Source organism: Enterobacter soli (assembly GCF_964208575.1).
Lineage (GTDB): Bacteria > Pseudomonadota > Gammaproteobacteria > Enterobacterales > Enterobacteriaceae > Enterobacter > Enterobacter soli_A.
Window position 1 is genome coordinate 1 of record NZ_CAXOFU010000001.1, and the last position, 115,343, is coordinate 115,343.

107 protein-coding genes and 2 tRNA genes (1 of these 109 running past the window's edge) are annotated in these 115,343 nt (G+C 55.9%); 55 read left to right on the top strand and 54 right to left on the bottom strand.

Annotated elements, in window-relative coordinates:
* Positions 1-122 precede the first annotated feature (122 nt).
* The 7 genes from AB6V08_RS00005 to AB6V08_RS00035 form a co-directional block, all read right to left on the bottom strand.
* Positions 123-881, bottom strand: a complete 759-nt coding sequence (locus tag AB6V08_RS00005; RefSeq protein ID WP_368540613.1) for an amino acid ABC transporter ATP-binding protein — start codon at positions 879-881, stop codon at positions 123-125.
* A 7-nt stretch (positions 882-888) separates the two neighbouring features.
* Complete coding sequence (locus tag AB6V08_RS00010; RefSeq protein WP_368540614.1) at positions 889-1,992, bottom strand: amino acid ABC transporter permease; 1,104 nt, start codon at positions 1,990-1,992, stop codon at positions 889-891.
* Between the two features lie 9 nt (positions 1,993-2,001).
* On the bottom strand, positions 2,002-3,183 hold the full coding sequence (locus AB6V08_RS00015; RefSeq protein ID WP_368540615.1) for an amino acid ABC transporter permease: 1,182 nt from the start codon (positions 3,181-3,183) through the stop codon (positions 2,002-2,004).
* Between the two features lie 67 nt (positions 3,184-3,250).
* Positions 3,251-4,276, bottom strand: coding sequence for an amino acid ABC transporter substrate-binding protein (locus AB6V08_RS00020; RefSeq protein WP_368540616.1), 1,026 nt, complete (start codon positions 4,274-4,276; stop codon positions 3,251-3,253).
* Between the two features lie 447 nt (positions 4,277-4,723).
* Entirely contained in the window at positions 4,724-4,945 is a 222-nt protein-coding gene (locus tag AB6V08_RS00025) for a lipoprotein (protein ID WP_181621040.1), read from the bottom strand.
* Between the two features lie 256 nt (positions 4,946-5,201).
* Positions 5,202-8,312, bottom strand: coding sequence for an efflux RND transporter permease subunit (locus AB6V08_RS00030; protein WP_368540617.1), 3,111 nt, complete (start codon positions 8,310-8,312; stop codon positions 5,202-5,204).
* 11 nt (positions 8,313-8,323) lie between these two features.
* Positions 8,324-9,463 carry an efflux RND transporter periplasmic adaptor subunit gene (locus AB6V08_RS00035; RefSeq protein WP_368540618.1) on the bottom strand — a complete coding sequence of 380 codons (1,140 nt, stop codon included), beginning with the start codon at positions 9,461-9,463 and terminating at the stop codon, positions 8,324-8,326.
* 401 nt (positions 9,464-9,864) lie between these two features.
* Here AB6V08_RS00035 and envR point away from each other — a divergent pair, with 401 nt between their 5' ends.
* A complete protein-coding gene (gene envR / locus AB6V08_RS00040) occupies positions 9,865-10,512 on the top strand; it encodes an acrEF/envCD operon transcriptional regulator (RefSeq protein WP_368540619.1) in 648 nt (215 codons plus the stop codon).
* Here envR and AB6V08_RS00045 read toward each other — a convergent pair.
* The 14 genes from AB6V08_RS00045 to acuI all read right to left on the bottom strand — a co-directional run bounded on the left by AB6V08_RS00045 (position 10,507) and on the right by acuI (position 23,451).
* Complete coding sequence (locus tag AB6V08_RS00045; RefSeq protein WP_368540620.1) at positions 10,507-12,600, bottom strand: putative bifunctional diguanylate cyclase/phosphodiesterase; 2,094 nt, start codon at positions 12,598-12,600, stop codon at positions 10,507-10,509. The genes envR and AB6V08_RS00045 overlap by 6 nt on opposite strands.
* Positions 12,601-12,741: 141 nt before the next feature.
* On the bottom strand, positions 12,742-12,906 hold the full coding sequence (locus AB6V08_RS00050; RefSeq protein WP_368540621.1) for a DUF2556 family protein: 165 nt from the start codon (positions 12,904-12,906) through the stop codon (positions 12,742-12,744).
* Positions 12,907-13,087: 181 nt separating this feature from the next.
* A complete protein-coding gene (gene fis / locus AB6V08_RS00055; protein ID WP_000462905.1) occupies positions 13,088-13,384 on the bottom strand; it encodes a DNA-binding transcriptional regulator Fis in 297 nt (98 codons plus the stop codon).
* Positions 13,385-13,407: 23 nt separating this feature from the next.
* Complete coding sequence (gene dusB, locus AB6V08_RS00060) at positions 13,408-14,373, bottom strand: tRNA dihydrouridine synthase DusB (protein WP_368540622.1); 966 nt, start codon at positions 14,371-14,373, stop codon at positions 13,408-13,410.
* Between the two features lie 331 nt (positions 14,374-14,704).
* Positions 14,705-15,445, bottom strand: a complete 741-nt coding sequence (locus AB6V08_RS00065; RefSeq protein WP_368540623.1) for a carbonic anhydrase — start codon at positions 15,443-15,445, stop codon at positions 14,705-14,707.
* A 139-nt stretch (positions 15,446-15,584) separates the two neighbouring features.
* A complete protein-coding gene (gene prmA, locus AB6V08_RS00070; protein WP_368540625.1) occupies positions 15,585-16,466 on the bottom strand; it encodes a 50S ribosomal protein L11 methyltransferase in 882 nt (293 codons plus the stop codon).
* Positions 16,467-16,476: 10 nt separating this feature from the next.
* On the bottom strand, positions 16,477-17,928 hold the full coding sequence (gene panF / locus AB6V08_RS00075) for a sodium/pantothenate symporter (RefSeq protein WP_368540963.1): 1,452 nt from the start codon (positions 17,926-17,928) through the stop codon (positions 16,477-16,479).
* Positions 17,918-18,160, bottom strand: a complete 243-nt coding sequence (locus tag AB6V08_RS00080) for a YhdT family protein (RefSeq protein ID WP_119936766.1) — start codon at positions 18,158-18,160, stop codon at positions 17,918-17,920. The genes panF and AB6V08_RS00080 overlap by 11 nt, the downstream gene beginning before the upstream one ends.
* A gap of 108 nt (positions 18,161-18,268) precedes the next feature.
* Positions 18,269-19,618 carry an acetyl-CoA carboxylase biotin carboxylase subunit gene (accC, locus tag AB6V08_RS00085; protein WP_334405006.1) on the bottom strand — a complete coding sequence of 450 codons (1,350 nt, stop codon included), beginning with the start codon at positions 19,616-19,618 and terminating at the stop codon, positions 18,269-18,271.
* 10 nt (positions 19,619-19,628) lie between these two features.
* Positions 19,629-20,090: an acetyl-CoA carboxylase biotin carboxyl carrier protein gene (accB, locus tag AB6V08_RS00090; protein WP_368540626.1), complete on the bottom strand. Its 462-nt coding sequence runs from the start codon at positions 20,088-20,090 to the stop codon at positions 19,629-19,631.
* 21 nt (positions 20,091-20,111) lie between these two features.
* On the bottom strand, positions 20,112-20,564 hold the full coding sequence (gene aroQ / locus AB6V08_RS00095) for a type II 3-dehydroquinate dehydratase (RefSeq protein ID WP_014072003.1): 453 nt from the start codon (positions 20,562-20,564) through the stop codon (positions 20,112-20,114).
* Positions 20,565-20,798: 234 nt separating this feature from the next.
* On the bottom strand, positions 20,799-21,398 hold the full coding sequence (gene msrQ, locus AB6V08_RS00100; protein ID WP_368540627.1) for a protein-methionine-sulfoxide reductase heme-binding subunit MsrQ: 600 nt from the start codon (positions 21,396-21,398) through the stop codon (positions 20,799-20,801).
* Positions 21,398-22,399 carry a protein-methionine-sulfoxide reductase catalytic subunit MsrP gene (gene msrP / locus AB6V08_RS00105; protein ID WP_368540628.1) on the bottom strand — a complete coding sequence of 334 codons (1,002 nt, stop codon included), beginning with the start codon at positions 22,397-22,399 and terminating at the stop codon, positions 21,398-21,400. Before msrP ends, msrQ begins: the two co-directional genes overlap by 1 nt.
* A 77-nt stretch (positions 22,400-22,476) precedes the next feature.
* Positions 22,477-23,451, bottom strand: a complete 975-nt coding sequence (gene acuI / locus AB6V08_RS00110) for an acrylyl-CoA reductase (NADPH) (RefSeq protein WP_368540630.1) — start codon at positions 23,449-23,451, stop codon at positions 22,477-22,479.
* A gap of 183 nt (positions 23,452-23,634) precedes the next feature.
* On the opposite strand from acuI, the gene csrD reads away from it, so the two are divergent.
* The 8 genes from csrD (at position 23,635) to tldD (ending at position 35,903) form a co-directional block, all read left to right on the top strand.
* Complete coding sequence (gene csrD / locus AB6V08_RS00115; protein WP_368540631.1) at positions 23,635-25,575, top strand: RNase E specificity factor CsrD; 1,941 nt, start codon at positions 23,635-23,637, stop codon at positions 25,573-25,575.
* A 281-nt stretch (positions 25,576-25,856) separates the two neighbouring features.
* Positions 25,857-26,900: a rod shape-determining protein MreB gene (gene mreB / locus AB6V08_RS00120; RefSeq protein WP_000913396.1), complete on the top strand. Its 1,044-nt coding sequence runs from the start codon at positions 25,857-25,859 to the stop codon at positions 26,898-26,900.
* A gap of 62 nt (positions 26,901-26,962) precedes the next feature.
* Complete coding sequence (gene mreC, locus AB6V08_RS00125; RefSeq protein WP_033146767.1) at positions 26,963-27,979, top strand: rod shape-determining protein MreC; 1,017 nt, start codon at positions 26,963-26,965, stop codon at positions 27,977-27,979.
* Positions 27,979-28,467, top strand: a complete 489-nt coding sequence (gene mreD, locus AB6V08_RS00130) for a rod shape-determining protein MreD (protein ID WP_003860402.1) — start codon at positions 27,979-27,981, stop codon at positions 28,465-28,467. The genes mreC and mreD overlap by 1 nt, the downstream gene beginning before the upstream one ends.
* Before the next feature lie 9 nt (positions 28,468-28,476).
* The gene (locus AB6V08_RS00135) at positions 28,477-29,070 is read left to right on the top strand and encodes a nucleoside triphosphate pyrophosphatase (RefSeq protein WP_368540632.1); all 594 of its coding nucleotides are present in this window, start codon (positions 28,477-28,479) and stop codon (positions 29,068-29,070) included.
* On the top strand, positions 29,060-30,529 hold the full coding sequence (rng, locus tag AB6V08_RS00140) for a ribonuclease G (RefSeq protein WP_368540634.1): 1,470 nt from the start codon (positions 29,060-29,062) through the stop codon (positions 30,527-30,529). The genes AB6V08_RS00135 and rng overlap by 11 nt, the downstream gene beginning before the upstream one ends.
* 42 nt (positions 30,530-30,571) lie before the next feature.
* Positions 30,572-34,372 (top strand): AsmA2 domain-containing protein YhdP, encoded by a 3,801-nt coding sequence (gene yhdP, locus AB6V08_RS00145; RefSeq protein WP_368540636.1) that lies wholly within the window; start codon positions 30,572-30,574, stop codon positions 34,370-34,372.
* A gap of 85 nt (positions 34,373-34,457) precedes the next feature.
* The gene (gene tldD / locus AB6V08_RS00150; RefSeq protein ID WP_368540637.1) at positions 34,458-35,903 is read left to right on the top strand and encodes a metalloprotease TldD; all 1,446 of its coding nucleotides are present in this window, start codon (positions 34,458-34,460) and stop codon (positions 35,901-35,903) included.
* A 44-nt stretch (positions 35,904-35,947) separates the two neighbouring features.
* Here the strand turns inward: tldD and aaeR are convergent, their stop codons facing one another.
* Positions 35,948-36,874: an HTH-type transcriptional activator AaeR gene (gene aaeR, locus AB6V08_RS00155; RefSeq protein ID WP_368540638.1), complete on the bottom strand. Its 927-nt coding sequence runs from the start codon at positions 36,872-36,874 to the stop codon at positions 35,948-35,950.
* Between the two features lie 179 nt (positions 36,875-37,053).
* On the opposite strand from aaeR, the gene aaeX reads away from it, so the two are divergent.
* From aaeX to AB6V08_RS00180, 5 genes are all read left to right on the top strand, one after another.
* Positions 37,054-37,257: a p-hydroxybenzoic acid efflux pump operon protein AaeX gene (gene aaeX / locus AB6V08_RS00160; RefSeq protein WP_033487763.1), complete on the top strand. Its 204-nt coding sequence runs from the start codon at positions 37,054-37,056 to the stop codon at positions 37,255-37,257.
* Positions 37,258-37,264: 7 nt separating this feature from the next.
* Positions 37,265-38,197 carry a p-hydroxybenzoic acid efflux pump subunit AaeA gene (aaeA, locus tag AB6V08_RS00165; protein WP_368540639.1) on the top strand — a complete coding sequence of 311 codons (933 nt, stop codon included), beginning with the start codon at positions 37,265-37,267 and terminating at the stop codon, positions 38,195-38,197.
* 5 nt (positions 38,198-38,202) lie between these two features.
* Positions 38,203-40,170 (top strand): p-hydroxybenzoic acid efflux pump subunit AaeB, encoded by a 1,968-nt coding sequence (gene aaeB, locus AB6V08_RS00170; RefSeq protein WP_368540640.1) that lies wholly within the window; start codon positions 38,203-38,205, stop codon positions 40,168-40,170.
* A gap of 88 nt (positions 40,171-40,258) precedes the next feature.
* Entirely contained in the window at positions 40,259-41,713 is a 1,455-nt protein-coding gene (locus tag AB6V08_RS00175) for an NAD-dependent succinate-semialdehyde dehydrogenase (protein WP_368540641.1), read from the top strand.
* Positions 41,714-41,731: 18 nt separating this feature from the next.
* Positions 41,732-42,004 carry a barstar family protein gene (locus tag AB6V08_RS00180; RefSeq protein WP_368540642.1) on the top strand — a complete coding sequence of 91 codons (273 nt, stop codon included), beginning with the start codon at positions 41,732-41,734 and terminating at the stop codon, positions 42,002-42,004.
* A gap of 67 nt (positions 42,005-42,071) precedes the next feature.
* Here the strand turns inward: AB6V08_RS00180 and yhcN (AB6V08_RS00185) are convergent, their stop codons facing one another.
* The 3 genes from yhcN (AB6V08_RS00185) to argR all read right to left on the bottom strand — a co-directional run bounded on the left by yhcN (AB6V08_RS00185) (position 42,072) and on the right by argR (position 43,556).
* On the bottom strand, positions 42,072-42,338 hold the full coding sequence (gene yhcN, locus AB6V08_RS00185) for a peroxide/acid stress response protein YhcN (RefSeq protein ID WP_368540643.1): 267 nt from the start codon (positions 42,336-42,338) through the stop codon (positions 42,072-42,074).
* Between the two features lie 106 nt (positions 42,339-42,444).
* Complete coding sequence (gene yhcN / locus AB6V08_RS00190) at positions 42,445-42,708, bottom strand: peroxide/acid stress response protein YhcN (protein WP_368540644.1); 264 nt, start codon at positions 42,706-42,708, stop codon at positions 42,445-42,447.
* 377 nt (positions 42,709-43,085) lie between these two features.
* Positions 43,086-43,556, bottom strand: a complete 471-nt coding sequence (gene argR / locus AB6V08_RS00195; RefSeq protein ID WP_003860428.1) for a transcriptional regulator ArgR — start codon at positions 43,554-43,556, stop codon at positions 43,086-43,088.
* Between the two features lie 399 nt (positions 43,557-43,955).
* Here argR and mdh point away from each other — a divergent pair, with 399 nt between their 5' ends.
* Positions 43,956-44,894, top strand: a complete 939-nt coding sequence (gene mdh, locus AB6V08_RS00200; RefSeq protein ID WP_368540645.1) for a malate dehydrogenase — start codon at positions 43,956-43,958, stop codon at positions 44,892-44,894.
* Positions 44,895-44,950: 56 nt separating this feature from the next.
* Here mdh and degS read toward each other — a convergent pair whose 3' ends face one another.
* The 3 genes from degS to zapG form a co-directional block, all read right to left on the bottom strand.
* Positions 44,951-46,018, bottom strand: coding sequence for an outer membrane-stress sensor serine endopeptidase DegS (gene degS / locus AB6V08_RS00205; protein ID WP_368540646.1), 1,068 nt, complete (start codon positions 46,016-46,018; stop codon positions 44,951-44,953).
* A gap of 92 nt (positions 46,019-46,110) precedes the next feature.
* Positions 46,111-47,478, bottom strand: a complete 1,368-nt coding sequence (gene degQ, locus AB6V08_RS00210; RefSeq protein ID WP_368540648.1) for a serine endoprotease DegQ — start codon at positions 47,476-47,478, stop codon at positions 46,111-46,113.
* A gap of 171 nt (positions 47,479-47,649) precedes the next feature.
* Positions 47,650-48,048 (bottom strand): Z-ring associated protein ZapG, encoded by a 399-nt coding sequence (gene zapG / locus AB6V08_RS00215; protein ID WP_234673356.1) that lies wholly within the window; start codon positions 48,046-48,048, stop codon positions 47,650-47,652.
* A 189-nt stretch (positions 48,049-48,237) separates the two neighbouring features.
* On the opposite strand from zapG, the gene zapE reads away from it, so the two are divergent.
* The 10 genes from zapE to AB6V08_RS00265 all read left to right on the top strand — a co-directional run bounded on the left by zapE (position 48,238) and on the right by AB6V08_RS00265 (position 57,587).
* A complete protein-coding gene (gene zapE / locus AB6V08_RS00220) occupies positions 48,238-49,362 on the top strand; it encodes a cell division protein ZapE (RefSeq protein WP_368540649.1) in 1,125 nt (374 codons plus the stop codon).
* A gap of 291 nt (positions 49,363-49,653) precedes the next feature.
* Positions 49,654-50,082 (top strand): 50S ribosomal protein L13, encoded by a 429-nt coding sequence (gene rplM / locus AB6V08_RS00225; RefSeq protein ID WP_131635278.1) that lies wholly within the window; start codon positions 49,654-49,656, stop codon positions 50,080-50,082.
* A 15-nt stretch (positions 50,083-50,097) separates the two neighbouring features.
* A complete protein-coding gene (gene rpsI, locus AB6V08_RS00230; protein WP_003860436.1) occupies positions 50,098-50,490 on the top strand; it encodes a 30S ribosomal protein S9 in 393 nt (130 codons plus the stop codon).
* A 309-nt stretch (positions 50,491-50,799) separates the two neighbouring features.
* A complete protein-coding gene (gene sspA, locus AB6V08_RS00235) occupies positions 50,800-51,438 on the top strand; it encodes a stringent starvation protein SspA (protein WP_368540651.1) in 639 nt (212 codons plus the stop codon).
* 5 nt (positions 51,439-51,443) lie between these two features.
* Positions 51,444-51,935, top strand: a complete 492-nt coding sequence (gene sspB / locus AB6V08_RS00240; RefSeq protein WP_368540653.1) for a ClpXP protease specificity-enhancing factor — start codon at positions 51,444-51,446, stop codon at positions 51,933-51,935.
* A gap of 493 nt (positions 51,936-52,428) precedes the next feature.
* Positions 52,429-53,154, top strand: coding sequence for a DUF1120 domain-containing protein (locus AB6V08_RS00245; protein WP_368540654.1), 726 nt, complete (start codon positions 52,429-52,431; stop codon positions 53,152-53,154).
* 133 nt (positions 53,155-53,287) lie between these two features.
* A complete protein-coding gene (locus AB6V08_RS00250) occupies positions 53,288-53,959 on the top strand; it encodes a fimbria/pilus chaperone family protein (protein WP_368540655.1) in 672 nt (223 codons plus the stop codon).
* A 21-nt stretch (positions 53,960-53,980) separates the two neighbouring features.
* Positions 53,981-56,359 carry a fimbrial biogenesis usher protein gene (locus AB6V08_RS00255; RefSeq protein WP_368540656.1) on the top strand — a complete coding sequence of 793 codons (2,379 nt, stop codon included), beginning with the start codon at positions 53,981-53,983 and terminating at the stop codon, positions 56,357-56,359.
* A complete protein-coding gene (locus AB6V08_RS00260) occupies positions 56,356-56,889 on the top strand; it encodes a hypothetical protein (protein ID WP_368540657.1) in 534 nt (177 codons plus the stop codon). Before AB6V08_RS00255 ends, AB6V08_RS00260 begins: the two co-directional genes overlap by 4 nt.
* A complete protein-coding gene (locus AB6V08_RS00265; protein WP_368540659.1) occupies positions 56,886-57,587 on the top strand; it encodes a DUF1120 domain-containing protein in 702 nt (233 codons plus the stop codon). The genes AB6V08_RS00260 and AB6V08_RS00265 overlap by 4 nt, the downstream gene beginning before the upstream one ends.
* Before the next feature lie 41 nt (positions 57,588-57,628).
* Here AB6V08_RS00265 and gltD read toward each other — a convergent pair whose 3' ends face one another.
* Complete coding sequence (gene gltD, locus AB6V08_RS00270; protein WP_368540660.1) at positions 57,629-59,047, bottom strand: glutamate synthase subunit GltD; 1,419 nt, start codon at positions 59,045-59,047, stop codon at positions 57,629-57,631.
* 9 nt (positions 59,048-59,056) lie between these two features.
* The gene (gene gltB / locus AB6V08_RS00275; RefSeq protein ID WP_368540661.1) at positions 59,057-63,517 is read right to left on the bottom strand and encodes a glutamate synthase large subunit; all 4,461 of its coding nucleotides are present in this window, start codon (positions 63,515-63,517) and stop codon (positions 59,057-59,059) included.
* Between the two features lie 682 nt (positions 63,518-64,199).
* Between gltB and AB6V08_RS00280 the strand changes: the two genes are divergently transcribed.
* Positions 64,200-65,141 carry a TIGR01212 family radical SAM protein gene (locus AB6V08_RS00280; RefSeq protein ID WP_368540965.1) on the top strand — a complete coding sequence of 314 codons (942 nt, stop codon included), beginning with the start codon at positions 64,200-64,202 and terminating at the stop codon, positions 65,139-65,141.
* Here AB6V08_RS00280 and AB6V08_RS00285 read toward each other — a convergent pair.
* Positions 65,121-66,623, bottom strand: coding sequence for a helicase HerA-like C-terminal domain-containing protein (locus AB6V08_RS00285; protein WP_368540662.1), 1,503 nt, complete (start codon positions 66,621-66,623; stop codon positions 65,121-65,123). The genes AB6V08_RS00280 and AB6V08_RS00285 overlap by 21 nt on opposite strands.
* 137 nt (positions 66,624-66,760) lie before the next feature.
* On the opposite strand from AB6V08_RS00285, the gene AB6V08_RS00290 reads away from it, so the two are divergent.
* Positions 66,761-68,407, top strand: a complete 1,647-nt coding sequence (locus AB6V08_RS00290) for a dihydroxyacetone kinase subunit DhaK (protein ID WP_368540664.1) — start codon at positions 66,761-66,763, stop codon at positions 68,405-68,407.
* 92 nt (positions 68,408-68,499) lie between these two features.
* On the opposite strand, the gene ahr is transcribed toward AB6V08_RS00290, so the two are convergent.
* The 5 genes from ahr to pepA all read right to left on the bottom strand — a co-directional run bounded on the left by ahr (position 68,500) and on the right by pepA (position 75,157).
* The gene (gene ahr, locus AB6V08_RS00295) at positions 68,500-69,519 is read right to left on the bottom strand and encodes an NADPH-dependent aldehyde reductase Ahr (protein ID WP_368540665.1); all 1,020 of its coding nucleotides are present in this window, start codon (positions 69,517-69,519) and stop codon (positions 68,500-68,502) included.
* Between the two features lie 83 nt (positions 69,520-69,602).
* Positions 69,603-70,106 carry a GNAT family N-acetyltransferase gene (locus AB6V08_RS00300; RefSeq protein WP_368540667.1) on the bottom strand — a complete coding sequence of 168 codons (504 nt, stop codon included), beginning with the start codon at positions 70,104-70,106 and terminating at the stop codon, positions 69,603-69,605.
* A gap of 123 nt (positions 70,107-70,229) precedes the next feature.
* Positions 70,230-73,085, bottom strand: coding sequence for a valine--tRNA ligase (locus AB6V08_RS00305; protein ID WP_368540668.1), 2,856 nt, complete (start codon positions 73,083-73,085; stop codon positions 70,230-70,232).
* Positions 73,085-73,528, bottom strand: coding sequence for a DNA polymerase III subunit chi (gene holC, locus AB6V08_RS00310; RefSeq protein ID WP_368540669.1), 444 nt, complete (start codon positions 73,526-73,528; stop codon positions 73,085-73,087). Before holC ends, AB6V08_RS00305 begins: the two co-directional genes overlap by 1 nt.
* A 117-nt stretch (positions 73,529-73,645) precedes the next feature.
* Entirely contained in the window at positions 73,646-75,157 is a 1,512-nt protein-coding gene (gene pepA / locus AB6V08_RS00315; RefSeq protein ID WP_368540670.1) for a leucyl aminopeptidase, read from the bottom strand.
* A 143-nt stretch (positions 75,158-75,300) separates the two neighbouring features.
* Here pepA and AB6V08_RS00320 point away from each other — a divergent pair, with 143 nt between their 5' ends.
* The 6 genes from AB6V08_RS00320 to mtgA all read left to right on the top strand — a co-directional run bounded on the left by AB6V08_RS00320 (position 75,301) and on the right by mtgA (position 81,681).
* Positions 75,301-75,360 carry a hypothetical protein gene (locus AB6V08_RS00320; RefSeq protein ID WP_368540966.1) on the top strand — a complete coding sequence of 20 codons (60 nt, stop codon included), beginning with the start codon at positions 75,301-75,303 and terminating at the stop codon, positions 75,358-75,360.
* 63 nt (positions 75,361-75,423) lie between these two features.
* The gene (lptF, locus tag AB6V08_RS00325; protein WP_368540671.1) at positions 75,424-76,524 is read left to right on the top strand and encodes an LPS export ABC transporter permease LptF; all 1,101 of its coding nucleotides are present in this window, start codon (positions 75,424-75,426) and stop codon (positions 76,522-76,524) included.
* Entirely contained in the window at positions 76,524-77,606 is a 1,083-nt protein-coding gene (gene lptG / locus AB6V08_RS00330; RefSeq protein ID WP_368540672.1) for an LPS export ABC transporter permease LptG, read from the top strand. Before lptF ends, lptG begins: the two co-directional genes overlap by 1 nt.
* Before the next feature lie 135 nt (positions 77,607-77,741).
* Positions 77,742-80,075: an aerobic respiration two-component sensor histidine kinase ArcB gene (arcB, locus tag AB6V08_RS00335; protein WP_368540673.1), complete on the top strand. Its 2,334-nt coding sequence runs from the start codon at positions 77,742-77,744 to the stop codon at positions 80,073-80,075.
* A 230-nt stretch (positions 80,076-80,305) separates the two neighbouring features.
* Entirely contained in the window at positions 80,306-80,959 is a 654-nt protein-coding gene (elbB, locus tag AB6V08_RS00340) for an isoprenoid biosynthesis glyoxalase ElbB (protein WP_368540674.1), read from the top strand.
* Positions 80,956-81,681, top strand: a complete 726-nt coding sequence (gene mtgA, locus AB6V08_RS00345) for a monofunctional biosynthetic peptidoglycan transglycosylase (protein ID WP_368540676.1) — start codon at positions 80,956-80,958, stop codon at positions 81,679-81,681. Before elbB ends, mtgA begins: the two co-directional genes overlap by 4 nt.
* A gap of 40 nt (positions 81,682-81,721) precedes the next feature.
* Here mtgA and npr read toward each other — a convergent pair whose 3' ends face one another.
* The 11 genes from npr to AB6V08_RS00400 form a co-directional block, all read right to left on the bottom strand.
* Complete coding sequence (npr, locus tag AB6V08_RS00350; protein ID WP_025756690.1) at positions 81,722-81,994, bottom strand: PTS phosphocarrier protein NPr; 273 nt, start codon at positions 81,992-81,994, stop codon at positions 81,722-81,724.
* Entirely contained in the window at positions 81,991-82,845 is an 855-nt protein-coding gene (rapZ, locus tag AB6V08_RS00355) for an RNase adapter RapZ (protein WP_368540678.1), read from the bottom strand. Before rapZ ends, npr begins: the two co-directional genes overlap by 4 nt.
* 45 nt (positions 82,846-82,890) lie before the next feature.
* A complete protein-coding gene (gene ptsN / locus AB6V08_RS00360; RefSeq protein ID WP_368540679.1) occupies positions 82,891-83,382 on the bottom strand; it encodes a PTS IIA-like nitrogen regulatory protein PtsN in 492 nt (163 codons plus the stop codon).
* A gap of 82 nt (positions 83,383-83,464) precedes the next feature.
* Positions 83,465-83,752 (bottom strand): ribosome hibernation promoting factor, encoded by a 288-nt coding sequence (hpf, locus tag AB6V08_RS00365; RefSeq protein WP_368540680.1) that lies wholly within the window; start codon positions 83,750-83,752, stop codon positions 83,465-83,467.
* Positions 83,753-83,774: 22 nt separating this feature from the next.
* Positions 83,775-85,208, bottom strand: a complete 1,434-nt coding sequence (rpoN, locus tag AB6V08_RS00370; protein ID WP_368540681.1) for an RNA polymerase factor sigma-54 — start codon at positions 85,206-85,208, stop codon at positions 83,775-83,777.
* 47 nt (positions 85,209-85,255) lie between these two features.
* Positions 85,256-85,981 carry an LPS export ABC transporter ATP-binding protein gene (gene lptB, locus AB6V08_RS00375; protein WP_250586265.1) on the bottom strand — a complete coding sequence of 242 codons (726 nt, stop codon included), beginning with the start codon at positions 85,979-85,981 and terminating at the stop codon, positions 85,256-85,258.
* A gap of 6 nt (positions 85,982-85,987) precedes the next feature.
* Positions 85,988-86,542 (bottom strand): lipopolysaccharide ABC transporter substrate-binding protein LptA, encoded by a 555-nt coding sequence (gene lptA, locus AB6V08_RS00380; RefSeq protein WP_368540683.1) that lies wholly within the window; start codon positions 86,540-86,542, stop codon positions 85,988-85,990.
* Positions 86,511-87,086, bottom strand: a complete 576-nt coding sequence (gene lptC, locus AB6V08_RS00385) for an LPS export ABC transporter periplasmic protein LptC (protein WP_368540684.1) — start codon at positions 87,084-87,086, stop codon at positions 86,511-86,513. Before lptC ends, lptA begins: the two co-directional genes overlap by 32 nt.
* Positions 87,083-87,649, bottom strand: a complete 567-nt coding sequence (gene kdsC / locus AB6V08_RS00390) for a 3-deoxy-manno-octulosonate-8-phosphatase KdsC (protein ID WP_368540686.1) — start codon at positions 87,647-87,649, stop codon at positions 87,083-87,085. The genes lptC and kdsC overlap by 4 nt, the downstream gene beginning before the upstream one ends.
* 14 nt (positions 87,650-87,663) lie before the next feature.
* Positions 87,664-88,650 carry an arabinose-5-phosphate isomerase KdsD gene (kdsD, locus tag AB6V08_RS00395; RefSeq protein WP_368540687.1) on the bottom strand — a complete coding sequence of 329 codons (987 nt, stop codon included), beginning with the start codon at positions 88,648-88,650 and terminating at the stop codon, positions 87,664-87,666.
* Positions 88,651-88,663: 13 nt separating this feature from the next.
* Positions 88,664-89,641, bottom strand: a complete 978-nt coding sequence (locus tag AB6V08_RS00400; protein ID WP_368540688.1) for a calcium/sodium antiporter — start codon at positions 89,639-89,641, stop codon at positions 88,664-88,666.
* A gap of 229 nt (positions 89,642-89,870) precedes the next feature.
* On the opposite strand from AB6V08_RS00400, the gene mlaF reads away from it, so the two are divergent.
* The 7 genes from mlaF (at position 89,871) to murA (ending at position 94,634) form a co-directional block, all read left to right on the top strand.
* Positions 89,871-90,683 carry a phospholipid ABC transporter ATP-binding protein MlaF gene (gene mlaF / locus AB6V08_RS00405; RefSeq protein WP_368540689.1) on the top strand — a complete coding sequence of 271 codons (813 nt, stop codon included), beginning with the start codon at positions 89,871-89,873 and terminating at the stop codon, positions 90,681-90,683.
* A gap of 7 nt (positions 90,684-90,690) precedes the next feature.
* Positions 90,691-91,473 (top strand): lipid asymmetry maintenance ABC transporter permease subunit MlaE, encoded by a 783-nt coding sequence (mlaE, locus tag AB6V08_RS00410; protein WP_368540690.1) that lies wholly within the window; start codon positions 90,691-90,693, stop codon positions 91,471-91,473.
* A gap of 4 nt (positions 91,474-91,477) precedes the next feature.
* Entirely contained in the window at positions 91,478-92,011 is a 534-nt protein-coding gene (gene mlaD, locus AB6V08_RS00415; protein WP_368540691.1) for an outer membrane lipid asymmetry maintenance protein MlaD, read from the top strand.
* Positions 92,012-92,014: 3 nt separating this feature from the next.
* Complete coding sequence (mlaC, locus tag AB6V08_RS00420) at positions 92,015-92,650, top strand: phospholipid-binding protein MlaC (RefSeq protein ID WP_368540692.1); 636 nt, start codon at positions 92,015-92,017, stop codon at positions 92,648-92,650.
* Positions 92,650-92,943 (top strand): lipid asymmetry maintenance protein MlaB, encoded by a 294-nt coding sequence (mlaB, locus tag AB6V08_RS00425; RefSeq protein WP_368540693.1) that lies wholly within the window; start codon positions 92,650-92,652, stop codon positions 92,941-92,943. Before mlaC ends, mlaB begins: the two co-directional genes overlap by 1 nt.
* Before the next feature lie 126 nt (positions 92,944-93,069).
* Positions 93,070-93,324: a BolA family iron metabolism protein IbaG gene (gene ibaG / locus AB6V08_RS00430; RefSeq protein ID WP_368540694.1), complete on the top strand. Its 255-nt coding sequence runs from the start codon at positions 93,070-93,072 to the stop codon at positions 93,322-93,324.
* A 50-nt stretch (positions 93,325-93,374) separates the two neighbouring features.
* A complete protein-coding gene (murA, locus tag AB6V08_RS00435; RefSeq protein WP_368540695.1) occupies positions 93,375-94,634 on the top strand; it encodes a UDP-N-acetylglucosamine 1-carboxyvinyltransferase in 1,260 nt (419 codons plus the stop codon).
* Positions 94,635-94,697: 63 nt separating this feature from the next.
* Here the strand turns inward: murA and sfsB are convergent, their stop codons facing one another.
* Together sfsB and ispB are read right to left on the bottom strand one after the other, a co-directional pair.
* Positions 94,698-94,985, bottom strand: a complete 288-nt coding sequence (gene sfsB, locus AB6V08_RS00440) for a DNA-binding transcriptional regulator SfsB (RefSeq protein WP_368540696.1) — start codon at positions 94,983-94,985, stop codon at positions 94,698-94,700.
* Positions 94,986-95,214: 229 nt separating this feature from the next.
* A complete protein-coding gene (gene ispB / locus AB6V08_RS00445) occupies positions 95,215-96,186 on the bottom strand; it encodes an octaprenyl diphosphate synthase (RefSeq protein ID WP_368540697.1) in 972 nt (323 codons plus the stop codon).
* Positions 96,187-96,443: 257 nt separating this feature from the next.
* Between ispB and rplU the strand changes: the two genes are divergently transcribed.
* The 4 genes from rplU (at position 96,444) to cgtA (ending at position 99,284) form a co-directional block, all read left to right on the top strand.
* Positions 96,444-96,755 (top strand): 50S ribosomal protein L21, encoded by a 312-nt coding sequence (gene rplU / locus AB6V08_RS00450; protein WP_003025032.1) that lies wholly within the window; start codon positions 96,444-96,446, stop codon positions 96,753-96,755.
* 19 nt (positions 96,756-96,774) lie between these two features.
* Entirely contained in the window at positions 96,775-97,032 is a 258-nt protein-coding gene (rpmA, locus tag AB6V08_RS00455; protein ID WP_004385076.1) for a 50S ribosomal protein L27, read from the top strand.
* A 95-nt stretch (positions 97,033-97,127) separates the two neighbouring features.
* Positions 97,128-98,093, top strand: coding sequence for a DMT family transporter (locus AB6V08_RS00460; protein WP_368540699.1), 966 nt, complete (start codon positions 97,128-97,130; stop codon positions 98,091-98,093).
* Between the two features lie 15 nt (positions 98,094-98,108).
* Positions 98,109-99,284 carry an Obg family GTPase CgtA gene (cgtA, locus tag AB6V08_RS00465; protein WP_368540701.1) on the top strand — a complete coding sequence of 392 codons (1,176 nt, stop codon included), beginning with the start codon at positions 98,109-98,111 and terminating at the stop codon, positions 99,282-99,284.
* Between the two features lie 34 nt (positions 99,285-99,318).
* Here cgtA and pmrB read toward each other — a convergent pair whose 3' ends face one another.
* Genes pmrB through dacB form a run of 3 tightly spaced genes read right to left on the bottom strand, consistent with a single transcriptional unit; the run spans position 99,319 to position 102,457 of the window.
* Positions 99,319-100,362, bottom strand: coding sequence for a two-component system sensor histidine kinase PmrB (gene pmrB, locus AB6V08_RS00470; protein ID WP_368540702.1), 1,044 nt, complete (start codon positions 100,360-100,362; stop codon positions 99,319-99,321).
* Positions 100,359-101,021: a two-component system response regulator PmrA gene (gene pmrA / locus AB6V08_RS00475; protein WP_368540703.1), complete on the bottom strand. Its 663-nt coding sequence runs from the start codon at positions 101,019-101,021 to the stop codon at positions 100,359-100,361. Before pmrA ends, pmrB begins: the two co-directional genes overlap by 4 nt.
* A gap of 2 nt (positions 101,022-101,023) precedes the next feature.
* Positions 101,024-102,457: a serine-type D-Ala-D-Ala carboxypeptidase gene (gene dacB, locus AB6V08_RS00480; protein WP_368540704.1), complete on the bottom strand. Its 1,434-nt coding sequence runs from the start codon at positions 102,455-102,457 to the stop codon at positions 101,024-101,026.
* Between the two features lie 248 nt (positions 102,458-102,705).
* Between dacB and greA the strand changes: the two genes are divergently transcribed.
* The gene (gene greA / locus AB6V08_RS00485) at positions 102,706-103,182 is read left to right on the top strand and encodes a transcription elongation factor GreA (RefSeq protein ID WP_368540706.1); all 477 of its coding nucleotides are present in this window, start codon (positions 102,706-102,708) and stop codon (positions 103,180-103,182) included.
* A gap of 151 nt (positions 103,183-103,333) precedes the next feature.
* Here greA and yhbY read toward each other — a convergent pair whose 3' ends face one another.
* Positions 103,334-103,627 carry a ribosome assembly RNA-binding protein YhbY gene (yhbY, locus tag AB6V08_RS00490; RefSeq protein WP_368540968.1) on the bottom strand — a complete coding sequence of 98 codons (294 nt, stop codon included), beginning with the start codon at positions 103,625-103,627 and terminating at the stop codon, positions 103,334-103,336.
* Between the two features lie 127 nt (positions 103,628-103,754).
* Between yhbY and rlmE the strand changes: the two genes are divergently transcribed.
* The 6 genes from rlmE to AB6V08_RS00520 all read left to right on the top strand — a co-directional run bounded on the left by rlmE (position 103,755) and on the right by AB6V08_RS00520 (position 109,351).
* A complete protein-coding gene (rlmE, locus tag AB6V08_RS00495) occupies positions 103,755-104,381 on the top strand; it encodes a 23S rRNA (uridine(2552)-2'-O)-methyltransferase RlmE (RefSeq protein ID WP_003861812.1) in 627 nt (208 codons plus the stop codon).
* Between the two features lie 102 nt (positions 104,382-104,483).
* Complete coding sequence (gene ftsH, locus AB6V08_RS00500) at positions 104,484-106,418, top strand: ATP-dependent zinc metalloprotease FtsH (protein ID WP_014833437.1); 1,935 nt, start codon at positions 104,484-104,486, stop codon at positions 106,416-106,418.
* A 98-nt stretch (positions 106,419-106,516) separates the two neighbouring features.
* The gene (folP, locus tag AB6V08_RS00505) at positions 106,517-107,365 is read left to right on the top strand and encodes a dihydropteroate synthase (protein ID WP_368540707.1); all 849 of its coding nucleotides are present in this window, start codon (positions 106,517-106,519) and stop codon (positions 107,363-107,365) included.
* Positions 107,358-108,695, top strand: a complete 1,338-nt coding sequence (gene glmM / locus AB6V08_RS00510) for a phosphoglucosamine mutase (protein ID WP_368540708.1) — start codon at positions 107,358-107,360, stop codon at positions 108,693-108,695. The genes folP and glmM overlap by 8 nt, the downstream gene beginning before the upstream one ends.
* 224 nt (positions 108,696-108,919) lie before the next feature.
* On the top strand, positions 108,920-109,255 hold the full coding sequence (secG, locus tag AB6V08_RS00515) for a preprotein translocase subunit SecG (protein ID WP_368540709.1): 336 nt from the start codon (positions 108,920-108,922) through the stop codon (positions 109,253-109,255).
* A 9-nt stretch (positions 109,256-109,264) separates the two neighbouring features.
* Positions 109,265-109,351, top strand: a tRNA-Leu gene (locus AB6V08_RS00520).
* A gap of 165 nt (positions 109,352-109,516) precedes the next feature.
* Here the strand turns inward: AB6V08_RS00520 and argG are convergent.
* Positions 109,517-110,863, bottom strand: a complete 1,347-nt coding sequence (gene argG, locus AB6V08_RS00525) for an argininosuccinate synthase (RefSeq protein ID WP_368540710.1) — start codon at positions 110,861-110,863, stop codon at positions 109,517-109,519.
* Positions 110,864-111,149: 286 nt separating this feature from the next.
* On the opposite strand from argG, the gene AB6V08_RS00530 reads away from it, so the two are divergent.
* The 4 genes from AB6V08_RS00530 to infB form a co-directional block, all read left to right on the top strand.
* Positions 111,150-111,226 (top strand) — tRNA-Met (locus AB6V08_RS00530).
* 207 nt (positions 111,227-111,433) lie between these two features.
* The gene (gene rimP, locus AB6V08_RS00535) at positions 111,434-111,886 is read left to right on the top strand and encodes a ribosome maturation factor RimP (RefSeq protein ID WP_014071903.1); all 453 of its coding nucleotides are present in this window, start codon (positions 111,434-111,436) and stop codon (positions 111,884-111,886) included.
* Positions 111,887-111,914: 28 nt separating this feature from the next.
* Positions 111,915-113,417 (top strand): transcription termination factor NusA, encoded by a 1,503-nt coding sequence (gene nusA, locus AB6V08_RS00540; protein ID WP_368540711.1) that lies wholly within the window; start codon positions 111,915-111,917, stop codon positions 113,415-113,417.
* Positions 113,418-113,441: 24 nt separating this feature from the next.
* Positions 113,442-115,343, top strand: partial view of a translation initiation factor IF-2 gene (gene infB, locus AB6V08_RS00545; protein ID WP_368540712.1) — the 5' portion only. The gene runs 786 nt beyond the window's last position; 1,902 of the gene's 2,688 nt are visible here — the first part of the coding sequence; its start codon is at positions 113,442-113,444; the stop codon falls past the right edge of the window.

A 115,343-nucleotide genomic window follows, 5' to 3' on the forward strand; every position in this document is an offset into this window, starting at 1 on the left:
CATCAAACAAGAAGAACCCCGTACCGAAAGGTGCGGGGTTTTTTGCTTTGTGGTTTTGATTTGTACGCGGGGCAGGTCAAATAAAATGCCGGGTGGCGCTTCGCCTTACCCGGCATGGAAAACTAGTGGATCACCTGCGACAGGAAAGCCCGCGTGCGCTCTGATTTTGGATGGGCAAAGAACTCGTCCGGCGGAGCCTGTTCAACAATTTCTCCGCGATCCATAAAGATCACCCTATCGGCGACCGTTCGCGCAAAGCCCATCTCATGCGTCACGCACAGCATGGTCATCCCGGACTGCGCCAGACCAATCATGGTATCCAGCACCTCTTTCACCATTTCCGGATCGAGCGCTGATGTTGGCTCATCAAAGAGCATAATCTTAGGCTTCATGCACAGTGAGCGGGCAATCGCCACGCGCTGCTGCTGTCCGCCTGAGATCTGCCCCGGAAACTTATTGGCGTGTTCGGCAATACGCACGCGCTCCAGATAGTGCATTGCCAGCGCCTCGGCCTCCTTTTTAGGCATCTTTTGCACCCAAATTGGCGCTAACGTGCAGTTTTGTAATACCGTCAGATGCGGGAATAAATTGAAGTGCTGGAAGACCATCCCGACCTCCTGACGCACGCGCTCGATATTGCGCACGTCCTCATTCAGCTCTATCCCGTCGACCACGATCCGTCCCTGCTGATGCTCTTCCAGGTGGTTAATACAGCGGATCGTCGTGGATTTTCCCGAGCCGGAAGGCCCGCAGAGAACGATGCGTTCTCCCTGTTTAACCTTCAGGTTAATGTCTTTCAGAACGTGGAACTGCCCGTACCATTTATTCACGTTTTCCAGCGTAATCATCGCGTCGGCGGGGGTCATAGTAATCTGGCTCATAAATTCCTCAGTGCGGTGTACGCCCGGTGTTAAAGCGCTTCTCCAGATGCTGGCTATAGCGCGACATGCTAAAACAGAAAATCCAGTAAACCAGAGCGGCAAAGACATACCCCTCGGTGGACATACCAAGCCAGACGGGGTCGACCGTGGCCTGCTGCACGCTGCTAAAGAGATCGAACAGGCCGATGATGATCACCAGGCTGGTATCTTTAAAGAGCGCAATGATGGTGTTCACAAGCCCCGGAATAACCAGCTTGAGCGCCTGGGGCAGAATGACCAGCCCCTGGGTTTTCCAGTAGCCGAGCGCCAGCGATTCTGCGGCTTCGTACTGGCCTTTAGGCAATGCCTGGAGACCGCCACGCACTACCTCGGCAACATAGGCCGACTGGAACAGAATCACCCCGACCAGCGCGCGAATCAGCTTGTCGATCGTCGTGCCTTCCGCCATAAATAGCGGCAGCATGACCGATGACATAAACAGCACGGTAATCAGCGGCACGCCGCGCCAGAACTCGATGAAGATGACGGACAGAATACGCACGACCGGCATTTTTGAACGACGCCCTAACGCCAGCAAGATCCCCCACGGCAGCGCGCCGGCAATCCCCACGGAGGCAATAATCAGCGTCAGCGTCAGACCGCCCCACTGGCGCGTTTCGACACGCTCCAGCCCGAAGAACCCACCGTACAGCAAGATCCAGACGATAACCGGGTAGACCACCGCCCAGCAGGCAATGTAACGCTCGCGGTGGGGCAGGTTTTTCCAGAACATCGCCGCCACGGAGAGCAGGCCGATAATCAGCGCGAGGTTGATGCGCCAGCGCTGCTCGTGCGGATACAGCCCGTACATGAACTGACCGAAACGTTCATGGATAAACACCCAGCACGCGCCCGCTTTGGTACAGTCGGCGCGGGTCGAACCGACCCAGTTAGCCTGTAAAAAAGCCCAGTTCAGCAGCGGCGGGATCAGCTCCCACATGAGCCACAGGCAAACAATCGTCAGCAGGCTGTTACTCCAGCTGGAGAACAGGTTTTTGCGCGCCCAGGTAATGTAGCGCCCGCCAGGGGATCCGGCCGTGCGCGCAGGGTGAGACAATATCGCTTTTGTCATCATGGCTCCTTAGCGCTCAACCAGTGCGATGCGACGGTTATAGAGGTTCATCAACAGCGAAATCGCAAGGCTGATAATCAGATAGACAGACATTGTGATGGCAATGGTTTCAATCGCTTGCCCAGTCTGGTTAAGCACGGTTCCGGCGAACAGCGACACCATATCCGGATAGCCAATGGCAGCCGCCAGCGAGGAGTTTTTGACGATGTTGAGATACTGGCTGGTCAGCGGCGGAATAATGACGCGCAGCGCCTGCGGAATGATGACCTGACGCAGCGTTACCGTGTTTGGCAAACCCAGCGAGCGGGCCGCCTCGTGCTGACCGTAAGGAACGGCCTGAATGCCCGAGCGGATGATCTCGGCGATAAAGGCCGAGGTGTAAATGGACAGCGCCAGCGTCAACGCCGCCAGTTCGGGGATCAGCACCATCCCGCCCTGGAAGTTAAAGCCGCGCAGATGCGGAATATCCCAGTGCAGCGCCGCGCCAAAAAGCCCGTGCGCCAACAGCGGAAGGCCAACGATCAGCGCTACGCCAACAGGCCATGTCCTGCGAAGCTGGCCGGTTTTGATCTGATGCTTTTTGTTAAAACGAAACAGCCCGATCGAGATAACGATGGCGATCGCGATGGCCGCAATGAACGCGTAAATCCCTTCCGCGACCTGGGGTGAGGGGATATAAAGCCCGCGGTTGCTCAGGAATAAAAGATCGAAGGCATCCACCGCCTGGCGCGGGCCGGGGAGGTTACGCAGAACGGCGAAGTACCAGAAAAAGATCTGCAGCAGCGGCGGGATATTACGGAAAGTCTCGATATAAATGGTCGACAGCTTTCGCAGCAGCCAGTTTTCAGAAAGCCGCGCGAGGCCGATAAAGAACCCCAGAATCGACGCGAAGACTATGCAAAGCGCCGAAACCAGCAGGGTATTCAGCAGGCCGACGACGAACACCCGTCCGTAGGTATCGCCTTCCTGATAATCAATAAGATGCTGAACAATGCCAAAACCCGCGCTGCGATCGAGAAATGCAAAGCCGGAGGTGATGCCGCGATTATTCAGGTTAGTTACGGTGTTGTGGATGAGATAGGCGACGATAACCACAACCACGACGATGGCTATTATCTGGAACAGCCAGGCGCGAACCGCGGGGTGAGAAAAGGATAGCGATCCTTTTACAGCTGGGCGGCGATGGGACATAAAGAAACCTCGGTAACCATGACTCTGGAGAGGGCACCGCACGCGCAGTGCCCGTTACAGCAAATGCTTAACGTACTGGCGGAGCGTACTGAATGCCGCCGTTATTCCAGAGGTTGTTCTGGCCGCGTTTGATCTTCAGCGGGCTTTCCGATCCCACGTTGCGCTCGAAGATCTCTGCGTAGTTACCGACCTTTTTAACGATGTTATATGCCCACTTGTTATCGAGCTTCAGATCCTTACCAAAGTCGCCCTCTTTGCCCAGCAGGTGCGCCATATCCGGAGTCGTTGGGTTTGCGGCTTTCTCATCAACGTTCTTCGAGTTGATGCCCATCTCTTCGGCGTTCAGCATGGCGAACAGCGTCCAGCGAACAATGGAGAACCAGTCTTCATCGCCGCGACGCACTACCGGCCCGAGAGGCTCCTTGGAGATCACTTCCGGTAAGACGATCCATTCCGCCGGGTTGCTCAGCTTAATGCGCAGGGCATACAGCTGAGACTGGTCGGACGCCAGCGTATCGCAGCGGCCTGACTCCAGCGCTTTGGCGGATTCGTCAGAGCGGTCAAAGGTCACCGGGGTGTATTTCATGTTGTTAGCTTTGAAGTAATCCGCGACGTTCAGCTCGGTATCGGTACCGGCCTGAATACAGACGGTGGCGCCATCCAGCTCTTTGGCGCTTTTCAGCCCCGCTTTATTATGCGTCAGGAAGCCGATGCCGTCGTAATAGGTGACGCCGGTGAATGACATGCCCATGCCCGCGTCACGGGAGGAGGTCCAGGTGGTATTGCGCGAGAGCATATCCACTTCGCCGGACTGCAGCGCGGTGAAGCGCTCTTTCGCGGTTAGCGGGGTGTATTTTACCTTGCTGTCGTCGCCGAAGACGGCGGCGGCAACGCCGCGGCAGACGTCAACGTCAATACCGGTAAACTTGCCGTTGGCATCGGCATAAGAGAAGCCAGGTAATCCGTCACTGATACCGCACTGTACGAATCCTTTCTTTTTAACGGCATCAAGCGTCGTGCCCGCGTGGGCCTGATTGGCAACCGCAAACAACACGCCCGCGGCGGCCAGGCTGGCTATCATCATCTTTTTCATAGTGCATCCTGTGTGGCGAAAATTATCGTTATAGAGGCGTTTTAAACGCTTTGACCTGTCTGTGGCTGTGGCCGACGTTTATAAAGCAAACGCGATGCCAGGTTTGCGCCCGACGAAATAGAGGACGGCGGAACGCATAATGCTGAGTGTAGACAGGGTTAAATAAATCGAGCGCCCTGAAATGGTGCGAAATTACAACCTGCGCCACAAATTAGAGCAAAAGTTTGATTAACCGTTTAATAAGAAGCAGATAGTTGCCAGCGTGAATATTGGCATGGTAGGGAATAAAGCGAACGGGAGAAAATAGCGCGCTGGAATATAAAATTTAAAAAGCGAGCGCTGGTTTTAAAAATAAAATAAGTGCGGAAATTAAATGCGTTAAACAACAGAAACGCAAAAGCGCGGCCTGAGCCGCGCTTTCACTGGTGTCCGTTTACGCCTCTGGCGTTACTTGGTCAATGCAACGATACCCAGCGTCAGACCTGCTAATGCTGCCGCACCGCCAGCGATTGCCCCGGCCGTTTCCCAGTTATCCTGGGTGGTGCCTTTCATACAGGTATTGGTATGAACCAGTCGCCCCTGATCGTCGTATACCGGTACACATGGTGAGTCGTGCGCGCAACCAGCAAGTAGCGCAGCGAGTAGTGCAACGGAAATGAATCTTTTCATGATGTTACCTCAAAATTATCTCGCATTCGCTACATAACCAGGACGGTAAATAACGAATTGATGGCTATTTTACCACCGCAATAAGCCCGACAGGCACGTGGAATAATCTCAAATTATGTGATTTGTAAAAATCGTGGAGAAATGAACGTCAGCCAGATGAATAAATGGAGAAAATATGAAGCTGCGAGAAGATTATTTCTTACTTACGGCAAATAGATAAATAAAAAAGGCACCTTTCGGTGCCTTTCAGGCGCTATCACTCTTTATGTGCGGTAAACCGCCGACGGACAACCACGAAGAAGACCGGAACGAAGAAGATCGCCAGCAGCGTGGCGGACAACATCCCGCCCATCACCCCTGTCCCGACCGCATTTTGCGCACCGCTCCCGGCACCGCTGCTGATAACCAGCGGCAGCACGCCAAGAATAAAGGCCAGCGAGGTCATCAGGATCGGGCGCAGACGCATCCTTGAGGCTTCAAGCGTGGCTTCGATAATGCCCTTGCCCTCTTTCTCCATCAGATCTTTGGCAAACTCAACGATGAGAATCGCGTTCTTGGCCGACAGGCCAATGGTGGTGAGCAGGCCCACCTGGAAGTAGACGTCGTTGTTCAGTCCGCGCAGCGACGCCGCGAGCAGGGCGCCAATCACCCCCAGCGGCACGACCAGCATGACCGAGAACGGAATCGACCAGCTTTCATAGAGCGCCGCCAGGCACAGGAACACCACGATCAGCGAGATGGCGTACAGCGCAGGCGCCTGGTTACCGGAAAGGCGTTCCTGATACGACATCCCCGTCCAGTCATAGCCGATGCCGGAAGGCAGTTTCGACGCGAGGTTTTCCATCATCACCATCGCTTCACCGGTACTTTTACCCGGCGCGGCTTCACCGAGGATCTCCATTGACGGCATCCCGTTGTAGCGCTCCAGCCGCGGCGAGCCATACACCCAGCGCGAAGTGCTGAAGGCGGAGAACGGCACCATTTCGCCGTTGCTGCTGCGAACGTACAGGCTGTTGATATCGGTCGGCAGCATACGGAAACGGGCATCGGCCTGGACGTAGACCTTCTTCACGCGTCCATGATCGATAAAGTCGTTAACGTAGGTGCCGCCCAGCGCGGTCGAAATGGTCTGGTTAACGTCAGAGAGGCTTACGCCCAGCGCCTGCGCTTTTTCCTGATCCACATCGAGCTTGAACTGCGGCGTATCTTCCAGCCCGTTCGGACGCACGCGCACCAGCAGGTCCGGATGCGCTTTCACCATGCCGAGAAGCTGGTTTCGCGCCTGGGTGAGCTGCGTATGCCCCAGGTTCGCCTGGTCGATCAGCTCAAAGTCGAAGCCCGTGGCGGTGCCCAGTTCGATAATCGCGGGCAGGTTGAACGGGAAGACCAGGCCGTCTTTAATCTGGCTGAAGGCTTTGGTCGCGCGGCCCACAATCGCGGTGACGTTGTTTTCGCTGCCCGGGCGCGCCTCCCACGGCTTCAGGCTGACAAACGCAATGCCGGAGTTTTGCCCCTGTCCGCTAAAGCTGAATCCGTTAACGGTGAACACCGATTCCACATTCGCTTTTTCCTGGTTCAGGTAGTAATTCTGCACCTGATCGAGCACCTGCTGGGTGCGCGTCTGGGTGGCGCCCGCCGGGAGCTGCACCATCGTCATAAACACGCCCTGATCTTCTTCCGGCAGGAAGGAGGTGGGCAGGCGCAGGAACAGCACCGCCATGCCGCCGACGATCAGGACGTAAACCAGCAGGTAGCGCCCGGTCTTGCGCAGAATGCCGCTAACGCTGTTGCTGTAATGCTCCACGCTCTTATCGAAAAGGGCGTTGAACCAGCCGAAGAAGCCGCCTTTGACGTGATGATCGGCAGACGCCGGTTTCAGCAAGGTGGCGCACAGCGCGGGGGTCAGAATCAGCGCAACCAGCACCGAGAGCGCCATCGCCGAGACAATCGTCAGCGAGAACTGGCGGTAAATCGCCCCGGTCGAGCCGCCGAAGAAGGCCATCGGGATAAACACCGCGGAGAGCACCATCGCAATCCCCACCAGGGCGCCCTGGATCTGCTCCATCGACTTCTGGGTGGCCTCTTTGGGCGGCAGCTTGTCTTCCACCATCACGCGCTCGACGTTTTCGACTACCACGATGGCGTCATCGACGAGTAGCCCTATCGCCAGCACCATCCCGAACATCGTCAGGGTGTTGATTGAGAAGCCGAACGCCGCGAGCACCGCGAACGTGCCGAGCAGCACCACGGGCACGGCTATGGTCGGGATAAGGGTCGCGCGCAGGTTTTGCAGGAACAGGTACATCACCAGGAAGACGAGGACGATGGCCTCAAACAGCGTTTTCACCACTTCGTGAATCGAGATTTTCACAAACGGCGTGGTGTCATACGGGTACACCACCTTCAGCCCCTGCGGGAAGAAAGGCTGCAGCTGCGCCAGCTTGGTTTTGATGGCGGCGGCGGTGTCCAGGGCGTTAGCGCCGGTCGCCAGCTTGATCCCAAGCCCCGTTGCCGCCTGGCCGTTGATTTTGGTCACCATGTTGTAGTTTTCGCCGCCGAGCTCAATGCGTGCCACATCTTTGAGATGCACCATCGAGCCGTCCTGGTTGACCTTCAGGGTCACGCGGCCAAATTCTTCCGGCGTTTTCAGGCGGGTTTGCGCAATGATCGAGGCGTTAAGCTGCTGACCCGGCATGGCGGGAGTGCCGCCGAGCTGCCCGGCCGCAATCTGGTTGTTCTGCGTTTTCAGCGCGTTGATCACGTCCAGCGGCGTCAGCTGGTACTTGTTCATCGCGTTGCTGTCGAGCCAGACGCGCATCGCGTACTGCGCGCCAAACAGCTGCACATCGCCCACGCCGGAAGTCCGGCTGATAGCGTCTTTCACGTTCGACGCCACGTAGTCCGAGATGTCATCCTGGGTCAGGCTCTTATTGTCCGAGACAAAGCCGGCAACCAGCAGGAAGCTGCTGCTCGATTTCTCAACGCCGATCCCCTGCTGCTGTACCTCCTGCGGCAGCAGCGGCATCGCCAGCTGGAGCTTGTTCTGCACCTGAACCTGGGCGATATCCGGGTCAGTCCCCGATTCGAAGGTCAGGGTGATGGTCACGTTACCGGCGGAGTCGCTGGTGGAGGACATGTACATCAGGTTATCGATACCGTTCATGTTCTGTTCGATCACCTGGGTCACGGTGTCCTGCACCGTCTGGGCATCGGCGCCCGGGTAGGTTGCGGTCACGGCAACCGCCGGAGGGGCAATGGTGGGGTACTGGGCAACGGGAAGTTTTAAAATCGCCAGCCCGCCCGCAATCATCAAAATGATGGCAAGCACCCAGGCGAAAACCGGCCTCTGGATAAAGAAATTAGCCATATCGTCGTCCCTTAGCCGGCCGGCGTTGCGGTGGTATCAGGCGTTGCCACCACGGTGACGCCAGGACGAACTTTCTGTAGGCCGCTGACAATCACGCGATCGCCGTTTTTCAGCCCTTCCGTCATCAGCCAGCGATCGCCAATGGCCTGCGGCGCGACAACGGTGCGGGATTCCACCTGGTTTTTATCGTTAACCACCATCACGGTTGCATCGCCGCGCGGGGTGCGGGTAACGCCCTGCTGAGGCACCAGAATGGCGTCCGGCTGGGTGCCCTCATCGATACGGGCGCGCACGAACATGCCCGGTAAAAGCATGTGCTGCGGGTTCGGGAAGATTGCGCGCAGGGTAATGGAGCCGGTGCTTTCATCCACCGTCACGTCGGAGAACTGCAGGGTGCCTTTCAGGGGATAAGGCTGACCGTTTTCCATCAGCAGCTGAACGCTGCTGCTGCCGTCGCCTTTTTGCAGGCTCGACTGTTTAAGGTGCATAAACTCGCTGCTGGACTGGGTGACGTCGACGTAAATCGGATCCAGCTGCTGAACGGTCGCCAGCGCCGTGGCCTGCCCGCTGGTGACCAGCGCCCCCTCGGTGACGCTGGATTTACCAATGCGGCCGTCGATAGGCGAGGTGACTTTGGTGTACGCCAGGTTGATGCGGGCGCTCTCGACGCCCGCCTTCGCGGCAACCACGGAGGCGTCCGCCTGCTGCGCGGTTGCCACAGCCTGATCGTACTCCTGCTTGCTGACGTACTGCGTCCCGACCAGAGGCACATAGCGTTTCACCGTCAGGTGGGCGATATTCGCCGCGGCCTGGGCTTTCGCCAGCTCGCCTTTGGCGTTATCGTAGGCGGCCTGATAGGTGGCAGGATCGATCTGATACAGGGACTCACCGGCTTTGACGTCGCCGCCCTCGGTGAAGTTACGGCGCAGCACAATCCCGCTCACCTGCGGGCGAACCTCGGCCACGCGGAACGCGTCCGTTCTGCCCGGCAGCTCGGTCGTGACGGAGAGCGGCGCGCTCTTGACGGTATACACGCTGACGTTCGGGGCCTGCGCGTGCTGTTGCTGACCGTCTTGCCCATCACAGCCTGAGAGCAGGGCAGCACAAACAATAAAACCTGATAAAGGTAGAAGCCTGAAATGAATTGTCATTACTGTTCCTTTAATAACCCCCGTTTCACCGATATTCGCCGGGATCGGTGTAAGGGCTGGTGGGCATAAAACAAAATTTAGCTGCGTATAATAAGGAGGGTATTTATTATTTTTTGATTTATAAGTGCTGAGAAACAGCTTAATGCAACAAAATCCTATTTTAGACTCACTTTCTTCTTCTGTAATTCTGACAAGCTGATAACGTAAGTAACCATTAAATTAACGTCACATATACATAAGATGAATTAAATTCAGATGATTCATTTATCATAATTATGAATTAAGGGCTGTGACTTTTTTTGTGCAAAATGAATTCTTATTCTGTTGAATACTTCAGCATGACGTTTCATACCCTTGTTTTTGAATTTTGTTTCCACCCGGCAGGTAATGAGTGACCGTTCATGGCGCGTAAAAAGAAAGAAGAGGCTCAAAAGACACGGCAGCAGCTGATTGAGGCCGCTATCGGGCAGTTTGCCACCCGCGGCGTGGCAAACACGACGCTGACAGATATTGCAGATGCCGCCCGGGTAACGCGCGGCGCAATTTACTGGCATTTCTCCAGTAAATCAGAAATATTCAATGCTATCTGGGAGCAGCAAATACCGCTGCGTGAAATTATCCGCGATCGCCTTTCATTATCAGACGATGTTGACCCACTCTTAATGCTGCGTGAACAGTTTATTGCGTCATTACAATATATCGCGCGCGATCCTCGCCAGTGCGCGTTATTACAAATCCTGTATCACAAGTGTGAATTTAATAGCGATATGATTTCAGAGTGTGAAATTCGTAACCGGATTGGCATAAATTACGATTATCTGCGGGGAACCCTGAAGCAATGTATTTCAAGAAAAGTGATTTCCCCGAGCGTGAATATCGAACTGGCCCTGATTGTTTTTCATGGTTTTTTTAGCGGCGTGATCAAGAACTGGTTAATGAACAGCGACAGCTTTAACCTTTATCAGCAGGCGCCCGCGCTCGTGGATAATATTCTGGCGACGCTCCAGGGTTCGCGAATGCCGCCAGCGGTGTACGGCGCGGCGCTATGACGGCGCGCGCGGCGGGGTTGCCGGCGGCAGCTCGCCGTTCTGACAGAGCGCTTCTACGGCTTGCGCACTCACCGGTTTGCCGAGCAGATACCCTTGCAGCGTGTTGCAGCCGAGCTCGGTTAAAAACGCCTGCTGCGCCTGCGTTTCGACGCCTTCCGCCACCACTTTCAGGTTCAGGGTTTTCGCCAGCGCAACGATAGCGGAAACAATGGTGGCATCTTCGCTTTCCCCGCTCAGCTCCTTCACGAACGCGCGGTCGATTTTCAGCTCGCAGGCGGGCAGGCGCTTAAGATAAAGCAGACTTGAATAGCCCGTGCCGAAGTCGTCAATCGAGGCCTTCACGCCTGCGTCCGTCAGCTCGGTGAGGACGCGCACGCTCTCGTCAGGATTGCTCATCGCCGTGGTTTCCGTCACTTCGAGAATCAGCATTTCCGGCGGCACGCTGTGGCGCGCGAGGCAGTCGAGCACGGTTTTTACCAGCGAAGGTTGCTCAAACTGCAGCGTCGAGAGGTTCACCGCCATCGACCAGCTGTGATGCCCCTGCACGTGCCACTCCCGCAGCTGGCGGCAGGCTTCGTTAATGACCCAGTTGCCGATTGGGATGATAAGCCCGGTTTTCTCCGCCAGGGGCAGGAACGCGTCCGGCGTCAGCAGCCCCTGCTTCGGGTGCTGCCAGCGCAGCAGGGCTTCGAATCCGAGGATAGGCCCGGCGGGCGCGTGGAATTTTGGCTGATAGAGCAGGCGCAGCTCGTCGCGATCGATAGCCATCCACAGATCGTTCATCAGCTGCAGATGCGTTTGCGCCAGGGTGTTCATCGACGGCTGGAAGAAGTGGTAGCCGTTTCGCCCCATATGCTTGGTGTGATACATCGCGGCGTCGGCGTTAAACATCAGCTCGCGATCGTTTTTCCCGTCGTGCGGGTAGAGGGCGATGCCGATACTCAGGGTCACCATCAGGTCATAAGGGTCAATGGCGAACGGGCTGTCGATGGCGCGAACCAGGGCGCTGGCCAGCGAGGCGGCGTCGTCCGGCCCCTGAATTTCAGCCAGCAGGACAAACTCATCCCCGCCGATGCGCGCAAGGGTGTACTGGCCCTTCAGCGGCAGCAGCAAACGCTCCGTCACCGAGACCAGCAGCTTATCCCCGACGTCGTGCCCGTAGGCGTCGTTCACCGCCTTGAAGCCGTCCAGATCCATAAACATCAGCGCAAAGTGGGTGCCTTCGCGGTCGGCTTTGCTGATGGCCTGATCGAGGCGGTCTTCGAGCAAAATGCGGTTGGGCAGGCGCGTTAGCGTATCGTGCAGCGCCAGCTGTGCCAGCTCGCGGTTGGCTTCGGCCAGCGAGCTGGCAAGCAGCGAGGTGCGCGCCTGAAGGCGGGCGTCCAGCATGGACACCAGCAGGCTGATCCCCAGAATCGAGAGCGCCACAACGCTCACCAGCACCGCCAGCCAGCTACCGTTAATGCCGTGGTGATGCACCATTGTCGTCATCGGAAACTGCGCGGCCTTCATGCCCGCGTAGTGCATCCCCGCGATGGCAAACCCCATGGTGATGGCGGCACCCAGCCGCATCAGCGCCACCTGGGCGGCCTCGTGGCGTAAGCGGAAGGTCAGCCACAGCGCGGCCAGCGAGGCGGCGAGGGCGATAACCACGGAGATCGCCACCCAGGTTTTATCCCAGATGATGCCGGGTGTGACCTCCAGCGCCGCCATGCCGGTGTAGTGCATGGCGACAATCCCGCTGCCCATCACCAGCGCGCCGGGCAGCAGACGGCGCAGCCGCAGGCGCTCGCAGCTCACCAGCCACAGCGCAAACATCGATGAGCCCACGGCGATGACCATCGACAGCACCGTCAGCCCCGCGTTGTAGCTCATGCTCATGGAGAGATCCATCGCCAGCATGCCGATGAAGTGCATGGCCCACACCCCGATACCCATCGCCACGCCGCCCCCCGCGAGCCAGACGCGTGATGCCACGCCCTGGCTTCCCGCTACCCGCGCAGCCATATTCAGGGCGGTGTAGGCAGCAAGGATGGCGACAACAAAGGAGAGGACTACGAGGATATGGTTGTATTGGCTAACCAGCATGGTCTGTTCAACTCGATGAAAGGCGTTTAGCAAGAGCAGTTGAGAAGGGCTGAGACATTATCACCCAAAGGTAATGACGAAAAGTGATTTAAATCCCTGTTTTTACTGGGTGATAACAGGGAGTTCGGCGAAGTTTGCTGCTTAATCGAGATCGGAACAGTTCACCAGTTTTAGCGGGTTCACGGAATTCATATTGCGACACTTATCGGTCTCGGTGGACATCAGCTCGATCCACTGCATCAGCAAGGCGTCAAAAAGGAAGATGGAGACAGCAAACACGACCAGCCACCAGTACTTACGAATCATTGTGTCATTCCGGGAGAAAAGAGGTGCTTCGGGTGGTGGAAATATACACGAAATGGCGAGGTTGAAAAGTGGGGGAAGGGAAGGTTTACAAAGCCTTGACGCAGGCGTGTGAGCGGCAATAAAAAAGGCGCTTCCCCATGCCGAAGAGCGCCTTTTTAAACAAGCATTTCGCTAATCGAAATTAGTTCATGCCGTATTTTTTCAGTTTCTTACGCAGAGTACCACGGTTGATACCCATCATCAGCGCAGCGCGGGTTTGGTTACCGCGGGTGTATTGCATCACCATGTCCAACAGTGGCTGTTCAACTTCAGCCAGTACCAGCTCATACAGGTCATTAACATCCTGACCGTTCAGTTGAGCAAAATAGTTCTTCAGTGCCTGTTTAACCGAGTCACGCAGGGGCTTTTGAGTTACCTGGTCCTGAGAGTTAACGGTAGAAACGGTCAGTACGTCAGAATTTACGCGTTGTTCGAACATAGTTCTGTCAGCTCTTTATTTCATTACGCAAGATTTTCGAAGTATGCCTCCAACGCCTCCAGCTGTACGCTGGCATCCTCTATGGCGTTGAATGTGCGCCGAAACTGGTCATTTGGAGCGTGTTCCTGGAGATACCAGGAAACGTGTTTACGCGCAATTCGGTACCCTTTTGCCTGACCATAAAAATCATGCAATTCCCGAACGTGCGCACAAAGCAAGCGCTTAATCTCTGCCAGAGGCAGGGGAGCAAGCAGCTCTCCAGTGTCCAGATAATGCTGGATTTCCCGAAAGATCCAGGGTCTTCCCTGAGCCGCACGTCCTATCATCAGAGCATCAGCTCCCGTATAGTCGAGCACGGCTCTGGCTTTAAGCGGGTCAGTTATGTCGCCATTCGCGATAATCGGAATGGAAACTTTCTGCTTAACTGCCCGAATGCTGTCGTATTCAGCTTCGCCGTTGAACAAACAGGCGCGAGTGCGTCCATGAATGGTCAGGGCCTGAATGCCACAGTCTTCGGCCAGTTGGGCAATCTCTACACAGTTACGGTGTTCCGGCGACCAACCCGTGCGAATCTTTAACGTAACAGGAACGTCCACCGCGCTGACAACCGCTTCCAGGATTGACTTCACCTGGTCGGGGTATTGCAGAAGGGCTGAACCTGCAAGCTTGCGATTCACTTTTTTGGCCGGGCAACCCATATTGATATCGATAATCTGGGCGCCACTTTCCACGTTGATACGCGCGGCATCTGCCATCTCTTCAGGCACGCTTCCGGCGATTTGCACGGTGCGAATACCTGGCTCATCAATGTGCACCATCCGCAGGCGGGACTTGTCGCTTTCCCAAACCTGCGGGTTAGACGACATCATCTCGGAAACGGTTAATCCTGCTCCCATCTCGTAGCACAGCGTCCTGAATGGTCGGTCGGTAATACCTGCCATAGGTGCTGCGATCAGGCGATTTCTGAGCTGGTGGTGTCCGATGCGCATGAGTTAAGAAATGACCATACTGTGACTGCAAGGCGGCGTATATTACGCATTTTTTGCACGAGATGAAAGGCCAAACTTTGAACAATCCTCTGTTGTAGATCAAGGAATCGCCGCGCGGGGGGAATGGGTAAAATTATTCGCTTTTTAAATCATTAAGTTAAGTATGAATGATTATTTTATCGGCTCTTACAAATTCCCGTAACTTCTCATCATTTCTGAAAAAATGTATCACTTAACCGGGATAATCTGCTGTTTTTAGCAGCAGATTGCCCCGCTTCTCTGCGATCTGCGTCGCATTTTAGAACATCATCTTAGCGCCAAAAAACAGGCGTTATTCGACAACGACGCGGCCATGAAGTGACTGTACCGGCCGGTTATTATCGTGGTGCATGGTGTGGGTGAATTTCTCCAGCTGGGCGGTAGACAGCGTTAGCGGATGCTTCAGCACAATCCACGTCACTCCTTCGGAGCATGGCGGTGTGGTCAGCGAACCGCTGAAGCGCCAGTAAGTTTTGTCTTTAGGCAGCAGTGCGTTCAGGTTCAGGTGCGTTGTTAGCGTTGCACTCTGCTCCGTCTGTACCGGCATGGTGCTCCAGAGTGCTTCCAGCTCCGGGTTTGCCGCCCCTTTGTTAAACATCACCGCAACAACGGTTAACTCGCCCTGGGCATTTTTATGCACCAGATGCATCTCCATCGCGGCTTTTTTGCCGTGGATGGTGTTCTCGCTGGGAGCGTGGAAGTGGAACTGTTGCAGCGTCCAGGTCTGGTTATCCAGGGTAATGCTGTCCCGGGTATCTGGTTTCTCACCCGCCTGAATGGTGTGACCGTTGTTGGTGAGCGTCACCGGGCCGTCGGTATAGTGGGTTTTGAGCGGGGCGAGGTGGGCTTTGAGCGTGGCGTCGATATTGATCGGCGATTGGTTCATCCCGGTCTGACAGGTTTTGAAGGTGTCATCCAGTTTTCCCCAATTCTCCGGCGCGCCTTCGCCTTCATAACTCCAGTGAGAAGCCCATGCGGAAACAGACATCACGCTGAGCGCCAGAACGGCGACCTTGCCAAAAAGTGGTTTCATACTATTTTTCCGGTAAATGTTTTTAGGTTAAACATAATTAAAACAAAGAGTTGTTTACCATTTTACCGAAGCGCAGATTCTGGAGAGAGGCAAATCGTGGGGAAAAATTGCGTGGCCAGCGGGTGGCCACGCGGAAGAATTACTTCTTACGGCCGGTAATGCGGCACCACTCTTCTTTTTCGACCACCGGGTCGAGGGTGAAGAGATCGGCATAGGCTTCGCAAACGCTCTCGGCCTGGCTTGCCAGAATGCCGGAAAGGCCCAGCAGACCGCCCTCAACGGGCAGGACGCTGATTAACGGCGCCAGCTCGCGCAGCGGGCCCGCCAGAATGTTCGCAACCACCACGTCGGCTTTCATCACCGCGGGCTGCGCGTCCGGCAGGTAAAGCTCCAGACGATCGGACACGCCGTTGCGCTCGGCGTTATCGCGGCTGGCCTGAATCGCCTGCGGATCGATGTCGATCCCGATGGCTTTGGCAGCGCCCAGCTTTAATGCGGCGATAGCGAGGATCCCGGAGCCGCAGCCGAAGTCGATCACGGTTTTGCCTTCCAGATCCAAACCGTCCAGCCATTGCAGGCACAGGGAGGTGGTCGGGTGGGTGCCGGTGCCAAACGCCAGGCCCGGATCGAGCATTACGTTGACCGCGTTTTCATCCGGCACGTCGCGCCAGCTCGGGCAGATCCACAGACGTTTACCGAACTGCATCGGGTGGAAGTTATCCATCCACTCGCGCTCCCAGTCTTTGTCTTCCAGCTGTTCGATTTTGTGCACGAAACCTGCGCCCAGCAGCGGGTGGGTTTCCAGAATGGCGACAACCTCTTTCATGTCGGTTTCTGCGTCGAACAGGCCGATAACGTCCGTGTCGCCCCACAGGCGCGTTTCACCCGGCAGCGGTTCAAACACCGGGGTGTCATGCGTGTCCTGGAAGGTGATGGAAACCGAACCGGCTTCCATCAGCGCATCGCTTAGCTCTTCGGCGTTAGCGCCGGTTGTGTTCAGTTTTAGTTGGATCCACGGCATGGCAAACTCTTTATTTATCAGTAGAAATAACAGCGGGCTGCTGGACGGGCTGACCAAACCGGTTCCCGACCACAAATGCCAGCAAGCTTATCAGTAACGAAGGCACAATCGGATGGAAGCCCAGGTACTGTATTTTAAACGTCGCGAGAACGGCATACAGCACGCCGCCGACAATCATTGCGCTGAGCGCGCCTGCGGCATTCGCCCGCTCCCAGTACAGCCCCAGCACCAGCGGCCACAGGAAGACGGCTTCAAGACCGCCAAAGGCCAGCAGGTTGAGCCAGATGATCATCTCCGGCGGACGCCAGGCGGCCAGCAGGAGCAACGCGCCCAGCACCAGGGTAATCACCGCAGACATGCGCTTCAGGCGCCGCTCGTTTTCCACCTGCTCGGGGCGCAGGTTCAGGTACAGATCTTTAATGATCGTAGCGGAACTTTGCAGCAGCTGAGCGTTGATTGTCGACATAATTGCCGCCATTGGCGCGGCGAGGAATATCCCGGCAGCAAACGGCGGCAGCACTTTGACCATCAGGGTTGGGATCACCAGATCCGGCACCGTCAGGTCGGGGATCACCGCCCGCCCCAGCGCACCCGCCAGGTGCATACCAAACATCAGGATCGCCACCACGATAGTGCCGATAATAATGCCTCGGTGAACGGCCTTGCTGTCTTTATACGAGATGCAGCGCACCGCGGTATGCGGCAGGCCAATCACGCCAAAGCACACCAGCACCCAGAACGAGGTCATAAAGGTAGGCGACAGGATATCGTCAGCGCCCTGCGGCGAAACCAGTTTTGGGTCGATCGCTTCGAGGGTTTCCACTGCATGGCTGAGGCCGCCCGCGGCGTGAACAATGCCCACCAGCAGGACGATGGTCCCGATGAGCATCACCATGCCCTGCATCGTGTCGTTCAGCACGCTGGCGCGGAATCCACCAAAGGCCGTGTAGAGCGCAATGCTCACGCCAAAGATAAGCAGCCCCGTTTCGTAGGGAATGCCGGCCGCCGTTTCCAGCAGGCGCGCCCCGCCGATGAACTGCACCGTCATGGCGCCAATAAAGGCCACTAGCAGGCTCAGGCTTGCCAGCCACACCAGCAGGCGGCTCTGATAGCGCGCAAACAGCATGTCGTTCAGCGTCACGGCATTGTAGCGGCGGGCGAGAATGGCGAACTTTTTGCCCAGGATACCCAGCGAAAGCCAGACGGCGGGAAGCTGGATCATCGCCAGCAGCACCCATCCCAGCCCGTATTTATAGGCCGCGCCCGGCCCGCCGATAAACGAGCTGGCGCTGATGTAGGTGGCGGTCAGGGTCATCGCCAGCACAACGCCGCCCATCGAGCGGCTGCCGAGGAAATACTCGTTCAGGAAGGTGCCGGTTGTCCTTTTACGCATGGCATAAACGGAAAGGCCAAACACCACGAACAGGTAAGCGATCAGGGGCAGAATGACTTCAAGCTGCATCATCGTCCTCCAGCGGAATATCGCGATAGATAAACTTCACCATCGCCCAGCACAGCACAATAAACACCAGCGGCACCAAAAGGCAGGCCATTTCAAACCAGTGCGGCAGGCCGGTAATGCCAATCGCGGAATCAGGTAAGTAAGCAGTTACTAACCATGCAGCCAGATAGAGAAGGGTCAGCCACAGCGCCCAGCGCGCTTCTTTATGGGCCTGAACAAAACGCTTGTCCATTTTTAGTCCCTTGTGGATGAAGAAAGCGGGGATTGTACATGATGGGGCGTTGCATACCCCAGAAATAAAAAAGGCCGGATTATCCGGCCTTTTCGCGTCAACGCAACCTTACTTCTCTTGCAGGCCGAGTTTCTTCTCGAGGTAGTGGATGTTGGTTCCACCGTTCTGGAAGTGCTCGTCGCTCATGATGCGCATCTGCAGATCAACGTTGGTTTTGATACCGTCGATGATCAGCTCCTGCAGGGCGTTCTTCATGCGGGCAATCGCCACGTCGCGGTTTTCGCCGTAGCAAATCAGCTTACCGATCATTGAGTCATAGTACGGCGGTACGGTGTAACCGGCGTAGATATGAGACTCCCAGCGCACGCCAAAACCACCCGGCGCGTGGAAACGCGTGATTTTACCCGGGCTTGGCAGGAAGGTGTTCGGGTCTTCGGCGTTGATACGGCACTCGACCGCATGGCCTTTCACCACAACTTCTTCCTGTTTGATGGACAGCGGCTGGCCGGCTGCGATACGCAGCTGCTCTTTGATCAGGTCAACGCCGGTGATCATTTCGGTAACCGGGTGTTCTACCTGAATACGGGTGTTCATTTCGATGAAATAGAACTCGCCGTTTTCGAACAGGAATTCGAACGTACCCGCACCGCGATAGCCGATATCCACGCACGCTTTGGAGCAGCGCTCGCCGATGTAGCGACGCAGTTCCGGGGTAATGCCCGGTGCTGGTGCTTCTTCGACCACTTTCTGGTGACGACGCTGCATGGAGCAGTCACGTTCTGCCAGATAGATAGCGTTACCCTGACCGTCAGCCAGCACCTGAATTTCGATGTGGCGTGGGTTTTCCAGGTATTTTTCCATGTACACCATGTCATTGCTGAAAGCCGCTTTCGCTTCAGCTTTGGTCATGGAGATGGATTGAGCCAGCTCGGCGTCGCTGCGCACAACGCGCATACCGCGACCGCCGCCGCCGCCGGACGCTTTGATGATAACCGGGTAGCCAATGCGTTTAGCATGTGCGCGGTTAGCATCCATGTCGTCGGTCAGCGGGCCGTCAGAACCTGGAACGGTTGGAACACCGGCTTTTTTCATCGCAGTGATCGCAGACACTTTGTCGCCCATGAGGCGAATGGTGTCGGCTTTCGGGCCGATGAAGATGAAGCCAGAGCGCTCTACCTGCTCAGCAAAGTTGGCGTTCTCAGAGAGGAAGCCATAACCCGGGTGAATAGCCACCGCGCCAGTGATCTCAGCGGCGCTGATGATTGCCGGGATATTCAGATAGCTTTTTACGGATGGAGCCGGTCCGATACAGACAGTCTCATCCGCCAGCAATACGTGTTTTAAATCGCGATCCGCGCTTGAGTGCACCGCGACGGTCTTGATGCCCAGTTCTTTACAGGCACGAAGAATACGCAGAGCAATCTCGCCGCGGTTGGCGATAACAATTTTATCCAGCATGTTCGCCTCGTTACTCGATGACGACCAGCGGCTCGTCAAATTCAACCGGCTGACCACTTTCGACCAGAATCGCTTTCACAGTACCTGATTTGTCTGCTTCGATTTGGTTCATCATTTTCATCGCTTCAACGATGCACAGGGTATCGCCTGCGTTGACTTTCTGACCGACTTCGATGAACGCTTTCGCGTCCGGGCTCGGGGTGCGGTAGAAAGTACCAACCATTGGGGAACGTACGATGTGACCACTGATTTCTGCAGCTGCTGCAGGTGCGGCTTCTGCTGCTGGTGCAACGGCAGCGGCAAGCGCTGGCTGCTGCACTGGGGCAGCGTAAGCTTGCTGCATTACCGGGAAGCTAGCGGCTGGGGCTGCACGGCTGATGCGTACAGACTCTTCGCCTTCAGAAATTTCCAGTTCGGAGATGCCTGATTCTTCAACCAGCTCGATCAGTTTTTTAATCTTACGAATATCCATGAGTGGGTTCCGTACTCTTGTTTAGTGTGATTGTGACAGGCGTTTTACCGCTGTCTGTAAAGCGTATGAATAACCGTCTGCACCAAGCCCGCAGATAACGCCAGCGGCGATATCTGACAGGTACGAATGGTGACGGAACGGCTCCCGCGCATGTACGTTGCTCAGGTGGATCTCGATAAACGGGATGCTCACCGCGAGCAGGGCGTCACGAATAGCAACGCTGGTGTGCGTAAACGCGGCCGGATTGATCAGGATATAGTCCACGTTGTCTTTAGCCTGATGAATACGGTCGATGATTGCGTACTCCGCATTTGACTGAAAATGATCCAAATCCACATTCAGCGAGGCTGCTTCCGTACCAAGACGGTTAACAATTTCGCTCAATGTCAGCGTGCCGTACTTCTCTGGCTCACGGGTGCCGAGCATGTTTAAGTTCGGTCCGTTCAAAACTAAGATCTGGAACTTGTCAGCCATTGTGCTGCTATCTCCTGCGATTCTCCGGTAAAAAACAAAATATACCTTCGATGCGCGATTGTCACCTTTTCAGAGGCCTAAAACCCCTGTCAGGAAAACCAAAGTCGCACATTATAACGATTTCGTAGCATTTGGCAGCTAAATACTGGTCTTATCAGGGAAGATTATCAACCGCAAACCGTAAAAGAGCCGCGGTTGATAAGTAATCTGCGGGAAAACGCACAGTTTCGCGAACTATCTAAACCACTGGCGGAACTTCTTGTAACGCCACGCTAAAAGCACCGCGGCAAGCAGCGCGTAGACGACTGGCTGCGGGGATAAAATCTTCACTGACCACAGGTAATGTATCGGTGCGAGGATCGCGACAAGATAAACGAAGTTGTGCAAGAGTTGCCATCGCCTGCCCAGTTTCCGCTGCGCGTACTGCGTCGAGGTCAGGGTCAGGGCCAGTAAAATCACCCAGCTTACAATCCCGAGCGTCAGATAAGGCCGAGAAACCAGCTCGCTGCCCAGCAATGCCAGATTGTTAATACCCAGCTCAAGCAGCGCATAGCTGGTGAGATGCAGCGTTGCCCAGGCAAAACACCATAGCCCTAAAAGGCGGCGGGTACGTATCAATAATGGCTGTTTAGCGTAGCGCGCCAGGGGCGACACCAGCAAGGTTGCCAGTAAAAATTTCAGAGCCATCCTACCCGTAAAGTGCTGAATATCTTTTGCCGGATCGGCGCTGAAGTAACCCTGGCTGGCCGCCCAGAACAGCCAGATAAAAGGAAGCAGCCCGGCCAGGTGCAAAATCACCTTCAGCCAGGTTATCTGTTTTGCCGTTAAGCGCACTAGAAGTTCTCCCGCAAATTCAGGCCGCGATAGAGCGAAGCGACTTCGTCCGCGTAGCCGTTAAACAGCAGCGTTGGCTGGCGCTTCACGTCCAGCGCGCCGCCGGATCCGATAAACCGCTCCGTCGCCTGCGACCAGCGGGGATGATCCACGTGCGGGTTAACGTTGGCAAAAAAGCCGTATTCATCCGGTGCCGCCAGGTTCCAGGTTGTCGGCGGACGCTCGCGGGTGAGCTTAATGCTGACGATGGATTTAATCCCCTTAAAGCCATATTTCCACGGCACGGTTAAGCGGATCGGCGCGCCGTTCTGCGGAGGTAGCGCTTTGCCGTAAACGCCGACGGTGAGCAGGGTCAGGGGATGCATCGCTTCGTCGAGGCGCAATCCTTCGACGTAAGGATACTGCAGCCCGCCGCCGATAAACCTGTCCTTCTGTCCGGGCATCTGTTCCGGCGAATAGAGCGTCTGGAAGGAGACATATTTGGCGTTGCTGGTGGGCTCAACCAGCGCCAGCAGCTTGTGCAGCGGGAAGCCAATCCACGGAACGACCATCGACCAGGCTTCGACGCAGCGCATCCGGTAGATACGCTCTTCCAGCGGGAAGCGGGTGGTGAGGTCGTGATGATCCAGGGTCAGCGGTTTTGCCACTTCGCCGTCGATTTTCAGCGTCCAGGGATCGGTTTTCATTCCTCCCGCGTTGGCGGCCGGGTCGGCTTTATCGAGGCCAAATTCGTAGAAGTTATTGTATCCGGTAACTTTATCTTCCGGCGTCAGGGTCAGCTTGTTCTGCCATTCGGCGGGTTTAGTAAAGGTGAGCGGGGCGCCTGACGGGGCTTTCGGGCGATCGTTGCCCTTGAACCAGTCGAGCAGATCGGCATGAGCCGCCGGGGTGAGCGTCAGGGCTGTGGCGCTGATGCCAAGCATTTTCAGGATCTGGCGGCGCTGTAACATAAAGACAGATTCGGACGTTACGTCGGCTTCCGTCAGTTTTCTGGTTTTCATGGCATCCTCCGTCATGCGTTTTTCTAAGCATGACGGAGGAGAGGGTTTAGCGCGAATATGTCACGAAAATTTGAAGATTAGGCGATTTTCACCAGCGCGCGACCGTGGAACGCGTTGTCCATGATCTTGTTGGCATATTCCGGCGCCTGGCCGAGGCTGATTTCCGTGGCGCTCTGGGTATAGAACGACGCCGGCAGGTCGCGAGAAAGACGCTCCCAGGCCTGGGCGCGGCGTTCTGCCGGGGTCATCACCGAGTCAACGCCCTGCAGACGCACGTTGCGCAGGATAAACGGCATTACCGTGGTTGGCAGGGCGAAGCCACCCGCCAGGCCGCAGGCCGCCACGCAGCCGCCGTAGTTCATCTGCGCCAGCACTTTGGCGAGGACTTTGTCGCCGACGGTATCTACGGCGCCTGCCCAGACCTGTTTTTCCAGCGGGCGGGTTTCCGCGAACTCGTCGCGACCCAGAATGCGGTTGGCGCCGAGCTGGCGCAGGTAGTCATGCGTGCTTTCGCGGCCAGACACGGCGGCCACCTGATAGCCCAGCTTATGCAGCAGGGCTACCGCCGTGCTGCCCACGCCGCCGCTTGCGCCCGTCACCACGATTTCACCTGATTCAGGACGGATCCCCGCATCTTCCAGCGCCATCACGCAGAGCATGGCTGTAAAGCCCGCGGTGCCGACGATCATCGCTTTGCGACCGTCCAGACCTTTTGGCATCGGCACCAGCCAGTCGCCCTTGACGCGCGCCTGGGAGGCCAGGCCGCCCCAGTGGTTTTCACCTACGCCCCAGCCGGTGAGCAGCACCTGCTGCCCGGCGTGGAAGCGCGGATCTTCGCTGGTATGCACGCGACCCGCGAAGTCGATACCTGGCACCATCGGGAAGTTTCGGATGATTTTACCTTTGCCGGTGATCGCCAGAGCGTCTTTGTAGTTGAGGCTGGACCAGTCGATGTCTACGGTGACGTCGCCCTCCGGCAGACGGCTCTCTTCAATGGTTTGCACCGAGGCCAGCGTCTTGCCGTCCTGCTGTTCTAAGATCAAAGCCTGCATATAAGGTTCCTTAGGACTCAGATGATTGGAAAAAAATTTCTGAAGACTATACTCGCTGAATGAAACACAGTGCCGATTTAACGCAATAAATTGCCAGATACACCAGGTTTGGTAGTATGCCGCATCTGAAATGCAAGTTAGCGCTTACTCGCTACCCCATCAACCCACGGAGTAATCTCAAGGATGCGATTAACGACGAAATTCTCAGCTTTTATCACCTTGCTGACGGGGCTAACCATCTTTGTCACTCTGATTGGCTGTTCCCTGAGTTTTTATAACGCGATTCAGGACAAGCTGGTCAACCGGGTAGAGTCGGTGGCGTCGGTCATTGATACCCGCCTGGTCACGACCTCTTTCCCGACGCTCCAGAACGAGCTGGATGAACTGATGGTACCCGTCGATATCGTGCGTATCGACATTCTCCAGGGGAAAAAGACCGTTTTTAGCCACGCGCGACAGGGAAGCTATCGTCCCGCCGGCACGGTGAATCAGTACCGGGAAGTGGCGGTACACTCGCTGAAGCATCCGGGCATGACCATCCACCTGGTCTATCAGGATCCGATGGCCAGCTATTTCCATTCCCTCTTGACCACCGCGCCGCTGACCCTTTCCGTTGCCTTTATCGTGCTGCTGATTTTTCTCGCCGTGCGCTGGCAGCGCCGCCAGCTCTCCGGGCAGGAGCTGCTGGAGAACCGTTCGGTGCGCATTCTGAACGGCGAGCGCGGCCCGCAGGTGCGGGGTTCGGTCTACGAATGGCCAACGCGCACCAGCAGCGCGCTGGACGTGCTGCTCTCCGAAATCCAGTTCGCCAGCGATCAGCGCAGCCGCATGGATACGCTGATCCGCTCCTACGCCGCCCAGGACAACAAAACCGGGCTGAACAACCGCCTCTTCTTTGATAATCAGCTGGCGACCCTGCTGGACGACCCTGAAAAAGTCGGCACTCACGGGGTGGTGATGATGATCCGCCTGCCTGACTTTGACCTGCTGCGGGACACCTGGGGATTGCGCGTGGCGGAAGAGAATCTCTTCACGCTGATCAATCTGCTCTCGACCTTTATTATGCGCTACCCGGGCTCGCTGCTCGCGCGCTATCACCGCAGCGATTTTGCGGTTCTGCTGCCGCACCGCACGCTGAAAGAATCTGAAAGCATCGCCAGCCAGCTGCTGAAGGCGGTTGATGCGCTGCCGCAGAGCAAAATGCTCGACCGGGACGACATGGTTCACATTGGTATCTGCGCCTGGCGCGGCGGCCAGGCCACCGAACAGGTGATGGAGCACGCCGAGGCCGCGACCCGCAATGCGGTGTTGCAGGGGGCGAACGGCTGGGCGGTTTACGATGATTCTCTGCCGGAAAAAGGGCGCGGCAACGTGCGCTGGCGAACCCTGATTGAGCAAATGCTGAGTCGCGGCGGGCCGCGTATTTATCAAAAGCCCGCGGTATTACGCAACGGGCATGTTCACCACCGCGAGCTGATGTGCCGTATTTTCGACGGCACCGAAGAGGTGATTTCGGCGGAATATCTGCCGATGGTGCTGCAATTTGGTTTGTCAGAAGAGTATGACCGTCAGCAAATTACCCGCGTCATTCCTTTCTTATCGTTCTGGCCTGAAGAAAATCTGGCATTACAGGTCACCGTGGAGTCGTTAATTCGCCCCCGTTTCCAGCGCTGGCTGCGCGATTTATTAATGCAATGCGAAAAATCGCAACGTAAGCGCATTATTTTTGAACTTGCAGAGGCGGATGTAGGTCAACACATCAGTCGGTTACGTCCGGTGGTGCGTTTAATTAACGCCCTCGGCGCGCGCGTTGCGGTAACGCAGGCGGGCCTGACGCTGGTCAGCACCAGCTGGATCAAGGAGCTGGATGTCGAATTACTGAAGCTCCATCCAGGGCTGGTCAGAGATATTGATAAACGCACGGAAAACCAGCTGCTGGTACAGAGCCTGGTGGAAGCGTGCAAGGGAACACAAACACAGGTATTTGCCGCTGGCGTGCGTTCGCGAAGCGAATGGCAGATGTTGACGGAGCGCGGTGTTGCGGGCGGTCAGGGGGATTTCTTTGCCTCTTCACAGCCGCTTGACACCAATGTGAAAAAATATTTGCAAAGATACTCTGTTTGACCTGCCGTTTAATTTGTTTTCACGTAGAATATCGCGCCTGTAGCTTTGAGTACGTCGAGCAAAAAGCCAGTGAACGACCTTTATCGGGTTACAAATGTACGTGAGGGACACAACTGTTTACTCAGCCCTGAGGGACTCAGGGGACGAATTTGTAACAAAGGAAACGTACTGCACTAATTTTCACCGTAGCAGACGATTTTTGCGCCTTGTCGCTGCTGCGTGTGGTTGGTAAAGTAAGCGGATTTTGTTTTCCGCCCCAGCTTTCAGGATTATCCCTTAGTATGTTGAAAAAATTTCGTGGCATGTTTTCCAATGACCTGTCCATTGACCTGGGTACCGCGAATACCCTTATTTATGTAAAAGGACAAGGCATCGTATTGAATGAGCCTTCCGTTGTGGCCATTCGTCAGGATCGTGCCGGCTCGCCAAAAAGCGTGGCCGCTGTCGGTCATGATGCGAAGCAGATGCTGGGTCGTACCCCAGGCAACATCGCCGCGATCCGCCCAATGAAAGACGGTGTTATTGCTGACTTCTTCGTGACTGAAAAAATGCTTCAGCACTTCATCAAACAGGTTCACAGCAATAGCTTCATGCGCCCAAGCCCGCGCGTGCTGGTGTGTGTGCCGGTGGGTGCAACGCAGGTAGAACGTCGTGCAATCCGTGAATCCGCTCAGGGCGCCGGTGCGCGTGAAGTATTCCTGATTGAAGAGCCAATGGCGGCGGCAATCGGTGCGGGTCTGCCTGTATCAGAAGCGACCGGTTCTATGGTCGTGGATATCGGTGGTGGTACCACCGAAGTGGCCGTTATCTCCCTGAACGGTGTGGTGTACTCCTCTTCCGTGCGTATCGGTGGTGACCGCTTCGACGAAGCCATCATTAATTACGTTCGCCGTAACTACGGCTCTCTGATCGGTGAAGCTACCGCAGAGCGTATCAAGCACGAAATCGGTTCTGCATACCCGGGTGACGAAGTTCGTGAAATCGAAGTTCGTGGTCGTAACCTGGCAGAAGGCGTTCCGCGCGGCTTTACCCTGAACTCCAACGAAATCCTGGAAGCGCTGCAAGAGCCGCTGACCGGTATCGTGAGCGCGGTAATGGTTGCTCTGGAACAGTGCCCACCAGAACTGGCGTCCGATATCTCCGAGCGCGGTATGGTTCTGACCGGTGGTGGTGCGCTGCTGCGTAACCTCGACCGCCTGTTAATGGAAGAGACAGGAATTCCTGTCGTAGTTGCAGAAGATCCACTGACTTGCGTAGCCCGTGGCGGCGGCAAGGCGCTGGAAATGATCGACATGCACGGCGGCGACTTGTTCAGCGAAGAGTAGTCGGCTGTGAAAGGGTAGCAATTCGCTACCCTTTCTCTCTGACGCGAGAATACGCATAGCCTATGAAGCCAATTTTTAGCCGTGGCCCCTCGCTACAGTTTCGCCTGATCCTGGCGGTTCTGGTAGCGCTTGGTGTCATTATTGCCGATAGCCGCCTCGGTACGTTCAGCCAAATCAGAACGTACATGGATACCGCCGTCAGTCCTTTCTACTTTGTATCAAATGGTCCCCGTGAACTACTCGACTCCGTTTCTCAAACGCTGTCTTCGCGCGACCAGCTCGAACTTGAAAACCGGGCGTTACGTCAGGAACTGCTGCTGAAAAACAGCGAGCTGCTGATGCTTGGGCAATACAAGCAGGAAAACGCGCGTCTGCGTGAACTGCTTGGCTCGCCGCTGCGTCAGGATGAGCAGAAGATGGTGACTCAGGTCATCTCGACGGTGAACGATCCTTACAGCGATCAGGTGGTGATCGACAAAGGCAGCGTAAACGGTGTTTACGAAGGCCAGCCTGTGATCAGCGATAAAGGCGTTGTCGGCCAGGTTGTGGCGGTTGCCAAACTGACCAGCCGCGTGCTGCTGATCTGTGATGCGACCCATGCGCTGCCGATTCAGGTACTGCGTAACGACATCCGCGTGATTGCGGCCGGTAACGGCTGTACGGACGATCTGCAGCTGGAACATCTGCCTGCCAACACGGATATCCGCGTGGGCGACGTGCTGGTGACTTCCGGTCTTGGCGGGCGTTTCCCGGAGGGCTACCCGGTTGCGGTTGTCTCTTCCGTGAAGCTTGATACGCAGCGTGCTTACACCGTGATTCAGGCTCGTCCAACCGCGGGTTTACAGCGTCTGCGCTACCTGCTGCTGCTGTGGGGCGCCGATCGTAACGGCAGTAACCCTATGACCCCGGAAGAAGTGCATCGCGTGGCGAACGAACGTCTGATGCAGATGATGCCGCAGGTGCTGCCGCCTGCCGATTCGATGGGGCCGCCTGCGCCCGTACCTGCGCCTGCTACGGGCTTAACGCAGCCGCTCCCGGATGCGCCGCCACCGCCTAAGCTCTCGTCAGGAGGGCAGTAGTGGCAAGTTACCGTAGCCAGGGACGCTGGGTTATCTGGCTCTCGTTTCTCGTAGCGCTGTTGCTGCAAATCATGCCCTGGCCGGACGACATTCTCGTCTTCCGGCCAAACTGGGTGCTGCTCATTTTACTCTACTGGATCCTTGCCCTGCCGCACCGCGTAAATGTTGGCACAGGTTTTGTGATGGGTGCCATACTGGATCTCATTAGTGGCTCTACGCTTGGCGTTCGCGCCTTATCCATGAGCATTATCGCGTACCTCGTCGCACTTAAATTCCAGCTCTTTCGAAACCTCGCGCTCTGGCAACAGGCGCTGGTGGTGATGTTGTTGTCACTTGCTGCGGATATCGTTGTTTTCTGGGCAGAGTTTTTAGTGATCAATGTCTCTTTCCGACCGGAAGTGTTCTGGAGTAGTGTAGTGAACGGTGTGCTCTGGCCGTGGCTGTTCCTGCTGATGCGTAAAATCCGCCAGCAGTTTGCCGTGCAATAAAAGGTTCCTATGACGTCTTTGTATCTTGCTTCCGGCTCCCCGCGCCGTCAGGAACTCCTGACCCAGCTAGGGGTGTCTTTTGAACGTATCGTGACCGGTATTGAAGAAATGCGTGCTGAGGGCGAAAGCGCTCAGCAGTACGTTTCACGTCTTGCGCGCGAAAAAGCGCAGGCGGGCGTGGCGCAAACGCCGCGCGATTTACCGGTGCTGGGAGCCGATACCATCGTCATTCTCAACGGTGAAGTCCTTGAGAAACCTCACGATGCCGAACACGCGGCGCGAATGCTGCGCAAAATGTCCGGTCAAACGCATCAGGTGATGACGGCCGTTGCGCTGGCAGACAGCCAGCACGTGCTGGATTGCCTGGTGGTGACAGACGTCACGTTCAGAGTGCTTACCGACGACGAGATCGCCGCTTACATTGCCAGCGGTGAACCGATGGATAAAGCAGGTGCATACGGTATTCAAGGGTTGGGTGGCTGTTTTGTCAGGAAGATAAATGGCAGCTATCACGCCGTAGTCGGCTTACCGCTGGTGGAAACGTATGAGTTGCTGAGCAATTTTAACTCACTGCGTGAGGGAAGGGATAATTATGACGGCTGAATTGTTGGTAAACGTAACGCCCTCGGAAACCCGTGTGGCCTACATTGATGGTGGCATTCTTCAGGAAATTCACATTGAGCGTGAGGCGCGGCGCGGAATAGTAGGCAATATCTACAAAGGTCGTGTCAGTCGTGTGCTGCCGGGTATGCAGGCGGCTTTTGTAGATATTGGACTGGATAAGGCGGCGTTTCTGCACGCTTCCGACATTATGCCGCATACCGAGTGCGTGGCGGGCGAAGAGCAAAAGCAGTTCGCCGTCCGCGATATCTCCGAGCTGGTGCGTCAGGGCCAGGATCTGATGGTGCAGGTGGTGAAAGATCCGCTGGGCACCAAAGGCGCGCGCCTGACCACCGACATCACTCTGCCTTCCCGCTATCTGGTCTTTATGCCGGGTGCCTCGCACGTTGGCGTGTCGCAGCGTATTGAAAGCGAAACCGAGCGCGAGCGCCTGAAAAAAGTGGTGAGCGCTTACTGCGATGAGCAGGGCGGTTTTATCATCCGTACCGCCGCAGAAGGGATCAGCGAAGAAGACCTGGCGTCCGATGCTGCCTACCTGAAGCGCGTCTGGACCAAAGTGATGGAGCGTAAAAAACGCAACCAGACCCGCTACCAGCTGTACGGTGAGTTAGCCCTTGCTCAGCGCGTTCTGCGCGACTTCGCCGATGCGCAGCTCGACCGCATTCGCGTGGACTCGCGTCTGACCTACGAAGCGCTGCTGGAGTTCACCGCCGAGTACATCCCGGAAATGCCTGGCCTGCTGGAGCACTACTCTGGCCGTCAGCCTATTTTCGATCTCTATGATGTCGAAAACGAAATCCAGCGCGCGCTGGAGCGCAAGGTTGAGCTGAAATCCGGCGGTTATCTGATTATCGATCAAACCGAAGCCATGACCACGGTGGATATCAACACCGGGGCCTTTGTCGGCCATCGCAATCTGGACGACACCATCTTTAATACCAATATCGAAGCGACGCAGGCTATCGCCCGCCAGCTTCGTCTGCGCAATCTCGGCGGCATTATCATCATCGACTTTATCGATATGAACAATGAAGACCATCGCCGCCGCGTGCTGCACTCCCTGGAGCAGGCGCTGAGTAAAGATCGCGTTAAAACCAGCATCAACGGCTTCTCCCAGCTCGGCCTGGTGGAGATGACCCGCAAGCGCACCCGTGAAAGCGTGGAGCATGTGCTGTGCAACGAGTGCCCGACCTGTCACGGACGCGGCACCGTAAAGACGGTGGAAACCGTCTGCTATGAAATCATGCGTGAAATCGTTCGCGTGCATCACGCTTACGACTCGGATCGTTTTCTGGTCTATGCTTCCCCTTCGGTAGCAGAGGCGTTGAAGGGTGAAGAGTCGCACGCGCTGGCGGAAGTGGAAATCTTTGTCGGCAAACAGGTTAAAGTGCAAATCGAGCCGCTTTATAACCAGGAGCAGTTCGACGTCGTCATGATGTAAGACGCAGTTCGCTGCGAGACCAAAGCTGACAAGGAGAGATGCGTGAGGCGATTGCCGGGGATTTTACTGCTTACAGGGGCAACGCTTGTCGTGATTGTCGCGCTGCTCGTGAGCGGGCTGCGCCTCGTTTTACCGCATCTGGACAGCTGGCGTCCGCAGGTACTGGCTAAAATCGAATCCGCCACCGGCGTGCCGGTGGACGTGAGCCAGATTAGCGCAAGCTGGCAAAACTTCGGCCCGACGCTGGACGTGCGGGACATCAATGCCAGCCTGAAAGATGGCGGCCATCTGAAAATCAAACGCGTCACCCTGGCGCTGGACGTCTGGCAAAGCCTGCTGCATCTGCGCTGGCAGTTTCGCGATCTCACCTTTTATCAGCTCCAGTTTCTGACCAATACGCCGCTGCGCGGTGGTGACAGCAGTCAGGGCTTTGAGACCAACCGTTTCAGCGATCTCTTTCTGCGCCAGTTCGATCACTTCGATCTGCGCGACAGCGAAATCAGCTTTATTACTCTCTCAGGCCAGCGCGCCGAACTTGCGATCCCGCAGCTGACCTGGCTTAACGGCAAAGATCGCCACCGGGCCGAAGGGCAGGTCAATCTCTCCAGCCTGAACGGCCAGCACGGCGTGATGCAGGTGCGTATGGATCTGCGCGACGACAACGGCCTGCTGAACAACGGCAAGGTCTGGCTGCAGGCGGATGACGTTGACGTGAAGCCCTGGCTGGGCGACTGGGTGCAGCAGAACATGCAGCTGGAAACGGCGCGTTTTAGCCTGGAAGGCTGGATGACCCTGAAGGACGGCGATTTCGCCAGCGGCGATATCTGGCTTAAACAGGGCGGCGCCAGCTGGAAAGGGGAAAAAAACCAGCACCAGCTCTCGGTGGATAAACTGACCGCGCACGTCACCAAAGTGAACAGCGGCTGGCAGTTCGCCATTCCCGATACCCGCATCACCATGGACAACAAGCCCTGGCCGCGCGGCGCGCTGACCCTGGCGTGGATCCCCGAGCAGGACGTGGGCGGGAAAGACAGTAAGCGCAGCGACGAGCTGCGTATTCGCGCCAGCAATCTGGATCTCGCCGCCGTGGAAGGGCTGCGCTCGATGGCGGCGAAGCTCTCTCCCGAGCTGGGCGATATCTGGCTGGCGACCCAGCCGAGCGGACAGGTTGAAAAGCTGGCGCTGGATATTCCTCTCCAGGCGACGGAAAAAACCCGCTTCCAGGCGAGCTGGAAAGATCTCGCCTGGAAGCAGTGGAAGCTGCTGCCCGGGGCCGAGCACTTTAGCGGCAAGCTGGAGGGCAGCGTTGAAAACGGCAGGCTGACGGCAGAGATGGCAGACGCCAAAATGCCTTACGAAACGGTCTTCCGCGCGCCGCTGGAGATTGAAAAAGGCACCGCCACGCTCAACTGGCTCAAGAATGACAAAGGCTTCCAGCTGGACGGTCGCCATATCGACGTGAAAGCCAAAGCGGTTCACGCCCGCGGCGACTTCCGCTATATGCAGCCCGAAGGCGATGAGCCCTGGCTTGGCATTCTGGCGGGGATCAGCACTGACGATGGCTCCCAGGCCTGGCGCTACTTCCCGGAAAACCTGATGGGCAAGGAGCTGGTGGATTACCTGAGCGGGGCGATTCAGGGCGGACAGGCCGATAACGCCACGCTGGTTTACGGCGGTAATCCGAAACTGTTCCCGTACAAGCACAACGAAGGGCAGTTCCAGGTGCTGGTGCCGTTGCACAACGCGACCTTTGCGTTCCAGCCGGACTGGCCTGCGCTTAAAAACCTCGATATCGAACTCAACTTCCTCAACGACGGCCTGTGGATGAAGTCGGCAAGCGTCGGATTAGGCGGCGTGACTGCCACTAACCTCACGGCGAACATTCCCGACTACTCGAAAGAGAAGCTGCTGATCGACGCGGATATCAACGGCCCGGGCAAGGCGGTTGGCCCCTATTTCGAAGAGACACCGCTGAAGGATTCCCTGGCCGCCACGCTGGAGCAGCTGCAGTTAGACGGCGATGTGAATGCTCGCTTACATCTTGATATCCCGCTGGACGGGACGCTGACCACCGCCAAAGGCGACGTGCGGCTCAACAACAATAGCCTGTTCATCAAGCCGCTTAACAGCACGCTGAAAAACCTCACCGGGCAGTTCAGCTTCGTGAACGGAAACCTGAAAAGCGAGCCGCTGAAGGCGAACTGGTTTAATCAGCCGGTCAATATCGATTTCTCCACCACCGAAGGGGAAAAAGCGTATCAGGTTGCGGTCAACATGGACGCGAGCTGGCAGCCCGCGCGGATGGACGTGCTGCCTAAGCCAATTGCGGAATCGGTCAGCGGCGCGGTGTCCTGGAACGGCAAGGTGGCGATTGACCTCCCTTACCACGCCAGCCCGCGCTATAACGTCGACATTACGGGCGATCTGAAAAACCTCAGCAGCACCCTACCGGCACCGCTGGATAAAAAGGCCGGACAGCCGCTGCCGGTGAAGCTGAACGTGGATGGTAATCTGAACAGCTTTGCGCTGACGGGTAACGCCAACGGAAACAACCACTTCAACAGCCGCTGGCTGCTTAACCACAAGCTGACGCTCGATAAGGCCATCTGGACGACGGACAGCCGCACCACGCCGCCGCTGCCGGAACGAACCGGAATAGAGCTGAACCTGCCGCCGCTGGACGGCGCCGAATGGCTGGCGCTGTTCCAGAAAGGCGTCGGGCAAAACGTGGATGACGCGGCGCAGTTCCCGCAAACCATCACCGTGCGCACCCCGGCGCTGACGCTGGGCGGACAGCAGTGGAATAACCTGAGCATTGTTTCGCAGCCGACGGCGAACGGTTCGAAGGTGGACGCACAGGGCAGGGAGATCAACGCCACCCTGACCATGCGCGACAACGCACCGTGGCAGGCGGCGATCCGCTACCTCTATTACAACCCGGCGACGGCGACGGCGAAAAACGGTGCGTCAGGCGCATCGCCGTTCAGCGAAACTTCCCGCGTGGATTTCAGCGGCTGGCCCGATCTGCAGCTGCGCTGCGCGGAATGCTGGCTGTGGGGGCAGAAATACGGCCGCATCGACGCGGACTTAGCGATTCAGGGCAATACGCTGAGCCTGACCGGCGGGCTGGTGGACACCGGCTTCGGGCGTCTGACGGCGGCGGGTGAATGGGTGAATAACCCGGGCCAGCAGCGCACGTCGATTAAAGGTGACATCAAAGGGAGCAAGCTGGATTCCGCCGCCAACTTCTTTGGCGTCAGCACGCCGCTGCGCGGCTCCTCGTTTGACGTGAATTACGATCTGCACTGGCGCTCGGCGCCGTGGAAGCCGGACGAAGCCACGCTTAACGGCATTCTGAAGGCGAACTTAGGCAAAGGTGAAATCGCCGACGTGAGCACCGGCCACGCCGGGCAGATCCTGCGTCTGCTGAGCTTCGATGCCCTGCTGCGCAAGCTGCGCTTCGATTTCAGCGATACCTTTAGCGAAGGCTTCTATTACGACTCCATTCGCAGTACGGCGTGGATAAAAGACGGCGTGCTGCATACCGACGACACGCTGGTGGACGGTCTTGAGGCGGATATCGCCATGAAAGGCTCGGTGAACCTGGTGCGCCGCGAGCTGGACATGGAAGCGGTCGTCGCCCCGGAAATTTCTGCCACCGTGGGCGTGGCGGCGGCCTTCGTGGTCAACCCGATTGTCGGCGCGGCGGTGTTTGCCGCCAGTAAAGTGCTGGGGCCGCTGTGGAGCAAAGTCTCGATCCTGCGCTACCGCATTACGGGGCCGGTCGATAAGCCGCAGATCAACGAAGTGCTGCGCCAGCCGCGCAAAGATGCGAAGCAATGATTTGACGAAGGCGAGTAATTGCCTCACTCTCAATTGATAACACTTTTTTTACCGCCCAATGCGGCAACGAACGAGTAGCAAAACGATGAGTCTGAACCTGGTAAGTGAACATCTGCTGGCAGCGAACGGCCTGAGCCATCAGGACCTGTTTTCCATTCTTGGTCAACTGACCGAGCGCCGACTCGACTACGGCGATCTCTACTTTCAGTCGAGCTATCACGAATCCTGGGTTTTAGAAGACAGCATCATTAAGGATGGCTCCTACAACATCGACCAGGGCGTGGGCGTGCGTGCCGTCAGCGGTGAGAAAACCGGTTTTGCCTATGCCGATCAGATAAGCCTGGCGGCGCTGGAGCAAAGCGCGCAGGCCGCACGCACCATCGTGCGTGACACGGGCGATGGACGGGTGAAAACGCTCGGCGAAGTGCAGCACACTGCGCTGTACACCAGCATCGATCCGCTGCAAAGCATGAGCCGCGAAGAGAAGCTGGATATCCTGCGTCGCGTCGACAAAGTGGCGCGCGCGGCGGACAAGCGCGTGCAGGAAGTGTCCGCCAGCCTGAGCGGCGTGTATGAACTCATTCTGGTGGCGGCGACCGACGGTACGCTGGCTGCCGACGTGCGTCCGCTGGTGCGTCTCTCCATCAGCGTGCAGGTGGATGACAACGGTAAGCGCGAGCGCGGCTCAAGCGGCGGCGGCGGTCGTTTCGGCTATGACTGGTTCCTGGGCGACGTTGACGGCGAAGCCCGCGCGGACGCGTGGGCGAAAGAGGCGGTGCGCATGGCGCTGGTGAACCTGAACGCGGTTGCGGCGCCTGCGGGAGCCTTCCCGGTGGTGCTGGGCGCGGGCTGGCCGGGCGTGCTGCTGCACGAAGCGGTGGGTCATGGTCTGGAAGGCGACTTTAACCGTCGCGGTACCTCGGTGTTCAGCGGCCAGATGGGCCAGCTGGTTTCGTCCGAGCTGTGCACCGTGGTGGATGATGGCACCATGCTCGACCGCCGCGGCTCCGTGGCTATCGACGACGAAGGTACGCCGGGCCAGTACAACGTGCTGATCGAAAACGGCGTGCTGAAAGGCTATATGCAGGACAAGCTCAACGCGCGTCTGATGGGCGTTGCGCCAACCGGTAACGGCCGTCGCGAATCCTACGCGCACCTGCCGATGCCGCGTATGACCAACACCTACATGCTGCCGGGCCAATCGACCCCACAGGAGATCATCGAATCGGTCGATTACGGGATCTTCGCGCCAAACTTTGGCGGCGGCCAGGTAGATATCACCTCCGGCAAGTTTGTCTTCTCTACCTCTGAAGCGTATCTGATTGAGAAAGGCAAAGTGACCAAAGCGGTGAAGGGCGCAACCCTGATCGGCTCCGGCATTGAGGCGATGCAGCAGATTTCGATGGTCGGTAACGATCTGAAGCTGGATAACGGCGTCGGCGTCTGCGGCAAAGAGGGCCAGAGCCTGCCGGTGGGCGTCGGCCAGCCAACGCTGAAAGTAGATAGCCTGACGGTGGGCGGTACGGCGTAAATCCCCTCTCAACACCCTCTCCCGGCGGGGAGAGGGTTCTGCTTTTACTCTTTGCTTCTTCCCCGCATCCCCTGAAACAGCTCCGCCACCTCGACGAAATAATCGGTCAGATAGTTAATGCAGACCTGCACCTTCAGCGGCAGTTTGTCCTTTTCGGTATACAGGGCGTACACCGGGCGCGGATCGGACTGGTAGCGCGGGAATAAGATCTCCAGCACGCCGCTGTTGATCTCGTTGATCACCCACATCAGTGGCACGTAGGCGATCCCGGCGCCGGCAACCAGCCAGCGGGAAATGGTCATCGGATCGTTGGTAACGAATCGCCCTTCCGGCAGCAGTTTGGTCGACAGGCCCTCCGGGGCAATCAGCTCAAATTCGTTGTCCGGGCGAACGCTGTATTCCAGCCATGAATGATTTGCCAGATCGGCCGGTTTTTCCGGTACGCCATACTGCGCCAGATAGCTTTTAGAGGCGCAAACCACCATCGGCATACTTCCCAGGCGGCGGGAAAAGAGGCTCGAATCCTGCAATGCGCCCACGCGGATCACCACATCGAGCCCGTCGGCAATCAGGTCCGGCGCGGGAATGCCCGTCACCAGATTGACCGTTAATCCGGGATACTCTTTCAGCATTTCCGCCGTCATACCGGCGAGGACATTTTGTGCCATAGTTGAAGAACAGCCGATACGCAGCGTACCGATGGGCGTGTTGTTAAACGCGTAAAGCTGTTCGTGGACTTCCTGCACTTCCTGCAGCATCCGCCGGCAGCCCTGATAGTAAATCTTGCCCGCTTCGGTGAGCCCAATGCTGCGGGTGCTGCGGTTCAGGAGCTTGACCTGGAGTTCATCTTCCAGTTTTGACACCGTCTGGCTGATGGAGGAAACACTCATCTGGAGCTGTCGCGCGGCGGCGGTAAACGAACCGAGTTCAACCACTTTGGCAAAGACGGACATGCGTTTTAAACGTTCCATTGTTCACTCTGGCTTAAAAGTGATTTAGATCACATATTATAGATAACAGCATAACAGTTACGTTAATATATTATTTATTACATAACGGCCATGCCACTCTCGCCCGGCGTTTCTTGCTCTCCTGCGGTGGCGTGTGCGTAAAAATTCTGTCGCCTGCATTCTCTCTAATCAAGGTCAACATGAGTCTGTTTCCCGTTATCGTGGTGTTCGGTTTATCGTTCCCACCGATATTCTTTGAGCTGCTTTTATCACTGGCGATTTTTTGGCTGGTGCGCAAGGTGCTGATCCCGACCGGGATCTACGATTTCGTCTGGCATCCTGCATTGTTCAATACCGCGCTGTATTGCTGTCTGTTTTACCTGATATCGCGCATGTTTGTCTGAGGTCGATGTGAAAACGCTAACAAGAAAAATCTCCCGCACCGCCATTACGATGGCGCTGGTTATCCTCGCGTTCATCGCTATTTTCCGCGCCTGGGTTTATTACACCGAATCCCCCTGGACCCGCGACGCGCGCTTTAGCGCGGATGTGGTGGCCATTGCCCCCGACGTGGCCGGTCTTATTACTGCCGTGAATGTACACGATAACCAGCTGGTGAAAAAAGATCAGGTGCTGTTTACCATCGATCAGCCTCGCTATCAAAAAGCCTTAGAAGAAGCCGAGGCCGACGTGGCGTACTACCAGGCGCTGGCCGCTGAAAAGCGCCGCGAAGCAGGGCGTCGTAACCAGCTTGGCGTGCAGGCCATGTCCCGTGAAGAGATTGACCAGTCCAACAACGTGCTGCAAACCGTGCTGCATCAGCTGGCAAAATCACAGGCTACGCGCGATCTGGCGAAACTGGATCTGGAGCGTACCGTGATCCGCGCGCCGTCCGACGGCTGGGTGACCAACCTGAACGTCTACGCCGGGGAATTTATTACCCGCGGCTCCACCGCCGTTGCGCTGGTGAAGCAGAACTCATTCTACGTGCTGGCCTATATGGAAGAGACCAAGCTGGAAGGCGTGCGTCCGGGCTACCGGGCGGAAATCACCCCGCTTGGCAGCAACCGCGTGTTTAAAGGCACCGTCGATAGCGTCGCCGCTGGCGTCACCAACTCCAGCAGCACCAGCGATGCCAAAGGCATGGCGACCGTGGATTCCAACCTGGAGTGGGTACGTCTGGCGCAGCGCGTGCCGGTCCGTATTCATCTCGATGAGCAGCAGGGCAACCTGTGGCCTGCCGGGACCACCGCTACCGTGGTGATCACCGGTGAGAAAGACCGTGACGCCAGCCACGACTCGCTGTTCCGTAAAATCGCACATCGCCTGCGCGAGTTTGGTTAATCGCTATGGGTATCTTCTCCATCGCCAGCCAGCACATCCGCTTCGCCGTGAAGCTGGCCTGTGCCATTGTGCTGGCGCTGTTCGTCGGCTTTCACTTCCAGCTTGAAACGCCCCGCTGGGCGGTGCTGACGGCGGCCATTGTCGCCGCTGGCCCGGCGTTTGCGGCGGGGGGGGAACCCTACTCAGGCGCGATTCGCTATCGCGGGATGCTGCGTATTGTCGGGACGTTTATCGGCTGTATCGCGGCGCTCACCATCATTATTCTGATGATCCGCACTCCGCTGCTGATGCTGATGGTGTGCTGTATCTGGGCCGGTTTTTGTACCTGGCTCTCTTCGCTGGTGAAGGTTGAAAACTCCTACGCCTGGGGGCTTTCCGGCTATACCGCGCTGATTATTATCATCACGATTCAGACCGATCCGCTGCTCGCGCCGCAGTTTGCGGTGGAGCGCTGCAGCGAGATCGTCATCGGGATCGTCTGCGCCATCGTGGCGGATCTGCTTTTCTCCCCGCGCTCCATCAAGCAGGAAGTGGATCTGGAGCTCGACTCGCTGATTGTCGCGCAGTTTAAGCTGATGCAGCTGTGCATCAAGCACGGCGACAGCGAAGAGGTGGATAACGCCTGGGGCGCGCTGGTGCGCCGCACCACGGCGCTGGAAGGGATGCGCAGCAACCTGAATATGGAGTCGTCGCGCTGGACGCGCGCTAACCGCCGCCTGAAGGCCATCAACACGCTGTCGCTGACCCTGATTACCCAGGCGTGTGAAACCTACCTGATTCAGAACACCCGGCCGGAGGTGGTTACCGACACCTTCCGCGAGCTGTTCGACGAGCCGGTCGAAACGGTGCAGGACGTTCATAAACAGCTTAAGCGCATGCGCCGGGTCATCGCCTGGACGGGCGAGCGCGACACGCCGGAAACCATCTACACCTGGGTGGGCGCCGCGACCCGCTATCTACTGCTCAAGCGCGGCGTCATCGGCAACACCAAAATCAGCGCCGCGGAAGAAGAGGTATTGCAGGGGGAAGTGGTCATTAAGCCTGAGTCCGCCGAGCGCCATCACGCGATGGTTAACTTCTGGCGCACCACGCTGGCCTGTATTCTCGGCACCCTGTTCTGGCTGTGGACGGGCTGGACGTCCGGCAGCGGCGCAATGGTAATGATTGCCGTGGTCACTTCGCTGGCGATGCGTCTGCCGAACCCGCGCATGGTGGCTATCGACTTCCTCTACGGGACGATCGCCGCGCTGCCGATAGGCGCGTTCTATTTCCTGGTGCTCATCCCTTCGACGCAGCAAAGTATGCTGCTGCTCTGTATCAGCCTTGCAGTGCTGGCGTTCTTTATTGGTATCGAGGTGCAGAAGCGGCGCATCGGCTCCCTCGGCGCGCTCGCGAGCACGATCAACATCATCGTGCTGGATAACCCGATGACGTTCCACTTCAGCCAGTTCCTCGACAGCGCGCTGGGCCAGCTGGTGGGCTGTTTCCTGGCGATGATGGTTATCCTGCTGGTGCGCGATAACTCCCGGGAGCGGACGGGCCGGGTGCTGCTGAACCAGTTTGTCTCCGCTGCGGTATCGTCCATGACCACCAACACCGCGCGGCGTAAAGAGAACCATCTGCCTGCGCTGTACCAGCAGCTGTTTTTACTGCTGAATAAATTCCCCGGCGACGTGGCCAAGTTCCGCCTGGCGCTGACGATGATCATCGCCCATCAGCGTTTACGCAATGCGCCGGTGCCGATCAACGACGATCTCTCCGCGTTTCACCGCCAGCTGCGGCGCACGGCGGATCACGTCCTGTCCGCCAGCAGCGATGACAAACGCCGCCGCTACTTTAAGCAACTGCTTGAAGAGCTGGACGTTTATCAGGAGAAGCTGCGCATCTGGGAAGCACCGCCGCAGGTCACTGAGCCGGTGGGCAGGCTGGTGTTTATGCTGCATCGCTACCAGAACGCCCTCACAGATAGCTGATTACAATAAGAACCGACGCCAAAAGCGTCGGTTTTTTTGTGGCTATACTTAGTCCTGCAGGTTCTTAAACTCAGATAAGGGAGGACGCATGACTACCCAGGCCCTACAGGACAACGTTCTTTTTCAGACCGGATATCTGGTCGATGGCATCTGGAAAACGCTCGACACCACTTTTGACGTCCTGAACCCGGCAACGGGTGAGGTCATCGCCAAAGTCGCAAAAGCGGGGAAAACCGAAACCGAAGCCGCCATTGCCGCCGCGACCAGGGCGTTCCCCGCATGGCGTGCCAAAACCGCGAAAGAGCGCTCGACGATTCTCTATCGCTGGTATGAGCTGATTATTGAGAATAAAAGCTGGCTCGGACGGCTGATGACCACCGAGCAGGGCAAGCCCCTTAAGGAAGCTGAGGGCGAAGTGGAATACGCCGCGAGCTTTATTCAGTGGTTTGCGGAGCAGGCCAAGCGCGCCAACGGTGAGATTATCCCGCCGGTCAAACCCGGCTCGCGCATTCTGGCGACCCGCGAGCCGGTCGGCGTTGTCGCGGCGATCACGCCGTGGAACTTCCCGATGGCGATGCTCACCCGCAAGCTCGGCCCCGCGCTGGCCGCCGGCTGTACGGGCGTCATCAAACCCGCCAACAACACGCCCCTCAGCGCCTTTGCGCTGCTAACCCTGGCAAAACAGGCGGGCGTACCGGACGGGGTACTCAACGCCGTGGCCGGGAATACCCATGAGATCAGCGATGCGATCATGGCCAGCCGCGACGTGCGTAAAATCTCGTTCACCGGCTCGACCGCGGTCGGGAAAACGCTGGTGCGTAACGCCGCCGAAACCATGAAAAAAGTCTCGATGGAACTGGGCGGCAACGCGCCGTACATCGTCTTTGAGGATGCGGATATCGACGCCGCCGTCAAAGGCGCCATCGCCAACAAGTTCCGCAACGCCGGGCAGGTTTGCGTCAGCGTGAACCGCTTCTACATTCAGGAAACCGTCTACGACAAATTTGTGAACCAGCTTGCGGACGCGGTGAAGGCGCTCAAGGTCGGTAACGGCCTGGAAGAGGGCGTGGTGGTCGGCCCGCTGATTGAGCCTGCGGCGGTCGATAAGGTCAAAGAGCACGTCGATGATGCGGTTGCCAAAGGCGCGACCGTGCTGGCGGGCGGCAAAGCGCACGCGCTGGGCGGAAACTTCTGGCTGCCGACCGTGCTGGGCGACTGCCATGAGGGTATGAAGCTTGCCGAAGAAGAGACCTTCGGCCCGGTGGCGGCCTGCTTCCGTTTCACCTCCGAAGATGAAGTTATCCAGCGCGCCAACAACACGCCTTACGGCCTGGCGGCCTATTTCTATACCCAAAATCTGCAGCGCGTATTCCGCGTTTCGCAGGCGATTGAGAGCGGCATGATTGGCGTCAACGAGTGCGCGGTATCGACAGAGCTCGGGCCGTTCGGCGGCGTAAAAGAGTCAGGTCTGGGACGCGAAGGGTCGGTGCTGGGGCTGGAGGAGTTTCTGGAAGTGAAGACATTGCATCTTGGAGGACTCTAGTGGACAGGGGTGCTGGCAATGAAAATTTATACCTTTGATTTTGACGAGATCGACAGTCAGGAAGACTTCTATCACGAGTTTATTCGGGTATTTGGCCTGGAAAAAGAGAGTGTCACCAATCTGGATTCACTGTGGGATGTGGTAACCGGCAATCAGCTGCCGCTGCCGCTGGAAATCGAGTTTATCCATCTGCCCGAGAAGCTGCGCAGGCGTTTTGGCGCGCTCATTTTACTGTTTGATGAGGCAGAAGAAGAGCTTGAAGGGCAGCTGCGCTTTAACGCCCGCCACTGAAAAACAGGTAAAAAAAAGCCCCTGACGAACGTCAGGGGCAAGTCGTATGATGAGATACGACGAGGGTTTATTTGTACAGCTCGGCCGTTGCGTGCCAGTGATCGCCTTCATTCATTTCGGTGATTCGATAGCTGCTGGCGCCGGCTTTTTCAGCTTTAGCGGCCAGTTCGTGGCGGATATCCATCGGAGAGCCCGCGACGGAAGATACGGATACGCTACCCAAAGACTGCAGATTTTGCGCCTGTTCGGCATTGACCTGATGAACCGCGGCGCTGGCACCGAAAGAGAGAACAGATGCCAGACCGAGGGTTGCGATGATTAATTTAGTGTTCATAGTCTCTACTCCTGAATGTTGTTTCCCCAACGGCGAGAAGGGTTGAACTGCTATTTTTATGCCTGGTGCCGTTGAGCGGATTGTCTTGTTCAGATATCAGCAAATCTTATTTGTACAGTTCAGCCGTTGCGTGCCAGTGGTCGCCGGAACGTGCTTCGATGATGCGATAAGACGATGCACCCTGTTCCTCTGCTTTTTTGTTCAGCATGGCGTTCATATCCATTGGTGAAGTACCAATTGCACCCACGGAAACGGTACCGATTGACTGACGCGTCTGCGCCTGTTCTGCGTTGATGGAGTCGGCTGCGAAAGCACCGAATGACAGGACAGACAGGACGCTAAGAGCCGCTACAGTAGTTTTGATTTTCATGATTCTTTACCTCGTCGAATTTTATTGGGGGTCTTTGTTTCGTGACCCTCATCACAAAATCAAGTATACACTAATCACGGCAAAAATTAATACCATGCTAATTGTTTCATGGGTAATTACGTGTTAAACATTCGATTTTTTATAACAAAAGCGAATAAAAATGATCGTTTTTTCGTCACATTGTTTGGTTATGTCTAAATAAATCATATGGATATGCAACTTTGATTTTTTGTGCGATTTTGCGTTTTAGCATTCACTGAATGAATGTTAATGGGAGGTAAAAAGCACTATTTGCAAAAGCGAAGGGTGAAACAAAGTAGGGGAAAACGAGGCGGGGGCAGGATGATCCCCGCAGCAAACCGCCGCGGGGAGGGCGATTACAGCTCTTGTTCGAACAGAACCAGAATCGCTTCGTACAGATCTTTAACCGAGAAGCCGTTCGCGGGCGTAGTAAAGATGGTGTCATCGCCGGCGATGGTGCCGAGAATACCTTCCGCTTTACCTAAGGAGTCCAGCAGGCGGGCAATCAGCTGTGCAGCACCCGGGCTAGTGTGGATCACCACGACGGCATCGTTATAGTCGATATCCAGAACCAGGTTTTTCAGCGGGCTGGAGGTGGTCGGCACGCCAAGTTCGGCTGGCAGGCAATAGACCATTTCCATTTTGGCATTGCGCGTACGCACGGCGCCAAACTTGGTTAACATGCGGGAGACTTTCGACTGGTTGATGTTATCGAAACCTTGTTCCTGCAACGCCTGAACAATTTCTCCCTGAGAACTGAATTTCTCTTCTTTAAGCAGCGCTTTGAACGCTTTCACTAATTCTTCTTGCTTGGACGAGCTTCGCATAAGTCACCCGGAATATGGCGGTAGAAACAACATTATTATGCATGTGGATGAATTTTTATGCAAATTATCTGCCAGGTGGAAGGCTGAAATAATGTTATGAAAGGGAGTGATTTTATCAGATTTCGTTATCAGAAAACATGCCTGGCTCACGCGGTGCAAATAAGGCTAAAAGTAAATTAATTGTTATCAAAATGATGTTGTTTTGGTGGCGCGGCAGGGTGTATTGTAACCACCTCTTAATTCGTTGCCGTCTGCGGTCAGATTGTGGTCTGACACGAAAAGAATATCGCGTGACCTCAAATTCTTTAGCTACGAAAATTGTAATTATTTACATGCTGAATTATGGTCGCCGCAACGGATTTGAAGATACTTAAAGTTAACCATAATAAGGAGTTTAGGATGAAAGTCGCAGTCCTCGGCGCTGCTGGTGGTATCGGCCAGGCGCTTGCCCTACTACTGAAAACCCAACTGCCTTCAGGCTCAGAACTCTCCCTGTACGATATTGCTCCGGTAACCCCAGGTGTGGCGGTTGATCTGAGCCACATCCCGACAGCTGTGAAAATCAAAGGCTTCTCCGGTGAAGATGCACGTCCTGCGCTGCAAGGTGCTGACGTTGTGCTGATCTCCGCAGGTGTTGCGCGTAAGCCGGGTATGGATCGCTCAGACCTGTTTAACGTCAACGCGGGCATCGTGAAAAACCTGGTTCAACAAATTGCTGAAACCTGCCCGAAAGCGTGCGTGGGTATCATCACTAACCCGGTGAACACCACCGTGGCTATCGCGGCAGAAGTGCTGAAGAAAGCCGGTGTTTACGACAAGAACAAACTGTTCGGCGTGACCACGCTGGACATCATCCGTTCCAACACCTTTGTTGCGGAACTGAAAGGCAAGCAGCCAACCGACATCGAAGTGCCGGTTATCGGTGGCCACTCTGGCGTGACTATTCTGCCGCTGCTGTCCCAGATCCCAGGCGTGAGCTTCACCGAACAAGAAGTTGCTGACCTGACCAAACGCATTCAGAACGCAGGCACCGAAGTGGTGGAAGCGAAGGCGGGTGGCGGCTCTGCAACCCTGTCTATGGGCCAGGCGGCTGCACGTTTCGGTCTGTCTTTGGTTCGCGCTCTGCAAGGCGAGAAAGGCGTGGTGGAATGCGCTTACGTTGAAGGCGACGGCGAGCACGCGCGCTTCTTCTCTCAGCCGCTGCTGCTGGGCAAAAACGGTATCGAAGAACGTCAGTCTATCGGCAAGCTGAGCGCGTTTGAGCAAAACGCGATGGAAGGTATGCTGGATACGCTGAAAAAAGATATCACTCTGGGTGAAGAGTTCGTTAACAAGTAAGACGCACTTTGCCTGGTAAAAAAAACGGAGCTTATCGCTCCGTTTTTTTATGGCCGTCAGTTGGTGGCCGGGTATTCCTGAATCGTGACCTGAATCGTCAGCTTCTTATCGTTACGCATCACTTCTACCGGAATGATCGAACCCGGACGGATTTCCGCGACCTGGTCCATGGTTTCCAGCGCAGATACCGCAGGCGTGCCGTTCACTGAGACAATCACATCGTTAACCTGAATACCCGCGTTCGCCGCCGGGCCGCCAGGGGAGACTTCGTTAACCACGATGCCCTGGATCTGATCGATACCGCCGCCCTGACTGTGCATTGGCGCAATTTCACGCCCGCCAATCCCGATGTAGCCGCGGATCACGCGACCGTCGCGGATCAGCTTGTCCATAATCTTGGTTGCCAGCTGGAACGGGATCGCAAAGCCGATGCCTTCAGGGGTTTCGCCGTCATTGCTCTTATCGAAGGAGAGGGTGTTGATCCCCATCAACTCGCCCAGGGAGTTCACCAGCGCGCCGCCGGAGTTACCGTGGTTGATGGAGGCATCGGTTTGCAGGAAGTTCTGTCGCCCGGACGGGTTCAGGCCGATACGACCCGTGGCGCTGATGATCCCCTGCGTGATGGTTTGCCCGAGGTTGTACGGGTTACCAATTGCCAGCACCACATCGCCGATGTGCGGCGTGCGTTTGTGGTTGATCGGGATAGTCGGCAGGCCGCCGTTGGCGTTAATTTTCAGTACGGCGAGATCCGTCAGGCTGTCCGAGCCGACCAGCAGCGCCTCAAACACGCGGCCATCCTGCAATGCGACAATAATCTGGTCGGCATCGTTGATAACGTGTTTGTTGGTAATGATGTAGCCGCGTTCGTCCATGATCACGCCGGAACCAAGCGTGCGGATCTCCAGCTGGTTATGGGCCGAGCTGTTCAGGCCGCGGTTGTAAACGTTAACCACAGCGGGCGCGGCACGGCGAACGGCCTGGTTGTAGGTGGCAGGCGTTTCATCCGCACTGTCGAACTGCGGTGCTGACAGCTTATTGAACTGGCGTAAGGACGGCATGGCCGCCAGTAACAAACCGCCAACGACCAGGCCGATGGCGATTGAACGAAAGAGCTTTAAAAGCATGATGCGCGTGTCGTTAAAATTTGAACGGTTTGCAGCATAGCATGACTTATCCGGACATCACACGTCACGGCGACGCCCGGACTCGCAAATGGCTAGCGTAGTAAAATGTAGAGCGTGTCGTTGCCGCGGATAATTTGCAGGGCAATCACCGTGGGCTTCGACTCCAGCACCTTACGCATCTCGGCGATAGACTGCACGCGGGTGCGGTTCACGCCGATGATCACGTCATCCTGATGTAAACCCGCCTGCGCCGCCGGGCTGCTCTTCTCGACGGTATCAATGCTGATGCCCTTGGTTCCGTCTTTGAGCTGGCCGTCGCTCAGGGTTGCCCCCTGCAACGCTGGCGCGATAAGCTCCGCGCTGGCAGAGGCGGAGGTACTCTTATCCAGCGTGACCTCGACATCCAGCGGTTTACCGTCGCGGATCAGGCCCAGCTTCACTTTGGCGCCCGGCTCCGTGGTGGCGATACGCGAGCGCAGCTCAGCAAAGCTGCTCAGCGGCTTGTCGTTCAGGCTCACGATCACGTCCCCGGATTTCACGCCCGCTTTTGCCGAGCCGGAGTTCGGCAGCACTTCGCTGACAAACGCACCGCGCTGCACGTTAATGTTGAACGCTTTGGCAATATCGGCGCTCATCTCCATGCCTTTGATGCCCAGCAGCCCGCGTTTCACTTCACCAAACTGGATCAGCTGCTGCGCCAGGGTTTGCGCCATATTGCTTGGGATAGCAAAGCCAATCCCCACGCTGCCGCCGCCCGGGGCAAGAATGGCGGTGTTAATGCCGATCAGCTCGCCGTTCAGGTTAAGCAGTGCGCCGCCGGAGTTGCCGCGGTTAATTGAGGCATCGGTCTGGATGAAGTTTTCCAGCCCTTCGAGATTCAGCCCGCTGCGCCCCAGCGCGGACACAATGCCGGAGGTGGCGGTTTGCCCTAAGCCAAACGGGTTACCGACCGCGACGGCAAAATCACCGACGCGCAGTTTGTCTGAATCCGCAATGGCGATTTGCCGCAGGTTGCTTGGGTTTTGTATCTGCAGCAGCGCGATATCGCTCTGGTCATCGCCGCCAATCAGCTTAGCGTCAAATTCCCGGCCGTCGTTCAGCTGCACGCTGATTTTATCGGCCTGGCTGATCACGTGGTTGTTGGTCAGGATGTAGCCTTTGGCGGCGTCGATAATCACGCCGGAGCCTAAGCCCTCAAACGGCTGCGCCTGCTGGTCTGGCGAATCATCGCCGAAGTATTTTTTCAGTTCTTCAGGTACGCGCTGGCTTTGCAGCGCCGTGCCTTCTACCTGTACGCTCACCACCGCAGGCAGCACTTTTTCAAGCATAGGGGCGAGGCTCGGGATGGCCGGCTGGCCGGGAACCTGTGCGGGCAGGGCGGCGGTTGCAGGGAAGGACGCCGAGAGAGATAACCCGACACTTAACGCTAAAGCGCTCAACAGCTGGTTTTTTTTCTTCATCGATGTTGACTCTCGTTACCTGAAATAAAGGAAGAACGGTCCCAAAAACATATTGATGTTATTGAATTTTAAACCACTGAACAATGAGGTGTTTGACTAAATAATAGCTGGGGTGGGGAAGAAAGGACGGGCGCATGAGATGCGCCCGTAAAATTTATTCAGCTTGTGCGATTAATCGCGTTTTGCGCCACCGCGCAGCAGGCCGGACGCGCCGTCGGAATAGTCGCGCGGCATCTGAACCGGTGCCTGATCGTTACCGGCTTCGGAGTCAGCCAGACGGTTGCGGAATGGGTTCGCATCTGCGCTCAGTTCCGGCAGCAGGCTGCTGGAGCTTTTTGCCATGTGTTGATACAGCTGGCGGTAGTCGGTCGCCATGTTATCCAGCAGCTCGGCGCTACGGGCAAAGTGGCTGACCAGCTCTTCGCGATACTCTTCCAGTTCAGCTTTATTCTTTTCCAGTTCGTACTGTAATGACTGCTGCTGACGTAACTTGCGATTACCGAAACGCATGGCCACAGCACCGATAACGATGCCAACGACTAAACCAATTAGCGCATATTCCCAGGTCATGAACTTCTCCCGTTGTCTTGTGATTCCGTAGGGTGTTGGCTCGGCTCCTGCCTGTGCCTGATAGTGCCACTATAACCGCTATTTCCGCAGAAGTGGAATCCTGACGTATCATCGCGTAGTGTAGAACGGCCTTTTTTTCATCAGCCATGCACCCTGGTGAGTATTAACCGAAGGAATAACAACAATATTATGCAAAGCCTTTCCCCCTCATCGCGATACCTTCAGGCCCTTAATGAAGGCTCACACCAGCCAGATGACGTACAGCGTGAAGCGGTAAATCGCCTGGAAACGATCTACCAGGAACTCACCGCTAAACCCGCAGAAAACGTGCAAAATAGCGGGTTAAAAGCGGCTTTTGGGCGCCTGCTCGGCAAGAAAGAGCCGCAGGCTAATGCGCCCGTTCGTGGACTCTATATGTGGGGAGGGGTCGGGCGCGGCAAAACCTGGCTGATGGACATGTTCTATCAGAGTCTGCCCGGCACGCGTAAACAGCGTCTGCATTTTCACCGCTTTATGCTGCGGGTGCATGAGGAGCTGACGGCGCTGCAAGGCAAAACCGATCCGCTGGAGATTGTGGCGGACAGGTTCAAGGCTGAAACCGACGTGCTTTGCTTCGACGAGTTTTTTGTCTCGGATATTACCGACGCCATGCTGCTAGGCGGCCTGATGAAGGCCCTGTTCGCCCGCGGGATCACCCTGGTGGCGACATCGAACATCCCGCCGGATGAGCTTTACCGCAACGGCCTGCAGCGCGCGCGCTTCCTGCCCGCCATCGATGCCATCAAAGCGCATTGCAACGTAATGAACGTGGACGCGGGCGTGGATTATCGTCTGCGCACGCTCACCCAGGCGCACCTGTGGCTGTCGCCGTTGAACGCCGAAACCACCGGCCAGATGGATAAGCTGTGGCTGGCGCTGGCGGGGGCTAAACGCGAAAACGCGCCAGTGCTTGAGATTAACCATCGTCCGCTGCAAACCCTCGGGGTGGAGAACCAAACCCTGGCGGTTTCGTTCGCCACGCTCTGCGTCGACGCGCGCAGCCAGCATGACTACATCGCGCTTTCGCGCCTCTTCCACACCGTTATGCTGCTGGACGTGCCGGTCATGACGCCGCTGATGGAGAGCGAAGCGCGCCGCTTTATCGCGCTGGTGGATGAGTTTTACGAGCGTCACGTGAAGCTGGTGGTCAGCGCTGAAGTCCCTTTATATGAGATCTACAGGGGCGAGCGGCTGAAGTTCGAGTTCCAGCGCTGCCTGTCGCGCCTGCAGGAGATGCAGAGCGAAGAGTACCTGAAACGTGAGCATATGCCTTAAAAACGCGCCCCTCTCCCTGTGGGAGAGGGGCTGGGAGTGAGGGCTTCCAACCGCACAGTCCACCCCGCATAAAAACCCGCTCCGAATCACATTTAAGGGTCGATCTTTAACCTCAACTTCTCTATAATCTTGCGACCCCACGTTACGAGAAGGTTTTTTTCCCGAAACTTTCTATGTGTCGGCATTAGCTATTCGAAGGGGTAGGTTTGCCGGACTTTGTCGTGTGAACCTCAACTGATAAACGTTTGGGTGTTCACCAACGTGTAACTTATTTATTTGGGTAAGCTTTTAATGAAAACTTTTACAGCTAAACCAGAAACCGTACAACGCGACTGGTATGTTGTTGACGCGACCGGTAAAACTCTGGGCCGTCTGGCTTCCGAACTGGCTCGTCGCCTGCGCGGTAAGCACAAAGCGGAATACACTCCGCACGTTGATACTGGTGACTACATCATCGTTCTGAACGCAGAAAAAGTTGCTGTAACCGGCAACAAGCGCGAAGACAAAATGTACTACCATCACACTGGCCACATCGGTGGTATCAAAGAAGCGACCTTTGAAGAGATGATTGCTCGCCGTCCTGAGCGTGTGATTGAAATCGCGGTTAAAGGCATGCTGCCAAAAGGCCCGCTGGGTCGTGCTATGTTCCGTAAACTGAAAGTTTACGCAGGCAACGAGCACAACCACGCGGCACAGCAACCGCAAGTTCTTGACATCTAATCGGGATTATAGGCAATGGCTGAAAATCAATACTACGGCACTGGTCGCCGCAAAAGTTCCGCAGCTCGCGTGTTCATCAAACCGGGCAGCGGTAAAATCGTAATCAACCAGCGTTCTCTGGAACAATACTTCGGTCGCGAAACTGCCCGCATGGTAGTTCGCCAGCCGCTGGAACTGGTTGATATGGTAGAAAAACTGGATCTGTACATCACCGTTAAAGGTGGTGGTATCTCCGGTCAGGCAGGTGCGATCCGTCACGGTATCACCCGCGCTCTGATGGAGTACGACGAATCCCTGCGTTCTGAACTGCGTAAAGCTGGCTTCGTTACTCGTGACGCTCGTCAGGTTGAACGTAAGAAAGTGGGTCTGCGTAAAGCACGTCGTCGTCCACAGTTCTCCAAACGTTAATCATTTTCTGCTTACGCAGAACGATTGGCGAAAAACCCGCTTCGGCGGGTTTTTTTATGGATAATGCTTAGGTTATCCACAAAATCAATGCATATATCTCCTCTTTTTCCACATTTCCAGAATCCACTCACCACAAAGCCATCAAAATCTGGTAAACTATCATCCAATTTTCTGCCCAAATATCAGTGAATACTCGTTTTTTGTTCGATTGTTGAACAATGTGGCTTCTCTGGGATGGGCGATACAACATCTGGCTGGCCCCTGTTGGGCTGGTAGCAGTAAAAATTCTGAATATACCTGGAGGTTTTCATGGCTGTCGCTGCCAACAAACGTTCGGTAATGACGCTGTTTTCTGGTCCTACTGACATTTATAGCCATCAGGTTCGTATCGTGCTGGCCGAGAAGGGTGTCAGTTTTGAGATCGAGCATGTGGAAAAGGATAACCCGCCTCAGGATCTGATCGATCTCAACCCGAGCCAAAGCGTACCGACGCTGGTGGATCGCGAGCTGACCCTGTGGGAATCCCGTATCATTATGGAATATCTTGATGAGCGTTTCCCTCATCCGCCGCTGATGCCTGTTTACCCGGTTGCACGTGGTGAAAGCCGCCTGTATATGCAGCGTATCGAGAAAGACTGGTACTCGCTGATGAACGTTATCGTTAACGGTACCTCTGCTGAAGCGGATGCTGCGCGTAAGCAACTGCGCGAAGAGCTGCTGGCGATTGCGCCAGTGTTTGGTCAGAAACCGTTCTTCCTGAGCGATGAGTTCAGCCTGGTCGATTGCTACCTGGCTCCGCTGCTGTGGCGTCTGCCGACGCTGGGCGTTGAGTTCAGCGGCCCGGGTGCGAAGGAGCTGAAAGGCTATATGACCCGTGTATTCGAGCGCGATTCCTTCCTGGCTTCCCTGACTGAACCGGAACGTGAAATGCGTCTTGGTCGGGGCTAATGACTGTGGAAATGTCACAACTTTCCCCACGCCGCCCGTATTTGCTGCGCGCCTTCTATGAATGGCTGCTGGATAACCAGCTTACGCCGCATCTGGTTGTGGATGTGACGTTGCCGGGTGTACTGGTGCCGATGGAATACGCGCGTGACGGACAAATCGTACTGAATATCGCGCCGCGAGCAGTAGGGAACCTTGAGCTGGCTAACGACGAAGTGCGCTTCAACGCGCGTTTCGGTGGCGTGCCGCGCCAGGTTTCTGTGCCGCTTGCTGCCGTGCTCGCCATCTATGCCCGTGAAAACGGAGCAGGGACGATGTTTGAGCCTGAAGCAGCCTACGATGAAGACGTTGCCAGTCTGAATGACGATAGCGAACACGCCGAAGGCGAGAGCGAAACGGTCATGTCGGTCATTGATGGCGATAAGCCTGACGACGACAACGATCCTGACGATACCCCGCCGCCGCGCGGTGGACGTCCTTCATTGCGCGTCGTGAAGTAGCAGCAGATGTCATAATGTATTAAAGCCACGTATTTATACGTGGCTTTTTTATTAGTTGAATAAATATGAATGAACTATAAATCACGATTTTAAGCGCGTTGGCATTTTAATGTTAGATAAACTTAATCGCATATTAATTGATTAACCCATTGTTCTTCATTGTTTATATTATTCATCATTATATATGCCTGCATGTTGTGCGTTAAAATCATCTGTTTTTTCAATAGACTTTACCAGCGCAGCGTAAATTTTACTCCAAACAATCGTGTTAACGTATACTCTCTCTTTCCCATTTATATGAATTATATATTCATGTCATTTTAAACGTGCTTTAAGAAAAAGTAACTTTTCAGTTTTTTCTTTGAATGTGAGAATCTCGCAGCCATTTCACATTAGATGAACAGTGAACGTGAATTCATCTACTTTGCGATGTTAAAGAAACAGTGGCTCTCAAGGAAAAAACCGAAAGCCGTTTATTAATAAGGGAAAAAGAATGACTACTTTTAACAAAAAGCTGTCTGCACTGGCTATCTGTGCAGCGGCAATCGCCTCCGCTAACGTCAACGCAGCACCTGAAACCACCTTGACCGTTGCCGGCAAATTCATCCCGGCAGCGTGCGTGCCAACTCTGGCCAACAGCGGTAAAGTTGACTTTGGTTCAATGAATATGTCTACCATTGCTACTGCAACTGAAGGCAACAGCCTGGTTCAGTTGGAGCGTAAAACCATTAACCTGACCGTTACCTGTGATGCAGCGACTGCCGTTGGTGTTGTTGCTCAGGATAACCGTACAAGCTCTCGCGTAGCGCTGTCCAACACCGCCTACATCGAAGATTATGCGACCACCGCTGGCGATAACATGAAGATCTCTGGCCCTGCATTCGGCCTGGGCGCAACCACCGACAGCAAAAACATCGGTTCATACATCATCACTGCGCTGCCTACCGGCCTGACTGTTGATGGCAAAAGCGCGGGTTACCTCATTAAAGACACCGACTCCGCACAGGGCTGGCTGTCCGTTGATGCAGGTGGTCCATTCTACCCAGACGGTAGCCGTATCGTGACCGTAGCTGATGCGGGTAAAACCACGCCGAAATACTTCACCGAAATGGTGATGCCGCTGTACATCGCTGCAGGCGTTCAGACTAAAGCGCAGCTTGGCGAATCAACAGAAATTAGCCTGGACGGTAACGCAACGCTGAGCCTGGTTTACCTGTAATAAAATAATATTTTTAGTATTCAGACCCAATAACTGAACCTTATGTTATTGGGTCTTTAATTTTCTATTTTGAATTTTATACCTCTGGCATATGAGACTTTGTGTTTAACCCTAAAATATTGATCCCAACATCATGAACAAAAAGCTTTTATTCTCATTGCTCTTTATTACCGCTCAGAGTTTTGCCAGCGGTATGGTGCCAGAGACATCAGTATTACTGGTGGACAGCGGAAAAGGTGAAGCGACGATGAACGTCACTAACACCGATAATTATCCCTCATTGCTCTACACCAAAATTGTTGAATTACCTGAAGGCAGCAAATCCTCTCGACTGATTGTGACCCAACCGGTCGTCCGTGTTGAAGCCGGACAAACGCAGAAAGTCCGTTTTATGCTGCAGTCTGATAAACCCCTACAGCAAGAAGAAATGAAACGCGTCACCTTCGAAGGTATTCCGCCAAAGGAAAAGGGTACCGACAAAATGAAGGTTACGATTCGACAAGATATGCCTGTCATCATTCACCCTGCTGGGCTGGCGGAAGACCTGACTCCCTGGAAGCATCTGGTCTGGACCAAAAAAGGCAACCAGTTAGAAATCAGTAACCCTAGCGATTACGTCGTGCGTATGGCGGCGATGTATACCGGCTTACCTTCCGGTAAAGGCGGGACGCTGGATAAGGCCTATATCCTGCCGCATACCAGCGTAACGGTGAAACTCGCGGCTTCTGGCGATACCAAAGTGGAGTTCTATCCGGCAAGCCGTTACGGATATAAAGGGGAACGCTACACCACCTCTATAAAATAAATTGTTCAAGGATGAACACGGATGTTTAGGAAAACGCTATTGGCTTGTGCGATTGGACTGGGATGCTCGCAGCTCGCCAATGCAAATAATACGGAGAGTGCGCCAGTAGAGTTTGACCAGGAAACCTTGAAGTCGCTCGGCGTGGACCCGGAGATTTCCCGCTATTTCTCTCAAGAGGCGAAGTTCCTGCCGGGAAGACATTCCGTTTCTCTGCACCTGAACGGTGAAGATGCAGGAAGCGTTGTGGCGAGCTTTGATGACAGCGGTAACCTGTGCTTCGACAAATCCTTCATGGAGCAGGCGGGCGTAAAGGTTCCTTCTGATTATCATCAAGGGTGCTATGACTTCGTTAAAGCCAACCCTGATGCGATTATCACCCTGGCTCCCGTACAGGAGCGCATTGAGCTGGTCGTGCGTCAGGAACTTCTTGCACAGCAAAGCAGGAGCATTGGTGATTTCAACAGCGGCGGCAGCGCGGGTCTGTTGAATTATTCGCTGCTTTCTTCGCGAAATGAGTACGTTGGTGGTCGCTCTGACTATTCGCAGCTGATGCTGAGCGGCGGATTTAACGTGAGCGACTGGCTTTTTCGCACTCACCAGCTGGTGAGCCGCACCAACGGCACGGTCAACAGTGAGAACTCGCAAAACTACCTGCAGCACACCTTTATTAACGCTAAAACCACCATGAAAGCGGGTGAGGTTAGCCTTAACAACAGGCTGCTTGAGGGCAGTAATATTTACGGCGTCGAGCTGGTGCCTGAATCCGCGCTGGCGCGTGAAGATACGCCGGTACAGGTCACGGGGATCGCCAATACGCCGCAGGCGCGCGTTGAGATCCGCCAGCAGGGGATTGTGGTCTTCTCCACGCTGGTTGCCGTTGGGCCGTTTACGCTCACGGATATTCCACTGCGTAACTACACCAGCGATCTGAACGTCACGGTTATCGAAACCGACGGAAGCCAGCGCACCTTCGTCGTTCCGTCATCGATTTACAACCGCAGCCCCGGCGCGCCTGCGGGCTATGCCATCTCTTTTGGGCGGGTCAGCGATGACTACAGCAAAACGCCCTGGGTAGCGAGCATTTCAGGTGGGAAGCGCCTGAATACGGCAAACGTTGCCAACGTAGGCACCATTATTTCTGATGGCTATCAGGCGGTGGGCGTCAGCCTGGATTCCGGCATTTTGCCGCAAACCATGCTGTCGGCGCAGGTTAACCAGGCCTGGGATGGGCAAAATGCGCGGCAGGGGCAAAAGTATCAGCTTCAGGCGAGCTTCGCCGCGAAGATGGGCTTTAGCCTTAGCGCATCGGTAACGAAAAACTCCGAGCATTACCGGGAGCTTTCGCAGGCGTTAAATGACGATGAGCTGTCGGCCAATAAGTACGAGTATTCGCTTGGCGCGAGCTGGGGAGCGCCCGTGCTGGGAGCCTTCAGTACCAGCATTTATGAAACGCAGCCTTACGGTGGCGGCGGACGCTCGCGCTACGCAACGCTGAATTGGGGCAAAACCTTTAAAACATTTTCAGTCACCACGAGCTGGCAGCGCCAGCTGAGCGGCGGAAGTGAAAATACCGACAACGAAGATATCGTCTACATCAACATCTCGGTTCCCCTAGGGCAGCACCAGCTTAACGCCTACTCCCGTCAGAAAAAGGACGCGAGTCGCTATGGTCTGAGCACCACGGGCAGATTAACGGAAGACACGACCTACAGTCTCGGGACCGAGCGCGACAGCCGCGATTCCGAGAACAACTTCTCCGCCGGGACGTACAGCAATCTGCATTACACCCAGCTGAGCCTGAACGCTGGGATGAACGGCTCCCAAAGCCGCAACTATTCAGGCTCCTTACAGGGCGGCGTATCGGTGCACAGCGGAGGGGTAACGCTCTCGCCGCTGACGATCCGCGATACCTTTGCCATTGCTCAGCTGGATAAACCTGTCGCAGGCGTGAAGCTCGATACCCCGCAGGGGCCGGTCTGGACCGATTTCCGCGGGCAGGCGGTTATTCCTTCAGTGAATGCGTGGCAGGCATCGCGCGTTGAGCTCAGAACGGAAACGCTGCCGAAGAATATGGACATCGGCAACGGCACCCGCGTGCTGAAGCAGTCGAGAGGGGCGGTCGGCAAGGTTCAGTTTGGCACTTTAACCCAGCGTCGCGTGCTGATGACGGCCAAAATGCCAGACGGCAAACCTTTACCGAAAGGCGTGGCAATCACGGATGCCGCAGGCAATTACCTGACGACCTCCGTGGATGACGGCGTGCTCTTCCTGAATGACGTTGCAAACGCTCAGCGATTTACTGCCCAGCTTGAAAGCGGCAGCTGCACTCTGGCGCTGTCATTACCTGATGAGGCGCCAAAGGATACTTTTTACGAGACAGTCAGCGGAATTTGCAAATGAAACACAACATTCTCCCGCTCCTGGTGGTGCTGTTCTGGGCGTGTGGCGCACGTGCTGAATGCCAGCTCGTCACCAGCCAGCAGTCGGTAAGCTTTGGAGCGCTCAGCGCGATGGATCGCCAGATGGCAGGGGGCAAGGCCATCACGCTGCCGGAAAAACAGATCCTGCTGAACGTCATGTGCGACAACGCCCAGCGCGTAAGGCTCTTTTTCGGCAGCTCACTGCCGCAGGGGAATGACTTTGCGCTGGGAGCCCAGGGCAAAATGACCTTCACGGCGATGAAGGCCCGGGTTGATGATAAAGACGTGCTGCTGGCGCCGGTGCGATCTTCTCACGGCGCGGTGACGTCTCCAGGGGCAAACACAGCGGATATAGCCCTCAATGAAGGCATCGCTTTTGTCGACGGTGAGGAGCTAAGCGGCAAAAATATCTCGGTTGCGATTGCGGTGAATTCGCAGGTTAAAAGCCAGTCTATTACCGATAAAGTGAAGTATCGCGGCAACCTTCAGGTGAGGCTCGAGACAGAATGAAACGCAACGCATTTTGGCTCATCGCGCTGTTAACGAGCGCGCAGGCAATCGCCAGCGATACCGCGAATATTGATTTTGACGTAACGGCGGAAGCCGCGTCCTGCACGCCTACGCTGAGCAACAACGGCGTTGTCGATTACGGAACAAACCACGCCGGCGACCTGCACATTCAGTCATTTACCCAGCTTGGAACGCGCGATATCACCCTCACCATCCAGTGTGAATCCTCAACGGGCGTGGCCATCACCGCGCGCGACACGCGCAGCGATTCGGCCGTCGTCGGTAAAGATGATAACGGTCAGGAAGGGGCGCGTTTTCAGATCAACGGCGGCGGCTATGTGCATGACAAGGCGCGCCTGTTCGGACTTGGCCTGACCGCAGAGAAAAAACCGATTGGCAGCTACGCCATTCAGATTAACGCGGCGAGCGTCGTTGCGCTGGATGGCTCGGAGCAGGTGAGCGTGGATATTGGCGGCTCGGCCAGCACGGAAGGGCCGTGGGAAGCGGCAGCGCCGATAGCGTTACCGACGAATCAGGATTTCTTCTACACCTTTTTGAAGAAAGGCACGACGACGCCGCAGCCTGTTTCTACCGCAACGGTGCCGCTGCAGGTCAGCGCATCAATTGCAAATCAGCTCAACAGCAGTCAGACCGTCAGTCTGGACGGCAGCGCGGTGATCAGTATTGTCTATCTCTAAGACGGGAATCTCAGCGGGCCGGGCGGCCCGCTGAGTCGTTATTACACTTCCAGGTAGTTCATAATACCGTCAGCCGCTTTACGACCTTCGGCAATCGCGGTCACCACCAGGTCTGAACCGCGAACGATATCGCCACCCGCAAAGATTTTCGGGTTGCTGGTCTGGAACGCGTTATCGCTGCCTTCAGGTGCGATGACGCGGCCCTGAGAATCCAGCTCAACGCTGTGCTTCGCCAGCCACTCCATGCTGTGAGGACGGAAACCAAACGCCATTACGACCGCGTCTGCCGGGATCACATGCTCGGAGCCAGCCACGATTTCCGCGCGGCGACGGCCTTTCGCATCCGGCGCACCCATTTCAGTCCGCGCCATCTTCACGCCGCTGACCTTGCCGTTAGCATTCACCTCAATGCCCAGCGGCTGGATGTTGAACTGGAACTCCACGCCCTCTTCACGCGCGTTTTTCACTTCGCGTTTAGAGCCCGGCATGTTCTCTTCGTCACGACGATAGGCGCAGATAACGTGCGCGGCGTTCTGGCGAATAGAAGTACGCACGCAGTCCATCGCGGTATCACCACCGCCCAGCACCACCACGCGTTTGCCTTCCATGCTGACGAAAGGCTCTTCGGTGGTTTCACCGTAACCCATGATCTGCTTCGTGTTGGCAATCAGGAACGGCAGCGCGTCGTAAACGCCCGGCGCGTCTTCGTTCTCCAGGCCACCGCGCATGGACTGATAGGTGCCCACGCCGAGGAACACGGCATCGTAATCTTTCAGCAGGTCGTCGAGCTGCACGTCGCGGCCCACTTCCACGTTCAGCTTGAACTCAATGCCCATGCCGGTGAAGATTTCACGGCGGCGGGTCATGACCTCTTTTTCCAGCTTGAAGGCCGGGATACCGAAGGTCAGCAGACCGCCGATTTCCGGATGGCGGTCAAAGACTACCGCCTTCACGCCGTTACGGGTCAGCACGTCGGCACAGGCCAGGCCTGCCGGACCCGCGCCGATGATGGCCACGCGCTTGTCGGTTTGCTTCACGCCGGTCATGTCCGGACGCCAGCCCATTTCGAACGCCTTATCGTTGATATAGCGCTCAATGTTGCCAATCGTCACCGCGCCAAACTCGTCGTTCAGCGTACAGGAGCCCTCACACAGGCGATCCTGAGGACACACGCGGCCGCACACTTCCGGCAGGGTGTTGGTCTGGTGGGACAGCTCGGCGGCCTCGAAAATACGACCCTCGTTAGCCAGCTTCAGCCAGTTCGGGATGTAGTTATGTACCGGGCATTTCCATTCGCAGTAAGGGTTGCCGCAGGACAGGCAGCGGTCTGCCTGCGCTTTGGCCTGGCCTTCTGAAAACGGCTCATAGATTTCAACAAATTCAATTTTACGGATCTTCAGCGGTTTCTTTGGCGGATCAACACGCTGCAGGTCGATAAACTGGTATACGTTCTGGCTCATCTGAATTCCTTACTGCGCCTGCACACGCAGCTCTGCTGCGCTACGACTACGGTGACCCAACAGGGCTTTAACATCGCTGGACTTCGGTTTAACCAGCGCGAATTTCGCAGAGAACGCCGGCCAGTTCGCCAGGATCTCTTCGCCGCGCGAAGAACCGGTATGCTGCACGTGTTCGGTAATCAAACCGCGCAGGTGTTCTTCGTGGATGGCCAGCGTATCAACGTCCAGCACTTCCACCAGTTCCGGGTTCACGCGCTTGCGGAACTCGCCGTCTTCATCCAGGACGTAAGCAAAACCGCCCGTCATGCCTGCGCCGAAGTTCACGCCGGTTTTACCCAACACGCAAACAATCCCGCCCGTCATGTATTCACAGCCGTTATCGCCAATGCCCTCAACCACGGTGATAGCACCGGAGTTACGCACCGCGAAACGCTCACCCGCACGGCCCGCGGCAAACAGACGACCGCCGGTCGCGCCGTACAGACAGGTGTTACCGATGATGCTCGCTTCGTGGCTGCGGAAGGCCGAGCCCACCGGAGGACGTACCGCCAGCAGACCGCCCGCCATGCCTTTACCGACGTAGTCGTTGGCATCGCCGGTCAGGTACAGCTCAACGCCGCCTGCGTTCCACACGCCGAAGCTCTGACCCGCGGTCCCGCTGAAGTGGGCGGTAATCGGATCGGCTGCCAGACCCTGGTCACCGTGCGTTTGCGCGATGTAGCCGGAGAGCGACGCGCCCACGGAGCGGTCGGTGTTGCGGATATCAAACCAGAACGTTTTGCTCTGCTTGTCATCCACATAGGCTTTGGCCTGCTGCAGCAGCTGTGCGTTCAGCACGCCGTTATCGAACGGTGGGTTGTTCTCGGTGCAGTAGACCGCTTTGCCCGGGTGCGGCTGCGCGGTTTCCAGCAGCTTGCTCAGCTCCAGCTTCTGCTGCTTGGCGGTGAAGCCTTCCAGCTCTTTCAGCAGGTCGGTACGGCCAATCAGATCCACCAGGCGCTTCACGCCCAGCTGCGCCATCAGCTCGCGGGTTTCGCGGGCAATGAAGTCAAAGTAGTTCGTTACCTTGAACGGCAGGCCGTGATAATGGTTCTTACGCAGCTTTTCGTCCTGGGTCGCAACGCCGGTTGCGCAGTTGTTCAGGTGGCAAATACGCAGGTATTTACAGCCCAGCGCGACCATCGGGCCAGTACCGAAGCCGAAGCTTTCCGCACCCAGAATCGCCGCTTTGATGATGTCGAGGCCGGTTTTCAGGCCACCGTCCACCTGCAGACGGATCTTGTGGCGCAGACCGTTAGCCACCAGCGCCTGCTGGGTTTCCACCAGGCCAAGCTCCCACGGACAGCCCGCGTATTTCACGGAGGAGAGCGGGCTTGCGCCTGTACCGCCGTCGTAACCGGCAATGGTAATCAGGTCGGCATAGGCTTTCGCTACGCCGGTAGCGATGGTGCCGACGCCCGGTTCGGAAACCAGCTTCACGGAGATCATCGCTTTCGGGTTGACCTGTTTCAGGTCGAAAATCAGCTGCGCCAGATCCTCGATAGAGTAGATATCGTGGTGCGGCGGCGGGGAGATCAGCGTCACGCCCGGCACCGAGTAGCGCAGTTTGGCGATGTACGGGGTCACTTTGTCACCCGGTAATTGACCGCCTTCGCCCGGCTTCGCGCCCTGAGCAACTTTAATCTGAATCACGTCGGCGTTGACCAGATACGCTGGCGTCACGCCAAAGCGACCGGAAGCCACCTGTTTGATACGGGACACTTTGTTGGTGCCGTAGCGCGCAGGATCTTCACCGCCTTCGCCGGAGTTGGAGTTGCCGCCGATGCTGTTCATCGCTTCTGCCAGCGCTTCGTGGGCTTCCGGGCTCAAAGCGCCGATAGACATTGCCGCCGTGTCGAAGCGTTTGAACAGCTCCGTCGCGGGCTCAACTTCGTCGATGCTCACCGCTTCATCGCCCGGATTCAGGGCGATCAAATCGCGCAGCGTGGCTGCCGGGCGGTTATTCACCAGTTCCGCATACTGCTGATAATCGCTGTACTCGCCGCTCTGAACGGCCTGTTGCAGGGTGCGCACCACGTCCGGGTTGTAGGCGTGGTATTCGCCGCCGTGGACGTATTTCAGCAGGCCGCCCTGATCCAGCGGCTTGCGTGCCAGCCAGGCGCGTTTCGACAGGTTCACCAGATCCTGCTGGAAGTCCGCAAAACCGGCGCCGCCGATACGGCTGACAACGCCCTGGAAGCAGAGGTCTGCCACTTCATCATGCAGGCCGACCGCTTCAAACAGCTTCGAGCAGCGGTAAGAGGCGATTGTCGAAATGCCCATTTTGGACATGATCTTGTACAGGCCTTTGTTGATGCCGTTACGGTAGTTCAGCATCACCGCGCGGTACTCTTTTTCGATCGCGCGGGTGTCGACCAGTCTTGCCAGGGTTTCGTAGGCCAGATACGGGTAGATCGCCGTCGCGCCAAAGCCTAACAGCACGGCAAAGTGGTGCGGATCGCGCGCGCTGGCGGTTTCAACGATGATGTTGGCATCGCAGCGCAGGCTCTTGTCGACCAGACGCGTCTGGATAGCCCCGACCGCCATTGGCGCAGGCACCGGCAGGCGGTTCTTCGCAATGTTACGGTCAGACAGCACCAGCAGCACGGTGCCGTTACGCACCATCTGTTCGGCTTTGTCGCACAGCGCGTTCACCGTCTCTTCGAGGCTCGCTTCGGTCACGTCGAAGGTAATATCGAGCGTGTCGGCGCGGTAGTGCTCCTCTTTCATGGTGGTGAGCTGTTTGAAATCGGAGTACAGCAGGATCGGCGATTTAAAGGTCAGACGGTGCGCCTGGCCTTCGGCTTCGCAGAAGACGTTCATCTCGCGACCGATGCTGGTGGCCAGCGACATCACGTGCGCTTCGCGCAGCGGATCGATTGGCGGGTTGGTGACCTGCGCAAACTGCTGGCGGAAGTAGTCGTAAATGATGCGCGGCTGGCTGGAGAGCACGGCAAACGGGGTATCGTCGCCCATTGAGCCGACCGCTTCCTGGCCGTTTTCGCCCAGCACGCGGATAACGGAATCCAGCTCTTCTGCGCTGTAGTTAAACTGTTTCTGATAGCTTGCGAGCGTGTCGTCGTCCATTTCGCGGCTGCCCACTTCTTCATCCGGCAGATCTTCGAACGGCACCAGGCGACGCACGTTTTTCTCCATCCACTCTTTGTATGGATGGCGGATTTTCAGGTCGTAATCGGTTTCCGCCGAGTGCAGAATGCGGCCCACGCGGGTGTCGATTACCATCAGCTCGCCAGGCCCTACGCGGCCTTTCTCAACCACTTCGTCAGGCTGGTAATCCCAGATCCCTACTTCCGAAGCGCAGGTGATGAGCTTGTCTTTGGTGATGACGTAGCGCGCCGGGCGCAGGCCGTTACGGTCAAGGTTACAGGCGGCGAAACGACCGTCGGACATGACGATGCCCGCCGGGCCATCCCACGGCTCCATGTGCATAGAGTTAAAGTCGAAGAAGGCGCGCAGGTCCGGATCCATATCCGGGTTGTTCTGCCATGCAGGTGGAACAAGCAGACGCATGGCGCGAACGATATCCATACCACCGGCCAGCAGCAGCTCCAGCATATTGTCCATTGAGCTTGAGTCAGAGCCGGTTTCGTTCACGAACGGGGCGGCATCGTGCAGGTCAGGGATCAGCGGAGTCTGGAACTTATAGGTACGGGCGCGCGCCCACTGGCGGTTACCGGTGATGGTGTTAATCTCGCCGTTGTGCGCCAGATAGCGGAACGGCTGAGCCAGCGGCCAGCGTGGCACGGTGTTGGTGGAGAAGCGCTGGTGGAACAGGCAAATGGCCGATTCCAGACGCAGATCCGCCAGGTCCAGGTAGAAGCGAGGCAGGTCAGCCGGCATACACAGACCTTTATAGATGTTCACCAGGTTAGAGAGGCTACACACGTAGAACTCTTTATCTTCCTGAAGACGTTTTTCAATGCGGCGGCGAGCGATAAACAGGCGGCGTTCCATATCACGCGGACGCCAGCCCGCAGGCGCATTCACAAAGATTTGTTCAATACGAGGCAGCGAGGAGAGGGCGATTTCACCGAGCACCCCTTCGTTGGTTGGCACATCGCGCCAGCCGACAATAGACAGGGTTTCACGTTGAAGTTCTTCTTCGACGATGCGGCGTGCGGCTGCGGCTTTTTCAGGATCCTGATTCAGGAACAGCATACCGACAGCGTAGTTTTTGGCTAAACGCCAGCCGCGCTCTTCCGCCACGATGCGGAAGAAACGATCCGGTTTTTGCAGCAGCAGACCGCAACCGTCGCCGGTTTTACCGTCGGCAAGGATTGCACCACGGTGCTGCATACGGGCCAGTGCGTGAATAGCAGTACGCACTACCTTGTGGCTAGGTTCGCCTTCTATGTGGGCGATCAGGCCGAAACCACAGTTATCCTTCTCAAGGGATTTATCGTACAACATATCAGTGAACCTCCCCAGGCTCGTCGGGCTTCCCACTGAACCGTGGCGCACAGGCACAGAAAGAGCGTGGCGACGGGGTTTGCGTTTCATACGCGTACCTCGCATTCGCCCTCTTTTTCATCCTTTCGCGCAGGTAAACAAGTTTGAGGACTTGCTTCAGAGGGAATCTCAATTACTGCATAAATATGATGGGCAGGCCGCCCATCCAGAAAGCTTCCAGCGGATTTCCAACTTATCGGGAATTGGTACACAGGTCAAATGGCAATCTTATTTATACAAAAATGTGCTAAAGAGAAGTTATGTGGCTGTTTTTAAAGGGTATTTAAGTCGTTTTATAATGGCTAAACGGTCTGGGAAGTGTCGATGGAGTGTGATCTGACTCACTATATGAAAGCGGTATTATCAATGTAGCGTGCTGAATAGCTGTTTTATAGCAGAATAATCATCTGGCACGTGGCTGAAACCCGCATAAACCCACTGTTTTTCAGTGCTGGCGCTATAAATGAAAAAAACCATCAGAACATAAGGAAAAGTAATTACGTCAGGCGTGAATGAAATTGCAGTAATCTTGATTATTTATTCATAAGGATAAAGGCCGTCCAGGGCGATTGATCCAGGTCATCGCCGACAGAGGCTAAAAATGGCAGGCTTGTCCCCTTTGTTCGGGACGGTCTATCAGATTATGCAGTTACAGAAAATAGTCAATATGTTTGGTGGGGATCTTTTGCAGCGCTACGGGCAAAAGGTTCATAAGCTGACGCTGCACGGCGGCTTTAGCTGCCCGAATCGCGATGGCACCATCGGGCGCGGCGGCTGCACCTTCTGTAACGTCGCGTCGTTTGCTGACGAAGAGCAGCAGCACAGCTCCATTGCGGAACAGCTGGCGCACCAGGCTAGCAGGGTGAACCGCGCGAAGCAGTATCTGGCGTACTTCCAGGCTTATACCAGCACCTGGGCCGAGGTGCAGGTGTTGCGCTCCATGTACCAGCAGGCGGTCAGCCAGGCCAATATTGTGGGCCTGTGCGTCGGCACCCGCCCGGACTGCGTGCCGGAAGCGGTGCTGGATCTGCTCAGCGAATACAAGGAGCAGGGTTTTGAAATCTGGCTTGAGCTGGGGCTACAGACCGCGCACGACAAAACGCTGCACCGCATTAACCGCGGACACGATTTCGCCTGCTACCAAAACACCACCCGTCTTGCCCGCGAACGCGGTCTGAAAGTCTGTTCACACCTGATTGTCGGCTTGCCAGGCGAAGGCCAGCAGCACTGCCTGGACACGCTTGAGCGGGTCGTGGAGACAGGCGTGGACGGCATCAAGCTGCATCCGCTGCACATCGTGACGGGCAGCATCATGGCGAAAGCCTGGGAAGCCGGGCGCCTGAGCGGCATTGAGCTCGATGAGTACACCGTGACCGCAGGCGAGATGATTCGCCATACCCCGCCGGAGATTATCTACCATCGCATCTCCGCCAGCGCCCGGCGCCCAACGCTTCTGGCACCGCTGTGGTGCGAAAACCGCTGGACGGGGATGGTGGAAATCGACCGTTACCTGCATGAGCACGGGGTTCAGGGGTCAGCGCTTGGCCGCCCGTGGGTGCCACCTTTACCGGCGGCGACCGCCTAACAGGCTGCCTAGCATGCCGCGCACGATCTGATTGGTGACCTGCCGCGCCGCGCTTTTCGCCATCGTCTGCACCACACCATCGCGCTTGCCGCCGCGCGGCCCGGTGGTGCCGAACAGGATATCTTTGAGCCCGCCCAGGAGCCCGTCATCCTCGGCGGCTGTTTGCCCCCTGGCGTCAGGCGCGCCTTGCGATTCAGTGCTGGCCTGTACCCCTTTTTGCAGCATCTCGAAGGCGGATTCGCGATCCACCTCATCTTCATATTTGCCGTAGACCGGCGAGTGGTTGATCAGGCCGTTGCGCTCGTCGTCGGTCACCGGCCCCATGCGGGAGCAGGGCGCGATTACCATTGCGCGTTCGACAATCGACGGGCTGCCTTTGGCGTCCAGGAAGGAGATCAGCGCTTCACCCGTTCCCAGCGCCTGAATTGCCGCTTCGGTATCAAATGCCGGGTTGGCGCGCATGGTCTGGGCGGCGGCTTTGACGGCCTTTTGATCTTTCGGCGTAAAGGCGCGCAGGGCGTGCTGCACGCGGTTGCCGAGCTGACCGAGCACGTTATCCGGGATATCCGACGGGTTTTGCGAAACGAACCACACGCCAACGCCTTTGGAGCGGATCAGGCGAATGACCTGCTCGATTTTATCCAGCAGAACCTGCGGCGCATCGTTAAACAGCAGGTGCGCTTCATCGAAGAAGAACACCAGCTTCGGTTTTTCCAGATCGCCCGCCTCGGGGAGCTGTTCGTAAAGTTCGGAGAGCATCCACAGCAGGCTTGCCGCATACAGTTTTGGCATCTGGTAGAGCTTTTCTGAACTCAGAATATTGATAATGCCTTTGCCGCTGCCGTCGGTACGCATCCAGTCTTTGATATCCAGCATCGGTTCGCCGAAGAAGTGCTCGGCGCCCTGCTGCTCCAGCGTCAGCAACCCGCGCTGGATAGCCCCCACCGAGGCGCTGCTGATATTGCCGTACTGGTTCTGGAAGGATTTGGCGTTGTCGCCGATGTACTGGGTGATGGCGCGCAGATCTTTAAAATCGAGCAGCAGCAGCCCCCGATCGTCAGCAATGCGGAAAATGATGTTCAGCACGCCGGACTGCACGTCGTTCAGGTTCAGCAGTCGGGCGAGCAGCAGCGGCCCCAGATCGGAAACCGTTGCCCGTACCGGATGGCCCTTCTCGCCGAAAATATCCCACAACACCACCGGATTGCCGTGCGGCGCCCAGTCGTTCACGCCGATATTCTTCAGGCGCCCGAGCAGTTTCTCTGAGCCCGCGCCTTCCTGAGCCACCCCGGTTAAATCGCCTTTTACATCCGCCATAAACACCGGCACGCCAATCTCTGACAGCGACTCAGCCAGCTTTTGCAGCGTGACGGTTTTCCCCGTCCCGGTGGCGCCGGTGATCAGGCCGTGACGGTTTGCCATGGCGGGAAGTAAAAACAGCTCTTTATCCAGCGTCCGGGCAATTAACAGTGGTGTACTCATGATGCGCGTCCTCTTTTTGTCCTGCGTCGAGTATAGGCAACCTGACGGCATTTTGGCTGAGTAAATTCCTGACTTTGCGGCGCATTATCCAGCGCGGACTATGCTTTTGCATACGGTTCACAACATTTTGGGAAGCTATGTCCAGATTCTTCTTTAATGACCGCAAACAGCTGGTCAACGATGCCATAGAAGGTATTCTTCTCTCCGCGCCGCACGGCAACCTCGTCAAGCTCGATATCGACCCGGCGATCCGCGTGGTCGCCCGCAGCGACTGGGATAAGAGCCGCGTGGCGGTGATTTCAGGCGGCGGTTCGGGTCATGAACCGGCTCATGCCGGATTCGTGGGTAAAGGGATGCTGACGGCGGCGGTCTGCGGGGATCTGTTTGCCTCGCCGAGCGTGGATGCGGTGCTGAACGCCATTGTGGCGGTGACGGGGGATCGCGGCTGTCTGCTGATTGTTAAAAACTACACCGGGGATCGACTGAATTTCGGCCTGGCGGCGGAAAAGGCCAAACGCTACGGCCTGAAGGTCGAGATGGTGATTGTCGCGGACGATATCGCCCTGCCGGATAACAAGCAGCCGCGCGGCATTGCGGGCACGGCGCTGGTGCACAAAATTGCGGGCTATGCGGCGGAGCAGGGTAAATCGCTGGGCGAGGTGCGGGATATTGCGCAGCAGGCCTGCGACAGTCTCTGGAGCCTGGGCGTGGCGATGCAAACCTGCAACCTGCCGGGCAGCGACGACGAAGAGGGGCGTATCAAAAAAGGCCACGTGGAGCTGGGGCTGGGCATCCACGGCGAGCCCGGAGCGTCGGTGGTGGATACGCAAAACAGCAAGGAGATCGTCGATACGCTGGTGAACGCGCTAAAAGCGCAGGCGGGTGACGGGCGGTTTGCGGTGCTGATTAACAATCTCGGCGGCGTGTCGGCGCTGGAGATGGCGCTGCTGACCAAAGAGCTGGCGCATTCGGCGCTCAAAGAGCAGATCGCTTACCTGATTGGCCCGGCGCCGCTGGTCAGTTCGCTGGATATGAAGGGGTTTTCACTGTCGCTGCTCAAGCTTAACGATCTGTTCGAACGGGCGATTAAGGAAAACGTGGAAACCCTCGGCTGGCAGAAGCCGGTGCAGTTTGCGCCGCTGCGGACGCAGGCGCACGGCGCGATTCATGACCGCGTGGAATATAGCCCGTCAGCCAATCCGCAGGTGGGCGAGTATGTCTCCAGGGTAGCGAGCACGCTGATCCAGCTGGAAAACCGCCTGAACGCGCTGGACGCCAAAGTGGGCGATGGTGATACCGGCTCGACGTTTGCGCAAGGGGCGCGGGACATTGCGCAGCATCTGGAGGGCGACCAGCTCCCGCTTAACGACCTGCCGACGCTGCTGCTGCTGGTGGGCGAGCGTCTGGCTACGGTGATGGGCGGCTCGAGCGGCGTGCTGATGTCGATCTTCTTTACCGCGGCGGGACAAAAGCTGCATGACGGCAAGCCGTTGCCGGAGGCATTGCTGGGCGGGCTGGCGCAGATGAAGCAGTACGGCGGGGCGGATCTGGGCGATCGCACGCTGATCGACGCGCTGCAGCCGGCGCTGGAAGCGCTGCAGAAAGGCGATCTTCACGCGGCGGCACAGGCGGCACGACAGGGGGCAGAGGCAACGGCGAAAATGGAGAAAGCCGGAGCGGGGCGTTCGTCGTATGTGAATAAAGAGAACCTGGACGGGGTGACGGATCCGGGAGCGGTCGCGGTGGCCGAGGTGTTTTCGGCCATGGCAGAGGCAAAACGGTAACAACCGTTACCGTTTTTAGTGTTTGCACCCTCTCCCCGTGGGAGAGGGTTGGGGTGAGGGCATCAGGCCGCACATTCCCCGGCAATGTCACATCAAAAATCCGCTTTCAGCACCACGCGGTAACGGGCTTTGCCGTCACGCACGTGCTGGATCGCTTCGTTGATTTTCGACATCGGGTATAGCTCGGTTGTCGGGGCGACTTTGGTGCGCCCGGCAAACTTCATCAGCTTGCGCAGCTCAAACGGCGTGCCGGTTGCTGAACCCGAAATGCTGCGATCGCCGCCGATCAGGGTAAATGCCGGCACCGGAAGCGGCTTCATCACCGCACCGACGGTGTGGAAGTTACCGCCATAGGCCAGCGCTTCAAAGTACGGCTGCCAGTCGAGATCGACGTTCACGGTGTTGATGATCAGGTCAAACTGACCGGCGAGCGCGTTGAGAGCCTGCGGATCGCGGCTGTTCACCACTTTATCCGCACCCATCGCCAGCACTTCTTTCTCTTTCGCCGGGTTGGAGCTGAACGCGGTGACTTCGCAGCCCATCGCGTGAAGCAGCTTGATGGCGATGTGGCCCAGGCCGCCGATACCGATGACGCCGACGCGGCTGGTGGCGGTGACATGGTGCATCAGCAGCGGTTTGAAAACGGTGATGCCGCCGCACAGCAGCGGGCCTGCGGATTCGATATCGATGCTGTCCGGCAGGGGGATGACCCATTGCCAGTCCGCACGCAGCTTATCGGCGAACCCGCCCTTGTTAAGGATGGTTGGCACCGCACCTTCGAGGCAGTTGATCTGGTTGCCGCTGATACACGCATCGCAATGACCGCAGCTGCGCGCCGTCCAGCCAATGCCCACGCGCTGGCCGATCTTCAGGCCTTTATCCTGCGCGGCAGTACCGAGGGCGACAACGCGGCCGATCACTTCGTGCCCTGCAATTAGCGGATAGCTGGAAAAGCCCCATTCGTTATCGATCATCGAGAGATCTGAGTGGCAGATCCCGCAGTAATCGACCTGTACTTCGACGTCTTCAGCTTTTAATTCGCCCGCATCGTATTCGTACAGCTCAAGCTCTGCACCCGCCTGCGGTGCGGCGTAGCTTTTTATCTTCGACATCGTGTTTCCCCCGTTGTGGTGTGAACTGAGAGTGTAGAGCATTCAGTTTACAGCCGCTTAACAGAAGAGGGCGGGAACGAAATTTACAGACTTTTCAGCATTCTGACTTCGCAATCGACGTGGCCGGTACAGCCCAGCGCTGCATCGATATGCTCAAAGCCAAGATGTTCATACAGGGCGATGGCCTCTTTGAGGAAGGCGGTGGTTTCGAGGTAGCAGCGTTTAAATCCCTGAGCGCGCGCGTGTTCAAAGGCGAGCAGCGCCAGCTTTTTCGCCAGGCCTTGTCCGCGAACGGACGGCAGGAAATACATCTTTTGCAGTTCGCAGATATCCGACTCGCTGCAGCTGAGTGGCGCGATGCCGCCGCCGCCCACGACCTTGCCATTCTGCTCGATAACCCAGTAGGCATGGCCTGGCTGAGAGTAAACCTGGAACAGCTCGTCCAGATTCGGGTCGGCAACGGTATAGCCTTTGTCGGCGGTCAGGCCGTACTCGGCTGATACTTCACGGATAACTGCGGCGATGGCCGGGTTATCGTGCTCTGCGATCCGGCGCATCGTCGTCGCGACGGGGGTAATCACGCTCATAGCATTACTCATTACGAAAATTGACACACAACTGCTGTTAATAGCACCGCAGAAAAGGGAGTGCAAGCGAGGAGTTTTCAGGAAGGGTACCCCTTACGCCCTGAAGCGTAAGGGGTAATGGCATTACAGGGCAGCGATAACCGCCTGCTGCTCAATCAGCTTGGTCTTCGCATCGGCGAAGGCAACCAGGCGCTCACGCTCTTTCGCGATAACCGCTTCCGGCGCGCGGGCAACAAAGCCTTCGTTCGCCAGTTTGCTTTCGATTTTGCCGATTTCCACGTCGACTTTCGCCACTTCTTTCGCCAGACGGGCCAGCTCGGCATCTTTGTCGATCAGGCCAGCCATTGGGATCAGCAGCTCTGCGCCGTCGATAATTTTGGTCACGGAAACCGGACCTTTGTCATCGGCCGGCAGCACGGTGATGCTTTCCAGACGCGCCATGGTTTTCAGGAAGGTGTTGTTCTCGCTGACGCGACGAACCGCCTCTTCGCTACAGCCGCGCAGCAGCAGCTCAAGCGGCTTACCTGGGGCGATGTTCATTTCAGCACGGATGTTACGCACGGCAACGATCGCCTGCTTCAGCCATTCGGTATCGGCAGCGGCGGCTTCATCCACGCGCGCAGCGTCGAATTCCGGGAACGGCTGCAGCATGATGGTGTCTGCGTTGATGCCTGCAATGACCTTCACGCGCTGCCAGATGGTTTCGGTGATGAATGGAATGACCGGGTGCGCCAGGCGCAGCAGACCTTCCAGAACGGTAATCAGCGTATTACGCGTGCCGCGCAGTTCCGCTTCCGTACCGCCGTTCATCACTGGCTTCGCCAGCTCCAGATACCAGTCACAGAACTGGTTCCAGGTGAATTCATACAGAATGCCCGCCGCGATATCGAAGCGGTAGCTGTCCAGCGCTTCGCGGAACGCTTTCACGGTCTGGTTGAATTCAGCCAGGATCCAGCGGTCAGCTAGCGACAGTACCATTTCGCCGCCGTTGAAGCCGCAGTCCTGATCTTCGGTGTTCATCAGCACGAAGCGGCTTGCGTTCCACAGCTTGTTACAGAAGTTACGGTAACCTTCCAGACGCTTCATGTCCCAGTTGATGTCGCGACCGGTAGAGGCCAGCGCCGCCAGGGTGAAGCGCAGGGCGTCGGTACCGTGAGACTCAATCCCGTTCGGGAACTGTTTCTCGGTACGCTTGCGAATTTTTTCTGCCAGCTGCGGCTGCATCATGTTGCCGGTACGTTTTTCCAGCAGGTCTTCCAGAGAGATACCGTCAACCATGTCCAGCGGGTCGATAACGTTACCCTTGGACTTGGACATCTTCTGGCCTTCATCGTCGCGGATCAGGCCGGTCATGTAGACGGTATGGAACGGAACCTGCGGCTTGCCGTCTTCGTCTTTGATGAAGTGCATGGTCATCATGATCATGCGCGCAATCCAGAAGAAGATGATGTCGAAGCCGGAAACCATCACGCTGGTTGGGTGGAACTGACGCAGCGCGTCGGTGTTTTCTGGCCAGCCGAGGGTGGAGAAGGTCCACAGCGCGGAGGAGAACCAGGTGTCCAGCACGTCGTCGTCCTGACGCAGGGCAACGTCTGCGCTCAGGTTGTTTTCCTGACGCACTTCGTCTTCGCTGCGGCCCACGTAGACATTGCCTTCGTTGTCGTACCACGCCGGGATACGGTGACCCCACCACAGCTGACGGGAAATACACCAGTCCTGAATGTCACGCATCCAGGAGAAGTACATGTTTTCATACTGCTTAGGCACGAACTGGATACTGCCGTTCTCAACCGCCTCAACGGCCGGTTTTGCCAGCACGTCTGCGCGCACGTACCACTGGTCGGTCAGCATTGGCTCGATAACCACGCCGCCACGGTCGCCGTACGGTACGGTCAGGTCGTGAGGTTTGATCTCTTCCAGCAGGCCGAGAGCGTCTACCGCTGCAACAACGGCTTTACGCGCGGCGAAGCGTTCCAGCTTCTGGAATTCCGCCGGGATGTCGCTGGAGTAAACGTCAGATTCGTTGCCTTTGGTGTCGTACACTTCTGCGCTTTCACGGATATCGCCGTCAAAGGTCAGGATGTTGATCATCGGCAGGGCGTGACGACGGCCCACTTCGTAGTCGTTAAAGTCGTGCGCCGGGGTGATTTTCACGCAGCCGGTGCCTTTTTCCATGTCGGCGTGTTCGTCGCCCACGACTGGAATGCGGCGGTTCACCAGCGGCAGCACCACGAATTTGCCAATCAGATCTTTATAACGCGGATCTTCCGGGTTAACGGCCACGCCGGTATCGCCCAGCAGGGTTTCCGGACGGGTGGTTGCAACCACCAGGTAATCTTTACCGTCTGCGGTTTTTGCGCCGTCGGCCAGCGGGTAGCGGATATGCCACATCGAGCCTTTAGACTCGCGGTTTTCCACTTCCAGATCGGAAATCGCGGTGCGCAGTTTCGGGTCCCAGTTGACCAGGCGCTTGCCGCGGTAAATCAGGTCTTCTTTGTACAGACGAACGAAAACTTCCTTAACGGCGTTGGAAAGCCCTTCGTCCATCGTGAAGCGCTCACGCTCCCAGTCGACGGAGTTGCCGAGGCGGCGCATCTGACGGGTAATGGTGCCGCCAGACTCTGCTTTCCACTGCCAGATTTTGTCGATAAAGGCGTCGCGACCGTAGTCGTGGCGAGTTTTACCTTCTTCAGCGGCAATTTTACGCTCAACCACCATTTGGGTCGCGATACCCGCGTGGTCAGTACCCGCCTGCCACAGGGTGTTTTTACCCTGCATGCGCTGGTAGCGGATCATGGTGTCCATGATGGTCTGCTGGAAAGCATGACCCATATGCAAACTGCCGGTGACGTTCGGCGGCGGGATCATGATGCAGAAGGACTCTTTGCTTTCATCGCCGTTAGGCTTGAAATAGCCCTGCTGTTCCCAGTGCTCGTAAAGCGGCTGTTCGATATCGCGTGGGTTATATGTCTTTTCCATTATTTCCAGGTTGCCGTATTCAGGTTAAAACCAGCCAGGCGGTACGCTTTATAGCGCTCGCGAGCCAGTTGTTTCAAAGTTTCTTCGTAGGGGACAAAGTCTACCACTTCTGTGAAAGCGGTGGCAAAATCTGCAAAATCGACGCGCAGGCTAATCAGAATGTCGCGTGCGCTGCTGTTGCGCTTTTGCGGCCAGGCGATCTCTACCGGCGCACCGCCGCGTGGGCCTTCCCCCGACAAGTTATGCGGGACAAAACTCTCCGGCGGGCGCGCCCATAGCGCTTCATCAAGGCGAATCGCCTGCTGCTCGTCTTCACAGGCAATCAACACGCGCTTGCCTGCTCGCCAACGTTCTGCGGCAATCTCACACACCAGCTGTTCTACAGCGCTGAGGCCGTCCTGATGGGTGTCGTTGTCCAGAAGGTAGAACGTTGCATTCTTCATATATGGGGCTTCTTGTTGGGGATTTAAATGCTAAGCCGGGTGGCGCTAAGCTTACCCGGCCTACGGTTGAGTGACGTTGTAGGCCGGGTAGGCGAAGCCGCCACCCGGCAGTTAACATTACTCGTCGCCATTAAACCCGGCGCGGTTCAGCAGGAACTGCGACAGCAGGGCGACCGGACGACCGGTTGCGCCTTTGGCTTTACCGGAGCGCCATGCGGTGCCTGCGATGTCCAGGTGCGCCCAGTTGTACTTGCGGGTGAAGCGCGACAGGAAGCAGCCCGCGGTAATCGCCCCGCCAGGACGGCCGCCGATATTCGCCATATCCGCGAAGTTGGACTCCAGCTGCTCCTGGTACTCATCTCCCAGGGGCAGACGCCACGCGCGGTCGCCGGCTTGTTCGGACGCGCCGATAAGCTCATGCGCCAGCGGGTTGTGGTTCGACATCAGGCCGGTGATGTGGTGGCCCAGCGCAATCACGCAGGCGCCGGTCAGCGTTGCAACGTCGATAACCGCTTCTGGATCGAAACGCTCGACGTAGGTCAGCACGTCGCACAGCACCAGACGGCCTTCGGCGTCGGTGTTCAGCACTTCAACGGTCTGGCCGGACATGGTGGTCAGCACGTCGCCCGGACGGTACGCACGGCCGCCAGGCATGTTTTCACAGCCTGCCAGCACTCCGATCACGTTGATAGGCAACTGGAGCTCCGCCACCATGCGCATTACGCCGTACACCGCCGCCGCACCGCACATGTCGTACTTCATCTCGTCCATGCCTTCGGCTGGCTTGATGGAGATACCGCCGGAGTCGAAGGTCAGGCCTTTACCGACCAGCACCACGGGACGCGCGTCTTCGGACGGGTTGCCTTTGTATTCGATAACCGACATCAGGGATTCGTTCTGGGAGCCGTTGCCGACCGCCAGATAAGAGTGCATCCCCAGCTCTTTCATCTGCTGTTCGCCAATCACGCGGGTGATGACGTTCTTGCTGTAAGAGTCCGCCAGCTGACGCGCCTGAGAGGCCAGGTAAGCTGCGTTACAGATGTTCGGTGGCATGTTGCCCAGATCTTTCGCCGCTTTAATACCGGCCGCAATCGCCAGACCGTGCTGAATCGCGCGCTCGCCGCTGGTCAGTTCACGGCGCGTTGGCACGTTAAAGACCATTTTACGCAGCGGACGACGCGGTTCGCTTTTGTTGGTTTTCAGCTGGTCAAAGCTGTAGAGGCTCTCTTTTGCGGTTTCAACCGCCTGGCGCACTTTCCAGTAGGTATTGCGGCCTTTCACGTGCAGTTCGGTCAGGAAGCAAACGGCCTCCATAGAGCCGGTATCATTCAGCGTATTGATGGTTTTCTGAATAACTTGCTTATACTGACGTTCGTCCAGTTCGCGCTCTTTGCCACAGCCAATCAGCAAAATGCGCTCGGACAGGACGTTTGGAACATGGTGCAGTAACAGCGTCTGCCCAGGTTTGCCTTCCAGTTCGCCACGGCGCAGCAGGGCGCTGATGTAGCCGTCACTGATTTTATCGAGTTGCTCGGCGATCGGGGAGAGTCGGCGTGGTTCGAAGACGCCCACAACGATGCAGGCACTCCGCTGTTTCTCCGGGCTACCGCTTTTTACACTGAACTCCATGCACTACGCTCCTGAATCTTAAAGACAACGGCGGCGGCTACGGATAGAATTGAAACCTTTCGTAACTCATGTCCGCTGTTGTGGTGACTTCGTGTTAATCTTACGTTATTACGGTTTCGACACGTCAGAAAAAGTCCTGAAGCGTGAATCCGCCGAGTGTTTTAATCTTAGCGATGATTTCGACGACTCAAGAGAATAAATGACGTTTAAGCCATGAAACAAGCGATTTTCCAGCAAAAAGACGGGTTTTTACGGGCGTATTTAAAGTGATAATCATAAGATATCTGGTGCGGGAAACGCTCAAAAGCCAACTGGCGATCCTGTTCATCCTGCTGCTGATCTTCTTCTGTCAGAAGCTGGTGAAGATCCTCGGTGCGGCCGTTGACGGCGAAATTCCAACAAATCTGGTGCTCTCCCTGCTTGGGCTGGGTATCCCTGAGATGGCGCAGCTCATTCTTCCGCTGAGTCTTTTCCTCGGGCTGCTCATGACGCTGGGCCGCCTCTATACCGAAAGTGAAATCACGGTTATGCACGCCTGCGGCTTGAGTAAAGCCGTGCTGGTGAAGGCCGCGATGCTGCTGGCGCTGTTTACCGGAATTATTGCCGCTGTGAATGTGATGTGGGCGGGCCCGATGTCCTCCCGTCACCAGGATGAAGTGCTGGCTGAAGCCAAAGCGAACCCGGGCATGGCGGCGCTTGCGCAGGGCCAGTTCCAGCAGGCGACCGACGGAAACTCGGTGCTGTTTATTGAAAGCGTGGACGGCAGCAGGTTCAACGACGTCTTCCTCGCGCAGCTGCGCACCAAAGGAAACGCGCGTCCGTCCGTGGTGGTTGCCGATTCCGGTCAACTCTCCCAGCGCAAAGACGGCTCGCAGGTGGTGACGCTCAATAAGGGCACCCGTTTTGAAGGCACCGCCATGCTGCGCGACTTCCGTATCACTGATTTCCAGAACTATCAGGCCATTATTGGCCATCAGGCGGTTGCGCTGGATCCGAGCGATACCGAGCAGATGGACATGCGTACCCTGTGGAATACCGATACCGACCGCGCGCGCGCCGAGTTCCACTGGCGTATCACGCTGGTGTTTACCGTATTTATGATGGCGCTGATTGTTGTCCCGCTGAGCGTGGTCAACCCGCGTCAGGGGCGCGTGCTGTCCATGCTGCCTGCCATGCTGCTTTATCTGGTGTACTTCCTCCTTCAGACTTCCATTCGTTCGAACGGCGCCAAAGGCAAGCTCGACCCGCTGGTCTGGACGTGGGCAGTCAACAGCTTGTATATCCTGCTCGCGCTGGGATTAAACCTGTGGGATACGGTGCCGATGCGCCGCATTCGTGCCCGTTTCTCGCGTAAAGGAGCGTTGTAATGCAGGCGTTTGGCGTTCTCGACCGCTATATCGGTAAAACCATTTTCTCCACCATCATGATGACCCTGTTCATGCTGGTGTCGCTCTCCGGCATTATCAAATTTGTCGATCAGCTGAAAAAAGCCGGGCAGGGGAGCTACGACGCACTAGGCGCGGGGATGTACACCCTTCTCAGCGTGCCAAAAGATGTGCAGATCTTCTTCCCGATGGCCGCGCTGCTGGGCGCGCTGCTGGGCTTAGGTATGCTGGCGCAGCGCAGCGAGCTGGTGGTCATGCAGGCTTCTGGCTTCACCCGTATGCAGGTCGCGCTTTCGGTAATGAAAACCGCTATCCCGCTGGTGCTGCTGACCATGGCGATTGGCGAATGGGTTGCCCCTCAGGGCGAGCAGATGGCGCGTAACTACCGTGCGCAGGCGATGTACGGCGGTTCACTGCTGTCGACTCAGCAAGGCCTGTGGGCGAAAGACGGCAACAGCTTTGTCTATATCGAACGCGTGAAGGGCGATGACGAGCTGGGCGGCGTGAGTATTTACAGCTTCAACAACGAGCGCCGTTTGCTGTCGGTACGCCATGCTTCCTCTGCGAAGTTCGACCCGGAGCACAAGCAGTGGCGTCTGTCGCAGGTAGATGAATCTAACCTGAAAGATCCCAAGCAGATCACTGGCTCGCAGACCGTTTCCGGCACCTGGAAAACCAACCTGACGCCGGACAAGCTCGGCGTGGTGGCGCTGGATCCGGACGCGCTCTCTATCAGCGGCTTGCACAACTATGTGAAGTACCTGAAGTCGAGCGGCCAGGACGCGGGGCGTTACCAGCTGAATATGTGGAGCAAAATCTTCCAGCCGATGTCCGTGGCGGTGATGATGCTGATGGCGCTGTCGTTTATCTTCGGGCCGTTGCGTAGCGTGCCGATGGGGATCCGCGTGGTCACCGGTATCAGCTTCGGCTTCGTGTTCTATGTCCTCGACCAGATATTTGGCCCGCTGACGCTGGTTTACGGCATTCCGCCGATTATCGGCGCGCTGCTGCCGAGCGCGAGCTTCTTCCTGATCAGCCTCTGGCTGCTCCTGAAACGCTCCTGATCGTTCCTTTTCTCGCTCCCGATTCACCGGGAGCGAGCTAATCTCCTGTTTCACTCCGCACTTTTTCTCACAAGCTCCCCCGTCCCGCCATGAATTTGAGTATTATTGAGCGATAACGTCGTGAAGGGATCCTCTATGAAGCAAATCCGAATGCTTGCCCAGTACTATGTCGATCTGATGATGAAGCTCGGGCTGGTACGTTTTTCCTTGCTGCTGGCGCTTGCGCTGGTGGTGCTGGCGATTGTGGTGCAGATGGCCGTAACCATGGTGCTGCACGGCCAGGTCGAAAGTATTGACGTTATCCGTTCAATCTTCTTCGGGCTGCTGATCACCCCCTGGGCGGTCTATTTTCTCTCCGTGGTGGTGGAACAGCTGGAGGAGTCCCGTCAGCGTCTGTCGAAGCTGGTTGAGAAGCTGGAAGAGATGCGCGAGCGCGATCTCAAGCTTAACGTTCAGCTAAAAGACAATATCGCGCAGCTCAATCAGGAGATTTCAGATCGTGAAAAAGCGGAGGCCGAACGTCAGGCCACGCTTGAACAGCTGAAAATCGAAATGAAAGAGCGCGAGGTGACGCAGATCCAGCTCGAACAGCAATCCTCCTTCCTGCGCTCCTTCCTCGACGCGTCCCCGGACCTGGTGTTCTATCGCAACGAAGACAAAGAGTTCTCCGGCTGTAACCGGGCGATGGAGCTGCTCACCGGGAAAAGCGAAAAACAGCTGATTAACCTGAAGCCGCAGGACGTCTATTCTGAAGAGGCGGCGGCAAAGGTGATGGAAACCGACGAAAAAGTCTTCCGCCACAATGTCTCGCTCACCTATGAACAGTGGCTGGATTACCCGGACGGGCGCAAAGCCTGCTTTGAAATTCGTAAGGTGCCGTACTACGACCGCGTGGGGAAACGCCACGGCCTGATGGGCTTTGGCCGCGATATCACCGAGCGTAAGCGCTACCAGGATGCGCTTGAGCGCGCCAGCCGCGACAAAACCACCTTTATCTCAACCATCAGCCACGAGCTGCGCACCCCGCTGAACGGCATCGTCGGGCTGAGCCGCATTCTGCTGGATACCGACCTGACCAGCGAGCAGGAAAAATACCTCAAGACGATCCACGTCTCTGCGGTGACGCTCGGCAATATCTTCAACGATATTATCGACATGGATAAGATGGAGCGCCGTAAGGTGCAGCTTGATAACCAGCCGGTGGATTTCACCGGTTTCCTGGCCGATCTGGAGAACCTTTCCGGGCTGCAGGCGCAGCAAAAGGGGCTGAGCTTCGTCATGGAGCCGACCCTGCCACTGCCGCATAAGGTGACCACCGACGGCACCCGTCTGCGCCAGATCCTGTGGAACCTCATCAGCAACGCCGTGAAGTTCACCCAAAAGGGCAAGGTGGCGGTACGCATTCGCTATGACGAGGGCGATATGCTGCACTTCGAGGTGGAGGACTCCGGGATCGGTATTCCGCAGGAAGAGCAGGATAAAATCTTCGCCATGTACTATCAGGTGAAGGACAGCAACGGCGGCAAGCCGGCGACCGGGACGGGTATCGGCCTGGCGGTCTCTAAACGGCTGGCGAAGAGCATGGGCGGGGACATTACCGTGAGCAGCCAGGCGGGCAAAGGATCGACCTTCACCCTGACGGTTCACGCGCCGGCGGTAGCGGAAGAGGTGGAAGACACCTTCGATAACGACGACATGCCGCTGCCTGCGCTGCACGTGCTGCTGGTTGAAGATATCGAGCTGAACGTGATTGTGGCGCGCTCGGTGCTGGAAAAATTGGGCAACAGCGTGGATGTAGCGATGACCGGTAAAGCGGCGCTTGAGATGTTCACGCCGGGTGAATACGACCTCGTGCTGCTGGATATTCAGCTGCCGGACATGACCGGGCTGGATATCTCACGCGAACTGACGCAGAAGTACGCTCCCGATGAGCTGCCGCCGCTGGTGGCGCTGACGGCGAACGTGCTGAAAGATAAAAAAGAGTACCTTGATGCTGGCATGGACGATGTGCTCAGCAAACCGCTGGCGGTTCCCGCATTGACCGCCATGATTAAGAAGTTCTGGGATACCTGTGATGAAGAGGAGAGCACCATGACGTCTGTAGATAGCGCGAAGACACAAGCGATTCTGGATACTGCCATGCTTGAGCAATACATCGATCTGGTGGGCCCAAAACTGATCACCGATGGCCTGGCGGTGTTTGAAAAAATGATGCCGGGCTACCTGAGCGTGCTGGAATCGAACCTCACCGCGCGCGATAAAAAAGGCATTGTCGAGGAAGGGCATAAGATCAAAGGTGCGGCGGGGTCGGTCGGGTTGCGCCACCTGCAGCAGCTTGGACAGCAGATTCAGTCACCGGATTTACCGGCATGGGAAGATAACGTCGGGGATTGGGTTGAAGAGATGAAACAAGAGTGGCAGAACGATGTGGCGGTGCTGAAAGCCTGGGTGGACGCCAGAAAAAAATGACCCCGGCTAGACCGGGGTGCGCGAATACTGCGCCAACACCAGGGAAATCGTGGCTGCGCCTGATTTTTCGTGTTGTTTTCGCATGGACGCCGCCTGAATATTTAGGCCGCACGCAAATAAGATAGCAAATCTTAAATGGTTTGTTACAGGAATCAGTGAAATGTGTGAAGCATAGCGTTTTAATCAGAATTATTAATATGCTTCATTGATTTACAAAAAGGATCGTCATGATGAAAAAGATAGGTATCGTGCTGAGTGGCTGCGGTGTTTACGATGGTTCAGAAATTCACGAGGCCGTATTGATGCTGCTGGCATTAGCCCGACGCGGTGCAGAGGTTGTCTGCTTCGCGCCGGATAAAAATCAGTCGGACGTCATTAATCACGTGACCGGTGAGGCGATGCCGGAGACCCGCAATGTCCTGGTGGAAGCCGCGCGCATCGCCCGGGGCGATATACATCCGCTGGCGCAGGCCAGTGCCGACGAACTGGACGCGCTGATTGTGCCGGGGGGATTTGGCGCCGCCAAAAATTTAAGCTCCTTTGCCACCGAGGGAAGCGCGTGCCACGTCGACCCTGATTTGAAAGCTTTGGCGCTGGCAATGCACAGCGCCGGAAAACCGCTTGGCTTTATCTGCATTGCGCCTGCGATGCTGCCAAAAATCTTTGATTTCCCGCTGCGCCTGACCATCGGAACGGACATCGACACCGCTGAGATTGTGGAAGAGATGGGCGGTGAGCACGTGCCGTGCCCGGTCGATGACATCGTGGTGGATGAAGACAATAAAATCGTAACCACGCCTGCCTATATGCTCGCGCAGAATATCGCTGAGGCGGCGACCGGTATCGATAAGCTGGTGGATCGCGTTCTGGTTCTGACTGAATGAGCCGTAAATTTTCCCCGGCTGCGTGGGTGAAGCGCATCCTGCTGCGCGTGCTGATCGTTCTGGCGGTGTTCTGGGGCGGCGGTATCGCGCTGTTTAGCATCGTTCCCGTTCCCTTTTCCGCCGTTATGGTCGAGCGCCAGCTCAGCGCGTGGCTGAGCGGTGATTTCGGCTATGTTGCCCATTCCGACTGGGTGAGCATGGATGAGATCTCCCCGATGATGGGGCTGGCGGTGATTGCGGCAGAAGATCAGAAATTCCCGGAGCACTGGGGGTTTGACGTGGCGGCGATCGAAAAAGCGCTGGCCCATAACGAACGCCATGAAACCCGGGTTCGCGGGGCGTCCACGCTCTCTCAGCAGACGGCTAAAAACCTGTTTCTGTGGGACGGGCGAAGCTGGCTGCGAAAAGGGCTGGAGGCCGGGCTGACGCTGGGCATTGAAACGGTCTGGAGCAAGAAGCGCATTCTGACCGTTTATCTGAACATCGCTGAATTTGGCGAGGGCGTGTTCGGCGTCGAGGCCGCCGCGCAGCGCTACTTCCATAAACCGGCCAGCCGTTTGACCCTTTCAGAAGCCGCGCTGCTGGCCGCCGTGTTGCCTAACCCCATCAAGTTTAAGGCCAGCGCCCCGTCGGGATACGTTCACAGCCGTCAGGCGTGGATCGTGCGTCAGATGCGGCAGTTGGGCGGGGAGTCGTTTATGGAGAGTCACAATCTGAAGTAGGGCGGGCAGGCGTAGCGCCACCCGCCGGTAAGGCAACACGTTAATCTTCGTCAAACCCGGCGTTGAACAGCGCAACCACCGCTGCCAGCGCTTCTTCTTCCTGCGGGCCGGTGGCCTCCACTTCGATCTGCCTGCCTTTGGCGGAATCCAGCATCAGCAGCGCGATGACGCTGTTGGCCTCCGCTTCGGTGCCCTCATCGTTACGCAGCAGAACCTCTGCATCGAAACCCTGCATCAGTTCAAACAGTTTCATCGCCGGGCGCGCGTGCATTCCCAGCTTGTTGGTGATTTCAACGGTTTGTTTTACGGTCATGTTTTACGTTTTTCCAGCGTGCGATGACGGGACTGAACGTTCTTGCCGCGCGAGCGGAAGTAGTCGGCCAGCTGTTCGGCAATGTACACCGAACGATGTTTACCGCCGGTACAGCCAATCGCCACCGTTAAGTAGCTGCGATTGTTTGTCTCCAGCATAGGTAACCATAGCTCAAGGTAGCTGCGCGTCTGGTAGATAAAATTGTGTACTTCTGTGTGCCTGTCGAGGAACGCTGCCACGGGCTTGTCCAGACCGGTCATAGGACGCAGTTTCGGATCCCAGTGCGGGTTTGGCAGGAAGCGCACGTCGAAAACATAATCCGCATCGATAGGGATGCCGTGCTTAAAGCCGAAGGATTCAAACACCATCGTTAGCTCACGCTCGCGTTTACCCAACAGGCGGGTTCGCAGCATTTCTGCCAGCTCGTGAACGGACATTTCAGAGGTATCGACAATCAGGTCGGCGCGGGAGCGCAGCGGCTCCAGCAGGTCGCTCTCTTCATCGATGGCGCTTTCCAGCGAGAGATTCTTGCTGGAGAGCGGGTGCAAACGGCGCGTGTCGCTGTAACGGCGGATCAGCGTGTTGCGATCGGCATCAAGGAACAGCAGCTGAGGCGAGAAGGTGTCAGGCAGACTGTTCATCGCCTGTTCAAAGACTTCCGGTGATTCGGGCATGTTACGCACGTCGATGCTGACGGCAGCAGACGTTTGTCTGTCTGCCAGCGTCCTGGCCAGGTCGGGCAGCAGCACAACCGGCAGGTTATCGACACAGTAAAAGCCCATATCTTCAAGCGCGCGAAGGGCGACGGATTTCCCCGACCCTGAACGACCGCTGACGATCATCAGCACCATGTTCCGTTTCTCCTCAGGACAACAGATGTGAAGGCAATCTCCCGGTTACGCATCATCCTGATGGCCTTCTGCTTCGGTGATAATCTGGTATAGCTCTTCATCACTTTGGGCTGAGCGCAGTCGGCGGCAAATGGTCTTATCGGCCAGACGTTTGGCGACCAGCGAAAGCGTATGCAGATGGGTTTTGGTCTGATCCGCAGGCACCAGCAGCGCGAAGAGGAGATCGACCGGCTGGTTATCAATGGCGTCGAACGCGATAGGCGTTTCGAGCTGCACAAAAACGCCCACGGCACGCAGGGTGTCTTCTTCCAGCTTGCCGTGTGGGATCGCAATACCATTGCCAATCCCGGTACTGCCCATTTTTTCGCGGGTCAGAATCGCTTCAAACACCACCTGTGGCGGCAGGCCCAGCTGTTTTGCGGCGAGTTCACTGATAATTTCCAGCGCACGTTTCTTGCTCTGGCAGTGAACGCCACTGCGGGTACATTCCTGGTTAAGGACATTGCTCAGTTGAAGAGCGGAATCGTTGTTCATCATAATTTCACCTAAGCGCTAACTGTACAAATGGCCTGTTGTGTTTCACAACAGGCCGTCCTGCACCCGTTAACTGCCCGGACAATTAGTGTTGTTTCAGTTTATCTTTATGTTTATTGAGCTGTCGTGCAAGCTTATCGATCAAGCCGTCGATAGCAGCATACATGTCTTGCCCTTCCGCACTGGCATGGAGTTCACCCCCGTTAACGTGCAGGGTTGCATCCGAGATATGAGTCACTTTCTCCACTTTCAACACAATATAGACCTGGTTGATCCTCTCGAAATACTGCTCAAGTTTCGCGAACTTAGTGTTTAGAAACTCGCGTAAAGCATCAGTAACTTCGACATTGTGTCCTGTGATGTTGAGCTGCATAGTGTCTTCCTTATCGGTTGTGTCAGACCAGTTGTTTACGCTGGTTAGACGGCGGAATGGATAAAGACTCTCGATACTTCGCAACAGTACGACGTGCCACCATAATACCCTGATCGGACAGCATGGTGGTTAACTTACTGTCACTCAGTGGCTTCGCGGGATTCTCCGCGGCGATCAACTTCTTCACTAGCGCACGGATTGCCGTTGACGAGGCTTCGCCGCCGCCTTCGGTATTCACATGGCTGGAGAAGAAATACTTAAGCTCAAAAATCCCGCGTGGACTGTGCAGATACTTCTGCGTCGTCACGCGGGAAATGGTGGATTCATGCATCTCGACGGCCGAAGCGATATCCGCCAGCACCATCGGTTTCATATATTCTTCGCCCTGCTCGAAAAACGCCTGCTGCTGCTCGACAATACAGCGGCTTACGCGCAGCAGCGTATCATTTCGGCTCTCCAGACTTTTGATCAGCCATCGCGCTTCCTGAAGATTGCTCCGAATATACTGATTATCGGAGTCATTGCGCGCGCTGGTACACATGGAGGCGTACTGCTGGTTGATTTGCAGGCGAGGGATGCTGTCGGAATTCAGTTCGACAACCCAGCGATCGTTATGCTTGCGCACCAGTACGTCAGGGATCACGTACTCAGGCTCGCTGGTCTGGATCGACTGCCCCGGGCGCGGATCGAGAGACTGGATCAGATTGACCGCCTCTTTCAGCACCTCTTCTTTCAGGCGCGTCACGCGCATCAGGGTGCGGAAGTCGTGGTTCGCCAGCAGATCCAGATGATCGCTGATGATGAGCCGGGCTTCGTCAATCCACGGGGTTTCTTTGTCGAACTGGGAGAGCTGGATCAGCAGGCAGTCGCGCAGATCTTTCGCCGCCACGCCCACCGGATCGAAGCGCTGAATACGCTTCAGAACGGCTTCGATTTCTTCCAGCTCTATCTCTTCATCGCCGATGCTTTCCAGGATATCGTCCAGTGAAACGGTCAGATAGCCGGTGTCGTCCACGGCATCGACAATGGACGTCGCAATGGCGCGATCGGTGTCGGAGAAGGGGGTAAGCTCCACCTGCCACATCAGGTAATCCTGCAGCGACTGGGTGGTTTCGCCCTGATAGACCGGTAGCTCGTCATCCTGGTAGTCTGCACGCGTGCCGGAGGGGGTTCCGGCGGTGTAGATCTCGTCCCAGCTTGCGTCCAGCGGCAGCTCGTCCGGCATCTCTTTTTGTTCGAGCGCGTCTACGGAGTCGAGCGTTTCAGTGTCCTGCGTTTGCTGAGTATCTACCTCGTCATGAAGATCGGTTTGCTCCAGCAGCGGATTGCTGTCCAGCGCCTGCTGGAGTTCCTGCTGAAGTTCTAACGTGGACAGTTGCAACAGGCGAATAGCCTGCTGTAGCTGCGGCGTCATCGCCAGTTGTTGGCTGAGCCTTAATTGCAAACCTTGCTTCATGTTCAGAGCATTTTTCTCCGGTTCGGCGTTACGTTACCTCTACCCTATCAGAGTCTGAAGTCTTCCCCAAGGTACACGCGCTTAACATGCTCATCTTCGAGGATTTGCTGCGGCGTACCGTGGGCAATCAGATGGCCCTGGCTCACGATGTAGGCGCGTTCGCAGACGGCCAGCGTTTCACGGACGTTGTGATCGGTGATCAGTACGCCCAGCCCGCTGTCGCGCAGATGCTCAATAATGCGTTTGATATCAATAACGGAGATCGGGTCAACGCCCGCGAAAGGTTCATCCAGCAGGATAAATTTCGGGTTTGCGGCCAGCGCACGCGCAATCTCAACACGACGACGTTCACCACCCGACAGCGCCTGGCCTAAGCTGTCGCGAAGGTGTTCGATGTGAAACTCTTCCATCAGCTCGTTGGCGCGATCCTGACGCTGTTCGCTGGTCAGATCGTCGCGGATCTGCAGCACGGCCATCAGGTTATCGAAGACGCTCAAGCGGCGGAAGATAGAGGCTTCCTGCGGCAGATAGCCGATACCACGGCGCGCACGGGCGTGCAGCGGCAGCAGACTGATATCTTCATCATCGATAATGATGTTGCCCGCATCGCGAGGCACAATGCCGACCACCATGTAGAAGGTCGTGGTTTTACCCGCACCGTTAGGGCCTAACAGGCCAACAATTTCGCCGGAGTTGACGGTCAGACTGACATCTTCCACGACGCGGCGGCCTTTGTAGGCCTTAGCGAGATTTTTTGCAGTTAATGTTGCCATAACGAATTAGTTACTCTTCTTCTGAGCCGGAGCCTGGCTGTTGCCTTTGTCCTGCAGCTGGGACGGAACAAGCACGGTGGTGACGCGTTTGCCTTTCTCGCTGGAGGCCTGCATTTTCTGCTCTTTCACCAGATAGGTGATCTTATCGCCGGTGATGTTGCTATCCAGCTGTTCCAGATAGGCATTGCCGGTCAGGATCACCAGATCTTTCGCCAGTTCGTAGTGCATATGAGACGCACGGCCTTTCACCGGCTTACCGTTGTCCTGCATCTGATAGAAGGTGGCCGGATTACCGTAGCCATCAATGATCTCTTTGCCCTGCTCGCCGCCCGGACGGGTCACGACCACTTTATCGGCGTTGATCTTGATAGTGCCCTGGGTCATGACGACGTTGCCGGTAAAGGTCACGACGTTGCCCTGCATATCCAGAGACTGCGTATCAGATTCGATATGGATCGGCTGCTCGGTATCACCCGTTACAGCAAGCGCGGGAAGACTCGCCGCCAGCAGTGCGCCGGCGATAATTACTTTAAGGCTGAGTTTGTTTGTTTTGAATTTCATAGGAGGTTCTAACCTTTTCAATCAGCTCGGCGTTTTTGCTGCGTAAGTTCCCGCGCATTCTTAAACCGCTGGAATTAAATGTTGTTCCGTAAAGTGTAACCAGATCCTGTGAAGTCACATCCTGGGTCACCAGGTTGATCTGGGCGTTATCCGTGGTAATTCTGCGCAGTTGAGAGTCAGCGGTCAGGGCGTTAACTTCAACGTGGCCATACAGATAAAGCATACGGTCATTCGTCAATTTAGCTTTGTCAGACTTGATAGACCAGGTCGGCACCTTGTTTTGATCGTAGGTGGTCATGACCGGCTGGGTAAACCACGAAATAGCATCATCTGAAAAGTACTCAACGTGCTGGGCAACCAGGCGATAGTTGAGCGCGCCTTCCGGGCTATACACCACGGTGTCGCTATGATCGCTTTTGTATGTTGGATCGTTGTTGTTGACTACTTCGGCCTGGGTGTCGTCGCGGTCAGCAAGGTTTACGCCAATCAGTACCAGTGCGACAAGCGTTAGCAGAATGATAACCCAACGTCTGGTTTTACTCATATTGATTGCCCTTTGGCTTCATCAAGTTTGCCCTGCGCCAGCAGCAGCAGATCGCACACTTCACGTACCGCTCCGCGGCCGCCATTGATATGGGTCACGTAGTCGGCGCGCGGGATCAGCAGCGGATGCGCATCGGCGACAGCAATGCTTAACCCCACTTCTGCCATCACCGGCCAGTCGATCAGATCGTCGCCAACGTAAGCCACGTGCTCTGGCGCGATGGACAGTTTTGCCAGCAAATCGTTGAATGCCAGCATCTTATCGGACTGCCCCTGATACAGGTGGGTAATGCCCAGCGTTTCGCAGCGATCTTCTACCAGTTTAGCTTTTCGCCCGGTGATGATAGCAACTTCGATCCCGGAAGTGAGCGCACAGCGAATACCGTAACCGTCGCGCACGTTAAATGCCTTCAGCTCCTCGCCGTTGTTGCCCATGTAAATCAGGCCGTCGGAAAGCACACCGTCCACATCCAGGATCAGCAGACGGATGTTTTCCGCCTTCGCCATCATGTGAGTACTCACCGGGCCATAACAGGTTGCAAGGGATGCACCCGCATTACTCATTGTCTTATCCTTCATTACACTACGCCAGCGCGTAGAAGATCATGCATATGTACCACACCCAGCAACTGGTCGCCATCGGCAACCATCACTGAGGTTATGTGTCGGGACTGCATCAGATTCAGCACATCCACCGCCAGCGTTCCCGGACGCACACGAATGCCGCCCGGAGTCATGACGTCAGCGATGCCCAGCGTGCGGACGTCCACGCCCATGTCGAACACCCGGCGCAGGTCGCCATCGGTGAAGATCCCCTGAATCTTCATGAGATCGTCGCACACCACCGTCATACCGAGATTTTTACGGGTAATTTCCAGCAGCGCGTCGCGCAGGGAGGCATCTTTACTGACGTGAGGGATCTCATCGCCAGTGTGCATTATGTCGTTCACCCGCAGCAGCAGCTTACGGCCCAGCGCACCGCCCGGGTGCGAAAGGGCAAAATCTTCCGGAGTAAAGCCGCGCGCTTCAAGCAGCGCAACGGCCAGCGCATCGCCCATTACCAGCGCCGCGGTCGTGCTGGAGGTTGGAGCAAGCCCCAGTGGACAGGCTTCTTTTGGCACTTTAACGCACAGGTGAATATCCGCCGCGCGCGCCATGCTGCTTTCCGGGCGGCTGGTCATGCAAATGAGCGGAACCTGCAAACGCTTCAGCACCGGGATTAAGGCCAGGATCTCGTTGGATTCACCGGAGTTCGACAGCGCGATAACCACATCCTGCGGCGTAACCATGCCCAGATCGCCGTGCGCCGCTTCACCAGGATGAACAAAGAATGAAGAGGTGCCGGTGCTCGCGAAGGTCGCGGCCATTTTGCGTCCGATGTGGCCAGACTTGCCCATCCCCATCACCACGACTTTGCCTGCGCAGTAGAACATCTTCTCACATGCCAGACTAAAATCCTGATTAATGTACTGATCTAACTGCGCCAGACCTTCACGTTCAATCTCCAGAACGTCTTTTCCTGCTTTCTGAAAGTCAAAACCCGGCTGCAATTCTATTTGCGACATAATGCGTTTCCGTTTACCCAGAGAGAAGAGGCGAGAGCCAGTACAGCATCGCCATCCATACGATAAATCCACCTGTCAGCAGCGCGCCTGCGCCTTTGCCGATCTGCCGTTTCCGCCGCCAGCAGAGCAGGGCGAAAATCACGCTGACCAGCAGCATCACACCGTAATCGCGCGAGAACGCCAGCGGATTAAACGGTCCTGGCGCGATCAGCGCCGGCAAACCGGTCACGATCGCGATATTGAAAATGTTAGAGCCGATGATCGTGCCAATCGCAATATCATCTTCCCCCTTGCGCGCACCGGCGATGGCCGTTGCCAGCTCGGGCAGGCTGGTGCCAATGGCGATGACGGTCAGGCCAATGGTGAGCTCGCTCATGGCGAAATAGTTCGCCAGCACCGTTGCGTTATCCACCACCATGCGGGTTGCCATCGGCATGATGATGATCGCAATGCCAAGCCAGAGCAGCGCCACGGGTAAGTTCCCTTCGCGAGGGAGCTCCGCCACGTGCTCACGCGTAAGGCTATCGCTGCCTTGCTTTTCCGCCTGCCGAGCGATTTTAACGATAAACAGCAGCCATATCACGGCTAACGCCAGCAGGAACACGCCGTCGCTGTAGCTCAGCACCCCGTCATACAGCACGCACCCCGCCAGCAGGCTTACGATCAACATTAGCGGCAATTCACGGCGCAGAACATCAGAATGCACGCGAAATGGGTGCAGCAGAGCGGCTAAACCAAGGATCAGAAGAATATTGACGATGTTAGAGCCAATGGCGGTGCCGATCGCGAGATCAACCTGACCATGGAGCGAAGCGGAGACTGACACGATAATTTCAGGGAGCGACGTACCAACGCTGACGACCGTCATGCCGATAATGAGCGGCGGGACGCCAATCAGTCGGCATAATATTGATGCGGCAAATACCAAACGGTCAGCACTGTAGACCACCAAAAGTAAACCAATTATTAACAGTGCTGTGGCTAAAAGCATCAAAAGTCCTTTCTTAAGGTATACTCGCCGGTCCACTGCGCATGATTTATTTTGCTCAGCATTCAGTCTCAGCCGTCACGAATTCCTAATTTTGACTTTATGCGCTGGAAAAGTAAAACAAATGCCAGCTTTCGCTAACCTCAACGGCTATTATTCTGTAAAAATGTTGAGTTTACGGCTGATTTAAGCGTCATGCTTAACATGAACCAGGGTAAGAAAGGAACCATAAATGAGCCAAACGATGGCGAATTTAGTCGATGTCCGTGGCGTCAGCTTTTCTCGCGGCAACCGATTGATATTTGATGATATTTCTCTGACTGTTCCCCGTGGTAAAATCACCGCCATTATGGGCCCGTCAGGAATCGGTAAAACCACCCTGTTGCGTCTGATTGGTGGGCAGATCCCGCCAGACGGCGGCGAGATCCTTTTTGACGGCGAAAACGTCCCGGAGATGTCGCGCACGCGCCTCTATACTGTCCGCAAGCGCATGAGTATGCTCTTTCAGTCCGGTGCATTATTCACCGACATGAACGTTTTTGATAACGTGGCCTACCCGCTGCGTGAGCATACTAATTTGTCGCCTGAATTATTAAAAAGCACGGTCATGATGAAGCTTGAGGCCGTTGGCCTGCGCGGAGCGGCGAAGCTGATGCCGTCCGAGCTGTCCGGCGGTATGGCCCGCCGTGCTGCGCTGGCGCGCGCTATTGCATTAGAGCCCGATCTCATCATGTTCGACGAGCCATTCGTCGGGCAGGACCCTATCACCATGGGCGTTCTGGTGAAGCTCATATCTGAATTAAACAGCGCGCTTGGCGTGACCTGCATCGTGGTGTCTCACGATGTTCCGGAAGTGCTGAGCATTGCTGATTACGCCTATATTGTGGCAGACAAAAGGATCGTCGCGCACGGTGGTGCTCAGGCGCTGCAGGAGAATTGCGATCCGCGCGTGCGGCAGTTCCTGGACGGTATTGCCGACGGCCCGGTGCCGTTCCGCTATCCGTCAGGCGACTATCGTGACGATTTATTAGGAATAGGGAGTTAAGCCACTCATGCTGTTAAATGCGTTGGCCGCTCTTGGACACCGTGGCGTAAAAACCATCAGGACGTTCGGGCGCGCCGGATTGATGTTATTCAACGCGCTGGTCGGCAAACCGGAATTCCGTAAGCACGCGCCGCTGCTGGTGCGACAGCTCTATAACGTCGGCGTGTTGTCGATGGTGATTATCATCGTATCGGGTCTGTTTATTGGCATGGTGCTCGGGCTGCAGGGCTATCTGGTTCTGACCACCTACAGCGCGGAAACCAGCCTCGGAATGCTGGTATCGCTCTCCTTGCTGCGCGAACTCGGCCCGGTGGTTGCCGCGCTCCTGTTTGCCGGACGTGCCGGATCGGCACTCACCGCCGAAATCGGCCTGATGCGCGCCACCGAACAGCTCTCCAGCATGGAGATGATGGCGGTCGATCCTCTGCGCCGCGTGATTTCACCTCGCTTCTGGGCGGGCGTCATCTCTTTGCCGCTGCTTACGATCCTCTTCGTTGCTGTCGGGATCTGGGGCGGTTCGCTGGTTGGCGTACACTGGAAAGGCATTGATGCCGGGTTTTTCTGGTCTGCGATGCAGGACGCTATCGACCTGCGAATGGACCTGGTTAACTGTCTGATCAAGAGCCTGGTATTTGCTATTACGGTTACCTGGATTGCGCTGTTCAACGGCTATGATGCTATCCCGACTTCGGCGGGGATCAGCCGCGCAACAACGCGTACTGTCGTTCATTCGTCGCTGGCCGTACTGGGTCTGGATTTTGTGCTCACCGCACTGATGTTTGGGAATTGAGTTCATGCAAACGAGAAAAAATGAAATTTGGGTCGGCGTATTTCTGTTACTGGCACTGCTGGCCGCGCTGTTCATCTGCCTGCGTGCGGCGGATATCACCTCTATCCGTACCGAGCCTACGTATCGTATCTATGCCACCTTCGATAACATCGGCGGCCTGAAGGCGCGCTCCCCGGTGCGTATCGGCGGGGTGGTGATTGGCCGCGTGGCGGACATTACGCTTGACGAAAAAACCTATCTGCCGCGCGTCGCGATGGATATCGAAGAGCGCTACAACCATATCCCGGATACCAGCTCGCTTTCTATTCGCACTTCCGGCCTGCTGGGTGAACAATATCTGGCGCTGAACGTCGGATTTGAAGACCCCGAGTTGGGAACGACTATCCTTAAAGAAGGAAGCGTTATCCAGGATACAAAATCAGCCATGGTGCTGGAAGATATGATTGGTCAGTTCCTTTACAGCAGTAAAGGTGGTGATGAGAAGAACACTGACGCCGCGCCGACCCCTGACGCGACGAATTCACCTCAGGAGAAGTAATTCATGTTTAAACGACTGCTAATGGTTGCCATGCTGGTGATTGCCCCTCTGAGCGCAGTACACGCTGCCGATCAGACCAACCCGTACAAACTGATGGATGAGGCGGCGAAAAAGACGTTCGACCGTCTTAAGAACGAACAGCCGAAAATCCGCGCTAACCCTGACTATCTGCGCGATGTGGTCGATCAGGAGCTGCTGCCTTACGTTCAGATTAAATATGCGGGCGCTCTGGTTCTTGGCCGTTACTACAAAGATGCGACCCCTGCACAGCGCGACGCGTACTTTGCCGCGTTCCGTGAATACCTGAAACAGGCTTACGGTCAGGCGCTGGCGATGTACCACGGGCAGACCTATCAAATCGCACCCGAGCAGCCGCTGGGTGATGCCACCATCATTCCTATTCGTGTGACCATCGTGGATCCTAACGGCCGTCCGCCGGTTCGCCTGGACTTCCAGTGGCGTAAAAATTCCCAGACAGGAAACTGGCAGGCGTATGACATGATCGCCGAAGGGGTGAGCATGATCACCACGAAACAGAACGAGTGGAGCGATCTGCTGCGCACCAAAGGTATCGATGGCCTGACCGCTCAGCTGCAATCCATCTCTCGCCAGAAAATTTCCCTGGACGAGAAAAAGTAATGCAGCAGCAACTTAGCTGGTCGCGCGAAGGCGAAAGGTTAAAGCTGTCTGGCGAGCTGGATCAGGATGTGCTAAACCCGCTATGGGAAGCGCGAGCGGAGGCGATGCAGGGCGTTACGCTTATCGATCTCAGCGGCGTTTCCCGCGTTGATACCGCCGGGATCGCCCTGCTGGTGCATCTCGTCGAGACCGGCAAAAAGCAGGGAGCGAAGGTGACGCTTTCGGGCGTTAGCGATAACGTCATCACCCTCGCGCAGCTTTATAATTTGCCGGGCGACGTGCTCCCTCGCTAAATTTTTCAGTGTGTTAATTCTGAAAGCCCCGACTGTTTCATTGTTGGGGCTTTTTGCTTGTTTAAGACGACGCCACTTTGCTCTAAGATGTTGGGCTTGTTTTCACTATCAGATGATGTAGAACCCATGGAAAATAATGAAATCCAGACAGTGCTGATGAATGCACTCTCCCTTCAGGAAGCCCACGTCACTGGCGATGGTAGTCACTTCCAGGTTATTGCTGTGGGTGAGATGTTCGACGGAATGAGCCGCGTGAAGAAACAGCAGGCTGTCTATGCGCCGCTGATGGAATACATTGCGGATAACCGCATCCACGCCCTGTCAATCAAAGCGTTCACCCCACAAGAGTGGGCACGCGATCGCAAACTAAACGGTTTTTGAGCCGGGGGCGTTTGCCCGCGGCACGGTTGAATTTTTAAGAGAGCAAATACATGGATAAATTTCGTGTTCAGGGGCCAACGCGCCTCCAGGGCGAAGTCACAATTTCTGGCGCTAAGAATGCCGCGCTGCCTATCCTCTTCGCTGCACTGCTCGCAGAAGATCCGGTAGAGATCCAGAACGTACCGAAGCTGAAAGATATCGACACGACCATGAAGCTGCTCACTCAGCTGGGCACGAAAGTGGAACGTAACGGTTCTGTCTGGATCGATGCTGGTAACGTGAACAACTTCTCTGCGCCGTATGACCTGGTGAAAACCATGCGTGCATCCATCTGGGCGCTTGGACCGCTGGTGGCGCGTTTCGGTCAGGGTCAGGTTTCTCTGCCGGGCGGCTGCGCTATCGGTGCGCGTCCGGTTGACCTGCACATCTTTGGCCTGGAGAAGCTGGGCGCAGAGATCAAGCTGGAAGAAGGTTACGTTAAAGCCTCGGTGAACGGCCGTCTGAAAGGCGCGCACATCGTGATGGACAAAGTGAGCGTGGGCGCCACGGTAACCATCATGTCAGCGGCAACGCTGGCAGAAGGCACCACCATCATCGAAAACGCCGCGCGCGAGCCGGAAATCGTTGATACCGCCAACTTCCTCGTGGCGCTGGGCGCGAAGATCACCGGTCAGGGTACCGATCGCATCACCATCGAAGGCGTTGAGCGTCTGGGCGGCGGTGTTTATCGCGTTCTGCCGGACCGTATCGAAACCGGTACGTTCCTGGTGGCTGCGGCAATCTCCGGCGGCAAAATTGTCTGCCGTAACGCACAGCCGGATACCCTGGATGCCGTTCTGGCAAAACTGCGTGAAGCAGGTGCTGACATCGAAATCGGTGAAGACTGGATCAGCCTCGATATGCACGGCAAACGTCCGAAGGCCGTTACCGTTCGCACCGCGCCGCACCCGGCTTTCCCGACCGATATGCAGGCGCAATTTACCCTGCTGAACCTGGTTGCGGAAGGGACGGGCGTTATCACCGAAACCATCTTTGAAAACCGCTTCATGCACGTACCAGAACTTATCCGTATGGGCGCGCACGCGGAAATTGAAAGCAATACGGTTATCTGCCACGGCGTTGAAAAACTGTCGGGTGCGCAGGTTATGGCAACGGATCTTCGTGCGTCTGCAAGCCTGGTGCTGGCGGGTTGTATCGCGGAAGGCACGACCGTCGTGGATCGTATTTATCACATCGATCGCGGCTATGAGCGTATCGAAGACAAACTGCGCGCGCTGGGTGCTCAAATCGAGCGTGTGAAGGGCGAGTAATCGTTCCGGCAGCCCCCTGCCAGAAATGACCGGGGGGTTGCTGTTCCTGTCAAAATAAGAACGTCACTCCGTCTGCTCTTGCTTCACTTTTCTCTGGCGCAGCATGCGCGTTCTGTCGATAAATTCGTGCGTCACCGGGTCGTGGTAGCGTGAAGGCCAGATAATCCACGGCTGCGTTTCCAGTGCGGTAGCGATGATCAGTTCGCCCTTCGGCCACGGTCGGGTCAGCGCATTGGCCAGCGTCGAGGAGCTCAAACCGTTGCGGCGAGATTCGGCTGCCAGCGATGTCCCTTTTTTGCGGAGTGCTGCAATAATATCGGCTGAATGCCAGTCGATAAATTTCATATCCATAATGCTGTCCTTGTGTTCGTAAGCGTCCGCGCCAGTTCTCGTGAAATGGCCGCGTTACTATACCTTCTTCGAACAGCCGTTCTAAAAAGTTCGCATTACCGGAAGCAATATTCAGAATAAGACATAGCTTTATTCATGCGGCCTGTAAGCTGATGATTTAACATGAATATGGAATATTAGAGCACTTACTGGAAACTCCCCGCGACGTGCACGGGGAGGGGATGACGCATTAGCGATCGCGCTGAACGGCGATGTGGGCAAGACCAATTAACGCATCGCGCCATGGGCTGTCTGGGATAACCTGCAATGCTTCAATCGCTTTATCGGCTTCTTCTTCTGCACGCTGGCGCGTCCAGTCCAGTGAACCGCAGATAGCCATTGTTTCCAGTACAGGTTCCAGAAGATGTCGACCATTTCCCTGCTCGATAGCTTCACGGATCATTTTCGCCTGCTCCGGCGTTCCGTTGCGCATCGCGTGGAGCAGCGGCAGCGTCGGTTTACCTTCGTTGAGGTCGTCACCGACGTTTTTACCCAGCGTTTCGCCATCGGCGCTGTAGTCCAGCAGATCGTCGATCAGCTGGAACGCGGTGCCAAGATAGCGGCCATAGTCCTGTAAACCTTTTTCCTGCGCTTCAGTGCAACCGGCCAGGATCCCGGAACACTGCGCGGCCGCTTCAAACAGACGCGCCGTTTTGCTGTAGATAACGCGCATGTAGTTTTCTTCGGTGATGTCCGGATCGTTGACGTTCATCAGCTGCAGCACTTCACCTTCCGCAATGACGTTCACCGCTTCAGACATCACTTCAAGGACTTTAAGTGAGCCAAGGGAAGTCATCATCTGGAATGCGCGGGTATAGATAAAATCGCCCACCAGAACGCTTGCGGCGTTGCCAAAGGCGGCGTTTGCCGTTGCTTTACCACGACGCATGTCGGATTCATCCACCACGTCATCATGAAGCAGGGTCGCCGTGTGGATAAACTCGATCAGTGCCGCAATCGTGACATGCGCATTTCCCTGATAGCCAACGGATCTTGCCGCTAAAATGGCTATCATTGGACGAATACGTTTGCCGCCGCCGCTGACGATGTAATAGCCCAACTGATTGATCAGCTGAACGTCAGAGTTGAGTTGCTCCAGGATTGCTGCATTCACACCCGCCATATCTTGCGCGGTTAACTCGTTGATTTTTTCTAAATTCATCGCAAAAGCCGGGCTTTTTATCCTGTTTATCCCACATCAAATGGGTTAACGAAGGGTTTCGGTTTATCAATAGTATCGCTGATTGTACTGAAAAAACGGCTCAGATAAACGTTACCGTACGTGTTGTGTTTTTTTTCTTCATGTATTGATGGTAGCACTTGTCAAAGGCTCGCGTTTTGCGTAATATTCGCGCCCTATTGTGAATATTTATAGCGCACTCTGAATCACACGAGGATGTGCGCGGAAGCGGAGTTTATATGTACGCGGTTTTCCAAAGTGGTGGTAAACAACACCGAGTAAGCGAAGGTCAGACCGTTCGCCTGGAAAAGCTGGACATCGCAACTGGCGAATCTGTTGAATTCGCTGAAGTTCTGATGATCGCAAACGGTGAAGAAGTCAAAATCGGCGTTCCTTTCGTTGATGGCGGCGTTATCAAAGCTGAAGTTGTTGCTCATGGTCGTGGCGAGAAAGTTAAAATCGTTAAGTTTCGTCGTCGTAAGCACTACCGTAAGCAGCAGGGCCACCGTCAGTGGTTCACTGATGTGAAAATTACTGGCATCAGCGCCTAAGACCTGAGGAGAGATTTAAATGGCACATAAAAAGGCTGGCGGCTCCACACGTAACGGTCGCGATTCAGAAGCTAAACGCCTTGGCGTTAAGCGTTTCGGTGGCGAATCCGTTCTGGCGGGTAGCATCATCGTTCGTCAACGTGGTACCAAATTCCACGCTGGCAACAACGTAGGTTGCGGTCGTGACCACACTCTGTTTGCTAAAGCAGACGGTAAAGTGAAATTTGAAGTTAAAGGCCCGAACAACCGTAAATACATCAGCATCGTTGCTGAGTAAGGTTTTCTCGGTCCGGTAACGGATTAAAGCCCCGCACCCTGTTGCGGGGCTTTTTACATTGGAAACCCGGTAATTTTTCTGTAGGGAAAACGGGCATGAAGCAGCAGGCCGGCATTGGTATTCTTTTGGCGCTCACCACCGCAATGTGCTGGGGTGCGCTGCCAATTGCAATGAAGCAGGTACTGGAAGTCATGGAGCCACCCACAGTGGTGTTCTATCGCTTTCTCATGGCAAGCATTGGTCTTGGCGCTATCCTCGCCATTAAAGGCAAGCTTCCACCGCTGCATATCTTCCGTAAACCGCGCTGGCTGGTGCTACTGGCTATCGCAACGGGCGGTCTGTTCGGAAATTTCATTCTGTTCAGCTCTTCCCTGCAATATCTCAGCCCCACTGCTTCGCAGGTGATTGGTCAGCTTTCACCGGTGGGCATGATGGTCGCCAGCGTCTTCATCCTCAAAGAGAAGATGCGCGGCACGCAGATTATCGGGGCGAGCATGCTGCTGTGTGGTCTGGTGATGTTCTTCAACACCAGCCTGATCGAGATTTTCACCCGACTGACGGATTACACCTGGGGTGTGATTTTTGGTGTGGGTGCGGCAACGGTCTGGGTGAGCTACGGCGTCGCGCAAAAGGTGTTATTGCGGCGTCTTGCGTCACAGCAGATCCTCTTTTTGCTGTACACTTTATGTACGATAGCATTGCTGCCGTTAGCGAAGCCGGGCGTGATCGCTCAGCTCAGCGACTGGCAACTGGCGTGCCTCATTTTTTGTGGGCTTAACACGCTGGTCGGTTATGGCGCGCTGGCCGAAGCAATGGCGCGCTGGCAGGCAGCGCAGGTGAGCGCGTTAATCACGCTCACTCCGCTGTTTACGCTGTTATTTTCAGATTTGTTATCAATGGCCTGGCCCGATGTCTTCGTCAAGCCGATGCTCAACATGTTGGGTTATCTCGGTGCGTTTGTCGTGGTTGCGGGCGCGATGTATTCCGCCATTGGTCATCGTCTTTGGGGGCGTTGGCGCAAAAATGAAGCGGTAATTGTAGTCCCCCGCTCAGGCGAATGAGTTACGGAGAGTAAAATGAAGTTTGTTGATGAAGCAACGATCCTGGTCGTAGCAGGTGATGGCGGCAATGGTTGCGTGAGCTTCCGCCGTGAAAAATACATTCCACGTGGCGGCCCTGACGGCGGCGACGGTGGAGATGGTGGTGACGTGTGGTTAGAGGCGGACGAAAACCTCAACACGCTGATCGACTACCGTTTTGAAAAATCTTTCCGCGCCGAGCGTGGCCAGAATGGTCAGAGCCGCGACTGTACCGGTAAACGTGGTAAAGACGTCACCATCAAAGTGCCTGTCGGAACGCGCGTTATCGATCAGGGCACTGGCGAGACTATGGGTGATATGACCAAACACGGTCAGCGCCTGATGGTTGCGAAAGGCGGCTGGCACGGTCTGGGTAACAGCCGTTTCAAATCCTCCGTTAACCGTACTCCGCGTCAAAAAACGATGGGTACGCCGGGCGATAAGCGCGACCTGCAGCTGGAGCTGATGCTTCTGGCTGATGTCGGTATGCTGGGAATGCCAAACGCCGGTAAATCGACCTTTATCCGCGCGGTCTCTGCCGCCAAGCCTAAAGTCGCGGACTATCCGTTTACGACGCTGGTGCCGAGCCTGGGCGTTGTCCGTATGGATAACGAGAAGAGCTTCGTGGTGGCGGACATTCCGGGTCTGATCGAAGGCGCAGCGGAAGGCGCGGGTCTGGGTATTCGCTTCCTGAAGCACCTTGAGCGCTGCCGCGTGCTGCTGCACCTCATCGATATCGATCCAATCGACGGTTCCGATCCGGTTGAAAACGCCCGCATTATCATCGGCGAGCTGGAAAAATACAGCGAGAAGCTGGCGTCCAAACCACGCTGGCTGGTCTTCAACAAGATCGACCTGATGGATAAAGCCGAAGCCGAAGCGAAAGCAAAAGCGATCGCCGAAGCAATGGGCTGGGAAGATAAATACTATCTGATCTCCGCGGCAAGCCAGGTCGGCGTGAAAGATCTCTGCTGGGATGTGATGACCTTTATCATCGAAAACCCGGTTGTTCAGGCCGAAGAAGCGAAGCAGCCTGAAAAAGTCGAATTCATGTGGGATGACTACCACCGCCAGCAGCTCGAAGAGCTGGAAGGTGAAGAAGATGATGAAGACTGGGACGATGACTGGGATGAAGACGACGAAGAAGGCGTCGAGTTCATCTACAAGCACTAATCTCATTAAAAAGCCCCCGTTCTGGGGGCTTTTTTTAGCTCAACGTTGAGGGCAACCAGCAGCTGGCGATCAGGCCGCCCTCGGCACCATTCTCAAGCGTCAGCTTGCCGTGGTGGAGCTGCACGATGCGCTGCACGATGCTCAGCCCCAGGCCGCTGCCGCCGTAGCGCTGATCAAGGCGGCGGAACGGCTCGGTGATGGACTGGCGGTGGGCTTCGTCAATGCCCTGCCCCTGATCGATAACGCTGACCTGCGTCCCGCCCTCCCGCTGCGCGAGCCTGACCTCAATGGTCGTACCGATCGGGCTATAGCGCGCCGCATTCTCCAGTAAGTTTCTCAGCATCAAACGCAGCAACACCGCGTCTCCCTGTACGGTCAGCGGGCTATCGTCCGGCCAAACTAAAGTGTGCTCTTTGGCCTCGTGACCAAGCCCGAGCGGCGCGATAATGTCCTCAGTCCAGACCAGAGTGTCATAATGCCCGCTGGCCATCGCCTGACCGGCACGCGCCAGCATCAGCAGCTGTTCCACGGTGTGCATCAGCTGATCGATGCGGTTTATCAGCGTGTTGGCCTGCGGAGAACCGGACTGGGCCATCAGCTCCAGGTGCAGCCTGATCCCCGCAAGCGGCGTGCGCAGCTCGTGGGCGGCATCGGCGGTGAAAAGCCGTTCCTGCTGGATAGTGTGATCAAGTCGGGCGAGAAGCTGGTTCAGGGAGGTTGTGACCGCACCAATCTCCTCCATGTCGGAATACATTGGCACGGGAGTCAGATTATCCGCCGAACGATTGGCGAGGCTATCGCGCAGCTTATTCAGCGGGCGGGTGATCCAGGTTACGGCCCAGAATGAGAAGAGAAGGGTAAAGCCAACCATTACCAGCGACGGCACCAGCAGCGAGGCAATGGCTTCGCGGATCTCTTTCTCGACGTGGTTGTTACGTGCCTTTGCCGACAGCGTTTCGCTCACCAGAAAACCAATTTGCTCCCGGCTTTCATGCCACAGCCAGACCACGCTTATCAGCTGGAAAAACAACAAAATGACCGCCAGCAAAACCATTAATCGCCGACGCATACTGTTCATTTCTGGCTCTCCAGACGATAGCCCACGCCGCGCACGGTTTTAATGCGATCTTTGCCCAGCTTGCGGCGCAAGTTGTGAATATGCACTTCGAGGGTGTTCGAGCCCGGATCGTCCTGCCAGGAGTAGATATCCTGCTGCAGCGTTTCGCGATGCACCGTCTGGCCGCTGCGCATGATCAGGCGCGTCAGCAGGGCGAACTCTTTCGGCGTGACTTCAACGGGCTGTGCGTTGCGCAGAACCTGCTGGGTTTGCAGGTTTAACGTAATGTCGCCGTCGATCAGCAGGTTATCGCTGTGGCCCTGATAGCGGCGGATCAGCGCCCGGGCGCGCGCCTGAAGTTCAGCAAGGGCAAAGGGCTTAACCAGATAATCATCCGCGCCGGAATCAAGGCCGTTAATCCGGTCTTCCAGCGCGTCGCGGGCTGTGAGGATCAGCACCGGATTGGCAATACCCCGGCGGCGCCACTGGCTCAGCAGCGTTGCGCCGTCTTTATCCGGTAAGCCGAGATCGAGGATCACGAGGCTGTATTCACCGCTTTGAATCAGGGAGTCTGCTTCCGCGGCCGTTGCCGCGCAGTCCAGCGCGTAACCTTCGCTGGTCAGCGCCAGGGCTAACCCCTCCTGCAACAACAGATCGTCTTCAACAATGAGTAATTTCATCACTAGTTATTCTGGTAGATGTCTTTGTAGAGCCTGCTCTCAAAGCGTACCAGCGGGATACGACGATTGCGCTGGTCAGTCGGTTCGACAGCATAGCCGGAAAGATACTGCACGAATGCCATGCGCTGTCCGCTGGCGGTGGTGATAAAACCGGCAAGGTTATACACGCCCTGCAATGAACCTGTTTTGGCGGAAACTTTGCCATCGACGCCCGCAGCGTGAAGCCCGGCGCGGTACTGAAGTGAACCATCGTGTCCGGCGAGCGGCAGCATAGAGATAAAGTTTAGCTCAGTGTCGTGTTGGGCAATGTACTGAAGCACCTGCATCATCGTGGCCGGGGAAATCAGGTTATGGCGAGACAGGCCGGAGCCGTCGACCGCAATGGTATTGCCGAGATCGATTCCCGCCTGCTGACGCAGGATCTGACGCACGGCGTCGGAGCCCGCGCGCCACGTGCCCGGCACGCCGAAGCGGGCATGACCAATCATGCGGAACACGGTATCGGCGATCATGTTGTCGGATTTTTTCAGCATGATCCGCAGCAGATCGTGCAGCGGCGCGGACTGCTTGCTGGCGATCACCGTGCCAGGCTGGTTAACCTGCGTCTGGCGCAGCAGCGTGCCGCTGTAGGTGATGCCGGCCTGCTTAAGTTCATCTTTAATAATCGCCCCGGCATAGCCCGCACCGTCCTGAATGGCAAAGGCCAGCGGGAGCGGATCGGCGCGCTGGGTCAGGCAGCCGGTGAGCGTAAAGCGGTTAAGATCGCCGGGAACCACGTCCAGCTCGCAATACTGCGCATCCGGCGAGCCCTTCGCCAGCGTGCGGACCTGGCTGAACATTGTCACCGGGTAGTATGACGCCACGCGGATAAACGCTAAATCATCCGGCTTTGGGGCGCTGTAGAGCGACACCGAGAAGCAGTTACGATCGACAATCGCGGCGGCGGGCGGGGCGCTGAAGCACTGCGTCATGTCGTTCCACGGCCAGCCCGGCGCTTTGTCGTGGCTGGCAAAAATGGAGGTGTCGATGAGCACGTTGCCTTCAATTTGCTGAACGCCGGATTTTTTCAGCACCGCAACCATATTGCGGATATCCTGACGTTTTAAGGTCGGATCGCCGCCAAATCGGGCAATCAGGTCGCCTTTCAGCACGCCACCGTCGACATTGCCTTTGCTTTCAAGGGTGGTCGTAAAACGGAAATTGGGTCCAAGCTGAAGCAGGGCGGCGAGGCCGGTAATGACCTTCTGGGTACTGGCGGGCAGCGCCATCTGCTGGCTGTGATAATCGATATCAGGCGTCTGGGCTCCGACCTTTTGCACGACTAATGCAAGGTTAGCGCCTGCGGGCAGCTGATTAATGTACTCGTCGACATTCGCGGCCTGGACGGTGAACGTTAAACTGGTAGTCAATCCGATGATAAATCTGGAAAATCGCATAATCTCGCGCTAACAACCCGGAAACAAACCGCCATACTACGGCGCATCGCCCTGCAAAGTAAACGATGACCCATAGTGAACTTCGCGTTAAAATGCGTATCAAATTGAAAAATTGCTGCTGGCCTGGGGCTTCGCTTCCGGGTCGGTTTTCTTTTTGCTTCTGGCCCGCTCATGGTAGCAACGTCGTGGGAACAGGGGCCGGGGCGGGTGACGCTGCTCCCAACAGGAATGTTTAAGAGGTATAACAAATGCAAGCTATTCCGATGACCTTACGTGGTGCCGAAAAACTGCGCGAAGAGCTGGATTTCCTGAAATCCGTTCGTCGTCCTGAAATCATCGCCGCTATCGCGGATGCGCGCGAGCATGGCGACCTGAAAGAGAATGCTGAATACCACGCAGCGCGTGAGCAGCAGGGTTTCTGCGAAGGGCGTATCAAAGATATCGAAGCGAAGCTGTCAAATGCACAGGTTATTGATATCACGAAAATGCCAAACAATGGTCGCGTCATCTTCGGCTGCACCGTGACCGTGTTGAACCTCGACAATGACGAAGAGCAGACTTACCGCATCGTGGGCGATGACGAAGCCGACTTCAAACAGAACCTGATTTCCGTGAACTCACCAATTGCGCGCGGTCTGATCGGCAAAGAGCAGGACGATGTGGTTGTCATCCGTACGCCTGGCGGCGAAGTAGAATACGAAATTATTAAGGTTGAATACCTGTAATTCGCTTCTACGCTAAGATGTTGATACATTGTAAAGAAAGGAAAAAGGCCGCATAGCGGCCTTTTATCAACTCAAGGAGCGTGGCATTTTGCTCACCTGCTGACAGAAATCCCTCGTTTTACACAGAAAATGTGTTTAATTGAGGATATTCTTAGCGTGGCAGCGAGATTTTACGCTCTTTAGATGGGCGGTAGAGCACCAGCGTTTTACCGATGACCTGTACATTACAGGCACCGGATTCGCGCACGATGGCTTCCACGATCAGGTTTTTAGTGTCTCTGTCTTCAGAGGCGATTTTCACCTTGATCAGCTCGTGGTGTTCCAGCGCTTGTTCAATCTCGGCAAGCACCCCTTCGGTCAAACCATTGTTGCCAAGCATGACTACAGGCTTGAGCGGATGTGCCAGACCTTTAAGGTGCTGTTTTTGTTTAGTACTCAGATTCATCGTATATTTTTGCTTACGTTGGGATTGAAAACGGTTCATTCTACCGCCATCTCCCTTATATCGCCAAATAGCTGCGTAGAAATTTACGTCACAGGCAAGCAACGATGAACCAGGACGGAAATGTTAAATGACAGGTAAAAAGCGTTCTGCCAGCTCCAGCCGCTGGCTACAGGAACACTTTAGCGATAAATATGTTCAACAGGCGCAGAAAAAAGGGTTGCGTTCCCGCGCCTGGTTTAAACTTGATGAAATACAGCAAAGTGACAAACTTTTTAAGCCGGGAATGACAGTTGTCGACCTCGGTGCAGCACCTGGCGGATGGTCCCAGTATGCGGTAACGCAGATCGGCGGCACGGGCCGAATCATCGCATGCGATCTTTTACCAATGGATCCTATTGTCGGTGTGGACTTCCTTCAGGGTGATTTTCGTGATGAATTAGTGCTGAAAGCGTTACTTGATCGTGTAGGTGACAGTAAGGTCCAGGTTGTCATGTCTGATATGGCACCAAATATGTGTGGAACACCGGCGGTGGATATCCCCCGCGCCATGTATCTGGTGGAGCTAGCGTTAGAAATGTGTCGTGATGTACTAGCGCCTGGTGGTAGTTTTGTTGTGAAGGTGTTTCAGGGCGAAGGTTTCGAGGAGTATCTTAAGGAAATTCGCTCCCTGTTTGCGAAGGTTAAAGTTCGTAAGCCGGACTCTTCCCGAGCGCGTTCTCGAGAAGTGTATATTGTAGCGACCGGGCGAAAATGATAACCGGAGGATTTCAGACGAAAGTTTGAATGAAACTGGATATAGAGTATCCTGACGCTGTTTTTAACACAGTTGTAATATGAGGTTAATCCCTTGAGTGACATGGCGAAAAACCTAATACTCTGGCTGGTCATTGCCGTTGTGCTGATGTCAGTATTCCAGAGCTTTGGGCCCAGCGAGTCGAATGGCCGCAAGGTGGATTATTCTACCTTCCTGCAAGAGGTCAACCAGGACCAGGTTCGCGAAGCGCGTATCAACGGACGTGAGATCAACGTTACCAAGAAAGATAGTAACCGTTACACGACCTACATCCCGGTGAACGATCCTAAGCTGCTTGATAACCTTCTGACTAAAAACGTCAAAGTGGTAGGCGAGCCGCCAGAAGAGCCAAGCCTGCTGGCTTCTATCTTCATTTCCTGGTTCCCGATGCTGCTTCTTATCGGCGTCTGGATCTTCTTTATGCGTCAAATGCAGGGCGGCGGTGGCAAAGGTGCCATGTCGTTCGGTAAGAGCAAGGCGCGTATGCTGACGGAAGACCAGATCAAGACCACCTTCGCGGATGTCGCAGGTTGTGACGAAGCGAAAGAAGAAGTGGGTGAACTGGTAGAATACCTGCGCGAACCGAGCCGTTTCCAGAAGCTGGGCGGTAAGATCCCGAAAGGCGTTCTGATGGTTGGTCCTCCAGGTACCGGTAAAACCCTGCTGGCGAAAGCCATCGCGGGTGAAGCGAAAGTACCTTTCTTTACTATTTCTGGTTCTGACTTCGTAGAAATGTTCGTGGGCGTGGGTGCATCTCGTGTGCGTGACATGTTCGAACAGGCTAAGAAGGCGGCACCGTGCATTATCTTCATCGATGAAATCGACGCCGTAGGCCGCCAGCGTGGCGCAGGTCTTGGCGGTGGTCACGATGAACGTGAGCAGACGCTGAACCAGATGCTGGTTGAGATGGATGGCTTCGAAGGTAACGAAGGTATCATCGTTATCGCGGCAACTAACCGTCCAGACGTCCTTGACCCGGCGCTGCTGCGTCCAGGCCGTTTCGACCGTCAGGTTGTTGTGGGCCTGCCGGATGTTCGCGGTCGTGAACAGATTCTGAAAGTACACATGCGTCGCGTACCGCTGGCGCCAGATATCGACGCGGCAATCATTGCGCGTGGTACTCCGGGCTTCTCCGGTGCGGATCTGGCTAACCTGGTCAACGAAGCGGCCCTGTTTGCTGCTCGCGGCAACAAGCGCGTGGTGTCCATGGTGGAATTCGAAAAAGCGAAAGACAAAATCATGATGGGTGCGGAACGTCGCTCCATGGTGATGACGGAAGCGCAGAAAGAGTCCACGGCGTACCACGAAGCAGGTCACGCGATTATCGGTCGCCTGGTGCCGGAACACGATCCGGTACACAAAGTGACGATTATTCCTCGTGGTCGTGCTCTGGGCGTAACATTCTTCCTGCCAGAAGGTGATGCGATCAGCGCCAGCCGCCAGAAGCTGGAAAGTCAGATTTCTACGCTGTACGGCGGTCGTCTGGCTGAAGAGATTATCTACGGTGCAGAACATGTTTCTACCGGTGCGTCTAACGACATTAAAGTCGCGACTAACCTGGCGCGTAACATGGTGACCCAATGGGGCTTCTCCGACAAACTCGGTCCACTGCTTTACGCAGAGGAAGAGGGCGAAGTATTCCTGGGCCGCTCTGTAGCGAAAGCGAAACATATGTCCGATGAAACGGCACGTATCATCGACCAGGAAGTGAAAGCGCTGATCGAACGTAACTACGGTCGTGCTCGTCAGATCCTGAACGACAATATGGACATTCTGCATTCGATGAAAGATGCGCTCATGAAATATGAGACCATCGATGCTCCGCAGATTGACGACCTGATGGCTCGCCGCGAAGTGCGTCCGCCAGCAGGCTGGGAAGACCCAGGCGCTTCCAACAATTCTGACAATAATGGCACCCCTCGTGCGCCACGTCCGGTTGATGAACCGCGTACGCCGAACCCGGGCAACACTATGTCAGAGCAGTTGGGCGATAAGTAAGTCACTGCTGTTGATGATATTGTCTGTACCTGAAACCCTGGAGCTTGCTCCGGGGTTTTTCTTTTTCGTTAAACCATACTAATACCAGGGATTTCGCCATGAAACTTTTCGCCCAGGACTCGCATCTCGATCTCTCTCATCCGCATGTGATGGGCATTTTGAATGTAACGCCTGACTCCTTCTCCGACGGTGGCACGCACAACACGCTGATCGAGGCGGTTAAGCACGCCAATTTGATGATCAATGCGGGCGCCACCATCATTGACGTGGGAGGGGAGTCAACGCGTCCTGGCGCGGCTAAGGTATCGGTTGAAGAGGAGCTGGCGCGCGTTGTCCCGGTTGTTGAAGCCATTGCTCAGCGTTTTGAAGTCTGGATCTCCGTTGATACCTCTAAGCCAGAAGTGATCCGCGAAGTCGCGCGAGTGGGCGCTCACATCATTAATGATATTCGCTCGCTCACCGAGCCGGGCGCGCTGGAAGCAGCAGCGGAAACCGGTCTGCCGGTTTGCCTGATGCACATGCAGGGGCAGCCGAAAACGATGCAGGAAGCACCGAAATATGCTGACGTGTTTGCAGACGTAAACCGTTTCTTTATTGAGCATATTGAGCGCTGCGAACGTGCTGGCATCGCAAAAGAGAAATTGCTGCTCGACCCGGGGTTCGGTTTCGGTAAAAATCTCTCCCACAACTATGAGCTGCTTGCGCGCTTATCAGAATTTCACCAATTTGGCCTGCCGCTGCTTGTTGGCATGTCGAGAAAGTCGATGATTGGACAATTGTTGAACGTTGGGCCGAGCGAACGCTTGAGCGGGAGCCTGGCCTGTGCGGTTATTGCAGCGATGCAAGGCGCGCACATTATCCGTGTCCATGACGTCAAAGAGACAGTAGAAGCCATGCGTGTGGTCGAAGCCACCCTGGCAGCGAAGGAAAACAAACGCTATGAGTAATCGTAAGTATTTTGGTACCGATGGTATCCGTGGGCGCGTAGGCGATGCTCCAATCACCCCTGACTTTGTGCTGAAGCTGGGCTGGGCGGCCGGCAAGGTGCTGGCGCGTCACGGTTCACGTAAAATTATTATCGGTAAAGACACCCGTATTTCTGGCTACATGCTGGAATCCGCGCTGGAAGCCGGTCTGGCTGCGGCAGGGTTATCTGCCTCCTTCACGGGCCCAATGCCTACGCCTGCTGTGGCCTACCTGACTCGCGCCTTCCGCGCTGAAGCAGGGATTGTTATTTCCGCCTCGCATAACCCGTTTTATGACAACGGCATCAAATTCTTCTCAATCGACGGCACCAAATTGCCGGATGAAGTCGAAGAGGCGATTGAGGCTGAGATGGAAAAAGAGATCACCTGCGTCGACTCTGCCGAGTTGGGTAAAGCCAGCCGCATCGTGGATGCTGCGGGTCGCTATATCGAATTCTGCAAAGGCACGTTCCCAAACGAGCTGAGCCTGAGCCATCTCAAAATTGTGGTGGACTGCGCAAACGGTGCGACCTACCACATCGCGCCGAATGTGTTCCGCGAGCTGGGCGCGAAAGTGATTGCTATCGGCTGCGAGCCTGACGGACTGAATATCAACGAAGAAGTCGGGGCCACGGACGTGCGCGCTCTGCAGGCGCGCGTGCTGGCTGAAAAGGCGGACATTGGTATTGCGCTTGACGGCGACGGCGACCGCGTGATCATGGTTGACCACGAAGGTAATAAGGTCGATGGCGATCAGATCCTCTACATCATCGCCCGTGAAGGGCTCCGTCAGGGTCAGCTGCGCGGCGGTGCGGTTGGGACGCTGATGAGCAACATGGGTCTGGAGCTGGCGCTGAAGCAACTGGGTATCCCGTTTGCGCGCGCTAAGGTTGGCGACCGCTACGTGCTGGAAAAACTCCAGGAGAAAGGCTGGCGCATCGGGGCGGAAAATTCCGGCCACGTTATCCTGCTCGACAAAACCACGACCGGTGACGGCATCGTGGCCGGGCTTCAGGTTGTGGCGGCGATGGTTCGCAACAACATGAGCCTGCACGATCTGTGTAGCGGAATGAAAATGTTCCCGCAGATCCTGGTTAACGTTCGCTTTACTGACGGGCGCGGCGATCCGCTCGAAAACGCCAACGTGAAAGCGGTGATGGCAGATGTGGAATCCGCGCTTGGCAACCGTGGGCGCGTGCTGCTGCGTAAGTCCGGTACCGAGCCGCTGATCCGCGTTATGGTGGAAGGTGAAGACGAAGCGCAGGTGACTGAATTTGCTCACCGTATCGCTGACGCGGTAAAAGCTGCATAAGTTTGCACGATAAGTGTTTAAAAAGGCGGCGTTTGCCGCCTTTGTTTTGAGCATTTAATGGCATTTTGATGTTTTTTTCCGCAGTTGATACAATGCGCTGAAAATGCCCTTGCGAAGGTCATTCGCTTTGGTTAGTATTCACACCCGCTTCAGTGGGAAACACGAAATCCTGCTAATTGGTCGAAGCATTGGTATGCGGCAAATCCGCAAGGAACAGGTTGATTATGTACGAAGCTCTTTTAGTTATTTTCCTTATTGTAGCCATCGCTCTTGTAGCGCTGATCATGCTGCAGCAAGGTAAAGGCGCTGATATGGGAGCCTCCTTCGGAGCAGGCGCTTCCGGTACGCTGTTTGGTTCAAGTGGTTCTGCGAACTTCATGACCCGTACAACTGCGATTCTGGCTACGCTGTTCTTCATCATCAGTCTGGCGCTGGGCAATATCAACAGCAACAAGACCAGTAAAGGAAGCGAGTGGGAAAATCTGAGTGCGCCAGCGAAAACTGAGCAGACTACTCAGCCAGCTGCACCGGCTAAGCCAACCAGCGATATCCCGCAGTAAGTACTCAGTACCGAGGTGGTGGAATTGGTAGACACGCTACCTTGAGGTGGTAGTGCCCTAACGGGCTTGTGGGTTCGAGTCCCATCCTCGGTACCAATATTCCAGAAGAAAGACGTCGAAAGACGTCTTTTTTTTCGTCTGTAGATTATGTCTGGTGCTTGTCGTCGGCCCGGAGTAACGCCGGGAACATGGCGGATGTCGCCCGACAAAAGTGCACAAAAAAGGCGTCCTTAGGACGCCTTTCGCATATTGCATCAGCGATTACTTCTTATCGCTATGCTCCAGATTCTCGACCAGCGGCAACCCGTTACCCGAGTTTGCAGAGAGCAGGCCGTTCTCAATGTAGTTGAACAGCTTCTCGCGCGTGTCGGTAATGTCCAGGTTACGCATAGTCAGCTGGCCGATACGATCGTCAGGAGAGAATACGGACTCGCCTTTTTCCATCGTCAGACGCTCTGCTTTATAGGTCAGGTTGTCGGACACGGTGTTCAGGATTGAGTAATCGTTGCCGCGACGCAGCTCCAGAGTGACTTCGCCAGTAATTGCGCTTGCTACCCAGCGCTGCAGACCGTCACGCAGCATCAGCGCCTGCGGATCGAACCAGCGGCCCTGGTACAGCAGTTTGCCCAGCTGACGACCATGAGCGTGATACTGCTCAATGGTGTCTTCGTTATGGATGCCGGTCAGCAGACGCTCGTAAGCGATGTGCAGCAGCGCCATTCCCGGGGCTTCGTAAATGCCACGGCTTTTCGCTTCGATGATACGGTTTTCAATCTGATCGCTCATGCCCAGACCGTGACGTCCACCAATGCGGTTTGCTTCCAGCATCAGCTCTACATCGTCAGAGAAGGTTTTGCCGTTCAGCGCAACCGGGTGGCCGCGCTCGAAACGGACGGTGACTTCTTCCGCCTGAATTTTTACGTTCTCGTCCCAGAACTTCACGCCCATGATTGGGTTAACGATTTTCACGCTGGAGTTCAGGAATTCCAGATCTTTTGCTTCGTGCGTTGCGCCCAGCATGTTGGAGTCGGTGGAATAGGCTTTTTCGACGGACATTTTGTAGTCGAAGCCGCAGGCGATCATAAACTCGGACATTTCATGACGGCCACCCAGCTCGTCGATAAAGTCGGTATCCAGCCACGGCTTGTAAATCTGCAGCTCGGCGTTGGTCAGCAGGCCATAACGATAGAAACGTTCGATATCGTTGCCTTTATAGGTGCTGCCGTCACCCCAGATATTGACGCCATCTTCTTTCATCGCCGCAACCAGCATGGTGCCGGTAACCGCACGGCCCAACGGCGTGGTGTTGAAATAGGTCAGGCCGCCGGTGGTGTTATGGAAAGCACCGCACTGAATGGCGGCGATACCTTCAGCAACCAGCTGCTTACGGCAGTCAATCAGACGTGCGTTCTCTGCGCCATACTCCATGGCACGACGAGGGATCGCATCATAATCGTCCTCATCCGGCTGTCCCAGGTTCGCAGTATATGCATAAGGAACCGCTCCCTTTTGGCGCATCCACAGCAGTGCAGCGCTGGTATCCAGACCGCCAGAAAAGGCGATGCCTATACGTTGTCCTACCGGAAGATGCTTGAGAATCGTCGTCATAAAATAAAACCCTGCGTGATTGACTGATTAGAGACCGCTTTCGCTCTCGATGCATGTTTATGCAAAATAAGTGAGTATTCATTTAATCATCTTTTGCCGATGACCGAAAGAGACTCGTGCGTTTTTTGTAAAAATTTCCCCCTGTTTAACCTGACCCAACCAGGGTTGACAGGGAGGGTTAACTATCAATATACTGAACGCCGATTTTACGTCCCGTCTTCGGTACCAAATCCCAGCATTATTTGCATTTTCTACCTAAAACGCGTAGAATTTGCCACGTTTCAGGCGCGGGGTGGAGCAGCCTGGTAGCTCGTCGGGCTCATAACCCGAAGGTCGTCGGTTCAAATCCGGCCCCCGCAACCACTTTCCCATAAAGTTCTTTTTCAAATATACTGTGAAGACTTAGAGCCTTCGTAGCTGGATTTGAAAAAATTCTTTCGGAAAGTGCTCCAGGCCACAGTTGTGGCTATAGGGTTCAGTTATCTAAAGCCCCGATTTATCGGGGTTTTTTGTTATCTGACTACAGAATAACTGGGCTTTACGCCCTTTTTTTATGTCTTGGGGGTGGGCTTGTCCACATTAGAGCAAAAATTAACAGAGATGATTACTGCACCGGTCGAAGCACTGGGCTACGAACTGGTCGGCATCGAATTCGTTCGCGGCCGTACATCGACGCTGCGCATCTATATTGATAGTGAAGATGGCATCAATGTTGATGATTGTGCTGATGTTAGCCACCAGGTGAGTGCGGTAATGGATGTCGAAGACCCAATTACTGTTGCATATAACCTGGAAGTTTCCTCACCTGGCCTCGATCGCCCGATGTTCACGGCCGAGCACTATGTACGCTTTACCGGTGAAGAAGTGGCTCTCGTTCTGCGTATGGCCGTACAGAACCGCCGCAAATGGCAGGGTATTATCAAAGCCGTTGATGGTGAGATGATCACGGTGACAGTCGAAGGCAAAGATGAAGTGTTCGCGCTGAGTAATATCCAGAAGGCGAACCTGGTTCCCCACTTTTAACAGTCTGGATTGAGGTGAAAAGCCCGCGATGAACAAAGAAATTTTGGCTGTTGTTGAAGCCGTTTCCAACGAGAAATCACTGCCGCGCGAAAAGATTTTCGAAGCGCTGGAAAGTGCCCTGGCTACAGCAACCAAGAAAAAATACGAACAAGAGATCGATGTTCGCGTAGAAATCGATCGTAAAAGCGGTGACTTCGATACATTCCGTCGTTGGGTGATTGTTGAAGAAGTGACTCAACCAACCAAAGAGATCACGCTGGAAGCCGCACGCTTCGAAGACGAAAGTCTGAACGTGGGTGAGTACGTTGAAGACCAGATCGAATCTGTGACCTTCGACCGTATCACGACTCAGACCGCGAAGCAGGTTATCGTGCAGAAAGTACGTGAAGCCGAGCGCGCGATGGTTGTCGATCAGTTCCGCGACCAGGAAGGCGAAATCGTCACTGGCGTGGTGAAGAAAGTTAACCGCGACAACATCGCTCTGGAGATCAAATCCGAAGGGCTGGCTGGTAACGCGGAAGCGGTAATTCTGCGTGAAGACATGCTGCCGCGCGAAAACTTCCGTCCTGGCGACCGTATTCGTGGTGTTCTGTACGCCGTTCGTCCAGAAGCCCGTGGTGCACAGCTGTTCGTGACCCGTTCTAAACCAGAAATGCTGGTAGAACTGTTCCGTATTGAAGTGCCGGAAATCGGTGAAGAAGTGATCGAAATTAAAGCAGCTGCTCGCGATCCGGGTTCTCGCGCGAAAATCGCCGTGAAAACCAACGATAAGCGTATCGATCCAGTAGGTGCTTGCGTAGGTATGCGCGGCGCGCGTGTTCAGGCGGTTTCTACTGAACTGGGCGGCGAGCGTATCGATATCGTCCTGTGGGACGACAACCCGGCGCAGTTCGTGATTAACGCGATGGCACCAGCGGACGTCGCATCCATCGTGGTTGACGAAGATAAGCACACCATGGATATCGCCGTTGAAGCCGGTAACCTGGCTCAGGCTATCGGTCGTAACGGCCAGAACGTGCGCCTGGCTTCACAGCTGAGCGGCTGGGAACTCAACGTCATGACCGTTGATGACCTGCAGGCTAAGCATCAGGCTGAAGCCCATGCAGCAATTGATACCTTCACTAAGTACCTGGACATTGACGAAGATTTCGCCACCGTTCTGGTCGAAGAAGGTTTCTCTACGCTGGAAGAACTGGCCTATGTGCCAATGAAAGAGCTGCTGGAAATTGACGGTCTGGATGAACCAACCGTTGAAGCCCTGCGTGAACGCGCTAAAAACGCACTGACCACCCTGGCACTGGCTCAGGAAGAAAGCCTTGGCGATAAGAAGCCGGCTGATGACCTGCTGAATCTGGAAGGTCTTGATCGTGCGATTGCGTTCAAGCTGGCTGCCCGTGGTGTTTGTACGCTGGAAGATCTCGCTGAGCAAGGCGTTGATGACCTGGCCGATATCGAAGGTTTAACCGACGAGAAAGCCGGCGAACTCATCATGGCCGCACGTAATATTTGCTGGTTCGGCGACGAAGCGTAATAAACTGTAGCAGGAAGGAACAGCATGACTGATGTAACTGTAAAATCGCTGGCTGCCGAGATTCAGACCTCTGTGGACCGCCTGGTACAGCAATTTGCTGATGCAGGGATCCCAAAGTCCGCTGATGACTCGGTGACTGCGAACGAAAAACAAACGTTGTTGGCGCACCTGAACCGTGAACACGGCTCTACGCCTGACAAACTGACGCTGCAGCGCAAAACGCGCAGCACGTTGAACATTCCTGGTACCGGTGGTAAAAGCAAGTCGGTACAAATTGAAGTCCGCAAGACACGCACCTTTGTAAAACGTGATCCGCAAGAGGCAGAACGTCTTGCCGCGGAAGAGCAGGCACAGCGTGAAGCGGAAGAACAAGCTCAGCGTGAGGCGGAAGCAACCGCTAAACGTGAGGCAGAATTAAAAGCTGAACGTGAGGCCGCAGAAAAAGCGAAACGCGATGCAAGTGATAAAGTGAAGCGTGACGCTGCGGAAAAAGACAAAGTGAGCAATCAACAGACCGACGAAATGACCAAAACCGCCCAGGCTGAAAAAGCCCGCCGTGAAAATGAAGCTGCCGAGCTGAAGCGTAAAGCGGAAGAAGAAGCACGCCGCAAGCTCGAAGAAGAAGCTCGCCGTGTCGCTGAAGAAGCGCGCCGTATGGCAGAAGAAAACGAGAAGAATGGTGTGAACACCGCTGAGCCGACTGAGGACACCAGCGACTATCACGTCACCACTTCTCAGCACGCGCGTCAGGCTGAAGACGACAACGACCGTGAAGTCGAAGGCGGCCGTGGCCGTACTCGCAGTGCTAAAGCTGCGCGTCCTGCGAAAAAAGGCAACAAACACGCTGAATCTAAAGCTGACCGTGAAGAAGCACGTGCGGCCGTTCGCGGTGGTAAAGGCGGCAAGCGTAAAGGCTCCGCTCTGCAGCAGGGCTTCCAGAAGCCAGCTCAGGCCGTGAACCGTGACGTTGTGATCGGCGAAACCATCACCGTTGGCGATCTGGCGAACAAGATGGCGGTTAAAGGCTCTCAGGTCATCAAAGCGATGATGAAACTGGGCGCAATGGCTACCATCAACCAGGTCATCGACCAGGAAACCGCGCAGCTGGTTGCCGAAGAGATGGGCCACAAAGTTATCCTGCGTCGTGAAAACGAGCTGGAAGAAGCAGTAATGAGCGACCGTGATACTGGCGCTGCGGCAGAACCGCGTGCTCCAGTTGTGACCATCATGGGTCACGTTGACCACGGTAAAACCTCTCTGCTCGACTACATTCGTTCTACTAAAGTTGCATCTGGCGAAGCGGGTGGTATTACCCAGCACATCGGTGCTTACCACGTAGAAACCGAAAACGGCATGATCACCTTCCTGGATACCCCAGGCCACGCAGCGTTTACCTCTATGCGTGCTCGTGGTGCTCAGGCAACGGATATCGTTGTTCTGGTTGTTGCAGCAGATGACGGCGTGATGCCGCAGACCATTGAAGCTATCCAGCACGCGAAAGCGGCGCAGGTGCCTCTGGTTGTTGCAGTGAACAAAATCGATAAGCCAGAAGCCGATATGGATCGCGTTAAGAACGAACTGTCTCAGTACGGCGTCATGCCGGAAGAGTGGGGCGGCGAAGCGCAGTTCATCCCAGTGTCTGCGAAAGCGGGTACCGGTATCGATGACCTTCTGAACGCAATCCTGCTGCAGGCTGAAGTTCTGGAGCTGAAAGCGGTTCGTAAAGGCATGGCGAGCGGCGCGGTAATCGAATCCTTCCTGGATAAAGGTCGTGGTCCGGTTGCAACCGTACTGGTTCGTGAAGGTACGCTGAACAAAGGCGACATCGTTCTGTGCGGTTTCGAATACGGTCGCGTTCGTGCGATGCGTAACGAACTGGGTCAGGAAGTGCTGGAAGCAGGTCCGTCCATTCCAGTGGAAATCCTG

Coding starts and splice junctions, on each gene's coding strand:
- folP (WP_368540707.1), top strand. CDS start 106,517: ATGAAACTTTTCGCCCAGGACTCGCATCTCGATCTCTCTCATCCGCAT.
- AB6V08_RS00260 (WP_368540657.1), top strand. CDS start 56,356: ATGAAACACAACATTCTCCCGCTCCTGGTGGTGCTGTTCTGGGCGTGT.
- AB6V08_RS00050 (WP_368540621.1), bottom strand. CDS start 12,906: ATGATTCGTAAGTACTGGTGGCTGGTCGTGTTTGCTGTCTCCATCTTC.
- AB6V08_RS00250 (WP_368540655.1), top strand. CDS start 53,288: ATGAACAAAAAGCTTTTATTCTCATTGCTCTTTATTACCGCTCAGAGT.
- yhbY (WP_368540968.1), bottom strand. CDS start 103,627: ATGAATCTGAGTACTAAACAAAAACAGCACCTTAAAGGTCTGGCACAT.
- AB6V08_RS00305 (WP_368540668.1), bottom strand. CDS start 73,085: ATGGAAAAGACATATAACCCACGCGATATCGAACAGCCGCTTTACGAG.
- AB6V08_RS00020 (WP_368540616.1), bottom strand. CDS start 4,276: ATGAAAAAGATGATGATAGCCAGCCTGGCCGCCGCGGGCGTGTTGTTT.
- ibaG (WP_368540694.1), top strand. CDS start 93,070: ATGGAAAATAATGAAATCCAGACAGTGCTGATGAATGCACTCTCCCTT.
- dusB (WP_368540622.1), bottom strand. CDS start 14,373: ATGCGCATCGGACACCACCAGCTCAGAAATCGCCTGATCGCAGCACCT.
- AB6V08_RS00065 (WP_368540623.1), bottom strand. CDS start 15,445: ATGAAACCACTTTTTGGCAAGGTCGCCGTTCTGGCGCTCAGCGTGATG.
- tldD (WP_368540637.1), top strand. CDS start 34,458: ATGAGTCTGAACCTGGTAAGTGAACATCTGCTGGCAGCGAACGGCCTG.
- lptA (WP_368540683.1), bottom strand. CDS start 86,542: ATGAAATTCAAAACAAACAAACTCAGCCTTAAAGTAATTATCGCCGGC.
- sspA (WP_368540651.1), top strand. CDS start 50,800: ATGGCTGTCGCTGCCAACAAACGTTCGGTAATGACGCTGTTTTCTGGT.
- aaeX (WP_033487763.1), top strand. CDS start 37,054: ATGAGTCTGTTTCCCGTTATCGTGGTGTTCGGTTTATCGTTCCCACCG.
- AB6V08_RS00285 (WP_368540662.1), bottom strand. CDS start 66,623: ATGAGTACACCACTGTTAATTGCCCGGACGCTGGATAAAGAGCTGTTT.
- rapZ (WP_368540678.1), bottom strand. CDS start 82,845: ATGGTGCTGATGATCGTCAGCGGTCGTTCAGGGTCGGGGAAATCCGTC.
- rpsI (WP_003860436.1), top strand. CDS start 50,098: ATGGCTGAAAATCAATACTACGGCACTGGTCGCCGCAAAAGTTCCGCA.
- AB6V08_RS00300 (WP_368540667.1), bottom strand. CDS start 70,106: ATGAGCGTGATTACCCCCGTCGCGACGACGATGCGCCGGATCGCAGAG.
- AB6V08_RS00460 (WP_368540699.1), top strand. CDS start 97,128: ATGAAGCAGCAGGCCGGCATTGGTATTCTTTTGGCGCTCACCACCGCA.
- AB6V08_RS00080 (WP_119936766.1), bottom strand. CDS start 18,160: ATGGACAAGCGTTTTGTTCAGGCCCATAAAGAAGCGCGCTGGGCGCTG.
- mtgA (WP_368540676.1), top strand. CDS start 80,956: ATGAGCCGTAAATTTTCCCCGGCTGCGTGGGTGAAGCGCATCCTGCTG.
- argG (WP_368540710.1), bottom strand. CDS start 110,863: ATGACGACGATTCTCAAGCATCTTCCGGTAGGACAACGTATAGGCATC.
- zapE (WP_368540649.1), top strand. CDS start 48,238: ATGCAAAGCCTTTCCCCCTCATCGCGATACCTTCAGGCCCTTAATGAA.
- rplM (WP_131635278.1), top strand. CDS start 49,654: ATGAAAACTTTTACAGCTAAACCAGAAACCGTACAACGCGACTGGTAT.
- kdsD (WP_368540687.1), bottom strand. CDS start 88,650: ATGTCGCAAATAGAATTGCAGCCGGGTTTTGACTTTCAGAAAGCAGGA.
- dacB (WP_368540704.1), bottom strand. CDS start 102,457: ATGCGATTTTCCAGATTTATCATCGGATTGACTACCAGTTTAACGTTC.
- AB6V08_RS00025 (WP_181621040.1), bottom strand. CDS start 4,945: ATGAAAAGATTCATTTCCGTTGCACTACTCGCTGCGCTACTTGCTGGT.
- pmrB (WP_368540702.1), bottom strand. CDS start 100,362: ATGAACAGTATGCGTCGGCGATTAATGGTTTTGCTGGCGGTCATTTTG.
- acuI (WP_368540630.1), bottom strand. CDS start 23,451: ATGCAGGCTTTGATCTTAGAACAGCAGGACGGCAAGACGCTGGCCTCG.
- accC (WP_334405006.1), bottom strand. CDS start 19,618: ATGCTGGATAAAATTGTTATCGCCAACCGCGGCGAGATTGCTCTGCGT.
- lptC (WP_368540684.1), bottom strand. CDS start 87,086: ATGAGTAAAACCAGACGTTGGGTTATCATTCTGCTAACGCTTGTCGCA.
- rpmA (WP_004385076.1), top strand. CDS start 96,775: ATGGCACATAAAAAGGCTGGCGGCTCCACACGTAACGGTCGCGATTCA.
- rlmE (WP_003861812.1), top strand. CDS start 103,755: ATGACAGGTAAAAAGCGTTCTGCCAGCTCCAGCCGCTGGCTACAGGAA.
- mdh (WP_368540645.1), top strand. CDS start 43,956: ATGAAAGTCGCAGTCCTCGGCGCTGCTGGTGGTATCGGCCAGGCGCTT.
- fis (WP_000462905.1), bottom strand. CDS start 13,384: ATGTTCGAACAACGCGTAAATTCTGACGTACTGACCGTTTCTACCGTT.
- AB6V08_RS00400 (WP_368540688.1), bottom strand. CDS start 89,641: ATGCTTTTAGCCACAGCACTGTTAATAATTGGTTTACTTTTGGTGGTC.
- degQ (WP_368540648.1), bottom strand. CDS start 47,478: ATGAAGAAAAAAAACCAGCTGTTGAGCGCTTTAGCGTTAAGTGTCGGG.
- AB6V08_RS00005 (WP_368540613.1), bottom strand. CDS start 881: ATGAGCCAGATTACTATGACCCCCGCCGACGCGATGATTACGCTGGAA.
- mlaB (WP_368540693.1), top strand. CDS start 92,650: ATGCAGCAGCAACTTAGCTGGTCGCGCGAAGGCGAAAGGTTAAAGCTG.
- ptsN (WP_368540679.1), bottom strand. CDS start 83,382: ATGATGAACAACGATTCCGCTCTTCAACTGAGCAATGTCCTTAACCAG.
- yhcN (WP_368540643.1), bottom strand. CDS start 42,338: ATGAACACTAAATTAATCATCGCAACCCTCGGTCTGGCATCTGTTCTC.
- mlaD (WP_368540691.1), top strand. CDS start 91,478: ATGCAAACGAGAAAAAATGAAATTTGGGTCGGCGTATTTCTGTTACTG.
- panF (WP_368540963.1), bottom strand. CDS start 17,928: ATGCAGCTTGAAGTCATTCTGCCCCTGATCGCTTACCTGTTCGTGGTG.
- ftsH (WP_014833437.1), top strand. CDS start 104,484: ATGGCGAAAAACCTAATACTCTGGCTGGTCATTGCCGTTGTGCTGATG.
- aaeB (WP_368540640.1), top strand. CDS start 38,203: ATGGGTATCTTCTCCATCGCCAGCCAGCACATCCGCTTCGCCGTGAAG.
- AB6V08_RS00180 (WP_368540642.1), top strand. CDS start 41,732: ATGAAAATTTATACCTTTGATTTTGACGAGATCGACAGTCAGGAAGAC.
- ispB (WP_368540697.1), bottom strand. CDS start 96,186: ATGAATTTAGAAAAAATCAACGAGTTAACCGCGCAAGATATGGCGGGT.
- rplU (WP_003025032.1), top strand. CDS start 96,444: ATGTACGCGGTTTTCCAAAGTGGTGGTAAACAACACCGAGTAAGCGAA.
- ahr (WP_368540665.1), bottom strand. CDS start 69,519: ATGTCGAAGATAAAAAGCTACGCCGCACCGCAGGCGGGTGCAGAGCTT.
- mlaE (WP_368540690.1), top strand. CDS start 90,691: ATGCTGTTAAATGCGTTGGCCGCTCTTGGACACCGTGGCGTAAAAACC.
- sfsB (WP_368540696.1), bottom strand. CDS start 94,985: ATGGATATGAAATTTATCGACTGGCATTCAGCCGATATTATTGCAGCA.
- cgtA (WP_368540701.1), top strand. CDS start 98,109: ATGAAGTTTGTTGATGAAGCAACGATCCTGGTCGTAGCAGGTGATGGC.
- argR (WP_003860428.1), bottom strand. CDS start 43,556: ATGCGAAGCTCGTCCAAGCAAGAAGAATTAGTGAAAGCGTTCAAAGCG.
- gltB (WP_368540661.1), bottom strand. CDS start 63,517: ATGTTGTACGATAAATCCCTTGAGAAGGATAACTGTGGTTTCGGCCTG.
- prmA (WP_368540625.1), bottom strand. CDS start 16,466: ATGCCGTGGATCCAACTAAAACTGAACACAACCGGCGCTAACGCCGAA.
- mreC (WP_033146767.1), top strand. CDS start 26,963: ATGAAGCCAATTTTTAGCCGTGGCCCCTCGCTACAGTTTCGCCTGATC.
- mlaF (WP_368540689.1), top strand. CDS start 89,871: ATGAGCCAAACGATGGCGAATTTAGTCGATGTCCGTGGCGTCAGCTTT.
- aaeR (WP_368540638.1), bottom strand. CDS start 36,874: ATGGAACGTTTAAAACGCATGTCCGTCTTTGCCAAAGTGGTTGAACTC.
- rpoN (WP_368540681.1), bottom strand. CDS start 85,208: ATGAAGCAAGGTTTGCAATTAAGGCTCAGCCAACAACTGGCGATGACG.
- AB6V08_RS00245 (WP_368540654.1), top strand. CDS start 52,429: ATGACTACTTTTAACAAAAAGCTGTCTGCACTGGCTATCTGTGCAGCG.
- AB6V08_RS00255 (WP_368540656.1), top strand. CDS start 53,981: ATGTTTAGGAAAACGCTATTGGCTTGTGCGATTGGACTGGGATGCTCG.
- mreB (WP_000913396.1), top strand. CDS start 25,857: ATGTTGAAAAAATTTCGTGGCATGTTTTCCAATGACCTGTCCATTGAC.
- envR (WP_368540619.1), top strand. CDS start 9,865: ATGGCGCGTAAAAAGAAAGAAGAGGCTCAAAAGACACGGCAGCAGCTG.
- murA (WP_368540695.1), top strand. CDS start 93,375: ATGGATAAATTTCGTGTTCAGGGGCCAACGCGCCTCCAGGGCGAAGTC.
- nusA (WP_368540711.1), top strand. CDS start 111,915: ATGAACAAAGAAATTTTGGCTGTTGTTGAAGCCGTTTCCAACGAGAAA.
- greA (WP_368540706.1), top strand. CDS start 102,706: ATGCAAGCTATTCCGATGACCTTACGTGGTGCCGAAAAACTGCGCGAA.
- AB6V08_RS00045 (WP_368540620.1), bottom strand. CDS start 12,600: ATGCTGGTTAGCCAATACAACCATATCCTCGTAGTCCTCTCCTTTGTT.
- glmM (WP_368540708.1), top strand. CDS start 107,358: ATGAGTAATCGTAAGTATTTTGGTACCGATGGTATCCGTGGGCGCGTA.
- AB6V08_RS00265 (WP_368540659.1), top strand. CDS start 56,886: ATGAAACGCAACGCATTTTGGCTCATCGCGCTGTTAACGAGCGCGCAG.
- secG (WP_368540709.1), top strand. CDS start 108,920: ATGTACGAAGCTCTTTTAGTTATTTTCCTTATTGTAGCCATCGCTCTT.
- rng (WP_368540634.1), top strand. CDS start 29,060: ATGACGGCTGAATTGTTGGTAAACGTAACGCCCTCGGAAACCCGTGTG.
- AB6V08_RS00010 (WP_368540614.1), bottom strand. CDS start 1,992: ATGACAAAAGCGATATTGTCTCACCCTGCGCGCACGGCCGGATCCCCT.
- AB6V08_RS00135 (WP_368540632.1), top strand. CDS start 28,477: ATGACGTCTTTGTATCTTGCTTCCGGCTCCCCGCGCCGTCAGGAACTC.
- pepA (WP_368540670.1), bottom strand. CDS start 75,157: ATGGAGTTCAGTGTAAAAAGCGGTAGCCCGGAGAAACAGCGGAGTGCC.
- gltD (WP_368540660.1), bottom strand. CDS start 59,047: ATGAGCCAGAACGTATACCAGTTTATCGACCTGCAGCGTGTTGATCCG.
- pmrA (WP_368540703.1), bottom strand. CDS start 101,021: ATGAAATTACTCATTGTTGAAGACGATCTGTTGTTGCAGGAGGGGTTA.
- lptB (WP_250586265.1), bottom strand. CDS start 85,981: ATGGCAACATTAACTGCAAAAAATCTCGCTAAGGCCTACAAAGGCCGC.
- AB6V08_RS00015 (WP_368540615.1), bottom strand. CDS start 3,183: ATGTCCCATCGCCGCCCAGCTGTAAAAGGATCGCTATCCTTTTCTCAC.
- AB6V08_RS00035 (WP_368540618.1), bottom strand. CDS start 9,463: ATGACAATTCATTTCAGGCTTCTACCTTTATCAGGTTTTATTGTTTGT.
- csrD (WP_368540631.1), top strand. CDS start 23,635: ATGCGATTAACGACGAAATTCTCAGCTTTTATCACCTTGCTGACGGGG.
- arcB (WP_368540673.1), top strand. CDS start 77,742: ATGAAGCAAATCCGAATGCTTGCCCAGTACTATGTCGATCTGATGATG.
- kdsC (WP_368540686.1), bottom strand. CDS start 87,649: ATGAGTAATGCGGGTGCATCCCTTGCAACCTGTTATGGCCCGGTGAGT.
- msrP (WP_368540628.1), bottom strand. CDS start 22,399: ATGAAAACCAGAAAACTGACGGAAGCCGACGTAACGTCCGAATCTGTC.
- npr (WP_025756690.1), bottom strand. CDS start 81,994: ATGACCGTAAAACAAACCGTTGAAATCACCAACAAGCTGGGAATGCAC.
- accB (WP_368540626.1), bottom strand. CDS start 20,090: ATGGATATTCGTAAGATTAAAAAACTGATCGAGCTGGTTGAAGAATCA.
- mlaC (WP_368540692.1), top strand. CDS start 92,015: ATGTTTAAACGACTGCTAATGGTTGCCATGCTGGTGATTGCCCCTCTG.
- aroQ (WP_014072003.1), bottom strand. CDS start 20,564: ATGGCTGACAAGTTCCAGATCTTAGTTTTGAACGGACCGAACTTAAAC.
- yhcN (WP_368540644.1), bottom strand. CDS start 42,708: ATGAAAATCAAAACTACTGTAGCGGCTCTTAGCGTCCTGTCTGTCCTG.
- AB6V08_RS00290 (WP_368540664.1), top strand. CDS start 66,761: ATGTCCAGATTCTTCTTTAATGACCGCAAACAGCTGGTCAACGATGCC.
- AB6V08_RS00280 (WP_368540965.1), top strand. CDS start 64,200: ATGCAGTTACAGAAAATAGTCAATATGTTTGGTGGGGATCTTTTGCAG.
- AB6V08_RS00030 (WP_368540617.1), bottom strand. CDS start 8,312: ATGGCTAATTTCTTTATCCAGAGGCCGGTTTTCGCCTGGGTGCTTGCC.
- elbB (WP_368540674.1), top strand. CDS start 80,306: ATGAAAAAGATAGGTATCGTGCTGAGTGGCTGCGGTGTTTACGATGGT.
- lptG (WP_368540672.1), top strand. CDS start 76,524: ATGCAGGCGTTTGGCGTTCTCGACCGCTATATCGGTAAAACCATTTTC.
- degS (WP_368540646.1), bottom strand. CDS start 46,018: ATGCTTTTAAAGCTCTTTCGTTCAATCGCCATCGGCCTGGTCGTTGGC.
- AB6V08_RS00175 (WP_368540641.1), top strand. CDS start 40,259: ATGACTACCCAGGCCCTACAGGACAACGTTCTTTTTCAGACCGGATAT.
- zapG (WP_234673356.1), bottom strand. CDS start 48,048: ATGACCTGGGAATATGCGCTAATTGGTTTAGTCGTTGGCATCGTTATC.
- holC (WP_368540669.1), bottom strand. CDS start 73,528: ATGAAGAATGCAACGTTCTACCTTCTGGACAACGACACCCATCAGGAC.
- hpf (WP_368540680.1), bottom strand. CDS start 83,752: ATGCAGCTCAACATCACAGGACACAATGTCGAAGTTACTGATGCTTTA.